The organism is Catenulispora sp. GAS73 (genome assembly GCF_041262085.1).
GTDB lineage: Bacteria > Actinomycetota > Actinomycetes > Streptomycetales > Catenulisporaceae > Catenulispora.
The window spans coordinates 1-115343 of sequence record NZ_JBGCCM010000003.1; the positions used below are offsets into that span (position 1 = coordinate 1).

Sequence of the window (115343 nt, forward strand, 5' to 3'; positions counted from 1 at the left end):
CCCCGGTGGCGCCCCCCCGGGCCGGCGCGGGCCCCCACCCCCCGCCCCAACTGTCAAACCCGCCCCCCCCCCGCGCCCCCCCACCCGCGGGGGGGGGGGGGTGGGGCGGGGGGGTCCCCCCCCCCGCCACAACCTGGATCGCGGGTAGTGCCCTGCTGTTGGAGCTCAGTGCGCGTGCGGGGGGACCGTGAGTGTGGCCAGTTGGTGTCCGGCCGCGTTGGAGACGCTGATCGACATGACCGAGTTGATTCGCGGGGAGGTCGGCATGAGTGCGTATGCCACGCTCCAGCCTGGGTGGCCGGGCAGGGTGACGATCGTGGCCTGGTAGGGCTTGCCGTCCATGGTCACCACGCCTGTGGCGGCTTCGCCGGTGCCGATGTACAGGCCGGCGACCATCTGGTCGGCGCTCTGGAGGCTGATCGAGTTGGGGAGCTGGTTGCCGTTGTCGGTGTAGTTCGGGCCGCTCTGGCCGCCGTGGCCTGAGAGGGTCGCGGAATTCGACGTCAGAATCAGGCTGTAGCCGTTGCCGATGTCGACTGTCCCCGGCGCCACCACGCGTACTTTCGGGGACGTCGATATGGCCGACGACGACGAAGTCGTCACCGGCGAGGATGTCGGTGAGTGCGACGCCGACGGTGCCGCCGTCGTGCTCGATGTCGGCGTTGCCGCGGACGAAGAAACCGCCCCCGCCGCCACCACGTTGCCTGAGCCGTGACCGTGCGCGGACCTGGCGCCCGAGCCCGACCCGCCGACCAGTGCGCTCGGCACCACCGCCACCGCGCCGGCCGCGACCAGTGCGACGCCGGAGGCTGCCGCTGTGCGGGCGCGGTGGCGGTGCCGGCCGGCGACGATCACCTGCGCGGCGGTGAATCCTGCCGCCTGGTCGTCCGCGCCGTGTAGGACGTCGCGCATGTGCTTTTCGAAACCATCAGTCGTTTCCATACACCACCTCTGAATCGGAGGAGCCGCCTTACCAATCAGCCGGGACAGGTGCCCCGGCCGAGCTGAGCAGGACGCGCATCTTGCGCAGCCCGCGCGATGCGGTGCTCTTGACCGTGCCGATCGCGATGCCGAGCTCCGCGGCGATCTGCGCATCGCTGAGGTCCGCGTAGTACCGCAGCACCAGCACTTGCCGTTCGCGCCGCGTGAGCTGTGCCAAAGCCGCGAGCATCGCGTCCCGCTGCGCGAGGCTGGCCGCGTGGTCGTCCTGGGAACGGACGTCCGGTACCTCTGCCGTCGGCCACTCCGGGCGATGCTGACGGCGGCGCCACCAGTCGCGCTGCTGATTGAGCAGAGCCTTGCGGACGTACGCCATCGGATCCCCGACCTGGATGCGTCCCCATCGCGCGTACGTGCGCTCCAGCGCCGACTGCGCGAGGTCGGCGGCCCGGTCCGGATCACCGCTCAGCCACTGCGCCAGAGCACGGATACGGTGCGCATTCGCCTCGACGAACTCCGTGAAGTCCGCGTCAAGCTCGGTTCGCTTGCTTTGTCGTCCCACGCTCCTACAGACGCGTGAACCACCGGGCAGGGTCTGCTTCGGCGGCTGGCAAATCCGGTCGGCCGTGATCTACGCGGGGTGGCCGACTCCACGCCAACAGGGGTGAAGCCGTCCAATCGGCGGAACTCGCCCATCGTTCCTCTGGCCTCCTTCAGCTCTTGACCTGTCGGTAGCGCCTCTGTAACTTCCCCATGGCACGGCGCAAAAAAGCGTCAGAGTCATGAAAAGATCGAAGACTTGATCGAGAATTGTCTCGTAGGGTCTCGCAGGGCTCTGACGCGTCCCCCCTTCCCGCCCCACGAACCGAGGAAGTCGATGCGTCACGGAATACTCTCGGCCGGTTCGCCGGCCCCGGCCAGACGATGGCGCCGCGGCGCGATCGGCCTGGTCCTGGCGGCCATGACGGCCGCGCTGCTCCCGATGCTGCCGGTCACGGCGGCGCATGCCGCGGGCACCAACCTCGCGCTGGGTAAGGCGGTCTCCGTCTCCAGCACCAACTCCTCGTACGTCGGCTCCAACCTCACCGACAGCGATGCGAACTCCTACTGGGAGAGCACCAACGGCTCGTTCCCGCAGTGGGCGCAGGTCGATCTGGGTGCTGCGACGTCGGTGAACCAGGTCGTGCTCAAGCTGCCGGCCTCCTGGGGCGCGCGAACCGAAACCCTGTCGGTACAAGGCAGCACCGACAACTCGACGTTCTCCACGATCGTCGCCTCGGCCGGCTACACCTTCGACCCGAGTGCGAACAGCAACACCGTGACGATCAGCTTCGGCGCGACCAGCGCGCGCTACGTGCGGGTGAACATCACCGCCAACACCGGCTGGAACGCCGCGCAGCTGTCTGACTTCGAGGTCTTCGGCGCCGCGGTGTCCTCCAACAACCTGGCGTCCGGCAAGACCATGTCGGCCAGCGGCTACACCCAGAACTACGTGCCGGCCAACGCCAACGACGGTGACGCGAACAGCTACTGGGAGAGCTCGGACAACGCCTTCCCGCAGTGGCTCCAGGTCGACCTCGGCGCCTCGGTGTCGGTCAACCAGGTGGTGCTGAAGCTGCCGCCGTCCACCTCGTGGGGCGCGCGGACTCAGACGCTGGCCGTGCAGGGCAGCACCAACGGCTCCTCGTTCAGCGACATCGTCGCCTCGGCGGGGTACACGTTCGACCCGAACGCCAACGGCAACACGGTGACGATCAGCTTCACCGCGACCACCACCCGGTACGTGCGGCTGAACATCACCGCGAACACCGGCTGGCCGGCCGGCCAGATCAGCGAGTTCCAGGTCTACGGCCCCTCCGGCGGCGACACCACTCCGCCGAGCGCCCCGACCAACCTCGCCTACACCCAGAACGCCTCCGGCGCGGTCGCCCTGACCTGGGGCGCGAGCACTGACAACGTGGCCGTCACCGGCTATGACGTCTACGCCAACAACGCGCTGCTGACGTCGGTCCCGGCCACCGCGCTCACCTACACCGACAACCCGCCGACCACCGAGACGGTTACCTACTTCGTGCGGGCGCACGACGCGGCGGGCAACCAGTCGGCGAACAGCAACAGCGTGACGCGCACCGGCGCGAGCGGCGGCGACACCAGCCCGCCGACCGCGCCGACCAACCTCGCCTACACCCAGCCGGCCTCCGGCCAGGTGAAGCTGACCTGGGGCGCGAGCACCGACAACGTCGGCGTGACCGGCTATGACGTCTTCCGTAACAACGCGAAGGTCGCCACCGTGTCCGGCAGCACCCTGACGTACACCGACTCGGTCGCCGACTCCCTGACCGTGTCCTACTACGTCGAGGCGCACGACGCGGCCGGCAACGAGTCCACGGCGTCCAACACCGTGACCCGCACCGGGTCCGGGGGTACTCAGACCAACCTGGCCCTGAACAAGCCGATCGACGGTACGCCGTACACGTTCACCTACGCCCCGGCGAACGCCGACGACGGTGACGTGACCACGTACTTCGAGGGCTCGTCCTACCCGTCGAACCTGACCGTGCACCTGGGCGCCAACGCCGACCTGTCCTCGGTCGTGGTGAAGCTGAACCCAGCCGCGGCCTGGTCGGCCCGCACCCAGACCATCGCGGTCCTGGGCCGGGAGCAGAGCTCGACGACGTTCACCACGATCGCCGCCGCGCAGTCCTACTCCTTCGACCCGAACAGCAACCAGAACACCGTCACCATCCCGGTCAGCGCGCGCGTCGCGGACGTCGAGCTGTCCATCACCAGCAACAGCGGCGCCCCCGGCGGGCAGGTCGCGGAACTCCAGGTCTTCGGCACCCCGGCGCCGAACCCGGACCTGACCCCGACCAGCTCCTCCTGGACCCCGACGTCGCCGGTGGAGACCGACAACGTCACCGCCTCCGCCGTCATCTCCAACGCCGGCACCGCGGCCTCGGTCGCCACCGACGTGAACTTCTACCTGGGCACCAACAAGGTCGGCTCGACGACCGTCGGCGCGCTGGCGCCCGGCGCCACGCAGACCGTCTCGGCGCCGATCGGCACCCTGACCGCCGGCAGCTACCAGCTCACCACCAAGGTGGACGAGTCGAAGAAGAACTTCGAGCTGCAGGCCAACCAGAGCTACACCAACCCGACGAGCCTGGTCGTCGCCCCGGTGCAGTCCGCCGACCTGGTCGGCACGCTGTCCTGGACGCCGCCGAACCCGTCGAACGGCAACACGGTGACGTTCAGCGCCTCGGTGAAGAACCAGGGCACGATCGCCACCACCAGCGGCTCGCACGGCATCACCGTGACGCTGCTGGACTCCAACAACACCACGGTGGCCACGCTGACCGGTTCGATCAGCGGCGCGATCGCCGCCGGCGCCACCGCGGCCCCGGTGACCCTGGGCACGTGGAACGCCGTCAACGGCAAGTACACCGCGCACATGGTGATCGCGACCGACCCGAACGAGCTGCCGATCAAGGTCCCGCACCTGACCACCGACACCCCGCTGTTCGTGGGTCAGGGTGCGAACATGCCCTACGACAGCTACAAGAGCACCGACGGCACCCTGGGCGGTTCCGCGGCGGTCGTCGGCCCCAACCGCACCATCGGCGACATCGCCGGTGAGGCCACCCAGCGCAAGGCGGTGACGCTGGACAACACCGGCGACTCGGTCAGCTGGACCTCGCGGGAGTCGACGAACACCTTCGTCCTGCGCTACTCGATCCCGGACGCGTCGGGCGGCGGCGGCACCAACGCCACCCTCGACCTGTACGCGAACGGGAACCTGGTGCAGCCGCTGAGCCTGACCTCGCACTACGCGTGGCTCTACGGTGCCGAGACCGGTCCCGGCGACTCCCCGAGCGCCGGCTCGCCGCGGCACATCTACGACGAGTCCAGCTTCCTGCTGGCCAACTCGTATCCGCAGGGCACCGTGTTCACGTTGAAGAAGGACAGCGGGAACAGCTCGCAGTACGCGATCGACTTCATGAACCTGGAGCAGACCGCCCCCACTGCGAACCCGGACCCGGCGCACCTGCTCGTCCCCGCCGGCTTCGCCCAGCAGGACGTGCAGAACGCCATCGACACGGTCCGCCAGGACACGACGGGCAAGTACACCGGCGTGTACCTGCCGGCCGGCCAGTACGCGCTGAGCGGTCGGCTGACCGTGTACGGCAAGGCGATCAAGGTCGTCGGCGCCGGCGTCTGGTACACCCAGTTCGTCGCCCCGCAGGGCCAGACGAACACCGACACCGGCTGGGACGTGCAGTCCACGGCCAGCGGCTCGTCGTTCAGCGGCTTCGCGTGGTTCGGCAACTACACCACGCGCGTGGACGGCCCCGGTCACACCTTCCAGCTCACCAGCGTGTCGAACATCTCGATCGACAACGTCTGGATCGAGCACAACGTGGTGGGTGTCTGGGGTCTGACGGCCGTGCAGAACTCCTCGTTCACCAACATGCGCATCCGTGACACCCTCGCGGACGGCATCAACCTCACCAACGGCAGCCAGAACAACCTCATCTCCAACGACGAGGCGCGCACCACCGGCGACGACAGCTTCGCGCTGTTCGCCGCACAGGACAGCTGCAGCGGCTGCAAGGAGATCAACAACACCATCCAGAACGTCACGGCCATCGCGCCCTGGCGCGCGGCGGGTGTCGCGATCTACGGCGGCGGGGCCAACACGGTCCAGAACTTCAACGTCTCCGACACGCTGTGCTACCCCGGTCTGACGATCAGCTCGCTGAACTTCGGGTTCGCGTTCGAAGGGTTCGAACCCGCCCCGCAGACCACCACGATCCAGAACTTCTCGCTGGCCCGTGACGGCGGGCACTTCTGGGGCAACCAGGCGTTCGGCGCGATCTGGGCCTTCTCGGCGACCAACCCCTTCCAGGGGATCCGGGTCAGCAGCGGGTCGATCACCGACCCGACGTACACCGGGATCATGTTCCAGACGGACTACGTGGGCGGCACCGCGCAGAACCCGTTCACGGACACCACGTTCACGAACATGACGATCTCCGGGGCGCACGCCAACAACGACGGGTTCGGCAACGGCAAGTCGGGCTTCGGGATCTGGGCCAACCCGCTTCCGGAGTCCGGGCAGGGGCCGGCCGTCGGCACGGTCACCTTCAACCACCTGACGGAGAGCAACAACGACGTCAACATCCAGAACACGACCAGCACGATGACCATCAACGTGAACCCATAGCGGGCAGCGCGTGACCGGATCGGGCCGTCTTCCTTAGGGGAGGCGGCCCGATCCGCGTTCGGGGTGACCGGCGTGCGGCGGTCAGGCGCGCAGCCGATAGCGGAGGTAGACGGCGCCGCCCTTGAAGCGCCGCTCGTCCAGGAGTTCGAGACCGACGCGGAAGCCGTCGGGGAGCGCCGGCTTCCCGCCGCCGACGATGATCGGGTTGAGGATGAGCTGGAGCTCGTCGACCAGGCCGGCGGTCAGTGCGGCGCTCGCGATCTCCGCACCGCCGATGGACAGATCGCTGGACGCGGACTCCTTGAGCTGCCTGACCGCGGCGGGTTCGAAGGCTGATTCGATCCGGGTCCGTGTGGTCGAGGGGGCCTGGAGCGTTCGCGAGTACACGATCTTGTCAGCGGCGCGCCAGATGTCGGTGAAGTCCCGGGACTCCGCGGACTGGGTGTCGCGGTCCACGGTTTCCCAGTAGGCCATCGTCTCGTACATCCGACGGCCGTAGAGGTAGGTGCCGATCGGGCGTTCCAGGTCGTTGACGAACGCGTGCACCTCGGCGTCGGGGGCCGCCCACTGGAAGTCGCCGTGCTCGTCCTCGACGTATCCGTCGAGCGATGCGATGGCTGAGTAGATCAGTTTGGCCATGTTTGTAGGGTACTGGGCTGCTGGGTGAGGTCACGGGCATTGCCTGTAGACGTACTTGGGGCTGCCCGCGGGGGAGACGTCACGGTCTCGCCGGACCACGGACATCCCCGACTTCGAGCCCTGGCAGGCCTTGGCGAACCCGGCGTCGTCGTACTCGATGTCCAGGACCCGGCCGGCGTAGGCCGTGGCGTACTGGTCGCATTCGCCGGTGGCGCCGCATTGCTCGGCGACGGCGAAGTCGAAGCCGATCTGCCGGCGGCGGTCGAGGAGTTCGGTGGTGTTCTTCTGACCGACGGCCAGGCCGTCGGCGTGCGCGTGCTGGGCCAGGAGGGTCGCGAAGGCGACGGCTTGGGACGCGTCGAGGCGTCCGTTCGAGCGCTGGTAGGAGTCGAGGTTGTCGCCCTCGGTCGCCTGGAAGCCCTTGGCGGCGCAGGCGTCGATCCAGGCGTATTCGACCTTTGCGAGTGCGGCGCGCTTGGCGTCGGTGGAGACGTCCAGGAGTTGTTCGTTCCAGTCCTTGTCGATGACCGGCGCGCCGTCGGCGTCGGTGAGCAGCAGGTCGGGGTGGTTGGCCTGCCACCAGCTCGCGGTGCCGGGTTGTGCTTGGAACGCGTTGATGTAGCAGATGCTGTAGACACCTGCGGCCGGACTGGCGGTGCTGTCGCGGGAGACGACCTGGACGCCTGCCGGGACCGGATAGGCGCCGCCGAGCTGATAGTCGAACTTCGCGCCGATCGGCGGCGGGACCACCTGCTTCGCGCCTGGTGCGGGGGTGGCGGGCGCTCCAACCGCCGATTGCGAAGACTGGTTCGAAGCGTCGTCGTCTCCGGCCGGGCTGCTCGACGAGCATCCCGCTGCCAGGCACACCGCTGCCACCGCCGCGAAAGCCGTGGCGGCTGCGGGAAACGTGCGCATCGTCTGCTCCTCCGGTTCGTGGATGCCGTGACCCACGGCACGGTTCTACTGTGTCCGGCGCTGCATGAGGGGATGATGAGGCGCGCTCAGCCGCTGGTCCGAGGCGGTGACCGCAACTCGGCGACCCGGCGGGGCGTCGGAGCCGCCTCATCATCACCTCATCTTCGGTCGGGCAGCCTGCTCGTATGACAGGTATACGGCTCAGTCACGTAGGCATCGCGAGCGCCATCGGGCTGGTGATGCTGCTCATAGGCAGCGGCTGCCTCTCCCATTCGCGGGACGGCGGCGGTCTTCGCGACCTCGGCGGTGCGAACGGGCAGGCCCACGCGGTGACTGCCGCGTCGAGCTCGCCGGCGCTACCCGTGCTTCCCGCCGCGCCGAAGCGGTAGGGCAGCAGATATGCGGTTCTGTCCGGCGACGGAGTACGGCATCATGGGGATCATGCGCAATCGACTTCTAGGCAGGTTCACGGGCGCCGACTCGTAGAGGTCGGGCACGCCGGGTGGTCCGGCGGCCCCGCCCTGCGAGGAAGAGTGTCCCGTTCCATTCGGCACGGATCGTCTTGGCCCGCCCAGGCCGACGAGGCTGGGATCTGGCGTCCCTATCGAGCGCTGTACGACCTGCGGTACTCCGCCGCTGAGGTCATGAGGGCTGAAGCCGAGGGTCGGCGCGCGCAGCCACGGCGCATCCGTCCGGCGACGGAGAACCCCTGCGCGCGTGGCCGATGCGGCGACTTCGCCATGATCAACGGCGTGTACGAGGCGGCGCAAAGCAGCGTCCGTACTTTGGAGCGCGCGGCGCTCGGTGAGCTTCGGAAGCTGGTCAACGGCGGTGTCGGCGCGGCTGATGGCGTCGAGTTCGAGGAACGCGCCAACGGTCGGCGTGCGGCTTGGTGAACTGAGATGCGCCCGGCGCGGCTATCGGTGCCCCGGGGCCAGGGAAGCCATAGCCTCCAGACATGACGCATGAGCGAGATCCGGCCGTCCAAGCCGCCATCGACGGCGAGCTCCAGCTACTGGACCCCGAGGTACGCGCCTCCCCAGGCCGCGTGCTGGAGCTCCTGCACCCGGACTTCGTCGAGTTCGGAGCCTCCGGCCGCCGCTGGGACGTGGAGTCGGTCCTGGAAGTGACCAGCGGCGGCTCGGTGTCCCCGGACTCCCCGGTCCAGGTCAGCCACCTGACAGGCACCCTCCTCGCCCCAGGCGTCGTGCACCTGACCTACTTCGCCGACAACCAGGGCCGCAAAGCGTGGCGCAGCTCGGTGTGGTGGCTGACCGAGACCGGCTGGCGGATGTACTTCCATCAGGGCACGTTGGCGGGCTGACGCTGGGCGGCGCGAAGATGTGGCACCAGCTCGTCCGGCCTGGCGTGTCTCAATCGGTCGTCGACTGACCCGACGGACACGCCGTGTCCGCCTTGCTGCCGCTCCGCTTCGGCACCGAGAAGTCCAGGCTCAGCCCCGAGGCTCCCGCCCGCACCGCGGTCAGTACCGCGCCGTCGGGTAGGTTCGGCAGCGGGAAGACCTTCGGGTCCAGTTGGCGTGCCAGGTCTTTGACCAGCGGGATCGATGTCAGCGTCGCGACCGTGAGGTCGCGTCCCAGGACCCTGACTGTGGTCGGGGTGATGGTGAAGGTGTCGGGGCTCGTGCTGATCGTGGCATGGACGGTCACCGGGAGGCCGGAGCGGGTGCCGGTGATGAGTAGGCCCGCGCCGTCCGCGGCCATCGTCGGGTCGGCGAGTCCTGACATCTGCACCAGTTGCTGCGTCATGGCGCTGTAGGCGGCGGTCGCGACCGCTGTGCCGCCGCTGGTGGCGCCGCCGGGGGTGACGTCGTGGAGCACCGCGTCGACGTGGGCCGTGACGCCGTCGCGCGGGACGCCGTCGGCCTGTACGCGGACGTCGCCCACGCTGCCGAACACCGCGCCGAGGCCGGCGAACGTCCCGGGCAGCGAGGCGTGGACCGGGCCGGTGGCCTGCAGGCGGCACGCCGCCAGGCGCGCGATGCGGCCCTCGGCGACGTGCTTGATCACGCTGTTGGCGATCAGGACCGCGACCAGCAGCAGCGCGACGACCCCGGCCGCGATGGCGGTCGACCGACGGCGCAGCCGGGTCAGCACTGTTCGGCCCCTTTCTGGCGGGGACCTGCTGGGTGAGGACCAGCTGACAGGGCCGCATCCGCGATGCCGAACCGCACGATACAGGTACCGTCCCGTCGGTGCAGACCCGCGACGGCCCGTGGTGCGCGAAGCGATCACAGAAGCCTGATCAGCGCCCCAGCAGCCCCGACCCGAAGAAGTCCCCGGCATCCCGGACCCCGGGCAGCGCGAAGAAGTATCCGCCGCCGGTCGGCTGGATGTAGTCGACCAGCGGCTCGCCGGCCAGCCGGGCCTGCACCGCCTGGAACTGCCGCCGCACGTCCTGTTGGTAGCAGCAGAAGATCAGGCCGACGTCCAGGTTCCCGTTCACGTCCAGGCCCCGCTCGTAGTTGTAGCCCCGCCGCAGGATCTGCTGCTTGTCGGTCGCGGCGGTGCGCGGGTTCGCGAGCCGGATGTGGGCGTTCGCGGGGATCACCAGGCCGCGCGGATCGGCCGGATAGTCCGGCGTGTCGTGCTCCGCCGAGCCGTCCAGCGGCGCCCCGCTGTCGCGCCGGCGGCCGATCATGTTCTCCTGCTCGTGCAACGACACCCGGTCCCAGAACTCCACCAGCATCCTGATAATGCGTACCACCTGGTAGGAGCCGCCCTCCGTCCAGGCCGGCTCGGCGCCGCCGCCCCGAGTCCAGATCAGGTCCTCGGTCACGGACGTCTTCGAGACGTCTGGATTTGCGATCCCGTCTTTGAATCCGAGCTGGTTGCGCGGCGTTCCGTCGGGCCGTGGCGCGGCGTGGAAGCCGTCGACCTTCCACAACGGCTGCATCCCGCCGCGCGTGTGCTTGGCGAGGTCGCGCACCGCGTGCATCACCGTGTCCCGCGAGTCCGCGCAGATCTGGAGCATCACGTCACCGTGCAGCTCCGTGGACCCCTCGACGTGGTCGTCCGGGAACACCGGCATCGGGGTGAGCCGGGCCGGCTTGCGGCTCGCCAGGCCGAAGCGGTCGTCGAACAGCGACGCCCCGACCCCGACCGTCACCGTCAGGCCGTCGGACGGGACGCTCGCGCCGATGGTCTCGCTGTCGGTCGGCGGGGACGCCACGTCGGTCGCCGCCGGCAAACCACCGGACGTCAGGAATCTGACGCGCTCGGTCAGCGTCTGGAACAGAGTCCTGAGATCGCCCTCGCTCCGCGCCGTGACGTTGAACGCCATAAACGTCGCAGCATCCTGTGGCGCAGTGAGAATCCCGGCCTGATGCGCGCCCTCGAAAGCGATCCGCCGCCCCGACGGCCCGGGACCGGAGTCCGCCACAGCAGCCGCAGCGACCCCCGCTGCACCGCCGACCGCGGCCGCCGAGGCGGCTCCGACCGCCGCGCCGCGCAGGAATGAGCGTCGTGCCAGGCCGGTCATGCGTTCGTCCTCGGGGCCAGCAGATCAGGGATCGTGGACAGGTCTTCGAGCAGCTGGTCCAGGTCGGCGTCGATGCGTCGGCGCTGCGCGGCGGTGATGGCCGGGGCCGGAGTCCAGGCGCCGGAGGCGTCGCGGGTCGCGGTCAGGTCGCTTTGCAGAGTGCTGATCTCCGTTTCAAGGCGGGCACGCAGGCCCGGAGCCCGGTCGTCGATCAGCGGGGCCAGAACGCTGAGCACTTCGCGCGTGCCCTCGGTGTTCGAGTACGCCGTCGCCAGGCTCGTGCCGCTGCCCGCGTCCGCCGTCGCGGTGATCTGGAACTGCAGGGTGTTCTCCAGGATTTCGTGGGCACGCAGCGGCAGGTCGCCGGGATCGACTTCCTCGCTCGGGAAGTCGTCGATCAGCCCCTGGACCGAGGAGACGAGGGCCTGTGTCAGCGGCCTGATGGCGAGTGCGGAGCTGCTGTGCCAGAGTCCGTATTCGATGGCGTGCAGACCGGCCCAGCTCTTGTCCGCCGTGCCGTCCGGCAGCCCGGCCGCGGTCCCATCGATCGCGGCGTCGAAGTCGCCGAACGAGTTGTACGCGGCGCCCAGGCGTTCGTAGTCGAGGTGGGCCGTCAGCCAGTCCGTCTTCGCGGCCTGCAGATCGCCGCGCGCGATGTCAGCGTCCAAGGTCTGCGAGGCGGCGAGCAGCTTCGGCAATGCGGTGCCCAGCCAGGCGCGATAAGCCTTCACCGGCGCGGTCAGGTCCAGGTCCGGCAGCGGTTTGTAGCCGGCGACCGCGCCCGAAGTCGTCCCCGAGACAGAGAACTGCGACGTGGTGTGGACCTTGCCGTTGGACAGCACGCACCGGATCGCATAGCGGCCCGCCCCGAGGGTCGTGGCCAGGGGCAGCGTGCGTCCCGGCGTCAGCCACGGGATCTCCGCGTAGACCCGGTTCGCGGTGTCCACGAGGTAGACCGTCGCGAAGACGTTCGTGTCGTCGGTGACCGCGAAGTCGACGCGTCCGGCGTCTGCGGCGGCGGGAGGGGTGCCGCAATCGGCGGCGCGGACGGCGATCGGGCCGCCGGCTGCCGTCGGGTGGGACTGCGCGACGCCCGCCACCACGGCGACCGCTGTCGCGATCGGCAGCACCGCGAGGCGTACCTGCCAGGAGGCACGGCGCATGAAGCTCGGGGTTCCTTTCCTCGTCTGAATACGACTGAATACGGGCTCTGATCCTGCACACAGCACACTGCGGACGACCCGGAGGGCTCGGGTCGTCCGCCGCGCGCTGCGCCGATCAGGTCAGGCGCGCGTGCTCAGCTCCAGATGTCGGTGATGGCGGCGGCGCCCGAGCTGTTGCCGACCGGCGACAGGCCGTACATCTGCTCCAGGGTGGCCAGCAGGTTGTAGTGGTCGACCTGCTCGCTGTACTGGCCGGGGTTCACGCCGGCGCCGACGACGATCGTCGGGATCTGGTTGCTCTCGGTGTAGTCGTCCTCGTCCCAGGTGACGATCAGGAGGCTGTTGTGGGACTGAGCCCAGGTCGCGTACGCCGACAGGTTGTTCTGCAGCCAGGTGTCACCGTCGCCGACGGTGCCGTCGTGCATGTCGTCGTCCAGGTTCGGGATGACGAAGGACAGCGTCGGCAGCGTCGAGTAGTCGCTGGGGAACTGGCTGAACGGCACCGAGTCCGAGCTCGGCACGTTGCTGAAGTTCACCCACGGCGAGTGCTTGCGCGCGTAGGCGCCGGAGGTGCAGCTCGTCGAGCCGGTCTTCGGCAGGTCCTCGGAGTAGCCCTTGAACGTCTTGCCGGCCGCCAGCAGCTCCGATCCGAGGTTCGCGGTGCTGCCCTCGCTGACCGGGCACTTGTCCGAGGACAGACCGAAGGTGTCGCCGCCGAACAGCGCCATGTAGTTCGGCTCGCTCGGGTGGGTGACGGCGAACGAGTTGGTCAGCAGCGCGCCCGAGGATGCCAGGGAGTTGATGTAGGGAGCGTCGGAGCTGCCGATGATGTCGTCGTAGGAGTGGTTCTCCTCCATCACGACGACGACGTGGTCGGGCGTCGGGACGACACCGGCGGTGGCCGGGGACGCGACCCGCGTGGTCGGGGTGGACGCCGTGGCGAACGGGACGACGGCGGCGGCCAGCGCGACGGTGCCGAGCGCCGCGGTCAGCGACAGGGCTTTGCGATTCATCCGCATGGAATCTCTCCTTGTGGGAGCGGTGGGGCGTGGAGAAGGCAGCACCGGTGATGCTAGATACGGACCGTGACAAGGGAAATACCGTCGGAGGCAAAGGATTGGTTAACATCAAGAAGCTGAGCGCTGCGATGCGGGAAAATGCGGCGCGCGCGGACCTCGATCATGGCGGGTACTGCGCGGGCTAGTAGACGCGGCCTCAGTTCTTAGACGCGGTCGAGTCGTGCCGCGGGCTTGGTGGCCGCGTTGAGCAGGTACTCCAGCGGCCCGCGCTGAAACCGGCGGGACCACAGGCTTGCGAACACGATGGCCGTCATCATGAACGCGAGCAGCACCCACAGCGGTTCGTCCGATTGGTCGTCGATCCCGAGGACGCTGATGCCGACGAGGTGGCCGACGTAGACCGTCAGGGACATCGTGCCGACGGCGATCACCGGCGTCAGGAGGCGGCGCGCGTGGGGGAGACGGTCGAGGAGCGCGATGCTGCCGACCACGGTGAGGATCGCGACTCCGGTGTTGCCGAGGATCTCGAACGTGGTGCCGCTGTGCGGAGAGGCGACCAGGAGGTTGGCGGTGCTGTCGGTCGGGACGGTGCCGTTTTCCCCGTCGCTGCCGGATACGACGGTGACCATGTCCGTCAGCTGCGGGAAGGTGTGGAGGAGCAGCCAGGACAGGCCGTAGCCGGCAGCGGTGAGGCCGGCGCCGAGGACTGCCAGACGTCTGAGTACGCTCGTGGCGCTCAGGTCGAGGCGGGCCAGCGCCATGCCGGCGATCACGAACGGCATCCACGTCAGCGCCGGATAGCCGCCGGTGAGCAGGAGCGCGATCGGGCCCTCGAAGCGGCCGGTCGTGCCGTCGCCGAGCTCGAAGACGTCGCGCAGCAGGTAGGAGAGCTGCGGTCCGGCCAGCGCCCACGTCACGGCGATGGCCGCGAGCGTGCCTGCTCGCAGGCGAACCAGGGGCAGCGCGAGCAGGAAGTAGACGCCGTAGTAGGCGAGGATGACCTCGACCGGCGTGCCCGACGCGGTCAGCGCTGCCCCGAGGGTCAGGAGGAGCACCGCCCGGATCGCGATCCGTGCCGTGGCCTGCCGCCCCGCCGCCCCGGTCCGTGGCACTCGGCGGCCGGCGATGATCGCCAGTGAGGCGCCGGCCAGGAGTGCGAACAGCGTCGACGCTCTGCCGTGGGACAGGAGCATCAGTGCGCCCTCCGGGCCGCCGACCGACGGATCGGGGCCGACGTGTGCGGCGAACATGCCGAACACGGCGAGGGCGCGGGCCAGGTCGAGGCCGACGAGGCGGGTTGGTGCTGCTGGTGATGGTGCGGTGATCACCTGTTCAGCTTCGTCGGCGCCGGCGGTGCTTGCGGGAGGCTGGAGCGTGTCGATCGGCCGGATGCCGGCGGCCTTGAGGCGGGCGTCAGGTGCGTGGTCGGCCTGATGGGCCTGGTCAGCCTGCTCGGTGCCGGGGGTCGGCTGGATCATGCCAGCCAGCCTCTCCTTCTCGCCGCGCGATCGATACCCGGCTGGTGGCCGGAAATGGCCCGCCGATCGGCTGGTCGCCGCCAGCCGTCGGCGACCGCCCTCTCAAACCCCCAGCCGCCGCCCGAGCGAATCAAGAAGCGTCGAAGATCAGCGACGTGACGTCCCCCGGATCCTGCTTGTTCCAGATCGGGTACAGCGTGGTCGCGGTGCCCCGGTGCTGGTGGCCCGACGAGTCCTCGACCGTGAACACGACGTCCTCGCCGTAGGGGCTGACCTGGCGGTCGAGGATCTTGATCGTGTCGGGGCGCACTGTCCGGTCCAGCGAGATGGCGCGGCCGAAGGCCTCCAGCCCGCCCAGATCCTGGCCGAGGGAGTTCGGGTACACCACGTACGTGCCGTCCTTCTTGTCGCGCTGGTTCCAGCCGAGCTGGTCCGGCGCCAGGGGGCGGAAGCGGAGTTGGTGGACCCAGTCGAAGGTGCCTTCCAGGCCTGCCTTGTCCACGGCCAGTGCGGAGGCCTGGTAGAAGGCCGCGCGCAGCGTCACCCCGGCGCCGGGCTTGGCCAGCGGTCGGATCGCGTAGGGCTGCGTGCCCTGCGCCGCGGCGATCGAGGGGGAGGAGGGTGCGTCGGCCGCCGAGCTCCAGGAGCCTGGGATCGAGATGCCGACCACGATTGCGAACACGGCGCCGCCTGCGAGCAGCTGCGGGCGGTAGCGCTCGTCGCGTGGCAGGTGTAGTCCCAGGAAGCGGCCGGGCGGGGTGGCTGCCAGCGCGGGGATCAGGCCGAAGCGGGCGCGCGTCGTGGCCGGGGCCGTTGTCTCAGGAGTCTCAGGAGTCTTCGGGGCACGGTCCCCGACCAGCAGCGACACCAGCTCGCCGGCGGCTACGGCGGCGGCCGGGAACATGATCATCTCGTAGCGCATGAGGGTGGAGTAGCCGACGCCGGCGGTGATGACGTAGGTCGCGCAGACCGCTCCGAAGAACACCGCCGCGGCGTCCGACTTGATCCGGACCACCACCGCGATGCCGGCTGCGATCAGCAGCGCGTACAGCGTGCGGTCGTTGTGCCACATGTAGGTGCAGGCTTCTTCGGTGACGATCTTCAGGTAGTGGATGAACTGCCTGACCACGCCCCACGTGGTGGTCTGCCCGCGGCTCAGCACCCCGCCGGTGTCCGTCCTGGCCAGCGTCATGCTCACGACCTGCGTCGTCAGCGTCACCGCCGAGGTTACCACCAGCGAACTCAGCCACCGGTTCCGCCATGTCCGCTCCCGCGCCAGCGCCCACAGCCAGCCGGCGCCGGCCATCGCCGGCGCGAGCACGCCGACCTGCCGCGTCAGGGGGATGAACAGCGCCACGATGCCCATCCACGCCAGCTGGGAACGCGCCGCGCGCCGCCCGATGGGGAAGCACGCCACCAGCGCGGCCGTCAGCCCCATCGCCAGGGTGTCGGTACCGGCCCAGGAGAAGCCCCAGATCGGGTTCACCAGGCTGAACGCCCCGGTCACGATCACCGCGACCGCCGGCCCGTACAGCCGCTGCAGCACCCGCGCGATCGCCCACAGGAACAGCACGTCGCCGAGCACCGGGATCATCAGCGACCCGCCGGAGAGCCCCCAAAGCCGGATGAACGGCATCGACAACACCGGATACAGGATCCGGGTCCGGACCAGCTGCCACGTCGGATCGTTGTCGGCGAAGTACCAGGGCGCCAGGTGGGTGCCCGGCGACACCTGCTGCTCAAGCTTGATCGAGGACGGCAGCGAGTGTCCCATGTCCCGCGCCATCATCGTCAGGTAGTACCGGCTGTCCGGCGGATGGTTCCACCCCTGGCGGCCGGTGACGCTGAGCCCCATCGAGGCGATGAACAGCGGGAAGATGAGCAGCAGCACGCCGACCCGCACCCCGAACAGGTCGCGATACACCAGCTGCGTCAGGAGATCCCGGACGGTGCCCCGATGCAGCCGACGTCTCCACGACGCCGTCTCCTCGGTCTCCGCTATGAGGGTGTCTGCGCTCATCCCGCCCCGTCCTGATTTCGCCAAGCGCTATGGCGCCCGCCGGGTGGCGGGCGCGGTACTGACATAGACCGGGTGGGACCTCGAAGAGGTTGTCAGGTTTGGAGAAAGTCGACAGAGCGGATGGCACAGGAGAACGCGCCGTCGCTGACGCCCGTGGTCGGGTAGCGTCCTGCCGCGTGACGAATCTTCGAATCGGTGTCATGTACGACCGTGCCTGGCCCCCGGAGGGGCTGCCGGCCTTCGCCCGCGACGTCGAGGCGCTCGGTGCCGACGACCTGTGGGTCGTCGAAGACCTCGGATGGGGCGGCGGCATCTCGGCGGCGGCGCTCGCGTTGGCGGCGACCTCGCGGCTGCGGGTCGGCCTGGGCATCGCCCCGGCGCCGCTGCGCAATCCGGCGCTGCTGGCGATGGAGACGGCGTTCCTGGCGCGCGTCCACCCCGGCCGGTTCGTCGCCGGTCTCGGGCACGGCGTCACCGAGTGGATGGCGTCGGTCGGGGCCGCTCCCGGCTCGGCGCTGGCCCTCCTCGGCGAGTCGACCGAAGCGCTGCGCGCGTTGCTGCGTGGCGAGCGCGTGCAGACGCAAGGCCGGGAGGTGCGGATCGACGATCTACGGCTGGTGCACCCGCCCGAGGTGGTGCCGCGGGTCGTGCTGGGCGTCGTGCGGCCGCGGTCGCTGGAGCTCGCCGGGCGCCTCGCGGACGGCACGGTGATCGCCGAGGGCAACGGCCCCGCTGATCTGGAGGCGGCGCTCGCGCTGATCCGGAAGGGCGGAGCCGCGCCGGACCATGAGCTGATCGTGTTCGCCTACGCGGCCGTGGCGGACGACGCGAAGCACGCCATGGAGGCGCTGCGCGACAAGGTCGAGGACCAGGCCGGCTGGCTGGGGCGCGCGCCGAGCGAGGTGTTCACCGTCAGCGGGACGCCTGCGGATGCCGCCGCGCGGATCGCGGAGCTTGAGGCGGCCGGCGCGACGAGCGTCGTGCTGCGGTTCAGCGGGGACGAGCCTGTGCAGCAGCTCGGTGCGGTGCTCGCGGCGTTTGCCGACTTCAGGGGCTGAACGGCGCTCGCCCGGCAGTTCGGGGCACGGCGCGCAGTGAGTGCGGCGTGTCGAGTCGGCACGCCAGATATCAGGGATCGATGTCAGTCTCGAAGGCCTCCGCCGCGCTGTGGGGCCCCTATCGCAGCGAGGAGAGCGCCTGCCCGACGCCGTGGATCAGGGTTCTGCTGGTGGCGAGCGCCGCGCGCAGGTCGTCGGCCGACGTAGGGCCCTGATGCTGCGCCAACACGACGCCGAGGATCAGCCGGGTCGTGCCGTCGGCGTCGGCCTGACCATCGCCCTCGGCCAGGCCCGGGTCATCGGCGCGCACCTGGAGTTCGGCGACGCTATCGCTTACGTCGTGCAACCAGCCGAGGGCGTTGCGGCTGTCGATCAGCAGGCCTGGATGTACCAGGCCGGGCCGAAGTCATACGACGTGTTCACGTCACCGGGATTGGTCGCCGTCAAGACGTTGTGGTTCTGGTCCTTGATGTTCGCGACTGCGCCGCCGGTGTTCTGGTTGATATAGGACCCGGGCCCGTTCCAGTTCTGCAGTGCCCAGTCGGCGCCGTTGTTCTGGCAGTTGTAGAAGGAGAACACCGTTCCCGAGTAGTTCGGGCCGGTGTAGATGCAGAAGTGCCCGCTGTGGCAGTCCGAGCCGTCGCCGGCCGCGGTGTTCCAGCAGTCGGCGTTCGACGAGGTGTCGCACCGGCCCATGCCGGAGACCGAGGGACCTCCGCCTCCTCCGCCGCCGTTCGGGGAGACGTAGCCGCTGATGTTCATGCCCCAGTAGGAGCTGTAGCCGACGGTGCCGTCGTAGGTGTTGCTGTTGACCGAGGACGTCGAGGGGTCGTTGGTGACCTCGTTGCCGCCGACGCTCTGGATGGTCCCGTCGGAGTTCACGGCGGTGACCAGGGCGACGTGGTCGGCGTAGCCGGCGCCGTTGTAGTTGAACACCACCGCGTCGCCGACCTGCGGGGTCGAGTGCAGGCCCGAGCCGTACTCGCCGAAGCTGCCGGCCGCCGGGGACAGGCCGGACACGTCGTAGCCGGCCTGGGCCCAGACCCACATCGCGAAGTCGGCGCACCAGTTCTCCGGGGATCCGCCGGCGCCGGTGCAGCTGGTGTAGTAGCCCTGGCCGCCGGCGCTGTTGGTGTCGCAGGCGTGGTCGCCGATGTTCGCGTTCGCGATGGAGACGATGTCGCCGGTCGAGGCGGACGCCGGGCCCGTGGTCAGGGCGAACGAGGACAGCAGCAGCACCAGGGCCGCCATGAGTTTGAGGAGCTTGCTGGACGTTCTCGGGAACGCTGTGGTGAGTCTCACGGCTGTCTTCCTCCTGAGGGGCGCTGAGGACGTTGTGATCCGACTGACACGGTGAGTAGTCTTGCGACAGCACTTCACAATGTGCGCACACTGATTGCACAGCGGGACCGCCCCTGCTGCCGATGAATTCTTGATGTTCCGATCCGCGGGGGATGGACCGATGGATCCCGATATCCGGCTGCTCGGCGGGCTGACCGTCCACCACGGCGGCGAACCGCTCCGCCTCGACGGCCAACGCCGGCTGTGCCTGCTGGCGGTCCTGGTGCTCAACCACGGCCGCACGGTCTCGCGCACCGATCTGGCCGAATGGGCCTGGCCGTCCACGCCGCCGGACACCGTCGACCGGCAGATCGCGAACTATGTCTCAGCCCTGCGAAAGGCCCTGGAGCCGGTCGAGGACCGGATCCGGCTGGTCGCCCGCCGCCCCGGCTACACCGCGCTGCTCGCTCCCGAACTGCTCGACACCAACCGCTTCGGCACGCTACTGAGCCGGGCTCGCGAAGCCCGCGCCGGGCAGGAGCACCAGCTCGCGGCGGAACGGCTGCGCCAGGCGCTGAGCATGTGGCGCGGCCGTCCGCTCGACGGGCTCGACACGCCCTACCTGCGCAACCGTGCCGCCGGGCTGGAGCGTCAGCGGCGGGAGGCGGCGATGCTGCTGGCGGAAATCGAGCTGGAGGCCGGCCGGCCCGCGGAGGCGGCCGCGGTACTGCGGAACGTGGCGGCGGCCCGGCCCGACGACGAAGCCGTCGCCGCGACCCTCATCCGAGCCCTGACACAGGCCGGGCAGACCGACGAGGCGGCCGAGACCGCGACCCGGGCCGACCGATCGCTGCGTTCCCAGGGCCGTACGCCGACGCCCGCGCTGCGCCAGGCGCACAGCGACGCGCTCGCCGGCCGCGTCCCGGTACGGCCCGCCGACCCGCGGCGTCAGCTGCCCGCCGACACCGGCGCGTTCGCCGGCCGGGTCGAGGAGCTGTTCGAGATCGCCCGGCTCGCCAAGCGCGCCGAGGCGGCGCAGACCCCGGGCGCGCCGGTGATCTGCACGATCGACGGGATGGGCGGGATCGGCAAGACGGCGCTGGCTGTGCACGCCGCGCACCTGCTGGCCGACGGGTTCCCGGACGGGCAGCTCTTCCTGGAGTTTCACGCGCATTCGGCGGCCGTTCCGACGCGCACGGCCTTTGACGTCCTGGGCAGCGCCCTGGCCGCGCTCGGGGCCCCGCCGCAGACGGTTCCGAACGAGCTCGACGCCCGCGCGGCCAAGTACCGGGCCATGCTCGCGGGTACCAGGACTCTGATCGTGCTGGACAACGTCGAGGACGAGAACCAAGTCCGACCTCTGATTCCGGCTGGTCCCGGCTGTCTGGTACTCGTCACCAGCCGTCGGCGGCTGAAGGCGCTGGACGACGCCGAGCCGCTGGGCTTGGACGTGCTGCCGGTGGACGACGCTGTCGCGCTGTTCCGTGCCACGGCGGGAGCGGGGCGGACGCCTGCCGACGACGGGCCGCTGGCTGAGGTCGTTCGGATGTGCGGCCGGCTGCCGCTGGCGCTGCGGATCGCCGCCGCGTTGCTGCGGTACCGGCGTAGTTGGCAGATCGAGCACGTCATCAGGGAGCTGAAAGAGGGCGCGGGGGATTTGGACGTCTTCGACGACGGTCAGCGCAGCCTGGCGTCGGTTTTCGAGCTGTCGTATCGGAATCTGACGCCTGTGCGGGAGACGGTGCTGCGTCGGACAGCGCAGGTTCCGGGGCGTGATGTCGATGTTCTCGCCTGCGCGTCGCTGCTCGACGTCGATCCGCGGTCTGCGCGGCGGTTGCTGGGTGATCTGGCAGATCGCAGTCTGCTGATCGAGCCGGTACCGGGGCGGTTCCGGATGCACGATCTGATGCGCAGCTATGTGCTGTCTCGAACCGAGGCGGATGGCGAGGACGAGCGCGCGCGGGACCGTTTGTTCGACTACTACCAGCATGCCGCCCAACGTGCCGATTGCCAGATCAGGACTCTGCCGTCGCTCTACATCGCGCCGATGGGGGCTTATGCGCCTCGCCACCAACCCCTGATCGAGGATCGCGAAGCCGCGCAGGCGTGGATGGCCAGGGAGATGGAGAATCTGATTGCTGTAGCCCGCCACAGCGGCCACGCGATCGCACTGTCGGCTGCCCTGGCCACCCACTTGTACTCGCACGGCCCCTGGGCTCTGGCCCTCGAACTTCATTCCGCAGCCGTCGGCCTCGCGCGCCGAAGTGCCGACGTCCCGGCCCTGGCCTGCGCGCTCACCGACCTGGGCAGGGCGCGGCGGCTGTGCGGCGACTATCCGGGCGCCGTCGAGGCGCATCGGGAGGCACTGCTTCTCTATCAGGGGTCGGATAACTCCATCGCCGAAGCCTTGGTCCTGACCGAGCTGAGCCGGGCCTGGCAACTCGTCGGCGACCATCTCGCCGCCGGGGACGCCGAGGACGCCAGCGCCCGGGCTTTGGAACTCTCCCAGCGGCTGGGCGATCTTCCCGGCCAGGCCAGGGCGTTGAACGAGGTCGGGCGGGTCCGTCGGCTCGCGGGGGACTACGCTGCGGCGGCCGATGCTTGCACCCAGGCGTACCGGCTCTACAGGCGCCTGAACGATACGTCGGGCCAGGCCGAGGTTCTGACCCAGCTGGGCGCGATCCGGCATCTGACCTGCGACTACCACGGTGCGACCGCCGCGTTCACCGAGGCCCTGGACCTGTGGCGGCGGCTGGACGGTGTGCTCGGGCAAGCCAATGCCCTGACATCGCTGGGCATCGTGCAACGACGGACCGGGGATTTGCGCGGCGCGCGCGACAGCATCACGCGCGCACTGCGGATCTACCGGCGGTTGGACAGCCCGCTCGGGCAGGCCGGCGCCTTGACCGAGTTGGGACGCCTGCGGTGCCTGGCCGACGATCACCTCGGTGCCGAGGAAGTCCTGACTCAGGCGCTGGACCTGTACCGGCTCCTCGGTCATGCGACCGCTCAGGCCACGGTCACGGCCGAGCTGGGCACCGTGCGGCGCCTCGTCGGCGACCACGCGGGCGCCGTGGCGGCCACCGGCGAGGCGCTGCGGATCCTGCGGGACTCCGGCGGTCGCGGCGAGGAAGCGTGGGCCCTCAATCAGCATGCCGCCGCGCTGAACGCTGCGGGCCGTGTCGAGGAGGCGCTGGCGGTCTACGGTCGGGCGCTGATCATGACGCGGGAGGTCGGGCAGACCGACGATCAGGCGGCGGCCTTTGAAGGCGTCGGCGACATTCTGCTGCGGCACGGCAGGGCGGAGGAGGGCGGAGCGAACCTTCGTCGAGCGCTGAGTATCTATCTGCGGCTGGGGCTCCCGGCGGATGCTCGACGTGTCCGGAATCGCTATGGCGCGGCGGTCGTCCAGGACGAGGGGCCGGTTGAGGTCTTTCTGGAGTACGAGATAGTCGTGCGCTGATCAGCCGCGTCGCGATCCCCGCTCAGGGGATCGCGACGCGGATTTCAGCTGGTCCGGGCGCGGGCGAAGTCCTTGCGCTTGATCTTCGCGCGGCGGCCGTCGGGGTGGTGGAAGACGACGCCTTCGGCGGGGTGCCCCGGGGCGTAGCGGGATTCCAGGGACGCCAGCCAGTCGTGCAGTTCGGCGTAGGTGCGCGGTGCGTTCTCGTAGTCCGGGATGGTCAGGTTGAACGGGACGCAGATGTGTTCTTCGAGCCCCAAGGGGTTGCCCTGGATGCGGGGGCCGAGCGCCTCGACGCTGTGTTCGCCGTCCGGCCAGGAGGTGACGACGGTGTTGGCGGCGGCTTCGCGCAGCCATTTGTCCTCGGCGCCGTGCTCGTCCGTGTCGACGTACCAGCCGTCGACGATGCCGGCGGCCTTCTGTGCCTTCGTCGGGTTGCGGCGCTTCTCGACGCGGACGATCGTGCCGGAGCGGACGGTCAGCCGGGCGTTGGTGCCGTCCAGCTTCTCCGTGGCGCGGCCGGCGCCGGCGAACACCCACTCGCAGTCGGCGCGCGGCTTGTCGACCACGTGGAATCGGTCGTCGCGCTCGAAAATCGTCGGGATCTTCTCCATGACTGTGGCCCCCTTGCGGACGTGCGTCAGCAACTCCTCGGCGTCCACGACTCCGTGGACGAGTCCGGCCGCCAGCGAGCGCACCAGGTCGGCGACGGGCACCCCGGCGTCGGCCGCGACCGACTTGAGGGCGTCCTTCTCCTCCGGCGCGACCCAGGCGACCAGCCGCGACCACCCCGGCGGCGGGCTCCACACGGCGAGCCGGTCAGGGTCCTTGCGCGGGCGGCCGCGGCGCGGTGCGGGTTCCGGTGGCGGTTCGGACATGGGTCGATGGTGGCCTTGATTTTCTGTTGTGTCAACAGAAATTCGAGAAGCAGCCGGGTCATGGGTTGATGCCGTCGAACTGCAGCACCCGATACGGCTGCGGCGTGTTCCCGGGCCACTGCGAGACGATGAGCGTCAGTGAGTTGGCGCTCGCGCTGCCGGGGTGGATGTAGCCGCCGTAGAGGTTCGTGACCTGGGGTTTGCCCCAGTAGCTGGGGTAGCGGTAGTCGCCGACGATTTGGGGCTGCGGGTCCGACCAGGGGCCTTCGGGTCTCGGCGCGGTGCGGGTGGAGATCGCGTAGTTGCCGACGTCGAAGTAGCTCATGCAGTAGGTGCCGTTGATGTTCTTCACTGAGAACTCGCCGAGGTTGCTGCCTGCCGGGAACAGGGGGGTCGGATAGGCGTCGGAGGTCCACGTCCAGTTCCCGTTGACGTAGGCCCAGTTCTGTTGGTTCTGCCAGGCGCCGTTGCGGAAGTTGTCCTGGGTGAAGCGGAACAGTTGGATCAGGCCCTGGTCCGCGCTGTTGTTGTGGCTGCCGTTCCAGCGCTTGGAGTAGACGTAGAGGTAGCCGTCGGCGTCGATACCGGCGAAGGACCACATTCCGTACAGCGACTCGTTGCCGCCGGTGCGGTCGCCGGGCCAGTGGTAGCCGTAGTCGCTCCAGGTGACGCCGTAGTCGTCGGAGTAAGCGATGCCGGAGCACACCGAGCCGTCGTAGCCGGCCGGCGGGCCCCAGGTGAAGACCGAGGTGTACTGGATGTAGGTGCGGCCGCCGAACTCGATGCAGTCGTTGGGGATGCGGCTCTGCTCGACGTCGCCGAGGCCGTTGTTCGCGCCGTGCGTGTAGTCGAACGTCTGGCGGGCCTGCCCGGCGGTCGGCATCGCCCAGGTGAAGGAGATCGGGTTCGCCCCGCTGCTGTCGAACGTCGCCTGGTTCAGCATCACCGGCGAGCCGATGTAGGTGTTGGCGTCGCCCTGGTTGGGGCCGCTGTAGGAGTCGCCGAAGACGTAGCCCCAGGTGCCATCGTGCTGCCGGAGGTAGGGGATGCCCAGGTCCCCGCAGCCGAGCCCCTGCTGGCTGGCGGAGTCGCCTCCAGCGTTCTGACACAGCGGCGTCCCGGTCTGGCCGATGCCGTTGGTGGCGTACGCGGGCGCGGCGGCGCCGACGCCCGCGCCGAGACCGAGCCCGGCGCCCAGCGTCAGGCCGGTCCCGGCCTTGAGGAGTGTGCGCCGGCTGAAGCCGCGGCCGCTCAGTGATGGTTCAGACATTCTCAACCCTCTTGTTCATCGGGGTAAGGATGCGACGACTGTCACAGGCGGGAGTCTTGAGTCGGCGGTTCACAATCCGCGCACAGTGATCGCACAATCGATGGCACGGGGCCGGGTCGGCGAACGTCCCGGCCACACCGGTCACACCGCGGCGGGTTAAGGCGGCGGTTTACAGCGGCGCGCCGGCCCAGCGTGCCGGGACGCCGTGCTGCCAGGCGTCCCAGTTCGCGATGATCTCGCCGGCGAGGCGCGATCCGACGCGCCAGACGTTCTCGGCGGCCAGGGTCCAGCCGACGTCCTGGGTGAACGCCGACTCGGCGGCTTTGCCGGGTGCGGCGCGGTCGAAGTTCGCGTCGGCGCGGAGCACCGCCACACGCGAGAGGTCCGCGAGCCCGGCCTGCGCCGCGCGGTCGAGGGTCACCAGGGTCGCGTTGTCCTCCATCTGCGTCACCGCGTACCGGCCGCGGCGGTCGGTGTAGTCGTTCACCCAGCTGGTGGCTCGCGCGCCGAGCTGGTGCCCGGACCAGAAGACGCTCGTGGTCAGCGACGATCCGGACAGTAGCGCAGGGCCCTGAGCTCCGGCGCCCGCGTAGTCGGTGCGCAGAGCGGCGACCGCCGGATCGTCGGCCAGGTCCACGCCGGCGCCGATCGAGGACGCCGCCTGCCGCAGGGACTCGTCCAGCCGGTACACCTCGCCGGGCACGCGCAGCTCCGGCGGCTTGCCCGGCGCGCTCGCGCCGAGCGGCACGAATCCGTGCGGCCAGCCGGCCGGGATCTCCCGGGCGTCCAGCTCGTGCGCGTAGCCGCCGTGGACCGCGAAGTCCGCGCACACCACCGATCCGATCGTGCCGACGGCCGGGTCGATCCCGGCGATGCCCGCGATCAGCACGTACGCCTGCGACAGGTCGAAGAGCCCTGACAGCGCCAGCGCCGCCACTGCCGGACCTGCCGGGCCTGCCGGACCATCGCCATCCCGCCTTCGCCTCGCGCCACACTTCAGGGCGACGATTAGCGAGGCGGCCGGTGGCGGGCCGCACCTGACGCGCGTTGGTCCCGGTCGGCGAACTCTGCCGACCGGGACCAACGCACGTCAGTGAAGGGATCCAGCGTTGAGTTCTACAGCTTCACAGGCTTACAACTTCGTGGCGATGAACTGCGCCGCGTTGTACGACCCCCAGCCGGTCACCTCGTCGTAGCCGACGCCGGCGCTGTAGCCGCCGTTGTTCCCGCTCTTGATGTCGTGGAAATCAGTGTTGTAGAGCGAGCTGCGCGCGACGCTGTAGATGAAGCTGTTCGCGTAGCCGAACTTCGCCTTCCCGGCCTTGACCGCCGCCGTGTCGTAGTCGGCGACGAACGCGGCCCAGTTCGGCGCGGCGGCGCTGGTGCCCCACACGTCGGTCCAGCTGCCGTCGGCGTCGATGTACCACGGACTGGCGTCGCCGCCGGCGGCGGAGACGTCCGGCACCTCGCGGTGGCCGCTGCTGTTCACCGGCGCCTGGAACGAGGGCGTGGACCACTTGTCGGACTGGCCGCCGCCGCTGCCGGACCAGCCGGTCTCGCTGCTCCAGGCGTTGGAGGAGGAGACGGTCAGGTCGGTGCCGCCGACACCGGACACGTACTGGTCCGAGGCCGGGTAGTCGACGGACAGCGACGAGCCGTCGTCCGTGGCGCCGTTGTCGCCGGAGGCGGCGAAGATGGACTGGCCCTGCGCTGCGGCCTCCTTGAAGTCCGCGTCGTCGGAGGTGAGGTTGTTCTCCTGGTTCTCCGGCTCGCCCCAGCTCGTGGAGATCACCGGGACGTCGGCGCTGACCAGGGCCGCATACAGCGCGACCTCGCCGGCGTCGCTGTTCGGCGCCTCGTAGACCTTCACGTTCGCCTTGGGGGCCAAGGCGTTGGCGACCTCGATGTCGAGCTCGTCCTCCACCGAGCCCGAGGTGTCGGTGGTGCCGCCGGCCACGTTCACCACGGTGGCCGCCGGGGCGCCGAGGCTGTACTTGGAGTTGTACGCCGCCACCGCCGAGGACGAGTACGCCGAGAACTCCACCAGGCCGATGGTCTGGCCCGAGCCGTTGTCGCCGGAGGCGAGCGGCCCGGTGAGGTTGTAGCCGCCGCGCGCCTTGGTCGGCGTGAGGACGGTGCCGGCGTGCGGCGCCGCCTGGGTTCCGGCGGCGTGGTTGTCGATGTGGTAGCTCGGAGTCCGCTTCGAGGCGTTGGACAGCCCGGCCACGCTGGAGACGACCGAGGCGATGTCCGCCGGCAGCGTGGGCGCGGCGGTGTTGGCGTAGACGTCGCGACCGCCGGTCCGCCAGGTGCCCAGCTCCACGCCGAACGCCTTCTCCGCCTGCGCGGCGGTGCCGCTGACGGCGAGGGTCTGGTGGTTGGCGGTCACCAGGCCGACCGACAGTCCCTGGCTGCGCAGGTACTTGGTGACCTGCGCGATCTGTGCGTCGCCGGCCCCGTAGGCCGCCGCGTACTGCGCGACGGTCATGTAGTGCTTGTACTGCGGTGAGGCGGGGTCGGACACCTGACGCAGGAACGCGTCGAGGCCGGCCTGGTTGCGGGGCGTCAGGCTGACTTCGAGGGTGATCGGCGTGTTCGCCGCGACCGATCCGGTCCGGACGGCGTCGGACGCCAGGTGCGGCGCGGCGGCGGTGCCCGACAGCGCGGTCCGGGCCGCGGCCGGGGTCGCCGCGTGCGCGACCGGGAGGGCGAGCACGAAGACCGGCAGCGGTGCGGCGAGCGCGCCGAGCGTCCGCCGTATTCGCCGGTTGACAGTGGTGGAGACAGGCATGGGCCATTCCTTGGGTTGGTGGGGGAGAATGCTGTGTTCGTGTCTTGAAAAGCCCTGAAATCAGGGTTCTACAATCAAACAGACGGTTGGTCCGGAGCGCGCGGATCGGCACCCTCTACTCGCGCCATGGGAGGAGGGTGTGCTGAAGGGGAGCGCCTAACGCGCGGCGGGGATCAACGGCAACACGAACAGGACCACACGCGACCGAGGTCGATGTGGGATCGGGATACGAGCCGGATCCGCTTCACGTTCTCATGATTATCAGAGCACGATGAAAGGGTCAACTACGCCTTTGTCGTCGAATAGTGCGGCATCCGAAGCATCCGCGACAATCGCGCGCTCGGCGAGCTTGGCCGTCACACAGCACCTGTCGACCGCACCTCAGTTCGGTCCGCCGGCTCCGCGTACACCCATCGTCCGCAGCGGCCGGCGCGGATCGCGAGAACGGCGCGCCCGGTTTCCGTCACCGCCGTCCGGCCGACCTCGCTCGCGCGGCAGAACGTGCCTGCGCGCACCACGTCCCGGTCCGGCGTGCGGGGGAGTGGGACGTGTGCCGATGCGGGCGCCGGTGCTTGCTCGGCGACGATGTCGCCGCCGAGGGTCTGGGCCCGCTGCCGTCCGATGCGGAGCCTCAACTTCATTGCGTTCCCCTGATCTCCTGTCGTTCCGCGACGGTGCGGCGCGGTGAGTACGCCATTTGATCAACAGCCGTATTTGTTAGGACGAAGCATCGTGGCCAGTCGGGGTGTGTTCACCCTTTTGGCGCTACGGAGAGCCGGAGTGCCTGCCCTTGCCGGTCGCGCGGGCTGAGGAGAAGATCGAGTCATGCGGTCCGGTGTCGTCGTCGGGTACGAGCAGACGCCGCCCGGCGAGCGGGCGCTCGCTGAGGCGGCCCGGGAGGCGGATCGGCGCGGGGCCGTGCTCACGGTCGTGCACGCGCTGCATCACGAGCCGTCCGAGGCCTCAGAGGAGCCTCCCGCGCCCGACATCGCCGAGCAAGGCGCCGACCGAGTCCGCTCCAGCCACCCCGGCCTGACCGTCGAAGCCCGGACCGTCGCCGGTCCCGTCCCCGCCGTCCTGGCCGACCAGTCCTCCGAGGCGGAACTGCTGGTGGTCGGGCATCACGGCCACGGCGGGTACAACGGCCTCCACCTCGGCTCGGTCGCCCTGCGCGCGGTGGCGCGGGCCGCGTGCCCGTCGCTGGTCGTGCGGGGCTCGGAGCATCGGACGCGGGGGACCGTGGTCGCAGCCGTGGACGTCGGGCACACCGCGGAGGAGATCGTTGAGGTCGCTTTCGCCGAGGCGGCCCTGCGCGGGGCGCGGCTGAAGGTCGTCAGCGCGATGGAGGCCTTCTGGGCTCGCGTCTACGTCGGCGACGACGGACCGCTCGGCCGCGCGCCGAGCCCAGCCGCGCAGCGTGCGGAGGAGGCGCTGCGACAGCTGCTGAAGCCGTGGTCGGCCAGGTATCCCCACGTCGAGACAGATCACGAACTCATCGAAGGCTCGCCGACGGCCTTCCTCACCGGCGCGACGACCTACGCCGACCTCATCGTCGTCGGCGCGCACCGGGGCACCGACCAGCGCCCGGGCGTACGCGTCGGCCCGGTCGCCGAGACTCTGCTGCTGCACTCCGACTGCCCGGTCGCGGTCGTCCCGCACGACTGAACCGCCGAGCCCGACCGACGGCCGGGCAACCCGATCGCGCCCCACCCACGTCGATACGACGGCAATCGGGTTTCCAGGAAGGGCAGGGGTGGATGCGGGGTCCGGACGAGGCGGAGTTCGACGAACTCGTCGCCGGGCGTGCGCACGCATTGCGGCGCACCGCCTACTTGTTGTGCGGTGACTGGCACCAGGCCGAGGACCTGGTGCAGGTCACCTTCATGAAGCTGCACGCCTCCTGGCAGCGGGTCCGGCGGCAGGAGGCTTTCGACGCCTACCTGCGCAAGACGCTCCTGCGCGCGTGCATCGACGAGAAGCGGCGCGCGCGGTGGCGGCGTGAGGCGCCCACCGCCGTGCTGCCGGAGGTCGTCGCGTCCGGGCCGGAGCCGGACGGGGTGCGGGACGTGCTGGTCGGCGGGCTGCGGCAGCTGCCTCCCCGGCAGCGCGCGACGCTCGTCCTGCGCTATTTCGAGGACCTGAGTGTGGAGGAGACCGCGCGCCTGCTCGGGTGTTCGCCCGGAACGGTGAAGAGCCAGACGTCGAAGGGCCTGACGAGTCTGCGCGCGATCGTGGACCCGGCCCTGCTCGCCCGGACGGAGGAGCTGGCATGAACAGCGGAGCTCGGATGAACGACCAGGACTGGATGCACGACATCCTCGCCCGATCGAGCCGCGAGCCGGAGCCGGCGTGGAGTCCGGACAAGGCGACGATCGCGGCCGGCGGCCGGCGCCGGCGGCGGCTGCGGGCCGTCTCGGTCGGCGGCGGCGCGGTCGGCGCGCTGGCGGTGACGGCGGCGGTGGTGATCGGGCTCGGCGGGATCGTCGGCGGGGCATCGGCCGGGCCGGGGCCGGGGACGCCCAAGTCGACGAGCGTGTTCGACTACGCGGCGATCTCCGTGAGCGGCTCCGGCAAGGGGCCTTCGAACGTCCTGCCGGTCTCGGCCGTGGACAAGATGTCGGGGCTGATCGACGTCCTGGACCCCGCGCACGAGCACCTGCGGAGCATGGCCTCCGGCTCCGGATACCCCCTTCCGCGCTACCGGACGGTCGCCGACGGGAGCTCGTCGGTCAAGGACGTCACGACGATCACCGCCACGTCGGTCTACACGACCGACGGCAAGGTGCCGGCGGCCGGGTCGAAGGCGCCGAACGGCAGCGTCTCGATCATGGTCGCCGCGACCTCGGACCAGTTGGGGCGGAACGTGTACAACGAGCCGGACGTCAGCCGGGACAATATTCCGTGCGGCTACGCGTTGCCGGACGCGTTCCAGTCCACGCCGCCCGCGCATACGCCGCACTGGTCGAAGTGCACCTCGACGCAACTTCCCGACGGCTCGAAGGTGGACAGCTCCTCGACGCCGGACGGCGACGGCACGGTGTCCGCGGCGATCCGGGAGTATCCGAACAACGGGGGCGGGATCGCTGTCGTCTGGACCGACTACGCGAGTTGGAAGACGACGCTCGGGGCGGACGTGGCGCTGATGGACCGGACGCCGGATCCGTCGGCGGTGCTGAAGCCGAACCCGTTCGACGAGCAGGAGTTGGCGGTCGTGCTGTCGGACCCGTCGCTCGGGCCGACGAGCAAGCCGAAGGCGGCCGGCGGCGGTCCGAAGCAGTTCCTGAAGACCATCGACCTGGGAGCCGACGCGACGTACGACCCGGCGTCGTCGAGCGGCGGCACCGGCGACCTGCCGATGGACAACGGCTGCGACTACAAGGACATCAACCCGCTGGCGAAGCAGGGGCGGATGGCGACGTACACCGTGACCGCGCCCGGCGCGAAGAAGGTCGTGGTCTCGGAACTGGAGTACCCGCTGCCGGCGGGGACCGGGCCGAGTACCCTGGCCACGGCGCGCAGCCAGGCCAAGGGCGGCTGCGACCAGCACGGCTCGCTGTACTCGAAGGACACGGCCAAGGACCTCCCGAAGGGGATCGGCGACGAGGCGTTCGTCGAGACCGGAGTCGGGACCGGCGCGGTGACGACGTGGATGCGGTTCGGCGACACGATCCTGCGGATCGACGTCACCCAGGGCCAGGCGATGCCGGACCTGTCGGCGCCGGCGGACCAGGCGTGGTTGGTGGAGGTCGCCATGGCGGCTGCTGCGCATTGGACTGCTAAGGATTGAGGACGGCTTGCGAGCCCGAGCGCGCTTCGGCATGCCCGGGCGCTCTCGTGCAGCGACATCACCCCGAGCGACGGCGACAACCTGCTCTGGTCGCCCACCGACTCGCAGTCCCGGCTGCTGTCGGCGATCAACGGCGCGAGCTCGACGCTGGACGTCGAGGAGGAGGAGCTCAGCGACTCGGCGCTGGTCAACGCGGTCGTGGCCAAGGCCCAGGCTGGCGTCGCCGTGCGCGTCGTGGTCGAGGACCCGTCGTCCTGGAGCAGCGCGGTCAACGAGATCAAGAACGCCGGCGGCTCGTACGGCCAGTCCGACGCGGCCGTCGAGGTCGGCTCGATGAACTGGACCTCGAACTCGCTGAGCAACAACCGCGAGCTCGGCATCATCCTGACCGACACCGGCGTCGAGAACACCATAGAGAACCAGTTCAGCTCGGACTACTCCGGCGGGACCGCGCAGTAAGCGCCACAAGCAGTAAGCGCCACAAGCGCAGAAACCGCGGTGACCCTCGCCGCGTTCGCGACCGCCGATCGGCGGCAGCGAACGCGGCGAGCCCGTTTCACCGAAAGAATCCGCGATCGTCAGTGCACGTACTCATCCTCCGCCCCGAGCCCCAGCCCGATCCGCAGCCGCAGCGCCTTCAACCCGCGGTGCACGGCCATCCGCACCGCGCTGGGCTGCTTGCGCAGAATCTGGCCGGCCGTCACGGCGTCCAGACCGAGCACGACGCACAGCAGCACGGCCGCGGCCTGCGTGCGAGGCAACTCCCGCAGCAGCGCCAACGCACGTGCGGTCTGCATCGACTCGGCGGCGTCGTGCTCGGTGTCGGTCCTACTGGGCCGGTGCGGGATCGCGTCCGGCGGCAGCGGGATGGAAGGACGGCTGCGCCGGTATCGCAGATGGCTGATGGCCTGGTTGCGCGCGATGGTGGTGGACCAGCTCCGGAAGTCGCCGCGGGCCTGATGGTAGCTGGCCAGCGCGCGATGGATGCGGATCCAGGTCTCGGAGGCGACGTCCTCGGCGTCGGCGTCGCCGACCAGGGCGCGCAGATAGCCCAGGATGCGCGGTGCGTGGGTGTCGTAAAGGGCGCGGAAGGATTCTGAATCCCCGCGTTGGGCGCTGATGACGATGTCTTGGTGGCAGAAGACGTCGCCGTCAGCCCGGGAGGCAGTCATCGGGCTGAATGGTCAGCCGCTGCTGTGTCCATGGCATGACTTCAGTACTGGCCCTTTAGTTCGAGTGGGCAAACCGCTGCAGTTGGTTCCTTGGTGGTTTCTTTACTCGCGGTTGATCATCTCTTGATCTTTGTGCGGCTGCTTGGGGCGCTGGTGGCGCGTGGTGCTGTCATGCTCGGCCGCTGGTAAGAGGGCTGATGTTATGCGGGCGGGGGGCGGCGCGTAGTTGTAGGTGGTGGTGTTGGTTCATCGCTGCTGTCGAATACGCGGGGGGGCGTCAGGACCTGGACATTCGCTGGAGGGGAGCCGGGATGGAGCGAGTAGAACCCTCGCCGCATTACCTGCGGTACTGGGACCTCACCGAGAAGGAAGAAACAGGGGGCGACGCCATCAGCGCCGCCGAGGTGGTAGCCACGGCGGACGCAGTCGCGGCGAGCTATCGGGAGCAGGACTTTGGCTCCTACCCGGGGCTGACGCTGCAGCGCGCGGCGGGCACCCCGGCGGACTCCTTGGGGATCTGCGTGGCGCCGTTCGGCTGGGCGCTCATTCACACGGATGAGGGCTTTGCCCAGATGATCACGCACAGCGACAGGCCGCTGGACGGGACCGACCAGCAGGTGTGGTTCGAGGACATCTTGGAGATCGGCACGGTGTGCTTCATCGACCGGGGACTGGCTGTCGAGGCGATCGGGACCTGGATGGCCTGCGGGGGGTTGCTGGCAGCTGCCGGGTTCACCGACGACCTGTTCGCGGCCTGACGGGTTAGGGCTAGGGGCTACCGGGCCGCCGGCCCGCTGCTGATGGCGGTGCTGGTGGCGGGCGGGTGTTGCTTGGTGTTGGTGTTGGTGTTGGTGTTGGTGTCGGTGCTGGTGTCGGTGCGTTGTCGGGTGTGCGGTTGGGTTGTGGGTCTACAGGCGATTTTTACGGCTTCGCACAGGGGCTGATGGCCTCGCACGGGGACGCAGTTCGGTTGAGCGCAGCAGGTTGCGCTGGCGGCCGCCGGCAGTGGCGTTGGTGTCGGTGGCGCGTGCTATATCTATCGATAAGGGGCGATAATGTCCTAACAAAATGCCGCCAAACACGACCGCGCGACGGTTCAGGTCTCTGCGGCGTCGCGTTGGCGGCTGGCGGTTTGCGCGTGCAAGACCACGCGCCGGTCCGAGTCACTGCGCATGTCGTAGGCGGCAATCGTCGTGCGTGGTGGGTGCCTTGAGGCCTCCGGCGGGCGCTCTACAGCGAGGGGGCGACCCGCGCGTCCGGCGCTTCGGCGGCGGCCCGCGACTGGTCGGCTTTCTATCCGCTGTTGCCTGCGTCGCGTGGTTCGGTGGCGGTGTTGCTTGTGGTCGCCAGGTTCTGGGTCCCTCGCCGCGTCGTCGCCGTAAACGGAACCAGCCCGGTCTGGCGGAATCAAGCCGCACCCCTGTTGCTGTGGTCGCCCTCCGTTCGGCTTGACACCGCCAAACCGGGCAGGTTGGCAGAGCCCGCCGACGCGGCGAGGGACCCAGAACCAACACCCCGCATGGTCCGGTCGGACACGACTCGGCACGTGGCTGGCCCTGGTGGCTCCGGGCCGGAGCCGGCAGTTGTATTCCCGACCAAGACCCCGCTAGCGGGTGACGGTGTCGGGCGGCGTCGCCGATGTCGGAGCGACCAGCGATGCCCCGGCCCCGTTGACGATCTCCTGCAGCGCCAGCACATGGCGCTCGAACGCTCCGCGTCCCTCGGCCGTCAGTCGTGCCGACGTGCGGGGGCGTTTGCCGACGAAGGCCTTGCGGATTTCGACGTAGCCGACGTCGGCCAGAGTCGTCAGCTGCTTGGACAGTGCGGAGTCGGACAGGCTGAGGCTGTCGCGTAGTACTGCGAAGTCCGCCCAGGCGGTTGCGGCGAGGAAGGCGACCAGGGACAGTCGGGTTGGTGCGTGGATGAGCTCGTCGAACTCGGGGGTGGTCATCGTCGGCTCCCGGATCGGCGTAGCAGGACAGCCTGCTCCCATCGCACGAGTAGCTGGCCGCCGACTGCGAACATCACTGCGCCGACCACCGTGGCTATCGTCGCCGGGTGGGCGACCCCGGCCGCCTTTAGGCTCAAGCCGGTTGTCAACGTCACGCCGAGCAATATTGCCACGAAGCCCGCCACTCCCAGGAGGGCCCTGCGGGTCGTGCCCGGGCCCGCCAGGTCGCGGCGGGGTGCGGCGGCGCGGGCTCTGCGGGACACCGGGATGTCGATGGCGAGTGCGCAGGCTGTGTATCCGGCGACTCCGATCCAGATGACCGCGCCGCGACCGGACTGCAGGGCTGTTGCGAGTGCGATCGTCAGGGCCCCGTGTGCCCACCAGTACCAGCGCGGAAAGATCTTGCGGCGGATCACCTGTTCCCGGCGGCGGTCGATCTCGTCCAGGGCGCGTGCGGCGTCGGCGGCGTCCGGTGTGCTCATGTTCGAGGTCGCGTCCGTGGGTTCGATGTGGTCGTTCATGCGCTCGTCCATTTTCCCTCCCAGACATTACTTTCCCGCTGGGAAAGTAGACCCCTGACGTCGGACACGCAAGGGTTTCGTGCCCCTACCGTGCGTTCTGCCGGGCCGACCGGCGTCCAGTCGCGTGCCGGCCGGCTCGTATCAGCATTCGATGATCATGGGCTACCCTGGCCCGACGACCAAAGCCGAAGGGGGAGCCAGGCGTGGAAGACACCACACGGGGGTTGGGGGACGACGACCTGACGCCGGGCTGGGCGCCGCCGGCGGCCGACGCCATCGACACCACCAAGGCCCACCCCGCGCGCATCTACGACTGCCTGCTCGGCGGCAAGGACCACTTCGAGGTCGACCGCCAGGCCGCCGAGGTCGTTCTCAAGGCCCTGCCGGGCGCGCGCGAGATGGTCCGGGAGAACCGCGCCTTCCTCGGCCGCGCCGTGCGCCACCTCGCCGAGGCCGGGATCACGCAGTTCCTGGACATCGGTACCGGCATCCCCGGCCCCGGCAACACCGGCGACGTCGCGCGCTCGGTCCAGCCCGACGCCCGCGTGGTGTACGTGGACTACGACCCGGTGGTCGCCGTCCACTCCCGCGCTCTGCTCGCCGGCGCCGACCCCGAGCTGACCGCCATCGTCGTGGCCGACGTGCGCGACCCGAAGTCCATCCTGGACTGCCCGGCCGTGGGCGAGGTCCTGGACTTCGACAAGCCGATCGCCGTCCTGATGGTCGCCCTCCTGCACTTCATCAAGCCCGAGGAGGACGCCCACGGTATCGTCGCGACCTTCCGCGACGCCCTGCCGCCCGGCAGCGCCGTGGTGATCTCGCACGGCACCGACGGCGGCGACCCCGAGACCTCCGCCGAGGCGCGCAAGGGCTGGGACAACGCGACGTCGCAGTTCACGATCCGCGACCGGGACGACATCACCGCGCTGTTCGACGGGCTGGAACTGGTGGAGCCGGGCGTGGTGAACGTGCCGCTGTGGCGGCCGGAGGGGCCGGCGCGCGAGGACTGGGCCGACATCTGGTTCGACGGGGGCGTGGGGTTCAAGCGGTAGTTCCTCGGGGGACCACCGCGGCTTCGGAGTTCGCGAATGCGGCACCCGTGATGCTGAAATACCGTCGAGTTCGCACGGACGAAACGGATGCATTCGACCGCGTCGGCTGGGAGCCGACACCCGTCACCCGTCACGCGCGCCCCTGGAACAACACAACTGCTCTCCTTTCCTGGGATCACCAGGTGAGCGAGGAGGTGTGGAATGGAAAGCGAATCCGTCGCCGTCGGCGAAAGCGCCGCTGGGCTGCCCGCGAGTAGATACGCACGGCTGGTCGAGCGCTGTCGCCGCAGCGTCGTGGCGAACGTGTGGCGCGGGGGCGTGCAGATGGAGCTGCTTCGCCGTTCCATGGCGTTCGCGACGCTGGGCCTGGTCGCGCTGGTGCCGCTGCTCGTGGTGGTGGCGGCGATCGATCCGTCGTCGCAGCAGGGTTTCGGGCAGTGGGTCGCCGACGGGATGGGTCTGCCTCGGGATACGGCCGCGCCGGTGCTGCGATTGTTCTCGACGCATCATCAGGAGGCGCGGCAAATCAGTGTCCTGGGCTTCGCCCTGTTGGCCGCGTTCGGGTTGGCGTTCGTGTCGGACGTGAAGCTCGGCTATGAGCGGATCTGGGATCTGCCGGCGCAGTCGTGGCGACAGGCGTGGCGGCGCGCGGTGTGGCTGGCGGTGATGGTCGGCTACCTCGCGTTCGAGGTGGAGAGCGGCGTTCTGCTGAGCCATGGGCCGTTGCAGTCGGCGGGACGGATCGTCATTTTCGCTTCGGCGGCGTTGCTGTTCTTCTGGTGGGGGCAGCATTTCCTGCTCGGCGGAACGGTCCCGTGGGGCTGGTTGCTACCGGGTGCCGTCGCGACCGTCGCGGGCTTGAGTGGCCTGCGGGAGTTCTCGACGCTGGTGTTCAACCCGATGATCGTCTCCAGCGCGCGCGACTACGGCATGGTCGGTGTCGTCCTGGTGGTGCTGTCGTGGCTGATCGGCGTGGGATTCGTCATCTTCGGCGGAGCGTTGGCCGGGCGGTACTACTGCGAGCGGCTGGCCGAGCGGCGTGCCGTGCGGGAGGCGGTGCGGGAGGCGGTGCGATGAGGCATGTCGGTGGAGTGTGATCAGGAGCCGTCCACCGAATGCCGCATCGCGCCGCCTTGAACGCGGCAGCGGGGCCTGAACCCGCCGTCGCCTGCCGCAGCGGCTATTCGGAACCGTCCGCGCTCACGGCAGCCGGCTGTTGTGCTGGCTGCGCCGGCTTCACCCCCTGGGCCGCCGCTCGCGCGCGTAGCTGCATCGCCACCCGCACCAACCGCCTCACCGGCCACCACAGCACGGCGACCAGCACCGCGAACGGCAGCAGCACGCCGACGATCACCAGCACCACCTTCAGCGTGCCCATGAACGCCTGCCAGCCGTCGTGCAGGCCGCGCTGCAGGGCGTTCTGGTGCTTCGCCGCCGGCGGGGCCGGGGCCGGCGCCTGCGGGACGAGGAACGTGACCGTGATCGTGGACAGCGATACCTGGTCGTTCAGCGTGGCCAGCTGCGCCTGCATCGACTCCAGGTCGGCCTCGCGCCTCGACAGCTCGCCTTCGAGCGACACCACGTCCGCCAGGTTCGCAGCGTTCTTCATCAGGTCCGTGATCCGCGCGATGCTCGCCTGCTGCGCGGAGATGCGCGTGCTGGTGTCCACCACCTGCGAGGTGACGTCGGAGGCGTTGCGGGTCTCGTCCTGCACGGTTCCGCCGGTGCCGAGCTGGTCGATGACCTTGTCGAACGCCGTCGACGGCACGCGCAGCGTCATCGTGGACTGCGTCAGGCCCTGCACGTCCGGCACGGTCCCGGACTGGGAGTTCTCGCCGCCGACGAACCCGCCGTTGCTCGCCGCGAGCGTCTCGGCGTTCGCCGTGGCGCCCGCGACGTCCTTCGTGCGGACGGTCAGGGTGGCCGTGTAGACGATGCTGCGGCCCGCCACCGGGGGCTTGGCCAGCGAGTTCTTTCCCGCCGCGGGCGCCCCGGCGCTCGGGGCCGGGGCCGCGTCGCCGGACAGGCCGCCGCCGCTGCCGCCGGCGGCGCTGTTCGCGGCGTTGGGGACCGCCACTGAGCCGGCCGCGTTCGACGACGCCGACTTGCCTTCGGCGTTGGTGCCGCACCCGGCGCTGAGGCCGATCGCCACGACAGCGGCGAGGACCGCCGCTATCCGCGCTGTTTGAGCACTCTGTTTCATCACGGGACTGGGACGGGGGCGGGTACGGTGCGGTTCCCGCTCGCAGGCTCACGGTTCGGTGACAGATCGGCATCGGGATGGTGGTCGGAGGGCTCGGGTCCGCCGGCGATTTCGCACCGGGATACGCGTGGTTTCACGGGTTCGGTGGCGGGGCCAGCTCCATAACGTTGTCCGTGGACGCACCGCCAGTGGCGCCTGGCGATCAGTACGGGGTCGGGGGGCGCTTTTCACCCCGGCTGGCGGTGCGTCTCACGGCGGGGGTGACCAGTACGAGAGCTGTCCAGTCGCGATCCGCGACGTCCTCCTCGGCGACGTCCACGTCGGAGACCGGCACCCCGAGGCGGGGCCTGCCTGGCGTCCCCCCCCCGGCTATCCCTACCCCGGTCGGGAGGCTCACCCGGTCGTCCGGGGCGCTTCTGCTCGACAGAGTGGAAGGGCACGCAGCCGTGTGATCGGAAGGACGAAGGCAGTGGCGAAGACGAATCCGGCCCCGCCGGGCATGGTGGCGATGGAGGGCGTGGCGCGCCGCTACGGTGCGCGGCGCGCGCCGGTCTGGGCGTTGCGGGACGTGTCGCTGGCGGTGCCGTCCGGGCAGTTCGTGGCGGTCATGGGGGCGACCGGGTCGGGCAAGAGCACGCTGCTGCACTGCACTGCACTGCCGGGCGGACGTCTGGCTCGACTACTCCGGCACCGGCGTCTACGGCGCCTTCGCCGCGATCACCGCACTGAACACGCTGATCACGGTCATGGCGCGGCGTCGCGGGGACCTGGCGGTGACCCGGCTGGCCGGCGCCGACCGCCGCCGGCTGCTGGGCATCGTCGGCATCGAGGCGGCGATCGTCCTGGCCACCGCGCTGGTGCTGGCAGCGGGCGTCGGCGGCCTGACCCTCGCCCCGATGCTGCACACCCAACTCCACACCTGGCTGCCCTACCTGCCTCCGTCGTACCTCCTCGCCGGGATCTCGATGGCCGTCGCGGTGGTCGCCACGGGGATGGTCGCCTCGGCTGTCGCCTTCACACGGCGGCGCGCGATCGAGGTCGTCAGTGCGGTGGAGTAGCGATCAGCGCCTCCGCCACCGCGTTCAGGCCCAAGTCGTGCGAACCCTTCACCAGGACCACGTCATCGGGCCGGATGAGCTCACCGACCAGCGCCAGCGCCTCGTCACGGTTGCGGGCGCGCTGGATGACCATCCCCGGTGCCCGGTCGCGGGCCGCCTCGGCCAGCGCGGCCGGTCCGGTCCCGTCGTAGAACTCCGAGTCGGGGCCGTCGACGACGACCAACGCCGCGAACCCCAGATCGGCGGCCAGCGCCCCGATCCGCGCGTGGCGGACGGCTGAATCAGCCCCCTGCGCGACCATCTCCCCCAGGACCGCGACGACGCGCCGGGAATCGTCCGCGGCCAAGGCCCAGGTGGCGTGCAGGGCCGCGGCCATCGACTCCGGGAAGGCGTTGAAGGCGTCGTCCACGACCGTGACCTTGTCGACGTCACGGGTCCGGACAGCCAGACGCGACTCGGACCGGGGACTGGCGGCGCTCAGTGCCGCGGCGATCCGGTCCACCCCGATGCCCAGCTTCCACGCGATGGCGGCGGCGGCCAACGCGTTGCCGATCTGGTGCGAGCCCAGCAGGGACAACTGCACCAGAGCGTCGCCGTCAGGCGTCCTCAGCGTGAAGACTGATTTGCCCTGCATCAGACGCTCGTCGACCGCGCTGATCACGGCCCGGTGGCCGAGGTCCTGGCCGCGATCATGATCACGGCTGAACCAGACCACCTCGGCGTCGGTCCGCGCGGCCATCGCCGCGACCCGGGGATCGTCGGCGTTGAGCACCGCGACGCCGCCGGCCGAGCCCGCCGGCAGCACCTCGACCAACTCGGCCTTGGCCTCGGCGACCAGGTCGAGCGGATCGTCGACCACCGCGGTCCCGGCCGGGGCCCCGGCCACGAACGTCTCCACATGCGCGTTCCCGACCGCGAGCACCGCACCGATCCGGGGCGGCGCGATCGATGTCAGATAGCTGAGATCCCCGGCGCGCGCCGCCCCCATCTCCAGGACCAGGTAGCGGGTCGTCTCGTCGGCGCGGAGCACCGTCAGTGGCAACCCGAGTTCGTTGTTGAAGGAGCCCGCTGTGGCGACGGTCGGCGCCTCGGACTCCAGGATCGCGGCCAGCAGGTCCTTGGTCGTGGTCTTGCCGAACGATCCGGTGATCCCCACCACCAGCGGGTCGAGTCCGGTCTGGGCCGGGCTGCCGGCCAGCTGGTGCTGGGCGAGCCGGGCCAGCGCGGTCCGGACGTCGGGCACCAGCACCGCCGGGGCCGGGACCGGCCGGGAGGCCAGGACCGCGGCCGCCCCCGCCTCCACTGCCGCCGCCGCGAACCGGTGGCCGTCCACCTGGGCGCCGTCGAAAGCGGCGAACAGCCCGCCCGGGACCACGTCGCGGGAATCGAGCGCCACCGATCCGCGCACGACCAGCAGCGGATCGGCCAGGTGTAGCTCGCCGCCGACGACTTCGGCGATCTCGGCCAGTGTCAGCGCTCTCACCGCGCCTCCCCGGAAACGCGACCGGCGTGACCTGCGGCGGCCGGTTCGCCGGCATGACCGGCATGACCAACCCCACCGGCCCGATCAACCCGACCGGCATGGACGCCGTGGCGAGTCGGCCGTACGAGCGCTAGGTCGATGAGCCAGGACAGCAGCTGCGGCATCGGCACTCCGCTGGCCTGCCAGGCGCGCGCGAACGAGGACCGCGTCGTGAACCCGGGCATGGTGTTGATCTCGCAGACGTACAACTCGTCCGCCTGCTCGTTCCACAGGAAGTCCACCCGCGCCAGCCCGAAGCCGCCGATGGCCTCGAAGGCCTCCCGCGCCATCGCCATGATCTGCTCGGCGACCTTGTCCGGGACGTCGGCGGGAACCGTGAGCCGGGCATCGACGGCCTGGTACTTCTGCCGGAAGTCCAGCAGCCCGCCGTCGACGTCGATCTCGGCCGGGAGCGAGGCCCACACCTCGCCGTCGGGGCTGACCAGCACCCCGCAGTCGAACTCGCGGGCGTCGTCGACGCCCTGCTCCACGATGACCGTCGCATCCAGGGAGAAGGCCTGGTCGATCGCGCCCTGGAGTTCTCCGGCATTCGACACCCGGGTCACGCCGATCGACGAGCCGCCGGCCGCGGGCTTGACGAACAGCGGCCAGCGCAGGTCCCTGACCAGCGGAAGGAAATCCCGGTTCGACGTCCGGTGCTCGGCGGTCAGGACGACGTACGGGGGCACCGGGAGACCCTCGGCCCGGAAGGCGCGCTTCATCGCGACCTTGTCCATGCCGACCGCCGAGGCGCCGACCCCGCAGCCGACGTAGCGCACCCCGTACGCCTCCAGCAGGCCTTGGAAGACCCCATCCTCACCGAACGCGCCGTGCAACACCGGGAACGCGACATCGATGCGAGCCAGCACCCTGCTCGGATCACTCGCGTACACGACGCTCAGCGATCCGTCGGAGCGATGCGGGAGCAGTTCGACCGGCGTCCCGGCGATCGGCAGCAGGTCGTCGATGGCGACTTCCGGGACGGGCCCGGTGCGGGCGTATTCCAAAGCCTCAGCCGGCAGCAACATGAACTGCCCGCTTCTGGTGACGCCTATCGCGTGCAAGGCGTAACGATCAGCGCGGAGGTTGCGGGCTACCGCCTTCGCCGACGCGCAGGAAACGTCGTGTTCGGCGGACGGGCCGCCGTAGAAGATACCGACCTGGAGCAGGCCGTTGTCAGAATTCGTTCGTACAGGTGCTGCCGTGGCGTGCATGTAACCCCCTAGTCATGCCGACCATATCTGATGATGAACGGCCGACGTTGAAGATCCCGCGTGATGGGCGCGGATCTCAACCGCCGGCCGGGATCGCGGTGACGCTGCGTGCCCGGAAACCGGATCATGGCTTCGCCCCGCCATGGCGCCGACGTCCTACGGAGCACAAACTGCCGGCCTCGCCGAGGCGTCAGGTCCTTGAATGAACGCGTTGAGGCACGCGGCCACGGAGCCTGCTCGGGCCCGCTGCGCGGTCCTCCCGAAATGCGCGTTATGTGAGTGATCTCTAAGCTCGGGGATCATGCAGGCGGAGAAGGCCAGACTGGCGGCGGCCGACGAGGGACGTGTTCCGTGGCGCGCGTGGGGGCCGTATCTGGCCGAGCGCGCGTGGGGGACGGTCCGGGAGGATTACTCGGCCGGCGGAACGGCATGGGATTACTTCCCACACGACCACGCCCGCTCCCGCGCCTACCGCTGGAACGAGGACGGGCTCGCCGGGATCTGCGACGACCGCCAGTGGTTCTGCTTCGCACTGGCGTTCTGGAACGGCCGCGATCCGATCCTGAAGGAACGCCTGTTCGGACTGGCCGGTCCCGAGGGGAACCACGGCGAGGACGTCAAAGAGTACTGGTGGTACCTGGACTCCACGCCGACCCACTCCTGGATGCGCTGGCGCTACCACTACCCGCAGGACGCCTTCCCCTACTTCGACCTGGTGGAGGAGAACCGGGCCCGGGGCCAGGACTCGCCCGAGTACGAGCTCGTCGACACCGGCGTGTTCGACGAGGGCCGCTACTGGTCGGTGACCGTGGACTACGCCAAGGCCGGCCCCCGCGACATGTGCGTCCTGATCAAGGCCGAGAACCGCGGCCCGCAGGAGGCGACGCTGCACGTGCTGCCGACGCTGTGGTTCCGCAACACGTGGGCCTGGGGCCTCGCCGACCACGGGGACTTCCCGGTGGTCCGCGGCGAGGGATCCCAGCTGATCGGCGACCACCTGTTCGTGGGCCGCGTCGTGCTGTCCGGGGACGGCACCCCGACCCCGCTGGCCTGCGACAACGAGTCGAACGCGCGGCTCCTGTGGGACACCCCCGGCCGGTCGCACTACCCGAAGGACGGCATCAACGACCACGTCGTGCACGGCGCGCCGACGGTCAGCCCCGACTGCAGCGGCAGCAAGGCGGCGCTGCACTACGTGCTGACCGTGCCGCCGGGGGAGTGCGCCGAGATCCGGCTGCGCCTGACCGCGCAGGACCCTGATGGCCCTGGCGACACCAACACCGGCCGATCCGCGACCGCGCATTCCCAGCCGCACCCCGCCACGGGCAAGCACCCGGACCTCGCCGCACGCCCGGCCCCAGACCTGGGCTCCGGCTTCGAAACCGTCCTCGCCGCGCGCCAAGCCGAGGCGGACGAGTTCTTCGCCGACCTCACCCCGTCCAGCTGCACCGCCGACGAGGCGCTGGTGCTGCGGCAGGCCGTCGCCGGGCTGTTGTGGTCGAAGCAGTACTACCACTACAACACCGCGCGCTGGCTCAAGGGCGACCCGCTCTACCCGGCCGAGGGCAGCCGCGGCCAGGGCCGCAACGCGCGATGGTGGCACCTGTCGGCACGCGACGTCATCGCCATGCCCGACGCGTGGGAGTACCCGTGGTTCGCGGCGTGGGACCTGGCCTTCCACGCCGTCGCGCTGGCGCGCGTCGACCCGGCGTTCGCCAAGCAGCAGCTGGAACTGCTGCTGGAGGGCTGGTACCTGCACTCCTCCGGCCAGATGCCGGCCTACGAGTGGAACTTCGACGACGACAACCCGCCGGTCCACGCCTGGGCCGCGCTCCAGGTGTTCCACCTGGACGGGGCACGCGACTTCGCCTTCCTCAAGCGGGTCTTCCGCAAGCTGCTGATGAACTTCACCTGGTGGGTGAACCACGCCGACCCCGACGGCGACAACGTCTTCAAGGGCGGCTTCCTCGGCCTGGACAACATCGGCCCCTTCGACCGCCACTACGGCCTGCCCCCGGGCACGTTCCTACAGCAGAGCGACGGCACCGCCTGGATGGCGATGTACTCGCTGAACATGATGGAGATGGCGCTGATCCTGGCCCGGCAGGACAGCACCTACCACGACCTCGTACCCAAGTTCTACGAGCACTTCGCACTGATCGCCGAGGCCGCATACCGCATCGGCCTCTGGTCGGAGGAGGACGGCTTCTTCTACGACGTACTCCGCCTCCCCGACGACGGACTCGTCCCAGTCCGGGTCCGCTCGGTAGTGGGCCTGCTGCCCCTGGCCGCGGCGACCTCCGTCCCAACATCAAGCCTGCGCTCGATCACCGCCCTGGCCAACCGCGTCCGCTGGTACCAGTCGAACCGCCCGGAGTACACCGAGCACCTCGGCGACGACGCAGGCGGCGCCGGCGGCGGCCACCGCCGACTGCTGGCAATGGTCGGCCCCGAACGCCTCCGCCGACTACTCACCCGGATGCTGGACGAGGACGAGTTCCTATCCGGCCACGGCCTACGCGCCCTGTCCCGCGAGCACCACGACCACCCCTTCTCACTGGCCGTAGGCGAGATGCGCTACACCCTGGAGTACGAGCCCGGCGAATCCCGCACGGTGATGTTCGGCGGCAACTCCAACTGGCGCGGCCCAGTCTGGTTCCCAGTGAACTACATGCTCATCGACGCCCTCGACCGCTACCACGAGTTCTTCGGCGACAGCTGGCGCACGCCATTCCCCGCCCCGGACGGCCCCCCAGCCACCCTGCGCCAAATCGCCAACGACATCGCACACCGCCTAGTGTCACTGTTCCTCAAGGACGCCGACGGCCGCCGCCCAGTATTCGGCGACGTGAAGCTGTTCCAGCACGACCCCGCATGGCACGACCTGATCCCCTTCTACGAGTACTTCCACGGCGAAACCGGCGCCGGCCTCGGGGCGTCGCACCAGACCGGATGGACGGCACTGGTGGTGAACCTGATCCTGCGGCGGCAGGAGCCCCGGAAGCCGCCGCCGTCGTAGGGGTTGTCATCCGGCCAGGATCAGCTTGCCGAGGCGCTGGGCCCGGCCAGCGGTGGTCTCGGCGGCCTCGGGCAGCGACGGGCCAGCGTGGCCGGCCACGTGGTTCGTCGTGTCCGACCGGACCATGCGGGGTGTTGGTTCTGGGTCCCTCGCCGCGTCGGCGGGCGAAGCCAACCTGCCCGGTTTGGCGGTGTCCAGCCGGACGAGGCAGCACCACAGCAACAGCGATGCGGCTTGACGCCGCCGGACCGGGCTGGTTCCGTAAGGCGACGACGTGGCGAGGGGCACAGAACCTCGGCGACCACAAGCAGCACCGCCAGCAGACAACGCGGCGCACCACGAGCGGACAGAAAGCCGACCAGTCGCGGGCCGCCGCCGAAGCGCCGGACGCGCGGGTCGCCCCCTCGCTGTAGAGCGCCCGCCGGAGGCCTCAAGGTGCCCACCAAACGCGGCCGCCGGCCGCCCGCATGACGTGTGCGCAGTGACTCGGACCCATGCGTGGTCGTGGACACCAACACCGGCGGCCGCCAGCGCGAAACGAGTCGCTCAACCGAACTGCGTCCCCCTGCGAGGTCATCAAATCGTGCGCGAAGCCGTAAAAATCGCCTGTAAATCCACAGATCTACCGCACCGCAGCAACATCCCGCACACCCCACCCACCACCTCCCCACCTCTCAGCCACCCCCCCCAGCCACCCCCCAGCCACCCCCCACCTTGACAAGAAATCAAACAAATGCTTGAATTCCCCTCATGGCGACGGAAAAACCAGACCTACGCCGCGAAGCCGGCCAGCGCACCCGCGACGGCCTAATGTCCGCCGCCCTGCAGCTCCTCGCCGACCGCGGACAGGAGGGCGTGACGCTCCGCGAGATCACCGACAAGGCCGGCGCGAACGTGGCGGCGGTGAGCTACCACTTCGGCTCGCTCAAGGCGTTGTGCGACTCGGCGATCGAGCACGCCCTGGAGAGCTACCTCGACGAGCAGATCCGCGCGATCAGCGCCCTCGGCCCCGCCTCGACCATCGACGAGCTCGCCGAGGCCTTCGCCCTGCCGATGGTGCGTGCCATCGCGGCGGGCGGCCGCGACCGCGCCGTGATGCGGACCGTGGCACGCGTCGCCATCGACCCGCCGGAGAGCTGGGAACGCCTCACCGCCAAGTTCGAGCTCTCGCGTCGGGACGCCATGCGGGTGCTGGAGGCGAACCTCCCCGGCGTCAGCAGCGAAGACCTGGTGTTCCGCATCCGATGCGCGGCGGGCATCCTGAACTGGCTCGCGCTGGCGCCGATCGGTGCGGAGCTCGCGACGCAGCCCGCTGAGGAGATCGCACGGAAGCTACTGCCGGTGGTAGCCGGCGCTTTCCACGGCTACTCGTCAGCAGATTGAGTCCGTCCTCGGCGACAGCGCCGACCGCGCCGACAGCGCCGACCGCGCCGACAGCGCCGACCGCGCCGACAGCGCCGACAGCGCCGACAGCGCCAACAGCCGTGCGAGCCACCCCCGCCGACTAACGAGTCCGCGTCACCTTAGCCAGCCCCCGAGGCGCGTCGGGGTTGAGCCCGCGAGCCATCGTCACGTGGTACGCCAGCTGTTGCAGCGGCAGAATCTCCAGAATCGGAGACAGCTCCTCCGGAATCCCGGGCGGCAGAGTGAACCCGGCCGACGCTCCGCCCATGTGCTCCCGAGAACCGACCACGACCAGGTCGGCACCGCGTTCCCGCAGCCGTTCCAGTACCGGCTCCAGCGCAGCGCCACCCGCGCCTTCAGCAGCGACGGCGATCACCGGCGAGATGTTGTCGAGCATAGCCAACGGCCCGTGCAACAGGTCCGCGCCGGAGAAGGCATGTGCCGGCGTATAAGACGTCTCCATCAGCTTCAGCGCCGCTTCCCGAGCGGTCGGGTAGGAGTACCCCCGCGCGGTCAGCACCAGGCGCGAGGCGAACCGGTAGCGGCCCGCCAGCTCGGCCACCTCAGCCTCGCGGGCGAGCGTCGCGGCCGCCAGCTCCGGGAGCGGCTTGGCCGCGTCGCCGTCGCCGCCGCGGAGCGCGTCGATGAGGAGCCAGAGCGTCAGTAGCTCGGCGGTGTAGGTCTTGGTCGCCGGCAGCGCGAGTTCCGGGCCGGCCAGGACGTCCAGGTCCAACTCCGATGCCGCGTTCACGGGGGATCCGGCGACGTTCGTCACCGCCAGCGTCAGGCCGCCGCATTCCTTGGCCATCTCGGTGGTGGCGACGAGGTCCGGGGAGCCGCCGGACTGCGAGACCGTCACGCACAGGACGTCGGACAGGTCGGGGCGCGCGTGGTAGGCGGTCGTGGTCGACATCGAGGTCAGGCCGACGGGGAGGCCGAGGGTGATCTCCATGAGGTACTTCGCGTAGTACGCCGCGTTGTCGCTGGTGCCTCGCGCGGTCAGGAGCACGAAGCGGGGGCTGGCGGCGCGGATTCGTTCGGCCACCTCACGGATCCGCGGAAGTCCCTTGGCCAGGATGCGTTCCAGCACCTCGGGCTGTTCGGCGATCTCGCGGGCCATCACTTCGCCGGGCAGGACTTCGTCGGTGTCGTTCACACCGAACACGGTAGACGGCAGGCGGCTCGGGTGTACGGTCCGATTCCGTGACGGAAAACCAGTCCAATCACGGGTTCGAGACGCTGCTGGTGCTGGACGACCACGGGCCCGGGCCGCTGCACGCGCGGCTGCGCCGGGCGCTGCGGGCGGCGATCGCGGAGGGGCGGATCGCGCCGGGCAGCGCGGTGCCGCCGAGCCGGTTGCTCGCCGCTGACCTGGGATGTTCGCGCTGGGTGGTCACGGAGGCCTATGCGCAGCTGGCCGCCGAGGGGTACTTGGAGGCGCGGAGCGGTTCGGCTACGCGCGTGCGGCGGGGGCCAGCGGATCGTCCGGCGGAGGCGGCCGGCGAGACGGTTTTGGCGGGATCGCCTCTGCCACCGCGCTTCGACTCGCGTTACCACTCGCGCTTCGACCTCTCACCAGGGCTGCCGGACCTGCGCATGTTCCCGCGCAAGCGCTGGATCGAGGCGTTGCAGCACGCGATGCACGACGCGCCGCACGCCGACCTCGGCCACGGCGACCCGGCCGGCCACCCGACCCTGCGGGCCACGCTCGCCGAGCACCTGACCCGCTCGCGGGGCGCGGCGGTGGCGGCGGAGCACGTGACGATCTGCGGCGGCACGACGGACGGGCTGGTCAGGATCCTGACGGCGATGCGGCGCCAGGGCCACACGGCGCTAGGCGTCGAGGACCCGGGGTGGGACTGGCCCGCGACGCGCGCGCTGATCGCCGGCGCGGGCCTCACGGCGGTCCCGATCCCGGTCGACGGCCACGGCCTGCGCGTGGAGGCGCTGCGGCAGGCCCCCGCGGTACGCGCGGTCCTGGTCGCCCCGGCCCACCACTTCCCGACCGGCGTGGCCCTGGCCCCGGACCGCCGCAGCGAGCTGATCGCGTGGGCGCGGGACGTCGACGGCCTGGTGCTGGAGGAGGACAAGGACTCGGAGTTCCGCTACGACGGCCGCCCGGTCGGGGCGCTGCAGGGGATGGCGCCCTCGTATGTCGCGCTGCTCGGCTCGCTGAGCAAGACCCTCGCCCCGGCGCTGCGGATCGGCTGGATCGCCACGCCGGCGCGGTGGACGGCGGCGCTTGCCGGAGTGCGGGTTCCGGCGAACCAGCTCGCTGCGATAGAGGCAGTTCGCTCCGGTGCACGCCCCGCCGCCGATTCCGCAACAGATCACGCCGCCGACCCGACAGCCAGCGCCGCCGACCGCGCCGCTGGCCGAACTGGCTCCGCAGCCGACCGCGCCGCCGATTCCACAGCGCATTCCGAAGTCCACTCTGTGCCCGAGCTCGCCGCCGACCTTGCATCGAGCCGCGCCGCCGACCCGACAGCCAGCGCCGTCGACCGCGCCGCCGATTCCACAGCGCATTCCGAAGCCGACTCTGTGCCCGACCGTGCCGCCTATCTTGCATCGAGCCGCGCCGCCGACCCGACAGCCAGCGCCGCCGATTCCACAGCGCATCCCGAAGTCGACTCTGTGCCCGAGCTCGCCGCCGACCTTGCATCGAGCCGCGCCGCCGACCGCTCAGCCGACCTGCCGGCAACTCCAGCCGCCCCGCCCCCGACCCTCGACCAACTAGCCTTCGCCCACCTCATCCGCTCCGGCGCCTTCGACCGCCACCTCCGCACCGCCCGCCGGGCCTACCGCCGACGTCGCGACGCGTTCGTCGCCGAGCTCGGGCGGCAGCTGCCCGAGTGCCCGGTGTCGTCAGCGGCTGCCGGGTTGCACGTGATCCTTCGCGTCCCCGACGTGTCCGCGGCGGTTGTCGTCGAGGCCGCTGCGGCGCGCGGAGTGCGCGTCGGCAGTATGGCCGAGCACTGCTCTGAGCTGCACGTTCGAGAGGATCGGCTGATCCTCGGGTACGGCACCGTTGCCGACAGCCAGGTGGCCGCCGCGGTCTCGGCGCTCGCCGGGGCCATCTCCTCCGTCGCCGATTAATATCATTAGTAAACTTTCCTAATAGGTCTGGACTGCCGCCCGCGCCCGCCCCTACAGTGCTCCACGCGAGCTCGCACCTGTACGTGTACCTGCACCGCCGCACCAGCCGGCCGTCGACAGCGGCCGGTTCCCTTCACGCCGGCCGCGGCATGGCCGCGCCGGAGTACCTGGAGCGTCAGATGCGAGTTTCCCTTCGTCCTGCCCGCGTGGGCAGGCACCTGCTGGTCCCGGCGCTGGTCGCCGCGTCCGTCGCCGGCGGTCTGTGCGTGGTCGGTGCGACCGCGCCGAGTGCCGCCCCCGTCGTGGCGCGGCACCAGGCGTTCGCGCCGACCGCCTGGGCGGCCGGCGGTGGGCTGACCGCCGACCAGCGTCGTCGGGCGGATCAGCTGATCAGCGTCTTCGAGAACAGCACCACCACCCTGCAGTACGCCTACGCCGAGAACATCAACGACGGACGCGGCGTCACCGCCGGACGCGCCGGCTTCACCACCAACGACGGCGACGCGCTCAAGGTGATCCAGGCGTACGACGCGATCTCGCCGGGCAACGTCCTGGAGCCCTTCATCCCCGAGCTGCGACGGCTGGCTGCCGCCGGTTCCGGCGACACCTCCGGCCTGCCCGAAGCCGACTACATCGCCGCCTGGAAGCAGGCCGCCACGGACCCGGTCTTCGACCAGGTCCAGGACGACCAGGTCGACCAGCGCTACTTCAACCCCGCCATGGCCGACGCCGACCAACTCGGCCTCACCACCGCGCTGGCCCGCGCGGAGCTCTACGACGCCTCCATCCAGCACGGCAACGGCACCGAGTACGACGCGCTGCCCGCCCTGATATCCCGCACCAACGCGGCGGTCGGCACCCCGGCCGCCGCCGGTGAGTCCGCGTGGCTGGACGCGTTCTTCAACGTCCGGATCGACGACCTGCGGAACCCGGCGAACAGCGCCACGCAGGCCGAATGGTCGCAGTCGGTGGACCGCGTGGAATGCCTGCGGCGGATCGCCGCGACCGGCGACTACACCCTGGACGGGCCGTTGAACATCACGGCCTTCGGCTCGTCGTACACCATCAACTGATGAGTATCGAGTAGGCGAAACAGGGTACTGAGAAGCAGGCGGGTGGATCGCGCAGGAGTCAGCCGCGCGATCCACCCGGCTGTGTGAGTGTTACGCAGTGGTCTGAGAACACCGTGAAGAACACTCAGTCGTGGCTTCTCAGTACACGCAGGGAATCCCGTTCTGCGAACTGGCATCCACCGCGCCACCGCTGTTCAGCCCGTTGCCGGTGTCACCACCACCCGAGCCGCCAGTGCTGCCGCCGGTCGACCCACCGGTCGCCCCACCGGTGCTGCCACCGCTCGCCGTGGAGCCGCCGGTCGGGGTGCTGCCCTCGGTGAGCTTCGACTGCTTGAAGTCGCTCCCCACCGTCACCACGATGTTGTTCGCCTTCAGCGAGCTGCTGGCGACCGGCACCGTCCCGGTCCCCATCGCGTCAGCGATCTTCTGCGCCTCGTCCTGCCCGCCGGCGCCGTAGCGGATCACGGTGTGCCGGATGTTGCCGCCGTTGCCGGTCTTGGTCACCGGGACGCCGGTCTTGTCCATGATGAACGACGACAGCTTCAGCGCCAGCCCGGTGGAGGTGGTGCCGTTGTCCACGGTGATGGTGTCCTTCGGCGGGGCCGGGGTGGACGGTGCCGCCGGGGCCGTGGTCGGCGCCGACGACGCCGTGGTCGGCGGCGGTGCGGGCGTCGCGTCCTTGGTGAACGTCGAGGCGAAGACCTGCTTGATGGCGTCCGGGTCGACCGTCAGCGCGTCCTCGCCCTTGACCTTGGTCGTACCGGTCGTCGGCAGCGTGATGAACTGGGCGTTGCCGCCGGTCAGGTTCGAGGCGCTGGCGGCGAAGTCGAGCACGTTCCAGTTGTCGTTCTTGTCGATGACGATGTCGTTCGACACCACCTGCAGCAGCGAGTTCATCTTGCCCAGGTCGCCGAACAGCCCCTCGCTGCGCAGCTTGGCCATCACCGAGGACAGGAACGCCTGCTGGCGGTGCGTGCGGTCCAGGTCGCCGTTGGGCAGGTGGAAGCGCTGGCGCACGAACTGCAGCGCGGTGGCCGCGTTGATCGTCGAGACGCCGGCCGGCAGGTTGATGCCGGTGCCCGCGCCGTCCTCGATCGGGTCGTTGGCCGGGGCCTTCAGACACACCTGGATGTTGCCGATCGCCTTCACGATGTCGTAGAACCCGACCAGGTTGACCTCGGCGAAGTGGTCGACGTGCTGCTTGGTCAGCTCCTGCACCGCGGCGATCGTCGCCTCGCGCCCGACCTCGCGGCTCTTCGCCTCCAGATCGGGCTTGTTCGTGATCCCGGCGGCCCGCAGCTTGGACTCGGCGTAGGCCTTGGCGTCGCCGTAGGCCTCCTTGATCTTGCCCTTGCCGTCCGACGGGAAGGTGGGCACCTGCGAGATCGTCGAGGAGCCGCCCGGCCGGTCGACGTCGCTGTCGCGGGGTATCGAGTACGCCGTGACCTTCCCGCCGTTCGCGGGTATGTGCATGAAGATCAGGACGTTGGTGTTGTACCCGCCGATCGCCGAGGACCCGGCGTGCAGCTCGTCCTCGACCAGCGACGTCGGCAGGTCGTTGCCGTTCATGTCCTTGCGCGAGTCCAGCCCGACCAGCAGCAGGTTGATGTCGTTGCCCAGGTGCTTGGGGACGTAGCCGCCCTCGCCGGGCTTGGCCGCGTTGGTCGCGTCGGACGTGTGCAGGCTGTCGTTCAGGCTGCTGTTGACGTACCAGATCGAGCCGGTCGTGATGAACACGGCGGCGCCGACCACTCCGGCCAGTGCGCGGCCGGCGATCAGTGCCGGAGCGAGCGCCTTCTTGCCCGGACGACCGCCGTCGGGACCGCCGGCGTCGCGGCGAGACCGGCCAGGCGGACGCGGACCGTCCTCGGCGGCGTGGAAGTCGTCGTCTTCGTCGTAGCCCTGGTACCCCTGATCGCCCTGGTAGCCCTGATTCTCCGGGGCCGGGTAGCCGCGTTCTGCCGGGTAACCGGGTGCCGGGGGTGGGGGATAGCCGCGACCACGACCACCGTCGTAACCACGCCCCTGGTCCTCGCGAGGCCGCCCGCGCTCCGGTCCGGCAGCACGCTCCCACGGCATGGGATCCGCCTGCTGCCCGTAGCCAGCCTGCCCGTAGTCACCCTGGCCGTAGCCGGCCTGTCCGTAATCACCCTGCCCGTAGCCCTCGTCCCGCCGACGGCGCCCCTGGCGCGCGTCCCCCTCGCCGTAACCGTCCGGCCGCCACTCATCGGCCACGCCGGGCCCCCTTCTTCTTCCGTTCCTGGACCGTCCCCCAGACGGCCACCGACCCCATCACCACGGCGCAGACCGCTATCACCGGGAACGTGTGCGTGGTGGCGTGCACCAGCCCGACCGCCTCGGCCTTGGTGCCCTGGTAGGGCGGGTTGCGCCACTCCAGCTCCGCCACCGCGCCGACCAGCCAGATCACCGGCGGGAGCGCGGGGATCAGATACCACAGCCAGTTGGACGCGGCCGCCGCCGCGGCGAGGCCGGCCGCGATCACGCAGACCACGGCGAAGCCCGGGCCGTAATAGTTGCCGAGGATCTTGCCCACGATCGCGGCGAGCACCGGGCCCAGCCCCACGGCGGCCGCCGGCAGCCACCCGGGCATCCCCGCCAGCAGCGGCGGACGCCCCGACCCTGGCTCGTTCGGGCCGGCCACGGCCGCGGTGCCGCGGCCCTCGGAACGCGGCGCCTGCCGGCGATTGCCGCTGGGACCGCCGGGGCTGCTGGGACCGCCGGGGCCTGGGTTCGCGCCGGCACGCCGTGGAACGGGCGGACGGGGTTGCGAGCCTGATGGGCGGCGCGTCTGGGGTGGCATGGGACTCCGAAGTCGAGAGAGGGCGAAAGCCGAACCGGTTGATGCTCACTACTTGGACGCCGCAGCCCACCCTCAGGTTCGTCACAGACTCGCTACAACCCGAAGCTGCGACCCACCCGCGACGAACCCGCGCCGGCGGGGTAGGGGTGTTACGCGAGCCTTTCGAGTGCGTGTAACCGAACCGGGTGATCGCAACGTCTGGTCGAGCATAGACGTGAACACGGATCGGGAGGGCGGGCGTTGATGAGGCTCGGACGCCGAAGCGGTGGACCAGCGAAAATCCCGGCACCGGCGGCTTCCGTCCGCATCGCACTGCGCCAACTACGAACGATCATCGCTGTATCGGCCTTGTCACTGTTGGTGACAGTGACCGGATCCACCGGCTACGTCTACCTGCACCTCGACCACAACATCCACACCGCCGGCGACCTGAACACGCTGCCCGACCGGCCGCCGGTGCTGGTGCCGCCGCCCACCCCGAGCGGCAGCAGCGCCCCCGCCGCCACGACGTCGAGCACCGCGCCTCAGGGCCCTCCTATCAATATTCTGCTTCTAGGTTCCCAGACCCGCGACGGCCAGACCGGACAGTTCGGAGACTCCAACTCCACCGGCAGCTTCGGCGGCTCCGACGGCACCGACCTGTCGGACACCTCGATGCTGCTGCACATCTCCGGCGACCGGAAACACGCCATCGTCGTCTCCATCCCGCGCGACACTCTCGTCGACCGGCCGACGTGCCCCAGCCGCGACGGCAAGGGCACGATCCCCGGGGAGCAGCGGGCGATGTTCGACGCGTCGATGAGCCTCGGCGGGCCGTTGTGCGCGGCCGCGACCGTGGAACAGTACTTCCATGTGAGGGTCGACCACTTCGTGCGGCTGGACTTCAACGGCTTCCGTAAGATCGTCACCTACCTCGGCGGCGTCGAGGTCTGCATCCCGCCCGGCGGCATCAACGACCCGTTCAGCCACCTGAACCTTCCGGCCGGCCGGCAGGTGGTCACCGGCGACGAGGCGCTGGCGTTCGTCCGCGACCGGCACGGCCTGGCCGGCGGCAGCGACCTGGCCCGCATCGAGATGCAGAAGATGTTCCTGACCTCGCTGATCACCAAGATCGAGGACAGCGGCACGCTGAACGACGCGGGCGAGCTCTACCAGCTGGCGAACATCACCACGTCGTCGATCACGACCGACGACGCGCTGGGTTCGGTCACGGCGCTGCTGGATCTGGCCAGTCAGGTGCAGGACGTCAAGCCGCACGACATCGACTTCGTGACCATGCCGACGGTGCAGGACCAGATCGATCCCAACCGGGTCGATCCCGCGCCGGACGCCGAGGCGCTGTGGGCGCTGATCCGGAGCGACCAGGCTTTGGACGGGGCGTCCACAGCGGCGACGACGGCGAACTCAGCGCCGACCGCGACCGCGACTCCGACTCCCACCGGTATCGGGACGACTCCTTCGCCAACCGCTGACGGTCCGACCCCGACCGGAACGCCGGCCCAGGGAACGCCGGCGCAGGGAACCCCGTCACAGGGATCCTCGGCGACGGCGCCGTCCTCGGGCATCGCGACCGATCTCCAGGACCGGCCGGCTGACGCGGACATCTGCTCCAACCTCCCGGCGTCCAATCCCTATGCCGCAGACGGTTCCTGACTCCCGCTCACCCGATGGTGTCGCGGCGGGCGGGCCGCGTGCTCGGTGCGTGAGAGGATTTCAAGGGTGATCCGAGCCAGTGACATCGAGCAGGCGGCCGAGGTGCTTCGCGCCGGAGGCCTGGTGGCCCTCCCCACAGAGACCGTCTACGGCCTGGGAGCCGACGCCGAGAACCCGGCCGCGGTGGCGCGTGTCTATCTGGCCAAGGGCCGTCCGCCCACGCATCCGCTGATCGTCCACCTCGCCGGCGCCGAGCACCTCGACGACTGGGCCGACGGCGTGCCCGACGCGGCCCGCCTGCTCGCCGAGCGGTTCTGGCCGGGGCCCCTGACGCTGGTCCTGCGGCGGGGGAGCCGGGTGCCGCTGGAGGCCACCGGCGGCTTGGAGACGGTGGCGCTGCGCGTGCCGAACCACCCCGTCGCGCTGGAGTTGCTGAAGGCGTTCGGGGGAGGGGTCGCGGCGCCGTCGGCCAACCGCTTCGGCTCGGTGAGCCCGACCACCGCCGAGCACGTCCGGGCCGAGCTCGGTGACAGCGTCGACTTCGTTCTGGACGGCGGCCCCTGCGAGGTGGGCGTCGAGTCGACCATCGTCGACGCCACCGGCGAGGCTCTCAGCATCCTGCGACCCGGCGGCGTGACGCGCGAGAGCCTGGAGGCCGCCCTGGGCGCCCCGCTGGCGGTGCCCGAGGCAAGCCCGGTCCGCGTGCCCGGCCAGCACCCCTCGCACTACGCGCCGCGCGCGAAGGTCGTCCTGGTCCGGCCGGACGAGGTCGTCGCCGAAGCCGAACGCGCGCAGGACCAGGGCTACCAGGTCGGCGTCTTCCTCCCGCCGGCGTTCGCCGACACCCCGGTGAAGGCGCACGCGGTGGTGCAGGTGCCCGACTCGGAGGCCACGTACGCGCACCACCTCTACAACTACCTTCGGGAGCTCGACGAGCAGGGCTGCGACCTCATCGTCGCGTCGCTGCCGACGGAGTCGGGGCTGGGGCTCGCGATCGCCAACCGGCTGCGGCGCGCGGCGGGGCCTCGGAACTCCGGCTGATCGGCGCTGTCTTCCGCGGTGCGGGTGAGGCTCCCGATGCCAGTGGGGAACTGGTAGGACTCCGCAGGCCGGGCCGGCAATTCCTGAACCTGCGGCTTCGTCGAAACCGGCGAATCATGAAGCCATGGGATGGATAGCTCTGATCATCGTCTTGGCTCTGGTGTTCGGCGTCCTCGGCGCCGTGATCAAGGGCCTCCTGTGGCTCCTGGTCGTCGGCATCGTGCTCTTCGTCGCCGGAATGCTCTTCGGCGCGGTCAAGTCGCGCAGCGGCTCCCGCACCAGGTGAAGGATGTGTTCAAGAAGTAGGACCGCTTCAAGGACGAGCCGGTCAGGGCGTGCCGGAATCCGGTGATTCGGCTCCCGGCACGCCCACGTCCATGCTCGGCTCCATCGCAGGCGCAGGCGCAGGCGCAGGCGCAGGCCCGGCGGCCGGCTCGGTCGCCTGAGGCACCGCCTCGACCGGCTCCAGCAGCGGCTGGACCGGCGCCGGCAACGGCGTGACCGCCGCCACCGCCACCGCCGCCGCGACAGCGTCCAGCGGCGACGGCCCTGAGGGCCCCGGCCCCGACAGCCCCGACGGCGACCCCGTCGGCAGCGGCATCACCGCGGCGGCCAGAAAACTCTCCTGTGGCGTCGGCATCTCCGGCTCCACCTCCCCCGTGAGCAGGTCCAGGAACGGCCCCACCTGCAGCCCGTCCTGAGCCGAGTGCCGGAACGGGTTGTCGGGGTGTAGCACGTAGTGGGTACGCCGCCCCATCCGGACGCGCTCCACGTACCCGGCCCGCTCCAAGTCCGCGATGATCGCCTGGGTCGCGCGCTCAGTGATGCCGATGATCGCGCTGATGTCCCGGACCCGGGCCCGGGGGTTCCGGGCGATCTCGACGAGGACGTGTCCGTGGGAGGTGAGCAGCGTCCACTTCCGACGTTCGTCTGCCTCCATCCGGCCAGCATATCTCGGCCGGTATGGAACGATGTTGACCTCTAACAGGCTTCACACGCCCCGAAGCACCGTCACGAGCCCGGACGCCCGTACCAGTCCACACACACCACGACCGCGTCGTCGTCGGCGTCGGCCGATCGGTGGTCGGCCACCTCGCGCAGGATCGCCGTCGGCACATCCGCCGCGGGCAGCAGCCCGGAGGCGACGATCCCGCGTTGCAGCGCGCTCGTGCCGTACACCTCCCCGCCCGGCGAGACCGCCGCGTGCGCGCCGTCGCTGATGACGACCAGCCGGTCGCCGGGCTGCACCTGGAACCTCTGGACCTCGTACGCGGTCTCCTCGAACATGCCCAGCGGCAGCTGCGGCTCGACGTCGATCCGCTCGGTGGAGCGGCCGCGGCGCAGCCACATCTGTGGGGAGCCGGCGTCCACCACGCTCACCACGCCGGTGTCGTAGTCGAAGGACAGCAGCAGGGCACTGACGTACATGTCGCCCTGGTGCTGCGCGTAGACGGCCTGGTCGGCCAGCGCCGCCTGGTCGGCCAGCCCGATGCCGGCGCGGCGCGCGTTGCGCAGCGCGTTCACCGCCAGCGAGGTCAGCAGCGCGGCCGTGGTGCCCTCGCCCATGCCGTTGATCACGGTCAACGCCAGGTCGGTGTCGGTGACGGCCCAGTCGTAGCCGTCGCCGCGGATGGCGTAGGCCGGTTCGAGCTGCGCGCCCAGGGCGTACTCGCGGCGGCGGCTGGCGCGGCCGGGCAGCAGCTGCCACTGGGTCTCGGCGGCCAGGGTGAGCCGGGTGGCGCGCCGGGCCTGCTGGTAGCGGTCGGTGTCGCGTTCGGCGACGACGATCTCGTGCCCGAGCAGCTCGGCGATCGCCTGCAGCGCCTCGACGTCGGTCCCGGAGACGTCACCGCTCCCGGTCACGCCGCCGCTGTTCCCGTCCTGGGCGTCGTCCCCGCCGACGACCGGCAGCCGCGCGGTGAGCGTCCCGTGCCGGTCCCCGCGCACCGTCACCGGCACCGTGACGATCACGGTCCCGTCCTGCCGCTGCTGGAACTGCGCCAGCTGGCTGGCGAAGGCCTTCCCCTCGGCGCTGGCGTGGATCGGCAGCGTCCCGGCCGGGGCCGTCCCGCCGACCGGCGCGAGCACCCGCAGCGCGTAGTCGGCCAGATGCACTTGGACGCCTTCGATCCCCATGCCCAGCAGGGCAGCGCACACGGCCTCCGGCAACGCTTCCGGGTCGGCCGAGCGCAGGGCGCGCTCCACGGTCGGATAATCGATCACTTCGGTTCCTGATTCTACGGGGAGGGTGCGGGTGGTCGCCCCGGCGCGGCAGTGGCACAGTGGTGGCGTGCACCAGGAACCGCCGCCGCCCGAGAAAGTCGCCGAGACGGCGGCCGCGGTCGCGGAGTTGCTGGACGCCTTGCACGGACGGGGTATCGAGTCGCTGCCCGGCGGCCCGGTCCCGCCGTCGCAGCTGCGGGCGTTGCGGGCGATCGAGCGCTCCGAGGGCATCAACCTGCGCGCGCTGGCCGAGGCGTTGGGTACCAGGCCGCCGGCCACCAGCCGCCTGTGCGACCGCATGGAGGCCGACGGGCTCGTCCGCCGCACGCCGAGTGCCAGCAGCCGCCGCGAGGTCGAGCTCTGGCTCAGCCCGCGGGCCCGCCGGGTGCTCGCCGAGATCCGCTCGGCCCGGGTGCGGGAGCTCCAGGAGATCATGCAGACGCTGCCGCCGGACTCCTTGACGGGGCTGTCGACCCACCTCGGGAGCCTGCACGCCGCGATCGAACAGCGACTGGGGTCCTCGCAGACATCCGATTCCGAGACAGAGGAGTCGGACGCGGCCGGTCCGGGAACAGGCGAGTCGGGGGCCGGTGAGCAGGAGAGCAGCGCAGCCTGATCGTCCACTCGTCTTCCTCCCGCCGCTGCCACACGCGTCGCACGCGTTCCGTGTTCCACGCTACGTAGCGCGACCGGGATCCGGGCGCCGCGTCAAATGTTGCCACATGTAAACGATTAATTCTAAAGTCTGTTCGGGGCAGCCGTGGAGCTGCCCGGGCCGAGCCGTACACACCGCGGGAGCATCACATGAACACCTTCGGTCACACGGTCACCGACCACGGCGACCACGTGCGCCTCGAACTGACCGGCGACGTGGACTTCGCGGCCCACGCCGTCCTGGCGGAAGAACTCGGCGCGCTGGTCGCGGGCGGACGCCCGGTCACCGTCGACTGCGCCGGTGTGACGTTCCTGGACTCGATGGGTCTGCGGGCCCTGATCGAGGGCCTGCAGGCCGCGGACGCCGAGGGCGTGGGGTTCGAGCTGACCGACCCGTCCCAGCCGGTGCTGCGGGTGATGGAACTGTCGGGAACGACCGAGCTTTTCGCGATCCGGCGCGTGAAACCGGAAGATTAGGGCTCCTTCGGACGTCTGTCGTGCCGCCCGACGGGGGAGGAAGATGACTCACGTCGGCACAGTCAGCGCAAGAGTCGCCAGGTGCGATCGGGTAGAGAACAGGATGACTGATGGACGACAGGGCTGAGCGTGCGGCCTCCAACGGGCGGACGGTGATGGCGGGCGGGCCCGAGGACTCCGAGGCGGCGGGCCTGAGCCAGCTGCTGGCCGGGCTCACCGCGGTCCGCGACGGCGACTTCGGCACCCGGCTGCCCGAGCACGGCGACGGGCTGCTGGTCGAGATCGCGACCGTGTTCAACGGCATGGTCGACCAGCTGTCGCTGTTCACCTCCGAGGTGACCCGGGTGGCCCGCGAGGTCGGCACCGACGGCCGGCTCGGCGGCCAGGCCGAGGTACCGGGGGTGTCCGGGACCTGGAAGGACCTGACCGACTCGGTCAACGCCATGGCTGGCAACCTGACGACCCAGGTCCGCGACATCGCCCAGGTGGCGACCGCGGTGGCCAAGGGTGACCTGTCGCAGAAGATCGACGTGGACGCCCGGGGCGAGATCCTGGAGCTGAAGAACACCTTGAACACGATGGTGGACCAGTTGTCCTCCTTCGCCGACGAGGTGACGCGGGTGGCGCGCGAGGTCGGCACCGAGGGCCGCCTGGGCGGCCAGGCCGACGTCAAGGGTGTATCAGGGACTTGGAAAGACCTCACCGAGTCGGTGAACTTCATGGCGAACAACCTCACCGATCAGGTGCGGTCGATCGCCGAGGTGACCACGGCCGTGGCCAAGGGCGACCTGTCCCAGAAGATCACGGTCGACGCCCGGGGCGAGATCCTCCAGCTCAAGAGCACGATCAACACCATGGTCGACCAGCTCTCCGCGTTCGCCGACGAGGTGACGCGCGTGGCCCGCGAGGTCGGCACCGAGGGCATGCTCGGCGGCCAGGCCCAGGTCCCCGGCGTGGCCGGCACCTGGCGCGACCTGACCGACTCGGTCAACTTCATGGCCGGCAACCTCACCGCGCAGGTGCGCTCGATCGCGCAGGTGGCGACGGCGGTGGCCAAGGGCGACCTGACGCGCACCATCGACGTGGACGCCCGGGGCGAGATCCTGGAGCTGAAGAACACCTTGAACACGATGGTGGACCAGCTGTCCTCCTTCGCCGACGAGGTGACGCGCGTGGCGCGCGAGGTCGGTACTGACGGTCGCCTCGGCGGCCAGGCCGACGTCAAGGGCGTGTCAGGGACCTGGAAGGACCTCACCGAGTCGGTCAACGTCATGGCCGACAACCTCACCGCGCAGGTGCGCTCCATCGCCGAGGTGACCACCGCGGTGGCCAAGGGCGACCTGTCGCAGAAGATCCGCGTCGACGCCCGCGGCGAGATCCTGGAGCTGAAGGAGACCATCAACACGATGGTCGACCAGCTCTCCGCGTTCGCCGACGAGGTGACGCGGGTGGCGCGCGAGGTCGGCACCGAGGGGAACCTCGGCGGCCAGGCGACGGTGCGCGGCGTGTCCGGGACCTGGAAGGACCTGACCGACAACGTCAACGTCATGGCCTCCAACCTGACCGGCCAGGTGCGCTCCATCGCGCAGGTGGCGTCCGCGGTGGCCAAGGGCGACCTGTCGCAGAAGATCACGATCGAGGCCCGGGGCGAGGTCGCGGCGCTGGCCGGCGTGATCAACACCATGGTCGACACGCTGTCGGCGTTCGCCGACGAGGTCACGCGCGTGGCCCGCGAGGTCGGCACCGAGGGCACGCTCGGCGGCCAGGCCCGGGTGCCGAACGTCGCCGGGACCTGGAAGGACCTGACTGACAACGTCAACTTCATGGCGAACAACCTGACCAACCAGGTCCGCAACATCGCGCAGGTGACCACGGCCGTGGCCCAGGGCGACCTGACCCGCAAGATCGACGTGGACGCGCGCGGGGAGATCCTGGAGCTGAAGACCACCATCAACACCATGGTCGACCAGCTGTCCTCGTTCGCCGCCGAGGTCACGCGCGTGGCGCGCGAGGTCGGCAGCGAGGGCCGGCTCGGCGGGCAGGCCGAGGTCGAGGGCGTGTCCGGGACCTGGAAGCGGCTCACCGAGAACGTCAACGAGCTGGCCGGGAACCTGACCCGGCAGGTCCGCGCCATCGCCGGCGTCACCAGCGCGGTCGCCGAGGGCGACCTGACGCGCTCCATCACCGTGGACGCCTCCGGCGAGGTCGCCGAGCTCAAGGACAACATCAACTCGATGGTGGAGTCGCTGCGCGAGACCACCCGGGCCAACCGCGACCAGGACTGGCTGAAGTCGAACCTGGCCCGGATCAGCGCCCTGATGCAGGGCCGCCGGGACCTGGCGGTGGTCGCCGAGCTGGTGATGGACGAGCTCACCCCGCTGGTCGGGGCCCAGTACGGCGCGTTCTTCCTGGCCGAGGAGGCCGCCGACGGCAGCGGCACAGAGCTGCGCCTGATCAGCTCTTACGGCGATCCCGGCGACGACCGGCCGACCCGCTTCCGGCTGGGCCAGTCGCTGGTCGGCCAGGCGGCGCGCAGCAAGCGCGTCATCGCCATCGACGACCTGCCCGGCGACTACGTCGCGCTGGGGTCGGCGCTGGGCCGCACCGCCGCGGCGAGTCTGGTGGTGCTGCCGATAGCGGTCGAGGACCAGGTGCTCGGCGTCATCGAGCTGGCCTCGATGCACCGGTTCACGCCGGTGCACCGGCAGTTCCTGGAACAGCTGATGGAGACGGTCGGCGTCAACGTCAACACCATCGTCGCCAACGCCCGCACCGACGAACTGCTCGGCGAGTCCCAGCGGCTGGCCGCGGAGCTCCAGGCGCGCTCCGGCGAGCTCCAGGTGCGGCAGGAGCAGTTGCAGACCTCGAACGCGGAGCTGGAGGAGAAGGCGGCCCTGCTGGCTTCGCAGAACCGCGACATCGAGACCAAGAACCTGGAGATCGAACAGGCCCGGCAGGAGCTGGAGACGCGGGCCCAGCAGCTCTCGCTGGCGTCGAAGTACAAGTCCGAGTTCCTGGCCAACATGAGCCACGAGCTGCGCACGCCGCTGAACAGCCTGCTGATCCTGGCGCAGCTGCTGGCGCAGAACTCGAACCGCAACCTGACGCCGAAGCAGGTCGAGTACGCGGGCGTCATCCACTCCGCCGGGTCGGACCTGCTGCAGCTGATCGACGACATCCTGGACCTGTCGAAGGTCGAGGCGGGGAAGATGAACGTCGATCCCGAGCGGGTGTTCCTGCAGCGGCTGCTGGACTACGTCGAGGCCACGTTCCATCCGTTGACCACGCAGAAGGGCCTGGAGTTCCGGGTCCGGACCGCGAACGGGATTCCGGGGGAGATGCTGACCGACGACTCCCGGCTGCGGCAGGTGCTGCGGAACCTGCTGTCCAACGCGGTGAAGTTCACCGAGACCGGTGGCGTCGAGCTGAGCATCGAGCAGGCCACTGTCGAGGAGCTGCCGGGGAACGTGCGGGATCATGGGCCGGCGTTGGCGTTCCGGGTGAAGGACACCGGGATCGGGATTCCCGAGCAGCAGCTGGAGACCATCTTCGGGGCCTTCCAGCAGGCCGACGGCACGACCAGCCGGAAGTACGGCGGGACGGGGCTGGGGCTGTCGATCAGCCGGGAGATCGCGCAGCTGCTCGGCGGGGCCATTACTGCGCACAGCGAGCTCGGGGAAGGCAGCACCTTTACTCTCTACCTGCCGGTCGCGCATCCGGATTGGGCGGAGATGGCGTCCTCCTCCGACGGCGGTGCGCACGGCGACTTCGGGTTTGCATCCAGTGGTGCCGCCGATTCTGTCTCCAGTACCGACAACGGTGCCGCCGCCGACAACGTAGACAGCTTCGCTAACACTGGCCACGCGGGCTACACCGCAGTTTCGGCCTCCGGGGCGCGGCGGTCGGGGGCCGGGGCTGCTGCAGAGCGCGCTGTCGCCGAGGCCTCGCCACGGCGGCTGCTGGTCGTCGAGGACCAGGCGCGCGGCCTGCTCTCGCTGGTCGCCGAGAGCGCGGCCGAGGACCTGCTGGCCGGCCGGGAACGGCTGGGCCCGCACGCGCAGGTGCAGATCAGGACCGCGGTCGGGGCGCAGGAGGCGGCGGCCATGCTCGCGGCCGAACCGCACCACTGCGTGGTCCTGGAACTGGACATGGCCCAGGACGGCGCGGCGCTGTTCCTCCAGGCGCGCACCGCCGACCCCGCACTCCGCTCGATCCCGGTCCTCGCACACCACAACAGAACCCTGCGAGGCGAACAGGACCGCCTCCTGCGCGCCCACGCCGAGCTCTACCCGCTGGAGCTGCTGCCGAGCCTGGACGAGCTGCGCGAACGCATCGTGCTCCACCTGGGCGCCGAGCACCCCGACGACGTCGTCCCCCTGGGCCTCCCGGGCCGCGAGCGCCTCGCCGAACTCCCCGACAGCGGCGGCCGCCTGGCAGGCCGCAGCGTCCTGGTCATCGACGACGACGCCCGCAACCTGTTCGCCCTGACCGGCATGCTGGAGATGCACGGCATGCGCGTCGTCGACGCCGAGGACGGCGTCAAGGGCATCCAGGCCCTGCAGAACGACCCGAGCATCGAGCTGATCCTGATGGACGTGATGATGCCGGAAATGGACGGCTACGAAGCGACGGCCCGCATCCGCACCATGCCCGAGTTCGCGGACCTGCCGATCATTGCCGTCACCGCCAAAGCCATGCACGGCGACCGCGAAAAGAGCCTCGCCGCTGGCGCCAACGACTACGTCACCAAACCAGTGGACGCCGCAGTACTCATCGAGAGCATCCAGCGGGTCCTGGGCCTGTGAGCGACGCAGCGGAGCAGACCCCGCCGACCGACTCGCCCGAGGCCGACGCGACCGCGGCCGCGGCCGGTGCGGAGATGGGTGGGCTCGCCGCCGCGCCCGATGCCGCCGGGCCGAGCTCGCACATTGCCGCGCCCGATGGTGCGCACACTGGTGGGCTCGCTGGTGCGCAGGCCGCCGAGCCCGCCGCCGCGCTCCCCGAGGCGCAAGCCGCCGCCGCACCTGGCCCGCAAACTGACACGCTTGCCGCCGCGCAGCTCGCCGCCGCGCCGAGCTCGCACATTGCCGCGCCAGATGGTGTGCACACTGGTGGGCTCGCTGGTGCGCAAGCCGCCGAGCTCCCCGATACGCAGGCCGCCGCCGCACCTGGCCCGCAATCCGACACGCTTGCCGACCCGCAGACCGCCTCCGGGCCGAGCTCGCAATCTGTCGCGCGGGGCCCGCAAGCTCCTGTGTCCGCTGGTGCGCAGGCTGCCGGGCCGACCGATGCGCAAGCTGATGTGCTCGCCGGCGCGCGGGCCGAAATGCTTGCCGCCGCGCATCTCCCAGCCGCGCCTGCCACCGCGACCCCTGCCACCCCCGCCACCGCGACCATCGCCACCCTCACCGTCGTGCAGCCCCCGCCCGCACCCGCCGCCGGCATCGGCCGCCTCGCCGCGACCGTCGGGCGCCTCCAGTCCCTGCTCCACGACGCCGAGTCCAGTGCCGATGTCCGGGTCCTGATCGCTCTCGCGCGCGGCATCCTCATGGAGCGCCTGCACATCGCGCCCGCCGCTGCCGCGCGCCAGCTGGAGGAGCTCGCCGAGCGCAGTGGCGTGCCCGTGGTCGAGCTCGCGGCTGACATCGTCAACGAGATCGCCGGCGATCCGCTCGGTGAGGTGGCGCGCGCCGCGGTTCCGGATCCGCGGCGGGACACGTCCGGGGCGCAGGCGCTGAATGTGCGGCTGCGGGCGGCCGAGGCCGGTGTTCTCACCGCTTCTGACGTGCACGCCGCGGCGGGCTCCCTGCATCGGCAGGCGCTGGAGCCGCTGGGTGCCGTCGCGGTGGCGGTGTGGGCTCTGGCTGCCGACGGCTCGCTGCTCCTCGCCGGGCACTCCGGCTTCCCCGCCGCCGAGGCGCGCAGCTGGTACCAGACGCCGCCCGGCGTCGAGACCGTGGCGCGTCGGGCCATCCGCACCCGCTCCACGCACTGGAGCAGGGGCTCGGACCGCGCCCCGAGCATCGGCGAGCGTACGCTCGGCCCCGACGCCGCCCGCGTCGCGATCCCGGCGCAGCTCGGCGGCCGGCTGCTCGGCGTGCTCGAAATCTGCTGGCCCGGCCCGATCGGCGAGCTGCCGCAGCCGGTGCACCGCCAGCTCCAGGCGCTGGCCGAGCTCTGCGCGCACACGCTCGACATCATGCCCGCGGATCAGTCCGGCCAGGGCGGCCAAAGCGGCCAGCACAGCCAAAACAGCCAGCACGGCCACAACGCCCCAGGCGCCCCCGGTCTGGCCGCCGCCCTCGACCCCGGTCTCAGCGACCTGCTCGACGGCCTGCTCGAACCGGCCCTCGTCCTGCAACCGCAGTACGACGCCTCCGGCGTCCTCACCGACTTCCTCATCGCCCACGCCAACCGCCGCTTCGTCGATCCCGTCGGCCGCCCCTCCGCCGCGATCCTCGGCACCCCCTTCCTCCAGGCGTACCCCCTGTCCGCCGAGGACGGCGGCCTCTACCAACGCATCGAGCACGTCCACGCCACCGGCGAGCCGTTCCACCACGACCGCGTCGTCCTCCGAGCCCTGATCGCCGGCGTCCCGGTCTCCACCTCGCTCACCGTCGGCATCAGCCGCCTCGGCCACCGCGTGGTCCTCACGTGGCACCCGGAGGACGAAGAAGCCCGCCTGGCGCGCCTCCTCCAGCACGCCCAGCGCCTGGGCCGCATGGGCGGCTTCGAGGAGAACCTCCTCACCGGCGAGGTCACCTGGAGCAGCGAGCTGTTCGAGCTGTTCGCCCTGCCGGGCCCCGCGCTGCCCGTCCCGATCCGCGAACTCGCCGCCCACGCGCACGCCGACGACGTCGCCGCGATCTCCCGCTTCGTCCGCACCGTCCTGCACCACCGCACCCACGCCTCGGCCGCCTTCCGCCTCCAGCGCGGCGACGGCGTCCAGCGCTACATCCGCATCGTCGCCGAGCCCGTGCTCGAAGGCGGCACCATGACCGCCGTCCGCGGCGCCTGCCAGGACGTCTCCGCGCAGCACTGGACGGAGATCGCCCTGGCCGCCACCCGAGACCGGCTGGAGCACAGCGAACGCGAGGTCGAGGAGGGCAACCGCCTGACCCTGCGCCTCCAGCGCGCGATCATGCCGGTCGCCCCGACCCTGATCGACGCCATGGGCCTGCAGATAGCGACCAGGTACCGGCCGGCGGAGAAGGGCCACCTGGTCGGCGGCGACTGGTACGACGCCGTCGTCCTGCCCAACGGCCGCATCCTGCTGGTCGTCGGCGACGTCGCCGGCCACGGCATCGACGCCGCCACCGAGATGGTGGCCCTGCGCAACGCCCTGCGCGGCCTCGCGGCGACCGGCGCGACCCCGTCGCAGATGCTCAACTGGCTCGGCACCGTCGCCCACCACATGTCCGGCAACGTCGTCACCGCCACCGTGATCTGCGGCATCTACGACCCCGAAGACCGCGTGTTCCGCTGGTCACGGGCCGGGCACCCGCCGCCGCTGCTGGTCCGCGACGGCAGCACCGTCGTCCCGCCGGTGCCCGACGGGATACTGCTGGGAGCGCTGGGAGAAGCCCGCTACGAGGAGCAGACGCTGCAACTCCAGCAAGGCGACAGGCTGCTGATGTACACGGACGGCCTGATCGAACGCCGGGACCGAGACATCGAGGAATCGCTGGCAGACCTGCTCAAGCTGGTCCAGCCGGACATCGACTCGCTGGAGGGGCAGCTGGAGCACCTGCTCCTGCACAGCAACGCCGACACCGACGACGACACGTGTCTGATCGGGGTCGAGGTGCGATGAGCGTCTACGCGGTCACCGTGAACAGCTCCGTGACCCCGGCCAGCTCCAGCACCCGCAGCACCGGCTGCGACGGCGCCGCCAGCGTGATGACGCGGCTGTTCGTCGAGGCGCGCTGCATGGCGTGCACGAGGACCCGCAGCCCCATGGAGTCCAGAAAAGTGACCTGGGAGCAGTCGATGACGAGATCGGACGAGCCGTCCCAAGCCTCCTCGACGTCGGCCTGGAACCGGCCGTGCGCGGCCAGGTCAACGTCACCGACGACCGTGAGCAGCACGTGGTCCGCGAACTGCTTCGCGGTACAAGAGAACTCCATGGCGGCTCCTAGTACTCGACCCCGTACCTGATCCCCTCCGGCGTCGAGCCGACGGTAGCGGACACCAGCTTTCGGTATCGCCGCGGGCTCTGTCAACTGATACATGAACTACTTCTCGTGATTCACACTTCGTGGGTAAGCTGGCCCCGAAGAGACAGGGCGGAGAGCACAGATGGATCCTGAATCACAATCCGAACGGACGTCGTCGACGGTCTCGGAAGCCGAGGCCGAGCCGGAAACGGTTCTGGTCCGGGTTCCCGCGGACCCCGACTACCTGGCCGTCATCCGATCGGCCAGCGCACACGTCGCCACCAAGTTCGGTTGCACGCTGTCCGAGGTCGCCGACCTGCGCCTGGCCGTCGACGAGGCCTCCGGCCTGCTGCTCCGGCACACCGTCGGCGACCGGCGGGACCCCGGCGCCGGGGACCTGGAGTGCCTGTTCGTCCTGGAGCCCGCAGTGCTCCGCGTCGTCCTCAGCCGCCAGGCCCAGGACGTCGCCCGGCCCGCGGACGACGACTTCGGCTGGACGATCCTCAGCGCCCTCGTGGACGACATCATCTGGCGGGTGGACGGTCCGACGGTGCACGTGGAGATCGTGAAACGCCGCACGGCCGGGAGCTGAGGCGATGGACACCCCCGCCACGCCGGACGACTACGCGCGTGAACGCGCCGCGGCCCGGGCCGCCCTGGTCCGGCTCCGAAAGATGCCGTCCGACGATCCCGAGTACGAATCGCTGCGCGAGCACGTCATCGGCGAATACATGTCTTACGCACGCTACATAGCGGGCAAGTTCCGCCAGCGCGGCGAGGCGCAGTCGGACCTGGAGCAGGTCGCGTACCTCGGCCTGGTCAAGGCCGTCGACAACTTCGATCCCGACTACGGCGCGGCGTTCCTCACCTACGCCACCCCGATGATCGCCGGCGAGGTCAGGCGCCACTTCCGGGACACCACCTGGGACGTGCACGTGCCCCGCAGGGTGCAGGAGAACGCCCTGGCGGTCCGCGCCGCGGAACGCGAGCTGACCCAGGAACTCGGTCACCCGCCGAGCGCCGCCGAGATCGCGCAGCGGCTGGAGCTGTCGGCCGACGAGGTCGCGGAGGCCTACGAGGCCGGCGCCGCGCACCACGCCGCCTCGCTCGACGTGCCGACCGCCATGTCCGACGGCGACGGTGCGAGCCTGGGCGACCTGCTCGGCGACGACGACCCCGGCTTCGAGCTGGTCGTCAACCGGGAAGCGCTCAAGCCGCTGCTCGCCGAGCTGAGCCCGCGCGACAAGCGGATCCTGCTGATGCGCTTCTTCCGCAACATGTCCCAGGTGCAGATCGCCGAGGAGCTCGGGGTCTCGCAGATGCAGGTCTCCCGGCTGCTTTCGCGGATCCTCGGAGACCTTCGGCAGGGTGTCGAGGCCGAGCGCTGAGCGCTACTCGCCCACCTGTTCGTTTAACGCGCGCCGAAGCGGTAATCCGTGGACAGTGTCGCTCGACGACGCGGTCCGGTGTCGGAGCCCGGACCGCGAAAGGACGCCGGCCGACCCCGAGTCTCCAAGAGCATGTCGTCGGCCAGTCGTCTGTGTGAGGTGAATGCATGAGCAGGCTTCCCTTTGCTGCTCAGGACCCCGTCGCCGCGGAGTCGTTCCGCCATGAGGCGTTCCTGTACTCCGGTGACGAGCACTTCGTTGCGGGCACGTCCGCTTTCGTGCGGGGCGCGTTGGAAGCCGACGAGGCCGTGCTGGTCGCGGTCATCGAACCCCGCGCCACGCTGCTGCGGGACGCGCTGGGCCGCGACGCGGAGAGTGTCGGCTTTCTCGACATGGAGACCGTCGGCCGCAATCCCGCGCGGATCATCCCGGCCTGGCAGGACTGGGTCGACCGGCACGCCTGCGACGCGCGCGGCTTCCGGGGGATCGGCGAGCCGATCTGGGCCGGCCGCACGCCGAGCGAGGTGGCCGAGTGCCACCAGCACGAGGTGCTGCTCAACACGGCCTTCGACGACGGCCCGGGCTGGTGGCTGCTGTGTCCGTACGACGCCGACGCACTGTCCGGGCCGGTGATCGAACGCGCGCACGCCGCGCATCCCCACGTCTTCGTCGACGACATCCGCACGCCCAGCGCCAGCTATCCGCACCCCGGCTCCGGCGCCCGCCCGGCGTTCGACGAGCCGCTGGAAGAACCGCCGGGGCCGGTGTGGGAGATCTTCTTCGACCTGGCAAGCCTCGGCGAACTCCGCGACCGCGTCGCGGAGTTCGCCGAGCCGGCGGTCGACAAGCGCGGGACCGACAACGCGGTCCTGGTCGTCAGCGAGCTCGCGGCGAACAGCATCAAGTACGGCGGGGGAGCGGGGATCCTGCGGTTATGGCGCGACGGCCTGAGCCTGGTGTGCGAGGTGCGCGACAACGGCGTGATCACCGATCCGCTGGCCGGGCGGCGCCGGCCCTCCGTGCTCGTCGGCGGGAAGGCCGGGCTGTGGATCGCCAACCAGGTGTGCGACCTGTTGCAGATCCGGTCGGCACCGGGAAGGGGAACCACAGTCCGGGCCCGTCTGGGAATTACAGGTCATTGATGAGCCGGCGGAGGAGTCCCCCCAGAAGCAGGTAGCACAGCGCGGCCAGACCGTAATTCAACACCACGTTCAAATCGGGGCTGTCGGGCGTGAACAGATTCAGGAACCAGGTCGCGAACCAGGCCGCCCAGTCGCCGTCCGTCCTCACGATGTCGTTTCCGCCGTTGGCGTTGAGCAGGACGAAGACGATGTGGCCGATGATGATGATCGCGATGATGACGGTCGCCAGGAAGACCAGGTCGCCGGGCGCGCGCCGGTGGTAGAACCGTGTGCGGGTCTCAGTGGTCACCAGAGAGATCCTTTCTCGGCGATGAACCGGACGCCGCGGGTGTGCGGCATCTTCGTAGGAACACGGTCCCCGTATTCGGTGGCCGGCTTGCGGCCTCACCCCTGATACCCGATCCACGGATATGAAACTGTGGATCTTATGTGATGAAGAACCATAAGAATGGCACGCTGGTAATGCCCGGGGACGGTCGCCGAGAAGGCCTATCCCTTTTGTCGCCCCACCTCGAAGGACACTGTCTTGCCCGCCCGGTCGGCAGCGACCTGGAGCCGGTCCACGGTGAGCTCCACCATCTCCAGCCCGCGCCCGCCGAGGTCGGCCGGCGAGGCGTGCCGGGCGCTCGGGAGCTGCGAGGACTGGTCGGCGATCTCACAGCGCGCGCTGGTCGGGCAGATCCGCGCCGCGACCGTGACCGGGCCGGCGCCGTGCAGCACCGCGTTGGTTGCGATCTCGCTGTAGGCGAGCACGAGGCGGTCGGTGTCGTCGCAGTCGCCCCAGACCTCGGTCGCCGCTATCGCCAGCCAGTGCCGCGAGCAGGAGACGTCCGCCGGGGTGCCGGGGAAGGACCACGACAGGGAGCTGGCTCGGGGCTCGCAGGTGTTTCGGGGCTCTGAGCGCGATTGCTGCATGGTCTTTCCTTCCAACTCGCAGGTTCGGACGCGGTGGCCCGTGGGACGCGGTGGTCCGTGACGCGGTGGTCCGTCGGACACGGTCGACGCGTGTGCCGTCGTCAGTGCAACGGAATGTCCCGGATCTCGCGGGCCAAACGAGGCCGGCTCTCCTCCCAGGTCTCCCCGACCGCCCGGGCCGCCGCCGCGAGCCGGTCCCGGTCCTCCAGGATCTCCAGCGTGCGAATGCGTTCGGCCTGCTCCCACACCACCCGTTCGTGCTCGATGAAGTCCCGCAGCTTGCCGTCCCGCTCGCCGCACCCCGGCGCGTGCCGTGCGACAGCCTGCCGCTCCGCCTCGGTGAGACCCGCCATCCAAGCCCCGCCGACGATCTCCTCGGCGGCCCAGACCACGTCGTGCTCGGACACCTGCGCGACCAGCCGCGAGTACGCGGCCCGGTTCCTCCTGGCCTTCCACGGTCCCATGTCTGCTCCCTGATCCTCGCTGCGTAGGTCACCCGGTGCCCGTCTTCTTGATCGTCTAACAGGCGGGTTCGGCTCGATGTCCGCCGGTCCCGTTGTTTGCCGGTCCCGGATCTGGACACAGACGGTCCCTACGACAAGCCAGAGAGGACTTCCGAGATGCAGGACACTCTTGAGTACGTGATAGGCAGCCGCGTCCGGTGTGCCGGTGACGAGTGCGGCGAGGTGGAGTTCGTGGTCGTCGATCCGATCGCCGACAAGCTGACCCACCTGGTCGTGCGCCCCGACGACGCCGAAAGCGAGTCGCGCCTGGTGCCGGTGCACCTCGCCGTCCCCGGCCCGGACGGGGTCGAGCTGAACTGCACCCGCGCCCGCTTCGACGAGTTCGAACCCGCGGTCCAGACCTTCTTCCGGCCCGGCGCCGAACCGACCGGACTCACCGAACCCACCGGAATCACCGGGTCGGGGCGCGGCGAACGGGTCCTGGAGTGGCCGTTCTACGGCCTTGCGCCGTCTCCCGCGCTGGTCGGCTTCGCGCCGGGCGTCGATCCGCAGCCCGCGACCACGACCGTGGAACGTATCCCGGCCGGTGAGGTGAGCGTCCGTCGTGGGGAGCGCGTGCACGCCGTCGACGGCGAGATCGGGCGGGTCCGAGGCTTGATCGTGGTCCCGCCGAACAGTGAGGTGAGCCACGTCCTGCTGGACGAGGGCCACCTGTGGGGCCGCAAGCGCGTGGCGATCCCCATCCGCGACGTGATCGGGATCGACGCGGACGGCGTGGCCGTGCGACTGGCCAAGGACGAGATCAAGGACCTGCCGCCGGTGGACGTCGAGGGCCTGTAGAAAGGCGGAAGGCCTGTAGAAGAGCAGAGGGCCTGTAGAAAAGCATCGGAGCGGTATCAGCCGCTCGCGAACGGAGGAATGCCCCATGCCGCCGCTGCCCGCCGCCGTCGATCCGCAGGCTCTGACCTCCGTCCTGGACGGCCGCTGGGCCCTCCTGCGCGCCGACATCCGAGCCCAGATGGCGGCCGAGCCCTACCGGGACGCCGTCGACCTCGGCGTGGAAGCGCACCGAGCCAGGGCCTTCGAGCAGCTCCAGGCGCTCGCCGCGACCGACCGCCCCGGGCTCGGCTTCGACAAGGCGTACGGCGGCGGGGGCGACATCGGCGGCTCGGTCGTCTCCTTCGAGATGCTCGGCTTCGGCGACCTCTCGCTGATGGTCAAGGCCGGCGTGCAGTGGGGCCTGTTCGGCGGCGCCGTGCAGCTGCTTGGCACCCAGCGGCACCATGAGCGCTACCTGCGCCGCATCAAGGATCTGGACCTGCTCGGCTGCTTCGCGATGACCGAGCACGGCCACGGCTCCGACGTCCAGCACCTGCGGACCACCGCGACGTACGACCCGGCGGGTGGGGAGGCTGGGGAGGCTGGGGAGTTCGTCGTCCACACGCCGGACCGCGGCGCCACGAAGGAGTACATTGGGAACGCCGCGCGCGACGGTCGCGCGGCGGTGGTGTTCGCGCAGCTGGTCACGGGCGGCGAGTCGCGCGGCGTGCACGCCTTCTTCGTCCCGATCCGCGACGACGCCGGCGATCCGGCGCCCGGCGTCACCATCGAGGACTGCGGCCCCAAGGCCGGCCTCAACGGCGTCGACAACGGCCGGCTGACCTTCGACCACGTCCGCATCCCGCGCGAGGCCCTGCTCAACCGCTTCGGCGACGTCGCCCCCGACGGCACCTACAGCAGCCCGATCGAGGGCGACGCCCGCCGCTTCTTCACTATGCTCGGCACCCTGATCCGGGGCCGGGTCAGCGTCGGCGGAAGCGCCGGCAGCGCGACCAAGCGCGCGCTGGCGCTCGCCGTCCGCTACGCCGAGCAGCGCCGCCAGTTCACGAAGCCGGACGGCGAGGAGGTCGTGATCCTCGACTACCTAGGCCACCAGCGCAAACTACTGCCCGCCCTGGCCACCACCTACGCACTGCACTTCGCCCAGGACGAACTCGTCGCCGCGCTCCACGACACCGCCGCCGACGCGCCCGACGCGCCCGACGCGCCCGACGAGGGCCAGCGCGAGCTGGAGTCGCGGGCCGCCGGCCTGAAGGTCGCCAACACCTGGCACGCCACCGCCGCGATCCAGGCCGCCCGCGAGGCCTGCGGCGGCGCCGGCTACCTCGCCGAGAACCTGCTGCCGGGGCTGAAGGCCGACACCGACGTGTTCACCACGTTCGAGGGCGACAACACGGTCCTGCTCCAGCTGGTCGCCAAGGGCCTGCTGACCGGTTATAAGGACTCCTTCCAGAACCTCAGCCCACTGGCGACGGCGCGCTTCGTCGCCGAACGCGTCCTCGGCGCGGTCGCCGAGCGGACCGCGGCGCGGAAGGTGGTCGACCGCTTGAGCGAGGGCGACGACCGCGCGGCGCTGGGTGATAGGGAGTGGCAGCTCAAGCTGTTCGAGGACCGGGAGCAGCACGTGCTGGAAGGCGTCGCGGATCGGTTGCGCAAGGCGGGGGAGGATCCGTTCGGGGTGTTCAACGCGGCGCAGGATCATGTGCTGCGGGCTGGGCGTGTGCATGTGGATCGTCTGGTGTTGGAGGCGTTCGTTCGCGCGATCGGGCGGTGCTCGGATGCTGGCGCTAAGGCGGTGCTGGAGCGGGTGTGCGATCTGTACGCGTTGGCGAATATTGAGGCTGACCGGGCTTGGTTTCTGGAGCATGGGCGGTTGAGCGCTGGGCGGTCGAAGGCGGTTATTGCGGCGGTGAACGCGTTGTGTGGTGAGTTGCGGCCGCATGCGCGGGTGTTGGTGGATGGTTTTGGGATTCCTGAGCAGTATTTGGCGGCGGGGATGCTTGAGGGGTGATGGGGGGTGTGGGGTCGGTGGCGCGTGCTATATCTGTGTATAAGGGGCGATAATTCCATAACAAAATGCCGCCATGCCTGACTCGCGCGCTGCGGGTCATGGGCCACTGCCGTTTGTCGGCAGGCGGCGGTGTGCTCGTGGGGTACAGGCGATTTTTACGGCTTCGCGCACGGTTTGATGACCTCGCAGGGGGACGCAGTTCGGTTGTGCCCCGCGTGTCGCGCTGGCGGCCGCCGGTTTTCGCTGACACGACCACGCGGTGGTTCAGGCTTCTGCGGCAGTGCGCTGGCGGCTGCCGGGTTTCATGTCCACGACCGCGCGGCGGTCCGAGTCACTGCGCATGTCGTAGGCGGCAATCGTCGGGCGTGGTGGGCGCCTTGAGGCCTCCGGCGGGCGCTCTACAGCGAGGGGGCGACCCGCGCGTCCGGCGGCTCGGCGGCGGTCCGCGACTGGTCGGCTTTCTGTCCGCTCGGGGTCGCGCTGCGCTGTTTGCTGGCGGTCGCTGCTTGTGGTCACCAGGGTTCTGGGTCCCTCGCCGCGTCGTCGCCGTAAACGGAACCAGCCCGGTCCGGTGGTGTAAAGCCGGATCGCTGCTGCTGTGGTCCGGTTTCGTCCGGCTTGACACCACCGGCCCGGGCAGGTTGGCAGAGCCCGCCGACGCGGCGAGGGACCCAGAACCAACACCCCGCATGGTCCGGTCGGACACGACTCACCACGTGGCTGGCCACGCGGGCCCCGTCACCAAGGCCCCGGGACACCGGGTCCCGGGGCCGTTCGGCGTCGTGTCAGGGCTTGGCGCCCCTGCTGACGATCCCTTCCTTCACCTTCGCGATGGCGAAGCCCCAGGCCTGGTCGGCGCTTGCCTTCGGTGGCAGTGCGATCTCCTCGGGGTTCGTGACCACGTCCAGCAAGTACGGCCCTGGCGACGCCAGTGCCGCCACCACTGCGGCCTCCAGCTCCTGCGGCTCGGTGACTCGTGCTGCTGGCATTCCCACGGCGGTGGCTACGCCGGCCAGGTTCGGGTTGGCTAGTTCGGTGCCGAACTCGGGTAGGCCGCCTTGTTCCTGCTCCAGCTTGACCATGCCCAGGCGGCCGTTGTCGAAGACGATGAGCTTGACCGGTAGTTCGTAGGCGACTGCGGTCAGTAGTTCGCCCAGCAGCATTGTCAGGCCGCCGTCGCCGCAGAATGCGATGACGGGTCGTTTCCGGTCCAGTGCGGCGGCGCCGAGGGCCTGCGGGAGTGCGTTCGCCATTGAGCCGAGGTTGAATGATCCGATTAGTCGACGGGTGCCGCGCATTGTCACGCAGCGGGCCAGCCAGACGGTGGACATGCCGGTGTCGGTGGTGAACACGGCGTTGTCTGGGGCGTGGGTGTCGACGAACGTGGCGAGTGCCTCGGGGCGGATCTTGGCTTCGGTGTTGTCGAGGCGCGAGCGCACCTTGCCTACCAGGCTGTGGTCGAAGTCTGGGTCCGTGAGCTTGCGCTGACGGCCTTGCCAGTGCTCGTAGTCCGAGCGCGCGTGCTCCAGGTGGCTGCGCGATTCCTTGCCGCGGAGCCGCTTCAGCAGTGCGCTGATGCTCAGGCCGGCGTCGCCGACGATTCCGACGTCCACCGGGGTGCGGCGGCCGATGTGGTCGGCGTGCGAGTCGATCTGGATGGTCGGGGTCGCGGCGGGGAGCCATTCGGGGTAGGGGAAGTCCGTGCCGATCATGAGGAGCGCGTCGGCTGCCTCGAATGCCTCGCGGGTGGCGGGGTTGCCGATCAGGCCGCTTTGGCCGATCTGGAAGGGGTTGTCGGCTTCCAGGCCTTCCTTCGCCTTCAGCGTCAGGACCATCGGGGCGGCCAGCCGGTCGGCCAGTTCCAGGAGCGCGGCGCGGTAGTCCCGGGCCCCGGCGCCGACCAGCATGGTCACGGTCTTGGCGTCGTCGAGGAGCTGTACGGCGCGGGTGATCTCGCCGTCGTCCGGTGTCAGGCGAGCCGGCACGCGTGTGATGTGGACGACGCTGTCCTTGGCGACCTCCGTGGAGCCGATGTCGCCGGGCAGTGTAAGGACGGAGACCCCCGGCTTGGCGTACGCGGTCTGCACGGCCTGCTCCAGTACCCGCGGCATCTGGCTCGCGCTGGTCACCGTGTGCCGGAAGGCGGCGACGTCGCGGAACACCGCGTCGTTGTCGACCTCCTGGAAGTAGTCGGCGCCCAACTCGGCCGACGGCACCTGGCCGCAGATGGCCAGTACCGGCGCGTGCGACTTCTTGGCGTCGTACAGGCCGTTGAGCAGGTGCAGCGAGCCCGGCCCCACGGTGCCCATGCAGACCCCGATGGTGCCGGTCAGCTGCGCCTGCGCGCTCGCGGCGAATGCCGCGGCCTCCTCGTGCCGCGTGCCGATCCACTCGACGCGCTCCTCGCGGCGGATCGCGTCGGTCACGGGGTTGAGCGCGTCCCCGACCACGCCCCACACGGTGCGTACTCCGAGGTCGGCCAAGCCGGTGACGATCTGTTCGGCGACGGTGGTCATGGCGTCCTCCTCATGACGTCTTCCTCATGGCGTCCTCCTCGTGGTGGGGAGCCGACGGTGCGAGCGCGCAGCTCGGGGCCGGCCCGAGCGCTCGGGCCGGCCCCGCAAGCTGCTACCAGCGCCCGTACCAGCGGCGACGGCCACCACCGGCGGCCGCTTCGCCGCGGCGGATGCCGAAGCCGATCAGCCACGCGGCGAACACGATTACGGCGATCACCCACAGTGCGTGGACGGCGAAGCCGAGGCCGCCGAGCACGAGGGCCAACAGGAGAACCAGCAAAATGACGCCCATGATGGTGAATCCTTTCCGCGAGCTGCGACGGGGATGAATCCGGAGCCCGGCTACGTCGTTGTGAAGCGTCCTTGTGGCCCGTGGTGGGCCGTTCAAACAACTCTTTTTCGACGTGCCGCTCTCGCCGGGCTCCGGATTCCGTCGTTTCCCGCCGGATCACACCGCCGCGAAGTACTGGTTGCTCTGGCCGTTCCAGTACCAGGTGTCGATCGTCGCGCCCGCCCACGGGGAGTTGCCGTTCACGTCCAGGAACAGTCCGCTGGAGACGTTGCGGATCGGGTACGCGCCGATGGCGGACGGCGTCAGGGCGGTGGTCCACTTCTGCTGCGCCCCGCCGGCGCACTGCAGCTGGTAGACGCCGTCGCCGGCGACCCCGTCGGAGGTCAGGCACAGGCCGCTGTTCGCGTTCTGGATCTCGTACGTCGAGGCGCCGAACGGGATGAACGTCCAGACCTGGTTCGAGCCGCCGTTGGCGTACCAGTCGATGACGCCCGCGGCGGGGGCGGTCGAGGCCCCGTTGACGTCGACCAGCAGCCCGAAGGTGTTGTTCGGGGTCAGGTGGACGGTGAACGCCGAGTCGGCGTGCGCCGCACCGCCGGCGCCGACGGTCAGGGCGGCCGCCAGGGCCGAGGCGGCGAGGCTGCCGCCGAGCAGGCGCCGGGTGCGGCGGGTGCGCAGGTTCTTGGCGGTGGTCATGGTCGTGGTCATGATCGTGCTCCTTCGGGTCACCGCGGCCGCCCTTGCGGTGGCCGCGATTACAGGAGCGCGGGATACAGAGGTCTGATTCAGACCGGGGCATTACTCAATTCTTACGGCGCCGGGCGATCTTCTACGGCGCCGACCGGTCCTGCGACGCTCAGCCGCGAACCGCGAACACCGCCAGCGAGGCGATCCCGGCCAGCGAGCAGTAGACGGCGAAGGGTGTCAGGGTCCTGGTCTCGAAGTAGCGCACCAGGAAGCGCACCGAGAGGTACGCGCCGATCCCCGACAGCAGCGCGCCGACGAGCACCTGGCCGCGGATGCCGTCGCCGAGCGGGCCGGTGAGGTCCGGGACCTTCAGGATGCCGGCGGCGAGGATCACCGGTGTGGCCAGCAGGAAGGAGAAGCGGGCGGCGTCCTCGTGCGAGAGCCCGCGCAGCAGGCCGGCGACCATCGTCACGCCGGAGCGGCTGATGCCCGGCAGCAGGGCCAGGATCTGCGCCGAGCCGATGAGGGTGCCGGGGCCGTGCCGATGCGGGAGAGGCGGAGGTCGGAGGCGACCGGGTCGCCGGGTTGGGCCGCCGAGTCAGCCGTAGCGGTTCCGGCAGCCGCGGCTGAATCCGCGGCCACGCTCACGCCTCCGGCCGTCGCCACCGACCGCCGCCGAAGCAGCTCGCCGCCGTAGAGGATCCCGCCGTTGGCCGTCAGGAAGATCGCCGCCGGCACCGGCCGCCCCAGCGTCGTCCGGAACGTGTGCTCCAGCAGCAGCCCGGTCAGGCCGACCGGGATCGTGGCGATGATGAGCAGCCACGCCAGCCGCTGGTCCGGGGTCTCGACGCGGCGGTCGCGCACCGACGTCAGGAAGCCGCCGATGATCCGCAGCCAGTCCCGCCAGAAGAACACCACCAGCGCCAGCGCGGTGGCGACGTGCAGCCCGACGATGAACGCCAGGTATGGCGACTCCGGCGCGGAGACGTCGAGGTCACGCGCCCAGCGCCAGCCGATCAGCGCCGGAATCAGCACGCTGTGTCCCAGGCTGGACACCGGGAACAGCTCGCTGACGCCTTGGAAGAGCCCGACGACGATCGCCTCGGGATAGGTCAGGTGCGACATCGGGACCTCGCCGGCCGTGGTCGGTTCGCTGGACGCGACCACGGTAGGGCACGACGGCGCGGCCTGGGAACCGGTTCGCGGTAAGGCCGTGCCCTCGTTCGGCGCGGGGAGGGGGCGCCGAACGGCGCCACCCCGGCGCCGTCCTACTTCTTGCCGGACTTGGCCGGCTTGGCCGCCTTCTTGGTGACCTTCTTCGCGATCTTCGGCGACTTGGCCGGCTTGGTCTCGGCTGGCTTGGTTTCTGTGGGCTTGGTTTCGGTCGGCTCGGTCGCGGCCACCTCGACGACCTTCTTGGCGGACGCCTTCGTGGTCTTCTTTTCCGCGACCTTGGCTACCTTGGCGGGCTTGGCGGCCTTCGCAACCTTGGCGGGCTTCTCGGCGACGACCTTGGCCGGCTTCTCCGCCACAACCTTGGCGGGCGCCGTCTCCGCGGCTTCCACGGCCTTCTTCTTCGCAGTCTTCGCCGGCTTCTCCGCCGCAGCCGTCTTGACCGCCTTCGCCTCAGCCGCGTCAGCCGCCTTGGCCTTCTTCGCCTTCGCCGGCTTCGCAGCCTCCTGCGAAACCTCCGCCTCGGCCACCGCGGGCGCCGCAGCCGCCGGCGTCGCCTCCGTCACCTGAGCACGGAACGTCTGCCCCGCGTGGAACCGCGGCGACACGCTGGCCGCGACCTGGATCGCCGCACCGGTCCGCGGATTCCGCCCGACCCGAGCGGCCCGCTCCACGCTGTCGAACGTGCCGAACCCGATGATCTGCACTCGCTCCCCGGCGGCCACATGGCGCATGATGGCGTCGAACACCGCGTCCACGTACTGCCGGGCGTCCGGGTCGGTGCCGCTCAGCCGCTCCGCCACTTCGGTGGCCAAGTCCGCCTTGTTAACCACAGTGTCCCCTCCTGTTCAACTGAAATACGTCTGTGATTCGGCACCGTAGCATCCCAAAGTGTCCAGAAGGTGCGGCTTGCTCGGCAGGACACGGCCTTGTGGACCGCGCGCGACCCCGAGCCGGGCTCTGCGCCAGGCCTTGAATCCGCACCGATCCGGCCCCTTTTCAGGCCACCTATCTCAGGATTCTGTGATCTGGTTGAACAGCTCCGCCGCGCGCGCGATGACAGCGCGGTCCTCCGCGCTGAGCTGTCGCAACTGTCGGTCGAGCCACGCGTGGCGTTGCGCCCGCGCGGCGCCGGCGACCGCGTCGCCCTCCGCCGTGGCGCTGAACAGAACCTTGCGACCGTCATGCGGATCGCGGGTGCGCACCGCATAACCGGCAGACGTGAGGCGGTTCACGATCTGGCTCATCGAAGCGGGGGAGACCCGGTCGTCCTCGCTGAGTTCGGTCAGCGTCCTCGGCCCGTGCTTGTGCAGCCGCGTCAGTACCTCCAGCGCCGCGTCCCCGAGGCTGCCCTCGGGGCGCTCGCTGCGGAATCGGCGATACAGCCGCGTCACCGCGACCCGCAGCTGTCCGCCCAGGTCCTCCTGACCCGCCGCGCCTTGTGTTGCCCGCTTCTCCATGGATCATTAGTATACCTAAAGATCTACCGAAAGGTCTTCCCGTGACGATCCTGGGCACCCTCCTGCGCGACAAGCGCCCCGACGAGGCCACCTACGCCTGGAACCAGCCGAACCTGTCCGCCCCGGACACGATCCAGCTCTCCAGCCACGACTTCACCGACGCCGGCGTCCTGCTCCCGCGCCACTCCGGACGCCGCGTCCGGGGCGAGAACGTCTCGCCGCACCTGGCGTGGACCGAGCCGCCGGCCGGAACCGCCGAACTCCTGCTCCTCATCGAGGACATCGACGCTCCGCTCGGCCGCAACCCCGCCGTCCACTGCCTCGCGGCCATCGACGGAGCGCGCCTCCAGACCCCGTACGAGCTGCCGTCCGGCGCACTGGACAAGAAGAGTCCGGCCCTCGGCATCACACTCCTGCGTTCCGTCATCAGCCGCGGCTACTACGGCCCCGAACCGCTCAAGGGCCACGGACCGCACCGCTACGTCTTCCAGATCTACGCGCTCGGCCACAGCCTCGTGAACGGCCCGGACCGCGACTCAGTCCTCAAGACTCGCCCCCGAGCCCTCCTCGCCGCCATCGACGCGCCGGTTTTGGCGCGCGGCCGGATTATCGGCGTCAGCGAGCGCGGCTAGCCTGTCGGAGTCCGCCTGAACTAGCGTTGCTACCGACAAAGGAAGAAGCCTGATGAAGGTCGCAGTGGTGGGAGCGGGCGTCGGCGGACTCACCCTCGCGCAAGGCCTGCTGCGTGCGGGGATCGACGTCACGGTCTACGAGCGCGACACGGCTCTGGACTCGCGCGGCCAGGGCTACCGCATCCACCTTCACGCGCTGGCCGCGCTGGAAGCCTGCCTTCCGTCGGACTTGTACGAGCTCTGCATCGCTACCGCCGGGCAGCCGAGCACGCAGCTCACCGTGATGAGCAGCGGTCTACGTATTCTGCGAAGTACCGAAATGGCCTCGACCGGTCGCGCAACCTCGGTGAACCGGCAGACGTTCCGCGAGATCCTCGCCGCGCGGCTGGAGGGCGTCATCGAGTTCGGGCGTACCTGTGTCGGCTTCACACAGGACCCTGATATCGTGCGCGTCCAGTTCGCCGACGGCACCGAGGCGAGCGCCGACGTCCTGGTCGCGGCCGACGGCGTCGGCTCCCCGATCCGGCGGCAGTACCTTCCGCAGCTGATGGTGGAGGAGACCGGTGCGCTCTGTATCTACGGCCGCACACCGCTCACCGACCAGACTCGACCGCTGGTGCCGCCTTCCATCTGGAAGGGCTTCACCGCCATCGTCGGCGGCAAGGCGGGCATGGCGACCGGTGTCCTGGACTTCCGCGAGGCGCCGGGCGACGCGGCGCGGCGGATCGCGCCTGATGTGCGGCTCAGCGAGGTGGCGCCGTACCTGATGTGGGCCCTGACCGCGCAGGCCGATGTCTTCCCGAACATCCCGAACATCCCGAACATCCCGGACACCTCGGCCGGACTGCACGAGGTCGCGGCTCACACCATCCGCCGCTGGCACCCTGACGTCCGCCGCCTCGTCGAACTGGCTGCCGTCGAGGAGACCACCCTCATCCCGATCCGCTCGGCGGTCCCGATCGACGCCTGGCCGAGCTCCCGCGTGACCCTCCTCGGCGACGCCGTCCACGCGATGAGCCCGGCCCGCGGCTCGGGAGCGAACACCGCGCTCCAGGACGCAGCGCTGCTCGCGGCGAAACTGGCCGGCGCGGTGCGCGGCGACCAGGACGTGGTCGCCGCGATCGCCGCCTACGAACGCGAGATGATCGTCTACGGATTCGAGGCGGTGCGCGCCTCCCGCGAGGCCGGGCCCGCAGGAGGCAGCCGGCTTCGCAGCAGCCTGTTTCGGCGCCTGGCCGGGATCCGCTGATCCCGGCCCGAGGCCGAGACTCGCAGGGCCCCAGACTCGCAGCGCCCTTGACTCGCAGAGCCCCAGGCCCGCAGCCCCTCAGACCGCCTTCGTCAGGCTCTCGAACTCCTCATCGGTGAGCTCCACAGCCGCCGCGGCGACGTTCTCCTCCAGGTGAGCGACCGAAGAAGTCCCCGGAATCGGCAGCACCACCGGCGACCGCCGCAGCAGCCACGCCAGCGCCAGCTGCGACGGTGTGGCGCCGTGCGCCTTGCTGATCGTCGCCAGCGGGCTGTCGGCGGCGGCGAGTCGGCCCGTCGCGATCGGCGACCACGGGATGAAGGCGATGTTCTCCTGCTCGCAGTAGTCCACGACGCTCTCCGCGTCGCGGTCGGCGACGCTGTAGCGGTTCTGGACCGACACGATCTCCGTCGTCTCGCGGGCCTGCTTGATCTGCGCGACCGAGACCTCGGACAGCCCGATGTGCCGGATCTTGCCCTCCTGCCGCAGCCGCTCCAGTTCGCCGAGCGACTCCTCGACCGGGACGTCGGCGTCGATGCGGTGGAGCTGGTAGAGGTCGATCCGCTCCAGGCCCAGGTTCCGCAGGCTCTTGTCGAGCTGCCCGCGCAAATACTCCGGGCGGCCGTTCGTCACCCAGTTCCCCGGGCCGGGTCGCGTGAAGCCGCCCTTGGTGGCGATGACCAGGTCGGCGGGGTAGGGGTGCAGGGCCTGCTTGATCAGGCGCTCGCTGACGTCCGGTCCGTAGGAGTCGGCGGTGTCGATGAACGTCACGCCGAGCTCCAGCGTCCGGTGTAGGACGCGCACCGCCTCGGCGGGATCGCGCGGGTCGCCCCAGATGCCCGGTCCGGTGATGCGCATGGCGCCGAATCCGAGACGGTGCACCGGCAGGTCGCCGCCGATGCGGAACGTGCCGGAGGCCGCTGCCGGGGAAGCGGTGGTGGTCATGGGAGTGCCTTCTTTCCACGCACGGTGAGATCTCGTCTGAGCCGTTCTCGGCCGTTCTAAGCCGTCGGCGTTCTCAGCTGATTCAGGAGACAGTTTTATGCCTGGGCCCGCTGCTTTCGTCACCTGTTTAGGTGAGAGAAACGCGCGAACCCAGCTGGCACGCTGGTGAGGGCAAAGATCCGGGCCCCACCGGAAGCGCCTGGACGTTCGCACAAGGAGCACGGAAATGCCGATGATCGACGTCTACGCCGCCGCCGGGACCTTCGCCGAGCCGAAGAAGCTCACCCAGGACCTCGCCGCCACCCTGATGCGCATCGAGCAGGTGCCGGACATCCCCATGTTCCGCCAGAACACCGCGGCGTTCGTGCACGACCTGCCCGCCGACCACTTCTCGAACGTCGACGGCGCCGCCGACCACATCCGGGTCCAGGTCCTGACCAACCTCGGCGCCCTGGACCGCGACAAGCAGCTCGCCGTCGTGCGCCAACTCACCGACCTGGTGGCGGCGGCCGCCGGCGACCCCTCGACCGCCGAGCGAACCTGGGTCCTGCTCACCGAGGCCCCCGACGGCGGCTGGGGCCTGGCCGGCCACGCGCACACCAATGCCGAACTGGTCGCCGCCGCGCGGGCGCAGATCGCGGAGATCGCGGCTTCGAAGGGCGAGTAGCGGCGCGCGCCTCGTGAGTGGGTAACGTCAGCAACCGTCGGGGAGTCCGCATCGCCCGAATACGTGAGACTCGGGCTCTACTGGTGCGATCATGGTTCTGACACCCCGACCGAGACCGGAGACCCGACGTGACCCGTTACGCGATCGACGAACAGCGCGGCGCGCTCATCGCCGCCTGGGCCACCGGCGACGGCGACACCGCCGGCACCGTGGCCACGCTGCCGCCCGCCACTCCGGCCGACCAGCGCTACGCCGTGGCGCGCACGCTGACGGACCTGTCGGCCGCGCTGTGGCACGCCTACACCCACCCGGCCTCCGCCGCCGAGGACGACCTGGAGGACGGCAGCGAGGGCTGGCGCCGGCAGGCCGAGCGCGACGCCTTCGCCGGCGTGCCGGAGGCGATCGCGGAGCCGAACCTGCCGGAGAACGGCATGATCGTGCAGTCCTACATCGTCGTCGAGGAGGCCGCGCACCGCCTCGGGCGCGCGCTGCACGCGATCGGCGACACCGAGCTGGCCAAGTCCGTCGCCGCCGAGGTCCACATCGAGATCGCCGCGGTGGAGCAGGCCGAGCTCGGCGACCTGTCCGGGCGCGCCCGCCAGGCCGTCGTCCTGTCCCGGGCCGACGCCTCGCCGGTGCAGGTCGCCGAGGCCGACCGCCTCCTGCGCGAGAACCCCTTCGGCCCCGACGAGCTGTTCACCGCCGTCGACCCCACCGCGGCCGCGGTGGCCGCCGCGCACTGGCTGCACGCCGCCGCCAGCGTCGCCGCCGAGGTCACCGGCCAGTCCGTGACGGCCGCGGTCCTGGAGGCCGACGGCATCACCGGGCTGCCGGTCGCCACCTTGTCCATCGTCCTGGACCTGCTGGAGGACGGCGCCAGCCCGCACGAGGCGGTCACCGAGCTGATCCGCGACGCGATGGCCGTGGCCGAGGGCGAGGTCCCGAACCCGGTCGGGCTCGCGGACGCCGTCGCCGAGGTCCAGCAGGCCGTCCAGCGCGTCGCCCCGGACGACGAGGACGCCCTCGACCACCTGCTCGCCGAGGTCCGCACCACCCCGCTGGACCCGGCCCGGCCGGCGCTGGACCTGCTGGAGGACCTGCTGGTCGGCATCGACGGCTGCGCCGACCTGTTCGCCGAGTACGCCGACGACGGCGGCGTGGACGACGAGCCCGGGGACGACGGCGTCGCGGATGACGGCGGCGAGGCCGCGGACGACCGCGACGCGCGCGAAGAAGCGCGTGTCGCCGCTGTCCGCGACGAGTTCATGACCGCGGTCCGCGCCTGGGCCGCAGCGAACGCCGAACGACTCGTGTAGGTGGCATTCCTCTATTGCTCCGGATATCAACCGATGTCCGGAACTTTCCTGTGCGCCGCGATACCTGACTAATCGATACGGCGTCTTGCGCCCGGCAGGGGCGCTCACTAGCTTCGCGGATGCGTCGACGCGCGTCAGAACCCTGATTCACTCGGTTCATCCGAAGGAGCTCGCGTGACAACGAGGAACACCCGCATGCGTCGCAGGCTCAGGATACTGATATTCCTGGCGGCGGTCATGCTGATCGGCACGGCGTTCGGCGGCTTGGGTGCGCGGAGCGCGTCCGCCGTAACCACCGCCACGACCGCAACCACCACCGCGACCGCGGCCGTCCCGCATTCGGCCCCGGCCGCGACCCAACGCCTGTGCTCGGCCGCCGAGGCGCCCGGGCAGATGGCCTGCCTGGCCCTGATACGTACCGACATCGCCGGCGTCCGCGCCGCCGCGCTCAGCCCGGCGGCCAACCCCGCCGGCTACGGCCCCGGCGATCTGCGCTCGGCCTACGAGCTGACCGGCAGCGGCAGCGCCAGTGAGACCGTCGCCATCGTCGACGCCTACGACGACCCGAACGCCGAGAGCGACCTGGCCGCCTACCGCAGCCAGTACGGCCTGGCCGCGTGCACCACGGCGAACGGCTGCTTCCGCAAGGTCAACCAGTCCGGCGGCACCAGCTACCCGCCGCCGAACGCCGGCTGGGCCGGGGAGATCTCGCTGGACCTGGACATGGTCTCGGCGATCGCGCCCGGCGCGCACATCCTGCTGGTCGAGGCCAATAGTGCGACCATCGGCGACCTCGGCGCGTCGGTGAACGAGGCCGTCGCGCTCGGGGCGAAGTTCGTGTCGAACAGCTACGGCGGCGGCGAGTCCGCGGCCGACACCGGTTACGACGCGGCCTACTTCAACCACCCCGGCGTCGCGATCACCGTTTCCTCCGGCGACAACGGCTACGGCGTCGAGTACCCGGCCGCCTCCCAGTACGTCACCTCGGTCGGCGGTACCTCGCTGACCACCGCCTCCACCGCGCGCGGCTGGAGCGAGTCGGCGTGGTCCGGGGCCGGCTCCGGCTGCTCGGCGTACGACCCGAAGCCCGCGTGGCAGACCGACACCGGCTGCCCGCGCCGCACCGTCGCCGACGTCTCCGCGGTCGCGGACCCGAACACCGGCGTCGCCGTCTACGACTCCTACGGCCAGTCCGGCTGGGTCGTCTTCGGCGGCACCTCCGTCGCCTCGCCGATCATCGCCTCCGTCTACGCGCTGGCCAGCGTCCCGGGCACCACGGACCGCCCGGCGAAGTACCCATATCAGCACGCGTACGCGCTGTTCGACGTCACCACCGGCGCCAACGGCAGCTGCACGCCGGCGTACCTGTGCACCGCCGGCCCCGGCTACGACGGACCCACCGGCCTGGGCACGCCCAACGGCTTCTCGGCGTTCGCGCCGACGTCGACCGTCTCGGTCATAGCGCTGCGCGCGCACGCCAACGGCGACTACGTGACGGCCGACAACGCCGGCGCCTCGCCGCTGATCGCCAACCGCACGGCTGTCGGCCCCTGGGAGCAGTTCGACCTGATCAACAACCCGGACGGCAGCGTGAGCCTGCGGGCGCACGCGAACGCCAAGGTCGTGACGGCCGACAACGCGGGCGCCTCGCCGCTGATCGCGAACCGGACGGCGATCGGCCCCTGGGAGTCGTTCGACCTCATCAGGAACGCGGACGGCAGCATCAGCTTCCGCGCCCACGCCAACGGCGACATCGTCACCGCGGACAACGCTGGCGCCTCACCGCTGATCGCCAACCGCACCGCCATCGGCCCCTGGGAGGAGTTCGACCTGGTCACGCCCTCAGCCCAACCGGTCATCAGCCTGCGCGCCCACGCGAACAACGACATCGTGACCGCCGACAACACCGGCGCCTCGCCGCTGATCGCGAACCGCACGGCGATCGGCCCGTGGGAGTCGTTCGACCTGATCAACAACGCGGACGGCAGCATCAGCTTCCGCGCCCACGCGAACAACGACATCGTCACGGCGGACAACGCGGGTGCCTCGCCGCTGATCGCCAACCGCACGGCCATCGGCCCCTGGGAGGAGTTCGACGCGGTCTACAACGCCGACGGCAGCGTGAGCCTGCGCGCGCACGCCAACGGCCAGATCGTGACGGCCGACAACGCCGGCGCGTCACCGCTGATCGCGAACCGCTACGCGATCGGTCCGTGGGAGTCGTTCGACCTGATCTACGACAGCTGACGGGTTCCCAGCTCCAGCTACTGCGAACCGCGGGGCCTGACCGGTCCCGCGGTCCGCAGGCCGCCATGGGACGATGCCGACCACGACCTGGGCCAGTGCATGTACACCAGCGGCCACGCCCGCTCGATGTACGGCCTCGACTTCAGCAGTGACTGGAACCCGTTCCAAGCGCTCTACGGGCACCCGGACTCTTCGGCCTGGTCCGAGCTTGCCCTTGCGCTGCGCGAGTCTGTGGTGCTGCTGCTCGGGTATTCCGAGGATTTCGCAGCCCTAGTGGAGCAAACCGCTGACTGAAATCCGGCTCGCGGGGCTCGCGGGGCTCGCCGGGCCTACCGACCTCACCGAGCAGGCTGCGCGCTGTCGAGATGCTGACTGAGCCACGTGTACATCTCCGGCAGCCAGCTCCGCCACACCTCCGGGTTGTGTGCCCCGTGCTTGTGCTCCGACACCGACACGATGTCCGGCGCCGCGGCCTGCAGTTGGAAGGCGACCGGCAGCGAGTCGGTGTCCTGGTCGGAGACCGCGGCCAGCAGGCTGATCGGGGTGTCCGGGCCGGGGCGGTGGTGCGTCAGCAGCCACAGGGTGGAGTTCTGGTCGACGACGTCGGGCCCGGCGTGCACGACCTGGTGGCCGTCCGGGGTGGAGTCGCCGGCCATCTGCGCCCCCGAGCGGAAGTACTGCGGGTACTGGACCAGGAGTTTGCCGGCGCACAGGCCGCCGTCGGAGAAGCCCATCAGGCCCCAGCCGGTGCGGTGGTCCGAGACGCGGAAGTTCGCCTCGATCATGGTGCGGACGTCCTCGGCGATGTAGGTGGCCATCTGCGGCCCGCCGGGGATGTTGGAGCAGTTGAGGTTCTGGCCGTTCTGGTTGACGTTCACCGCGACCAGCACGAACGGCGTGGCCTTCTGCTGCGTCAGCATCTGCCCGAGCACCTGGCCGCCGCCCAGCACGCTGAACCAGCCGGCGGGGCTGCCGGGGTAGCCGGGGAACAGCATGACCACCGGGAAGCGCGTGTTGGCGTACGCCGGGTCGTTGTACTGCGGCGGCAGCCAGACGGCGACGTCGCCGCCGTTCCCGCCGACCCCGGACAGCGGCCCGCGGAACGCCGCGACCTGCGTGCCGTGCCCGCCGGGCACGAACGTCGGCTTGGGCACGTTCGGCGCGGCCGGCGGCAGGTGCGCCGACGACCCCGGCCCGCCGAAGCCCAGCGGCGGCTGCTGCTGGTCCGTCGGCGACCCGCCGGACTGGTTCAGGTCCGTGACCGGCCGCGTGGCCTGGTGCACGGCGACCGGCCCGCCGCCGTCGGTGCCGAGCAGGTCGTTCCACGAGGCGTACAGGCTGTAGTGGTTGTTGACCAGCAGCCCGACCAGAAGCAGCACCGTCACCTGGCACAGCCCGATCAGCCCGAACCGCGACACGACCCGCACCGGACGCGGCCCGCGGGCCCGGTTCCACAGCACGTACGTGGTTATCGGCGCGCCGATGGCGAGGCACACCGCGAGGATGAGCAGCGGCGTGCTCGTCAAGCTCATGGGAAGGGGCCTTTCGGGACTGGGGGCGCGCGTGGCGATAGAACACAGTCTCGGGGCCTCGCAACAATATCACTCGCACTGTTCCACATGAGAAGTTGATGAGACAAACCGCTCGGATGCGATGTGGGTCACATCGACTGTCGCCGGGCCGGGATCAAGGGGCTGCCACGGGGCCGTGACCCGGCGCTGCGCAAGCGTCTCGTCGCAGCTGAACAGATCCATCTGCAACCCGGGAGTTCCCCATATTCGCGCCCGGCGTGGCCTCCCTGATCCCGGCTATAAACCAGGTGAGACTGAATCAGGGTTCTTGGTAACTTGAACGGTTCAGTCGGGGGAGGGGGAAGCGCGTGGAAACGGAGTCTGCGGGCGTGCGGCTGGTGGAGCGGGAATCCGAGCTGGCGGAGCTGGTCCGGTACGCGGGCCAGGCCGCAGGCCCGGTCGGTCGGCTGGTCCTGCTGTCCGGGGAGGCCGGGGTCGGGAAATCGGCGCTGGTGGAGGCAGCACGCCGACAGCTCACAACGGTGCGCTGGTCGTGGAGCGCCTGCGACGGACTGTTCATCCCGCGGCCGCTCGGGCCGTTGTTCGACGTGGCCGGGCAGCTCGGCGGCGAGCTGGGGGAACGCTGCGAGGCCGGGGCGGACCGCGAGGAGCTGTTCCGGGCGCTGCTGAACGAGCTCGGATCGGCCGACGTGCCGGACGTCGTGGTGGTCGAGGACCTGCACTGGGCCGACGAAGCCACGCTGGACCTGCTGCGCTTCCTGAGCCGCCGGCTGCGCGACGCGCCGGTGACCGTGATCGTCACCTACCGCGACGACGAGACCGGCGGCGACGCGCTCCGCGTAGCGCTCGGCGACCTGGTCGCACAGCCGTCGACCCGACGTATCCGCCTGGAACCCCTGTCGGAGCAAGCGGTCCGAGTCCTCGCCGACGGCAGCGGCTTCGCTCCCGATGACGTGTTCCGGCTGACCGCCGGGAACCCGTTCTACGTCACGGAACTCCTCCAAGCAGAAACGCACGGAGTCCCTGCGTCGGCGCGCGACGTCGTGCTCGCTCGCATTGCACGCCTGACCGCCGGCGCCCGCGCGGTCCTGGAGGTCGCCGCGCTCATCGGCACCAAGGTCGAGCTGCCGCTGCTGGCGGCGCTGAGCGACGCCGCAGGCCTCGACCGTCTCGACCGTCTCGACGACCTCCTGGCCTCAGGCCTGCTGGTCGCGGACGGGATCTGGCTGCGCTTCCGCCACGAGATCGCGCGCCTGGCGATCGCCGAGGCCGTCCCCGCGCATCGCCGCCTCCTGATACACCGGCGCGTACTGGACGCGCTCCACACGCAGAACTGCGACGACGAGGCCCGGCTGGCCTACCACGCCGAGGCGGCAGGCGACGCGAAGGCCGTGCTCCGCTACGCCCCGGCAGCCGCACGCCGCGCCGCCCGCCTCGGCGCGCACCACGAAGCCGCCGCGCAGTTCAACAGAGCGCTGAGGTTCGCCGACCACGCCGGTCCGACTGAGCGCGCGGGGCTGTACGAGGAGTACGCCGACGAGCTGACGCTGCTCGATCGCCTGACCGAAGCCGAGGACGCCGGGAACCGTGCGCTGTCGCTGCGGCGCGAGGTCGGCGACCGGCTGGGGGAGGGGGCGGCGTTGGCCCGGCTGTCGCGGATCGCGTGGAGCCTGTGCCGTGGCCAGGACGCGGTCACCGGCGCGTACACGGCGCTCGCCGTCCTGGAACCGCTCGGCCCCACCGTCGAGCTCGCCGGCGCCTGCGCGACCCTGGCGCATCAGCGCCTGCTCTACGCCGATTACAACACCGCGATCGCCCTGGCCCGTCGGGCCCGGCAGCTGGCCGAGCGGTTCGGCGCCACCGCCGTGCTCAGCGGCGCGCTGAACACCGAGGGCGCCGCTGCCGCCGGCCTCGGGCAGGAGTGGACCGGGCTGATGCATCAGGCCCTGAAGACCGCCCTGGTCGGCCGGCACCAGGACCAGGCCGCGCGCGCCTACGCGAACCTGGTCGGCATCAGCGAGGGCCGCCTCCGCTTCGCCGACGCCGAGCGTTACCTGCTGGAGGGCCTCGTGTACTGCGACGAGCATGACGCCACCGCCTACTCCAGCTTCCTGCGCGGCGAGCAGGCGCACGTCTTCGAACGTACCGGCCGCTGGGACGAGGCCGTCGCCGTCGCCGAACGGGTCCTGAACGAGGTGGGACCGTCGGCCGTGAACCGCCAGTGTGCGCTGGTCAGGATCGGCGTGATCCGGGCCCGCCGCGGCGAGTCAGGCTTCTGGCACGGCCTGGACGAGGCCGCCGCGACCGCCGACGAGCAGGGCGAACCGCCGTACCAGGTGGCGGCCCGCCTGGCCCGCACCGAGGCGCACTGGCTCGCCGGCGAAACCGCGCAGGCGCGCCGGGAAGCGGAATCCGCTGGCGCGCTTGGCGAAGCCTGCACCTCCGCCGAACGCGGCGCGGTCGCGGTCTGGCTGCGCCGCACGGGCTCACGGCACCCGATCCGCGGCGACATCGCCGAGCCGTACCGCCAGAGCCTCGCCGGCGACGCGGCCGGCGCGGCGGCCCTGTGGACCGACCTCGGCTGCCCCTACGAGGCCGGGCTGGCGCTGCTCGACTCCGGACAGGAGGCGCACTCGCATCAGGCATACCGCATCTTCAACGACCTCGGCGCCACCGCCGCGGCCCAGGTGGCGCGCCGCGCCCTGCGCAGCCTCGGCGCCCGCTCCATCCCCACCGGCCCCCGCGCCGCCACCCAGGCTCACCCGCTGGGCCTGACGCGCCGCCAACACGACGTCCTCGGCCTGATCGCCGACGGCCACACCAACGCCCAGATCGCCGAACGTCTCTTCATCTCCGCCAAGACCGTCGACCACCACGTCTCGGCCATCCTCGCCAAACTGCAGGCCCCCGACCGCGCCACCGCCGGCCGCATCGCGCGCTCGGGGTTCATCAGCCGGGCCGCGGAATCGCTGTGAGGCGCCCCCTCCGATCGGCTGGACAGGACACGCCGATCGGCTGCTGATCACCAAGGCGGCGCCGCGCCGCCCTTCGGGGGCCGTAGCCTCGGGAGCGGAAGTTCTTGGCTCGGCAGAAGGGAACACCGGTGATCCGCGTCGTGGTCGTGGATGACGAGGCGCTCGTGCGGTCCGGGTTCGAGATGATCCTCAACGCCGCCGAGGACATCGAGGTCGTCGGGACGGCGGTCGGCGGGGCGGCGCTGGCGACGGTGCGTGAGACGCGGCCGGACGTGGTGTTGCTGGACATCCGCATGCCGGACGTGGACGGGCTGACCGTCCTGCGCGGCCTGCAGGCCTTCCCCGACCCGCCGGTGGTGGCCATGCTCACGACCTTCGACACCGACGAGTACGTGGTGACGGCGCTGCGCTCCGGCGCCGCCGGCTTCCTGCTGAAGGACACCGACCCCGCGCAGCTGGCCCAGCTCGTGCGCACGCTCGCCGCCGGCGGGATCGTCATGTCGCCGAAGGCCTCCTACGCCGTGCTCCGGACCGTCCCGACCGCGGACGCCGCCGACGACGAGGCGTCGGCCCGGATCGGCCTGCTGACCGACCGCGAGCGCGACGTCCTGGTCCTGGTCGCCGAGGGGCTGTCGAACGCCGAGATCGGCGCGCGCGTCCACCTCAGCGTGGGCACGGTCAAGGACCACGTCAGCGCCATCCTCGGCAAGCTGCGCATGACCAGCCGCGTCCAGGCCGCGCTGCTCGCCCAGCGCGCCGGGATGCTGACGGACGTCGATGGCGACCGCCGGTGAGGCGGACCGCATCGTGACCGGCCCCGCCACCACCGGCCCTGCGACGACGAGTAACGCGGCGACGGGCAACGCGGCGTCCACTCCTGCGACGACGAGCCCCGCGACGTCCACCCCCACCGCGACCGCCGTCCAACCCTGGTGGGCCCGCGTTCCGCCACCGGTCCTGGACGCCCTGATCATCCTCATCGCCGCCTTCGACGCGGCGGCCAACCTCTGGGGCGAGGGTGCCTCCCCCTTCATCTGCTCCCTCGCGGTCCTGTCCTGCGCCGGCCTCGTGCTCCGCCGCCGCCTGCCCCTGGTCGCGCTGCTCCTCACCCTCCCGGCCAGCTACACCCTCGACGTCCTGTTCGCCCCCTTCGCAGCCCTGTTCACCCTCGCCGAGCAGTCCCGCAACCGCCGCCTGCTGCTCGGGTCCGCCCTGGTGTCGGCGGTGGCGGCCGCGATCCCCTCGCCGATCAAGGCGAACTCCACCGATTCCCCGCGCGTCTGGACCGCCGTCTACTTCGTCTACGCGCTCGCCTCCGTCGCCGCTCCCGTCCTGCTCGGCCAGCTCGTCCAGACCCGCCGCGACCTGCGCCGCCGCCTGGCCGAGATCGAGCAGGCGCGCGAACACGAGCAACTGCTGCACGCGCAAGCCGTGGTGGCCCGCGAACGCGCGCAGCTCGCCCGCGAGATGCACGACGTCGTCTCCCACCAGGTCAGCCTGATCGCGGTCCAGGCCGGCGCGCTCCAGGTCGCCACCCAGGACCCGATCGCCCGCGAGGGCGTGCAGACCATCCGCTCCCTGGCGGTGAAGACCCTCGACGAACTCCGCCACATGGTCACCCTGCTCCGCGCCTCCGGCGGCCGCGCCACGGAGCTCACGCCCCAGCCGACCCTGGCCGACCTGGAACGACTCGTGGCCTCCAGCGGCATCGAGGCCGAGCTGACCGGCGAACTCCCGGGCCGCGTCGGAACCCCCGCGCAGCGCACGGTGTACCGCACCGTCCAGGAAGCCCTGACCAACGTGCGCAAACACGCCCCCGGCGCCCGCGCGACCGTGCTCCTGTGGCACGATGCGGGCGCCTACGGCGTGACCATCACCAACACCCCGGCCACCCGTCCCTCGCTCGCGCTGCCAGGCTCGCAGCAGGGTCTGATCGGGCTCAGGGAACGTGCCGAACTGTTGGACGGAATCCTTCAAGCCGGGCCCACGGCCGGCGGAGGCTACCAAGTGAAGCTGAGCGTCCCGGCGTACTGAGTACTTGAGTACTGAGTACTGAGATCAGGACCGGGAACTGCGTGCTTCGCCGACGGATGCCGCCTAACGGTCAATGCGGGTCATCCGAACCGGTGACAGTTCTGAAAATGTTCTGATTTTCCCCCGGCATGCTCCCCTCCGTACGGGGGCGCAACCGAGCCACACGGAGCATCCGGAGGACAGCAGCGTGACCGAGACGACCATGGTCGACGGCGACGTGTACGACCACCTGGTGATCGGAGCCGGCCCGGCCGGCCTCCAGCTCGCCAGGCACCTGCACGAGGCAGGCAGCCGCTACACCGTACTGGAAGCAGGCAAGGGGCCCGGCACGTTCTTCGCCACCTTCCCCCGGCACCGCACCCTGATCTCCATCAACAAGCCGCACACCGGGACCGACGACCCCGAGCTCAACCTCCGGATGGACTGGAACTCGATCCTCTCCGACGACCCGAAGCTGCTGTTCACCCGCTACACCGAGCGCTACTTCCCGCCCGCGGACGAGCTGCGCCGCTACCTCGCCGACTTCGCGGAGGCCTCGGGCCTGAGCGTCCACTACAACAGCCGAGTCAAACGGATCGGGCGGCCCGAGCCCGGCGGCCCCTTCGCCGTCACCACGCACGACGGCACCGTCCACCGGGCGGCGGTCGTCGTCGTGGCCACCGGTGTGTCCAAGCCCTACATCCCGGCGATCAACGGCATCGAGCACGCCGAGCAGTACGTGACGATGCCGACGGACCCGGCCGACTTCACCGACCAGCGCGTGCTGATCCTCGGCAAGGGCAACTCGGCGTTCGAGACCGCGGACAACCTGATCGAGAAGGCCGCGGTGATCCACATCGCGGGCCCGGACGGGGTGCGGCTGGCCTGGAAGACGCACTACGTCGGCAATCTGCGCGCGGTGAACAACAACTTCCTGGACACCTACCAGCTCAAGTCGCAGAACGCGATCCTGGACGGCAATGTCCTTGACATCGCGCCGCAGCCCGAAGGCGGGTTCCTGGTGCGGTTCTCCTTCGTCCGGGCCGACGAGGTCGTCAAGGAGCTGTATTACGACCGGATCCTGTGCTGCACCGGCTTCCGCCTGGACACTGAGCCGTTCGCGCCGGAGTGCCGGCCCGCGCTGGCCGTCAAGGACCGCTTCGCCGAGCTGACCTCGGCCTTCGAGTCGGTCAACGTGCCGGGCCTGTACTTCGCCGGAACGCTGATGCAGCAACGCGATTTCAAGAAGGCGACGACCGGCTTCATCCACGGCTTCCGCTACACCGTCAGAGCCCTGAGCCGCATCCTCGACGAGCGCGGGCGCGGCGTGGCCTGGCCGCGCCGGGCGGTGGCCGCGACGCCGGAGGCGCTGGCCGAGGCGACGATCGAGCGCGTCAACCGCTCCTCGGCGCTGTGGCAGCAGTTCGGCGTGATGGCCGACGTCATCCTCTTGCCGGCCGCCGGCAGCGACGAGGCGCAGTACGTCGAAGAGGTGCCGGTGGCGTACGCCCTCGACGGCGGCCTGGCCGATCCGGACGCCGTGTTCGTCGCCGTGACCCTGGAGTACGGGCCCGACCACGACAAGGTCGACCGTTTCGACGTCACGGTCCGGCGCACGGCCCAGGACGACCCCGAGACCGCTCACGACGCGGCGTATCTGCACCCTGTCATCCGCGTCTACCGCGACCGCAAGGTGCTGGCCGAGCACCATCTCGCGGAGAACCTGGAGAACCACTGGGACGGCGAGGCCTCGCACCGTGCCCCGCTCGTGGCCTTCTTCGAGAAGGTGGCGACTCTGTGAGCGTCACCGCGACCGAATCCGACCTGCTCACGGTCCGCGAGTTCGAAGCCGTGGCCCAGCAGGTGCTCGATCCGGTCTACTACGACTACGTGGCCGGCGGCTCGCGGGACGAGGTCACCGTGCGCGCCAACGAGGACGGCTTCGCGCGACTCAGCCTTCTGCCTCGCGTCCTGCGCGGCAGCGCGCAGCGCGACCTGTCCGTCACCCTGTTCGGCGCGAAGTCCTCGATGCCCGTGCTGATCGCGCCGACCGCGTTCCACCGCCTGGTCTGCGCCGAGGGCGAGATCGCCACAGCCCGCGCCGCCGCACGCGCCGACACCGTCATGATCGCCAGCATGGCGAGCACCGTCGCCGTCGGGGAGGTGGCCGCCGCCGCGCGGGCCGCCGCCCCCGACGGCGATCCCACGCTCTGGTTCCAGCTGTATCTGCAGCCTGATCTGGACGACACCACCGCGCTGATCGCCCGCGCGACCGCCGCCGGCTGTCGGGCGCTGGTGGTGACGGTCGACTCCCCGGTGCTCGGCGCGAACGAGCGCAACCGGCGCAACCGCTTCCACGACCTGCCGCCGGGGATGGCCTGCGAGAACCTGCGCAACCTGCGCGGCGACGAGCCGGGGAACGTCCGGCAGATCGCCATGTCTCCGGAGCTGTCCTGGGACCACATCGACTGGCTGCGGGAGCACACGAAGCTGCCGGTCCTGCTGAAGGGGGTCCTGCATCCGGAGGACGCCCGGATCGCGGTGAGCCGTGGCATCGACGGCCTGCTGCTGTCCAACCACGGCGGCCGCCAGCTCGACACCGTACCGGCGACGATCGACCTGCTCCCGGAGTTCGTCGCGGCGGTGGACGGCAGCGTTCCGGTGCTGTTGGACGGCGGTGTCCGACGCGGCACCGACGTGGTCAAGGCGCTGGCGCTCGGCGCTGCGGCGGTCGGCGTCGGGCGGCCGATCGTGTGGGGGCTGGCGGCCGCGGGGGAGGACGGCGCCACGCGGGTACTGGAGCTGCTGCGCGAGGAGGTGGACCACACGGTCGCGCTGTGCGGCGCCCGCGGTCTGGCCGACCTCACCCCCGACCTGGTCCGGCCGGCCGCCGGGAGCCGCTGGTGAGCGGCACGGCCTGGAGCTGGACCGCGATCGCGGTGCTGGCGGTGGCGGTCTTGGCAAGCCTGCCGTACTGGCTGCCGGGCATCGTCGTGGCTCTTCGAGTCCGTATATTCGCCCTCATCAACGGCACCGAGGGGATCCCGGTGCCCGGAAAGCTGGTCGGCATCGACGATTTCAAGCGCGTCTACGCCGATCCGGCTGCCAACGGCCGCAGCCGGGGAGCGGCACTGTCGGACCTGTTCTGGTACTGGCTCGCGCCGGGTCCGGAGGTCCACCAGGAGCATCTGGAGCCCGGGCCCCGGTACGACGACGTCGCTCGGACCACGCGTCGCACGATCGCACGGCTGCGCAAGGACGACTGGGAACAGCTCGTGGCACGCTGCTCGGTGCGTGAGTTCGACCGTGTCGACAGTCCGGCGCGGCCCGGCCGGGGGCGGGGCTCGCGGGCCCGGGTCGTCCGGTTGCGCGACGCGATGATGCCGTTATGGGCCTCGGTCTACTACGAGGTCGTGTTCGGCGAGCCGTGCCCGCCGGACGCCCGCGACCTGATCGTCGCCAATGCGAACGACGTCGTCAGCGCCCTGAAATGCACGCGGCTGCGGCACATGGGACGCCGGGATCGGCTCACGCGCTACCTGCGAGCCAAGATCGCCGCCGGCGCCGTGCCCTACGGACTGCCCGCCGCGCTCACCGAGCAGGAGCAGGCGTTCTACCTCCAGGGCACCTACTTCAACACCGCCGTGGTGCAGATGTCCGAGGGCATGGCGCATCTGTTGCTGGCGATCGCCGCGCGCCCGGAGTTGCAGCAGCAGCTTCGTAAGGAACTCACGGCCGGAGATCCGCAGGACTCTGCGCTGCTCGACCGGGTGATCGACGAGACCCTGCGCGTCTACCCGCTGTTCGGCGTCGCGCACCGCATCACCTCGGCCCAGATCGCGCTCGGCGAGACGTCGATCCCGGCCGGTTCGGTGCTGCTGTTCAACTATCCGGAGTACCACCACGCCGGTGAACCCGACGCGGCCGAGTTCGATCCGGACCGCTGGCTGCGCGACCACCTGGAGCAGGTCAACAACATCCCGTTCGGGATCAGTGCCAACCGGCCCTGTCCGGCGCGCGGTATCGCGCCGCTGACCATGCGCGTTGCGGCGGCTGAGGTGCTGCGGCGCTACGCGCTGTCCACGTCCGTCGGGCATACGCGCTCGCTGCCGAACCGTGGGCCCTGCCTGATGACGCCGCTGACGCCGGTGGATCCGCTCGATCCGCTGGATCCGGAGCGGCGGGAGCCGCGCCGCCCGGCCGCGCGGCTGGCGCTGCTGCGGGTGCGGGACCGCTGGGAGGACGTCTGGCGCAGCCTCGTCCAGCTGGTGCTCGGCACGTACATGGTCTGGGACGCGCGCCGCCTTCGCTTGTGCCGTAACTACTTCGCCGCCCAGGAGGCCGAGCGATGAGTCCCACTGCCCTGGCTCCCCGTTTCTTCATCGCCGTCGTCGTGATTCTGTTGTTCTGCCGCCTGGTGGCCTGGGCCATCGGCCGGGTCGGGCAGCCGCCGGTGGTCGGCGAGATGGTCGCCGGCGTGCTGCTCGGGCCGTCGCTGCTCGGGGCGATCGCGCCGCGCCTGGAGCACGAGCTGTTCCCGTCCGCGCTCAAACCAGTGCTCTACATCGCAGGCCAGATCGGCCTGGTCGCCTTCATGTTCCAGGCCGGGCACGAGTTCCGGTCGCATCTGGATCGGAGCATCGCGCGCGCGGCAGCCATGGTTTCCAGCGCCGGGATCCTCGCGCCGCTGGCGCTCGGTGCGCTGCTGACGATCGGCGCACACGGTCGCGTCGGCATCTTCGTGCACGGTGTCTCGCCGGTGGTGACGGAGGCCTTCGTCGGCGTCGCGCTGGCCATCACCGCGTTCCCGATGCTCGCGCGCATCATCACCGAACGGGGCCTGACCGGGACCCGGTACGGATCGCTCGCGCTGGCCAGCGGTGCGATCGACGACGTGGTCGCGTGGTGTCTGCTGGCCGGGGTGCTCGCCGTGGCCTCCGGCAGGCCGAAGCCGATCTTCGTGGCCGTCGGCGGAATCGTGCTCTTCGCTCTTCTCGTGCTGTACGCGGCGCGGCCGCTGCTGGCCCGGACCCTGCGCCAGGGCGCGTCGGCGACCGAGGGGCAGGTGCTGATCGTGGTCGCGGTGCTGTTCGCGGCGGCCTGGTTCACCGACGAGATCGGGCTGTACTCGGTCTTCGGTGCGTTCTGCGTCGGCATGGCGATGCCGCGTGGGGCGGCCTCCGAGCGTGCGGTCACGACCATCAGCACCAGCAACCGGATCATCTTCCTGCCGATGTTCTTCGTCTACTCCGGCCTCAACACCCGCTTCGGGCTGCTGGGGAACCGGCCGCTGCTGGTGTTCTCGCTGTTCGCGGTCATCGTGGCGGTGGTCGGCAAGTACGGCGCGTGCTGGATCGCCGCGCGGGCCAGCGGGCAGGACCAGGCCACGGCGCTGCGGCTCGGCGCGCTGATGAATGCCAGAGGCCTGATGCAGCTGATCGCACTGAACGTGGGCCTGCAGGCCGGGATCATCAACAGCGAGCTGTTCACCGCGCTGGTCCTGGTGGCGCTCGTCACGACGCTGATGGCCTCGCCCGCGCTCACGCTGCTGGACCGCGTGCTGCCGATGCCGGTCGGGCCCGGGGCGCCGGAGCCGGAGGCCGAACTGGCCGTCGCGTCCGGTTGAAGCCGAGGTGAAGACAGGGGGCTGAGATCAATGTGTGACACAATCCGGTGTCATGGCAGCGGAGAAGCCGCAGAAGCCCAGACTGCTGATCGTCGAGGACGATGTCGAGCTCGCCGCGCTGCTCGGCACCCTCATCGAGGGCGAGGGCTACCAGGTGGACACCGCGCACGACGCGCAGCGCGGTCTGCACCTCGGTCTGGCGCACGAGTACCGGGTCATGGTGATCGACCGGCGGCTGCCCGGGATGGACGGTCTGGAACTGCTCGCCGGGCTGCGGCGCCGCGCGGTGACGTCCCGGGTGCTGATCCTCACGGCGCTCGGGGCGCACGCCGAACGGGTCCGCGGCCTCGACGCCGGCGCCGACGACTACCTGACCAAGCCGTTCGACGTCGACGAGCTGCTGGCGCGGATCCGCGCGCTGGACCGCCGGTTCGCCGACTCCTCCGACCTGCTCCGCCTCGGCGCCGGCTACCTGGACCGGCAGGCGCGCGACGTCGCTCTGCCGGACGGGACCCGCATCCCGCTCTCGCCACGGGAGTTCGACCTGCTGCACACCCTGGCCGCGCGGCCGCGTGCGATCCACTCGCGGTCCCAGCTGCGCGCCGAGGTGTTCCCGGACACGGCGGCCGAGTCGGTCGTCGACACGTACGTGTACTACCTGCGCCGTAAGCTCGGCCGGCAGATCGTCCGGACGGCGTACGGCCTCGGCTACCGGATAGGCATGCTGTGATGTTCCGACGGTCCGCACCGCCAGCTCCCGAGCGGCGCATACTTTCGCGCGCCGCCGCGGCGCTGGCGTGCCGGATCGCTGTCGGGTTCCTGCTTGCGTTGGCGTTGCTCGGGTTCTGCGCCTACCGCGTGGTGTTGGGCGAGCAGCGTACGCAGGCGCGGCACATGATGAGCACGGCGTTGGAGGTCGGGAGCCCGGACGCGGTGACGCCGTGTCTGTGGCTGTTCGAGATCGATGGTGCGACGGTGCGCCATCCGGCGCAGATCCCGGCCGGGTTTCCGCTGGGTTCGGCGGTCGCGGCGGCGCAACCGGGCGCGCCCCCGGCACAGACGCAGGTCACGGCCGGGCCGACGGTCTACGATGTCCTGACGGTGCGGCACGGCGGCGTGACCCGGCAGGCCGTGCTCGACACCTGGTACCAGCAGGCCGACCTGGACCACCTTGTGCGCGCGCTGCTGCTGGTCGGCCTGCTCGGCGTGGTGCTGGCCACGGTGGTCGGAGTGGTTTTGGGCCGGCGCTCGATCGCCCCGCTCGGCGATGCGCTGGACCGGCAGCGACGGTTCGTCGCTGACGCCAGCCACGAACTCCGCACCCCGCTGACCCGCCTGCATACTCGCGCACAGATGCTGCTGCGGTCGCAGGGCGGCGAGCCGTTGTCCGAGCGGCTGACGGGGGAGCTGACGGCGATCGTCCAGTCAGCAGGCGAACTGAACGACGTGGTCGAAGACCTGCTGATGTCGGCTGGGATGCGCACCGACCCGACGCGCTGCGAGGAGTTCGACCTGGCGACGCTGGCAGCCGAGGTGATCGAGGCGGAGTGCCTGCGGCTGGGCTCGCGCGAGATGGTACTGAACACGGTCGGCGAGGAGCTGACGATCAAAGGCGCCCGCTCCCCGATCCGCCGCATGATCTCGACGCTGATCGACAACGCGGTCAGCCACACCGAGGCGGACGGGCGGATCGAGGTCGCGGTGCGCCAGGCGGGGCGGGGGATCGTCGAACTCGAAGTCACGGATGACGGTACGGGGTTCGATCCGGCGGATCGGGAGCGCATCTTCGAGCGGTTCGCGCAGAGCGGGAGTCCGGGGCCGCATCACTTCGGGCTTGGGCTGGCGCTGGCTCGGGAGATTGCGGCGGATCATGGGGGGACGATTCGCGCTGTGGGGCGGGTGGGGGCGGGGGCGACTTTTACGGTGCGGTTGCCGGGGGCGGGTTGAGATTGCGTACAGCCTGAGGGGTGAGGGCTGTCGGTGTGTTACGTGTGGGTGCTGAGTCGGGCGGGGTGCGGTTGTCTGTGGGTTACAGGCGTTTTTGACGGCTTCGCCAAAGGTTTGATGGCCCCGCAGGGGGACGCAGTTCGGTTGTGCCCCGTATGTTGCGCTGGCGGCTGGCGGTGTTCGTATGCAAGACCGCGCGCCGGTCGGGTTCCGGGTGTGGCGCGTTGACGGCCGGCGGTGTTCGCGTGCACGACCGCGCGCTGGTTTAGGTCTCTGCGGCAGTGGCTTGCGGCTGTCGGTGTCGGTGTCGGCGGCGCGTGCTATACCTATGTATAAGGGGCGATAATTCCCTAACAAAATGCCACCGCGCCCGACTCGCACACCAGGTTGCGTCGGCGGCCGGCGGTTATGTGGGTGCAAGACCGCGCGGCGGTTCAGGTCTCTACGGCAGCGCGTCGGCGGCCGGCGGTGTTCGCGTGCAAGATCGCGCGGCGGTCCGAGTCACTGCGCACGCGTTGCGTTGGCGGCAATCGTCGTGCGTGGTGGGCACCTTGAGGCCTCCGGCGGGCGCTCTACAGCGAGGGGGCGACCCGCGCGACCTGCTGTTTGGCGGCGGTCCGCGACTGGTCGGCTTTCTATCCGCTGTTGCCTGCGCTGCGCTGTCTGCTGGCGGTGCTGCTTGTGGTCGCCGAGGTTCTGGGCCCCTCGCCGCGTCGTCGCCGTAAACGGAACCAGCCCGGTTTGGCGGAATCAAGCCGCACCCCACCTGCTGTGGTGCAGCCTCGTTCGGCTTGACACCGCCAAACCGGCCAGGTTGGCAGAGCCCGCCGACGCGGCGAGGGACCCAGAACCAACACCCCGCATGGTCCGGTCGGACACGACTCACCGCGTGGTCGGCCGCGCTGGCCCGTCGCCGCGCGACTAAAAACCCTGATCAATCCCTGGTCATCGCTCGTCCCCGGAGTTACGGTGCCAAGTGGCCGAAGTTGGCCAGACAACTATTTGTTGGCTATACAACTTTGGTCCGTTCATCGGGCACGGATGCTCCGTCAACCTGGCGTCCCGATAGTCGTGGGGCAGTTCCGTGCCCGTGCCACGTTCGTTGAACGGAAAGGATCTCGTATGACTCCTCCGTCCCTGTCCCGCTCTGCCAGGGGTGGGCGCTCCCTCGTGCTCGCCTCTGGTGCCGCGCTGGCGCTGCTGGTCGGCGCGCTGTCCGTGAGTTCCGCCCACTCTGCGCATGCCGCGACCGCCAAGGCCGCGACCAGTGCCAACCTTCTTGTCGACGCTGGTGCCGAGGATGCGGCGCAGTGCTCGTCGAACGGTCTCGATGACATGACGATGCCGGGTTGGACCATCGTCTCCGGCGACCCGAATGCCGTCTGCTACGGCGCGTCCGGCTACCCCGACGGCAGCACGCCCGGGTCGTCGAACCGGGGCAATCAGTTCTTTGCCGGCGGGGGGACTGGGAACTCGGACCTGGCGCAGACTGTGGACGTGTCCGCTGCTGCCTCGGCCATCGACGCCGGGGGAGTGCCGTTCGACATGTCCGGGTGGCTCGGCGGCTATGCCGGCCAGAATGACCGCGTCGGCATGACCGCCACCTTTCTCAGTGCCTCTGGCTCCTCGCTCGGTTCGGCCGCCATCGCGCCTGTGACCAACAGTGACCGCGGCAACGTCACCGAGTTCCTGCAGCGTGATGCCAGTGGGACGCTTCCGGCCGGGACCCGCTCGGTCAAGGTGGACCTGGCCTTCACCTGGACCGCTGGCGATACCACCGACGGCTACGCCGACGACTTGTCCCTCACCGTCGGCGCCGGCGTCTCCGCCCCGGCGCTCACCGCGCCGCCGTCCTCGGTCCCGGGCTATGACCACGTCTTCGTGGTCTACATGGAGAACGAGGACTACTCCGGCATCGTTGGCAACACCTCGCAGGCCCCGTACATCAACAGCCTGCTGCCCAAGGGCACCTCGCTGAGCCAGGCCTACGCCACCACGCACCCCTCGGACCCGAACTACGTCGCCCTCGCGGGCGGCGGCCTCTACGGCCTGCACGACAACAGCATCGCCACCACCACGATCAACGCGCCGCACGTCGGCAACAGTGTCGAGGCCGTCGGCAAGACCTGGAAGGCCTACGTCGAGAACGAGAACGGCAACTGCGACTACACCTCGCACGGCTACTACTCGCCCGACGACGTGCCGTTCACCTTCTTCCAGAACTTCAAGTCCGACGAGTCGTCCACCGGCTACTGCGCCCGGCACGACCAGCCGCTCAGCCAGATGACCACTGACCTGAAGTCGGCCTCGACCACTCCGAACTTCGTCTGGTTCGAGCCGGACGACTGCGACGACATGGAGTCCTGCGGCGTCACGGCTGGTGACAACTGGCTCAAGGCCACGCTGCCGACCATCTTCAACTCCCCGGCCTGGACCCAGCAGAAGTCCCTCCTGATCCTCACCTGGGACGAGGGTGCCACCAAGGCTTACGGCCCGAGCTACCCCAACCGGGTTCCGACCCTGCTGCTCGGATCGCAGAACACGGTCAAGGCCGGCTACACCAGCGCCCAGCGCACCGACCAGTACGGCCTGCTGCGCACGGTGGACCAGGCCCTCGGCCTGGCGCCGCTGACCAACAACGACGCCTACGCGGCCACCGTCAACGACGCTTGGAGCGGGACCGCAAGCACCGGCCCGACGCTGACGACCACGACGCCGAGCGTGGCGAACGGCTCGTCGGTCACGTTCTCCTACTCCACGCCGCCGGCCACGAACAGCGCGAAGAACTGGGTCGGGATCTACAAGCCCGGCGACACGCCCGGCTCGCAGGCCTCGACCGCCTGGCAGTACACCCCCGGCACCAGCGGCAGCGTCACGTTCACCGCGAACTACGGCCGGGGCACGTACAACGTCTACTACTTCAACAACGACGGTTACTCGATCCTGGCAGGTCCGCTGACGCTCACCTTGAGTTAGCGCAACCGGCGCCGCCGGCGCAACCAGCGCCACCACATCGGTCCGGGCCCGTTGTCGAGCCCGGGCCGATGCCTATCGGGGAAGCGGCTGAGACGGCGGAATCGTCGCTCACGACGGAGATCCGGCACTTCCTGGACGCCACCGCGTCCGATAAGCGCTCGGCGTGACCCCGAGCCGGGTGACGAAGTGGCGCCGCAGCGAGTCCGGGCTCCCCAGTCCGCTGCGGTGGGCGATCCCGTCCATCGTGAGGTCCGTGGTCTCCAGTAGTTGCCGCGCCAGGTCGATGCGCTGGTGCAGCAGCCATTGCAGAGGACTGAGTCCGGTCTCGGCGTGGAAGCGGCGGGTGAGTGTTCGTTCACTGATATTGGCGTGCGCGGCCAGGTCCCCGAGTCCGATCGGCACGTTCAGCCGTGACTGCGCCCACTTCCTCGTACTGGCGAGAGATACCGCAGCGCTCGAAAAAGGCTTCGGCGCGCTCGGCTGCGGCTGATCAGCTGGCCGCGCCGGGCTGGCCACGGCAAGGCTGCCCGCGACCGCTGCGGCCGCCGCGCCGTGGTCGCTGCGGATCAGGTGCAGACACAGCTCGACGACAGCGGCAGCCCCAGCCGAAGTGAGCACCGGCTCGTCCACGACGTACAAAGCATCGCGCTCGACCGTGATCTGCGGGAAGTCCCGCGCCAGCTGGTCGAGCAGGTGCCAATGCGTCGTGGCCCGGCGGCCGTCGAGCAACCCCGCCTGCGCCAGCACGAAGACACCCGTGCACGACCCGACAACTCGCCGCCCCGCCGCAGCAGCCTCTCGCAGCGCCGCAAAGACGCGCTCGTCGATGCCCGGCCGAGCGCCACCGCCGACGACGAACACGGTGTCCGCGAGCGCGACGTGCTCCAGGCCGTCGCGAATCACGAGGTCGGGCCCCATGATCGTGGTGACCGTCCCGGGATCCGGCGTCGTCACGCGCAGCTGGTAAGTGCTCTGTCCGGCCGGTCCGGCAGAGGAGAGCACCACCTGCGCCATCGACAGATCGTGCGCCATCACAGGCGGCACGGCGACGAACACGACCTGATGCAGGGGCTTGGACATGGCCGGATCCTCCGGGTGAGTGGCTGCCGTTGTACTGCCGTGGGCCGGGGCCCGCGACGCACAGTTGGATCAGCGCCCCGGACACGCTCGCGTGTTCCTGCAAGGCGATCCCTCCTTCGAATCCGGAGCACAGCCATGCCGTTTCACGTCATCATCGGCGCCGGCGCCCCCGCGCTGGCCACCGCCACCCTGCTCGCCGAGGCCGGCGAACCGGTCCGCCTGGTCAGCCGCCGCGGCACGTCGGTGGACCACAAGCTCGTCGAGGCGACCGTTCTGGACGCCACCGACACCGAGCCGCTGGCTGAGCTCTGTCAGGGTGCTGCTACCGTCTTCAACTGCGCGGTGCCGGCGTACAACGGCTGGCCGCAGTCCGTTCCGCCGCTGTTCCGATCGATCCTCACCGCCGCTGAGCGCGGCGGCGCGCGCTACGTGATGCTCGGCAACCTTTACGGCTACGGTCCCGTGAGCGGCCCGGTGACTGAAGACCTGCCGCTGCTCGCCACCGGTCCGAAGGGGCGTGTCAGGGCACAGATGTGGCAGGAGGCCCTGGCGGCGCACGAGGCCGGCCGCGTGCGTGCGACCGAGGTGCGTGCCGGACAGTTCCTCGGCTCGGGCGCCTTCTCCTCGTTCACCTTCACCGTCGCGCCGAACGTCCTCGCCGGTCAGCTCGTCCTGACTCCCGCCGCGATCGACACCTCGACCGGCTACACCTCCATCCAGGACACGGCCCGCGCCCTCGTCACGCTCGCGCGCGAGGACGACGCGTTCGGCCACGCCTGGCACGCCCCGGCCACCAACGCGACCGTGCGCGAGGTCGCCACCATCCTGGCGAAGCAAGCCGGAGCACCCGCGCCGCGCCTGGAGACGCTGACCGAACGCGACATCGCGCTGCTGTCGCTGACCTCGCCGATCTGGAGCGAGTTCGAGGAGACCTCGCACATGTCGCACCAGGACTTCCTCGTTGATTCCAGCCGGATCCGCGAGCGGTTCGGGCTGGCCCCGACCCCGCTGGAGGAGGTGCTCGTCTGACGGAACGGGGCCCGGGCGAAGCCCTCCTCCCGGGTCCCGCCCGAGTTCCGCAACAAGGTCCTGCGACCCCGATCTCCGCGTATAAGCCCTGGTGAAGGCTCTATCAGTGCTGATTTGCGCAGTTGAGCCGGGCATTGACAGCCTGTCGTCACAGGTGTTTCATCCGGGTTACCGCACTGTTTGTTGATGGCGATAACAAACGTGCCCACGGTGATCAACCGCCGTTCCACGGTAGCGCTCTCCCTCAGCGCGCCGACTCAGCTCGTCGCAAAGCTGTCGCATGCCCTGGGAGGCACCATGTCGAGCACTGCAAGACCCCGGCTCCGCCGGGCCCGCGTCACGCTGTCGCTGGCCGCGCTGGCCGCGTCCGTCGTCGCGACCTACTCCGCGGCGCCGGGCGTCGGCGCCGCGCCGGTCGCGGCGGCCGCGTCCACGGCGTGTCCGTGGGTGGGTTCGAGCGCGCCGATCCCCCAGCGCGTGAGCCAACTCCTGTCGCATATGACGCTGGACCAGAAGGTTCAGCTGATGACCGGATCCGGCGGTTCTAGTTACGTCGGCTTCACACCGTCCATCGGCGCGCTGTGCATCCCGGCGATGAACCTGGAGGACGGCCCGGCCGGCGTCGCCGACAGCATGAACAACGTCACCCAGCTTCCCGCGCCGGTCGACGTCGCAGCCACCTTCGACACCTCCGCCGAGCAGAGCTTCGGCCAGACCATCGGCGCCGAGGAGGCGGCCAAGGGCTCCACGGTCGACCTGGGTCCGACGATCAACATCGTCCGCGACCCGCGCTGGGGCCGCGCGTTCGAATCTGTCGGCGAGGACCCCTACCTCAACGGGCAGATGGGTGCGGCCGACATCCGCGGCGTGCAGTCCACCGGGACGATGGCGCAGGTCAAGCACTTGGCCGCGTACAACCAGGAGACCAACCGCAACACGCCGTCGGACAATGTGATCGCCAGCAACCAGACGTTGCAGGAGATCTACCTTCCGGCGTTCCAGACCTCGGTGCAGCAGGGCGCGGCGTCCTCGGTGATGTGCTCCTACAGCACCATCAACGGCACCTACGCCTGTGAGAACCCCGGCATCCTGAACACGGACCTGCGCCAGCAGTTCGGCTTCGGCGGCTTCGTCACCTCCGACTGGGGCGCGACGCATTCGGGCGCGGCGTCGGTGAACGCCGGCCTGGACCAGGACATGCCGGGTGACAGCAACTACTTCGGCAGCTCCCTGATATCGGCGGTCAACTCCGGCCAGGTCGCACAGTCGGCGATCGACACGTCGGTCTCCCGCATCCTCACCGAGGAATTCGCCTTCGGACTGTTCGACAGGCCGCCCGGGGGCTCGCCGGCCGCGACCGCGACCAGCTCCGCGAACCAGGCGACCGGCGAGCACCTGGCGGAGCAGGGCACGGTGCTGTTGAAGAACGCCGGAAACGTGTTGCCGTTCGGCTCCGGGGACAGGTCGATCGCCGTCATCGGCGCCGACGCCTCGACCAACGTGCAGAGCGCCGGCGGCGGCAGCGCGTCGGTCAACTCCAGCGGCACGGTCACGCCGCTTCAGGGGATCACCAGCGCCGCGCCCGCCGGGACGACGGTGAACTACAACGACGGCAGCAACAGCGGCTCGGCTGCTTCGCTGGCGGCGAGCTCCAGCGTCGCAGTGGTCTTCGTCAGCACCTCCGAGTCCGAGGGCGGCGACCTGTCGGGCATCGACCTGTCCGGCGCGGACAACTCGCTGATCTCCGCGGTCGCGAACGCGAATCCGAACACCATCGTGGTCCTGAACACCGGCTCGGCGGTCACGATGCCGTGGCTGTCCTCGGTCAAGGGCGTGCTGGAAGCCTGGTACCCGGGTCAGAGCGACGGCACCGCGATCGCGAACATCCTGTTCGGCGCGACCAACCCCTCAGGCCACCTGCCGGTGACGTTCCCGACCTCGCTGTCGCAGGTCCCTGCGAACACCAGCGCGCAGTGGCCGGGCGTCAACGGCCAGGTGCAGTACTCCGAGGGTGTCGACGTCGGCTACCGCTGGTATGACAGCAAGGGCCTGACGCCGTTGTTCCCGTTCGGATACGGCCTGTCCTACACCAGCTTCTCGTTCTCCAACCTGCACATCAGCTCCCTGCCACAGGGCGGCGCGGCGACCGTGACCGCGACGGTGACGAACACCGGTTCGCGCGCCGGGGCCGACGTCGCGCAGCTGTACGTGAGCGACCCGGCCGCCTCCGGCCAGCCGCCGCGCCAGCTGGAGGGCTTCGCGCGGGTCAACTTGCAGCCGGGCCAGAGCCAGACGGTCTCCTTCCCGGTGACCCAGCAGAACCTGCGCTACTGGAACACGAGCACGAACGCCTGGGCCACCAGCACGGGGAACTACGGGATCTCCGTCGGCGACGCGGACTCCGCCAGTGCCCTGACACTGTCCGGCACGCTGCCGGTCGCGGCCAACCAGCTCGGGCAGCCGGTGAGCGTCACCAGCCCGGGCCCGCAGGAGGGCGAGGCCGGGACGGCCGTGTCGGTACAGGTCGCGGCCGGCGACTCCACCGGCGGCCAGACTCCGACGTTCACCGCGACCGGGTTGCCGGCCGGGGTGTCGATCTCCTCGTCCGGGCAGATCACCGGCACGCCGACCACGGCCGGGACGAGCACGGTCAGCGTCACCGCGACCGACGGCAACGGGGCTCAGGCCACGACGTCGTTCGTGTGGACCGTCACGCCTTCGACGGCCGGTGTCCCGACGACGCCGCTGGTGGGGTACCAGGGGCTGTGCCTGGACGTGTCCTCGGCGAACAACGCCGACGGCACGGCTGTGCAGGTCTACACCTGCAACGGGACCAACTCGCAGCAGTGGACCGAGGAGGCGGACGGGACGGTGCACTCGCTCGGCAAGTGCCTGGACGTCGCCGCCGGCGGCACTGGCAACGGCACGGCCGTGGACCTGTACACGTGCAACAACACCGGTGCGCAGCAGTGGCAGGCGCAGTCCGACGGGACGTTGCGCAACCCGGCTTCCGGGCGTTGTCTGGACGACACCGGGTCCGGGCTGTCCGGGACGAAGGCCGAGATCTACGACTGCTCCGGTGCGGCGAACCAGGTGTGGAAGTCCCCGGCCGGGTCGTCCACGGGGACCGGGTCCGGGCAGATCACCGGGTACCAGGGGCTGTGCGTGGACGTGCGGAGCGCTAGTAGTGCTGACGGCACGCCGGTGCAGGTCTACACGTGCAACGGGACCAACGCGCAGCAGTGGACCGTGGAGGCCAACGGGACGCTTCAGGCGCTGGGCAAGTGCATGGACGTGGCTAGCGCCGGTACGGCGAACGGTACTCACATCCAGCTCTACACCTGCAACAACACCGTCGCGCAGGTGTGGCAGGCGCAGAGCAACGGCACGCTCGTCAACCCGCACTCCGGCCGGTGCCTGGATGACACGGGATCGGGCGGCTCCGGCACGCAGTTGCAGATCTGGGACTGCGGGGGCGGCGCGAACCAGAAGTGGCAGCTGCCGTGATGGTGTAGGGGAGTAGCCGATACTTGCCAGCCCGCGCCTCCGGACTCAGGGGGTGCGGGCTGGTTCGTGTGCCGGTGCGCTTGTGTGCATGTGTGCTTTGTAGGAGCGCGCAACAAGGCCTAACCGACCTGCCGCGCCGCCTCGCTCCCTCCTAAGGAGGAGGTTTTCGGCCGTCCGCCGCCGGATTCCACCTTCCGGACGAGGTGGGGCCGGTCGCCGTCTCAATACCGTCGAGGTCATGAGCTGTAGGAGGGCCTCATGATCGAGGCGACGGCATTGACCAAGCGCTACGGCGACAAGACCGCGGTGGACGGGATCGACTTCCAGGTGCGGCCCGGGCTGGTGACCGGTTTCCTGGGCCCGAACGGGGCCGGCAAGTCGACCACCATGCGGATGATCCTCGGGCTGGATCTGCCCACGGCCGGGAGCGTCACCGTCGACGGCCGCGACTACCGGGGCAAGGTGTGGCCGCTGCACGACGTCGGGGCGCTGCTGGACGCGCGTGCGGTGCACCCGGGGCGGTCGGCGTACAACCACCTGCACAGCCTGGCCGCCGCCAACGGCATCGGCCGCAGGCGCGTGGACGAGGTGCTGGAGGAGGTCGGGCTGACGTCGGTGGCGCGCAAGCGGGTCGGCGGCTTCTCGCTCGGCATGGCGCAGCGACTGGGGATCGCAGGCGCGCTGCTCGGAGACCCGGGGACGCTGCTGTTCGACGAACCGGTCAACGGCCTCGACCCGGACGGCATCCTGTGGATCCGGACCCTGATGCGCTCGCTGGCCGCCGAGGGGCGGACCGTGCTGGTCTCCAGCCACCTGATGAGCGAGATGGCGCTGACCGCCGACCACCTGCTGGTGATCGGCCGCGGCCGGCTGCTGGCGGACACGCCGCTGTCGGAACTGATCGCCCGCCACTCCGCCGAACGCGTCGAAGTCCGCGCCGCCGACCCCCGCCGCCTGACCTCGGACCTGCGCGCGGCCGGCGCGAAGGTCACGATCGAGCCCGACGGGACGCTCGCGGTCGCCGGCCTCGGCTCGGTCGGCATCGGGGAACTGGCCGCGGCGCGCGGGCATGTGCTGCATCAGCTGCATGATGTGACGGCGTCGCTGGAGGAGGCGTACTTCCGGCTCACCGGCGAGAGTGTCGAGTACCGGGTGCCGGGGCCGGCGGCGGCGATGGTGGAAGCGGTGTCGGCGTGAGTGCGCGCGCGAGGAGGGCTGCCGCCGGCGCTACGGCCGCTGCCGAGATCGCGGCTCAGTTGGCTCTGGTGCCCGAGCCGGTGCTGGAAGCGGTGCTCGCATGAGCGCCCGGGCAAGCACAGCCATCCCTGGTCGCGCTGTTGGATCGAAACAAACCACCATCAGGCTCCGCGCCACCGCCGACAGCGAATGGATCAAGTTCCGCTCGGTCCGCTCCGGCCCGGCCGTCCTGATCGCGACGCTGCTCGCCATGGTCCTCGGCGCCTGGATGGTCGGCGTCGGCTACCACGGCGGCTACACCGCCGCCGACCGCGCGTCCTTCGACCCCGGCGACGTCACGTTGCGCGGCATCGTCGTCGCGCAGCTCCTGGTCGGCGCGCTCGGCGTCCTCACCGTGACCGGCGAGTACACCAGTGGCCTGATTCGCGGCACGTTCATCGCCACCCCGCAGCGGCGGCAGGTGCTGGCGATGAAGGCGCTGATCTTCGCCGGCGTCGTCTGGCTCTGGTGCACCGTGCTGTCCTTCGCCGCCTTCTTCGTCGGCCGGGCGTTCCTCTCCGCGCCGGTGCCGCGTGTCGGCCTCGGCGATCCCGGCGTGCTGACGGCTGTCGTCGGCGGCGGCCTCTACCTGACCGGCATCGGACTGTTCGGCCTGTTCCTCGGCGTGCTGCTGCGCCGCACCGCGGCCTCCCTCGCCGCGCTGGTCGGCGTCATGATGGTGCTGCCGGTGATCCTGGCCCTGCTCCCGGGCAAGACCGGCGAGGTCATCAGCGAGTTCTCGCCAGCCGGGGCCGGCTTCCAGATCTGGCACCTCGACCACAGCGGCCACAACCTCGGCGCCTGGCCGGGCTTCGCCCTCTTCGCCGCCTACGTCGCGGCCACCGCCGCGGCGGCGTTCGCCACCATCCGAAGGAGGGACGTCTGATGACCCCCACCCGCCGAGCCCAGGCCGTGCTCACCACCGAGTGGATCAAGCTCCGCTCGCTCCGGTCGCTGCCGATCACGCTGCTCGTCGCGGCCGTGTTCTGCATCGGCCTGGCCGCCCTGGTCTGCTCCAACTACGCCACGCACTGGAACGACGTCAGCGCTTCCAGCCGTGCCACCTTCGACCCGCTGACCATCAACTTCGGCTTCCTGCGGATCGGCGTCCTCTTCTTCGGCGTCCTCGGCGCCCTGGTCGTCACCAGCGAGTACGGCAACGGCCTGATCCGCACCACCTTCGCCGCGACGCCGCAACGCGTCCTCGTCCTCGCCGCCAAGTCCGCGCTGCTGGGAGCGCTCGCGCTGGTCGCGTCGGCAGTGGTCTGCTTCGTCGCCTTCTTCGCCGGGCAAGGCCTGCTCAGCGGGCACGTGCCGACGGTGCGCATCGGCGACCCCGGCGTGCTCGGGCACGTCCTCGGCGCGGTGGCGTACCTGACCGGAACCGGCCTGTGCGGCGTCTTCCTCGGCGCCCTCGCCCGAGGCACCGCCGTGGCGATGACCAGCGTCTTCGCCGTGTTCCTGATGCTGCCGGTGATGGTCGACCAGCTGCCGCACACCGCGCTGTGGCGGCACACCGTGCCCTACCTGCCGTCCAACCTCGGCGAATCCATGTGGCACTCGCACACCGCCGATCTGGTCAGCGCAGGTTCGGCCTGGTCCCTGTTGGCCCTCTGGGTCGTCGGCCTCGGGACGCTCGCGGCGCTGGTGCTCCGGCGCCGCGACGCCTGACGGGCCGGCCGGGACTGACGCGGGCATGATGGACCACGTGAGCACGGGCAGACGACGCCAGGCCGGCCTGGACTGGCTCGTCTGCGTCCTCGCCGCCGCGGCCACCGGCCTGGGCGCGACCGACACGCTCGCCTCCTGGCTGCCGCGCGCGGCGATCCCGGCGCTGGCCGTCGCGCAGGGCCTGCTCCTGCTGGCCCGGCGGCGCGCGCCGGTCGCGACGCTGGCCGCGACCACGGCGGTGGCCTTCTTACTGACGGTCGGCGGCTACCCGGCCGGCGGCGCGGGGGTGGGCACGTTCTTCGCCGCGTACGCCGTGGCGGTGCATTGGGACGGCGGCGCGGCTCCTCCCGAGGAGGCCGACGACGCCGAGCGCACCGGCCGCGCCCGCTTCCCGGTGGCGAGCGCGGCCAGCGCGGCAGCCTCCGCCCTCGCGCTGTCCGCCGCGAACCTCGCCCCCGACGCGCGCGGCAACGGCCTCAACAGCGTCGGCCTGGCCGTGGTGTCGGCGTGGATCCTCGGCTACGCGCTGCGTACCCGGCGTGCCTACATCGCCGAGCTGGTCGAGCGCGCGGCGCGGCTGGAGGCCGAGGAGGGCGAGCGCGCGGCGCGCGCCGTGGCCGAGGAGCGGCTGCGGATCGCGCGGGAGCTGCACGACGTCGTCGGGCACTCGATCAGCCTGATCACCGTGCAGGCCGAGGCGGCGACGCGCTCGGCGCGGACGAACCCGGAGGCGGTGACGCCGTTCCTGGCGACGATCTCGGCGACCGGCCGCGAGGCGCTGGCGGAGATGCGGCGCGTGCTGGCCGTCCTGCGCCCGGACGCCGAGCCCGAGATGAGCCCGCAGCCGGGGCTGGACGACCTGGCCGAGCTGGTCGCGCGGTTCGAGTCCGGCGGGCTGCCGGTCCGGCTGGACGCGCCGCCGGCCGAGCTGCCGCCGGGCGTGGGGCTGGCGGTGTACCGGATCGTGCAGGAGTCGCTGACCAACGTGCTCAAGCACGCCGGTCCCGGTGCGACGGCCGCTGTCACCGTCGAGCCGGGCCGGGGGTCGGTGCGCGTGTCAGTGCTCGACGACGGGCGCGGACCGACCGGCCCGGCGTCCGGCGCCGAGCATGGCATCGTCGGGATGCGCGAGCGGGTGGCGATCTACGGCGGGAGCCTGCGCGCGGGCCCCGGCATCAACGGTGTCAACGGCATCAACAACGGCGCCGGCGGCTCCGGCTCCGGCGGCGGATTCGAAGTCGAGGCGGTCATCCCGCTCCCCGAGGAGGACTCCCGATGACCATCAGTGTCCTGATCGCCGACGACCAGCACCTGGTCCGCTCCGGCCTGCGCGCGATCATCGAGTCCGAACCGGGCATGGAGGTCGTGGGGGAGGCCGCCGACGGCGCCGAGGCGGTCGAGGCGGTCCGCCGCCTGCGCCCGCACGTCGCCCTGATGGACATCCGCATGCCGCGCCTGGACGGCGTCGCCGCGACGCGCTCGCTGTGCTCCGGCCCCGGTCCGCACCCCACCAGGATCCTGATGCTCACCACGTTCCACCTCGACGACTACGTCGCCGACGCCCTGCGCGCCGGCGCATCAGGCTTCTTACTCAAGGACGCCACCGCCGACCAGCTCGTGGAGGCGGTCCGCGTCATCGCGGCAGGCGAGGCGATCCTGGCGCCCCCGGTCACCCGCCGAATGCTGGAACGCATGGCCGCCGACCAACCCGACCCCTCCGACGGCACCGAGCTCCGCGCCCTGCTGTCGGCCCGCGAGGTGGACGTCCTGCTCCTGGTCGCGCGCGGCCTGTCGAACGCCGAGATCGGCACCGCCCTGCACCTGGCCGAATCCACGGTGAAGTCCCACGTGCAGAACATCCTGACCAAGCTGGGCGTCCGCGACCGCCTGCAGGCCGCGGTGGCCGCCTACGAGTCCGGGTTGGTCCGGCCGCGCGGACGGTAGGGACAGGCCCGCGGCAGCAACCTCTCAACGGGTGTATAACCCCAGGTCACGAAGCGATTAGGGTGAATCCCTGCATCGGCCGACACCGGCGGGAACTCCTGCTACCTTGACTGCCGATCGGACTCCG

At 70.4% G+C, this 115343-nt stretch carries 93 protein-coding genes and 3 pseudogenes; 56 read left to right on the forward strand and 40 right to left on the reverse strand.

Annotated features, from left to right (window positions below; all coding sequences use genetic code 11):
- Positions 1-165 precede the first annotated feature (165 nt).
- Together ABH935_RS05015 and ABH935_RS05020 are read right to left on the reverse strand one after the other, a co-directional pair.
- Complete coding sequence (locus ABH935_RS05015) at positions 166-942, reverse strand: hypothetical protein (protein ID WP_370376571.1); 777 nt, start codon at positions 940-942, stop codon at positions 166-168.
- A 28-nt stretch (positions 943-970) separates the two neighbouring features.
- The gene (locus ABH935_RS05020) at positions 971-1501 is read right to left on the reverse strand and encodes a SigE family RNA polymerase sigma factor (protein WP_370376572.1); all 531 of its coding nucleotides are present in this window, start codon (positions 1499-1501) and stop codon (positions 971-973) included.
- Positions 1502-1816: 315 nt separating this feature from the next.
- Between ABH935_RS05020 and ABH935_RS05025 the strand changes: the two genes are divergently transcribed.
- A complete protein-coding gene (locus tag ABH935_RS05025; RefSeq protein ID WP_370376573.1) occupies positions 1817-6163 on the forward strand; it encodes a discoidin domain-containing protein in 4347 nt (1448 codons plus the stop codon).
- An 81-nt stretch (positions 6164-6244) separates the two neighbouring features.
- Here ABH935_RS05025 and ABH935_RS05030 read toward each other — a convergent pair whose 3' ends face one another.
- Entirely contained in the window at positions 6245-6802 is a 558-nt protein-coding gene (locus ABH935_RS05030; protein ID WP_370376574.1) for a dihydrofolate reductase family protein, read from the reverse strand.
- Between the two features lie 30 nt (positions 6803-6832).
- Positions 6833-7717 (reverse strand): endo alpha-1,4 polygalactosaminidase, encoded by an 885-nt coding sequence (locus ABH935_RS05035; protein WP_370376575.1) that lies wholly within the window; start codon positions 7715-7717, stop codon positions 6833-6835.
- Positions 7718-7902: 185 nt separating this feature from the next.
- Between ABH935_RS05035 and ABH935_RS05040 the strand changes: the two genes are divergently transcribed.
- The 3 genes from ABH935_RS05040 (at position 7903) to ABH935_RS05050 (ending at position 9041) form a co-directional block, all read left to right on the forward strand.
- Positions 7903-8106, forward strand: a complete 204-nt coding sequence (locus ABH935_RS05040) for a hypothetical protein (RefSeq protein ID WP_370376576.1) — start codon at positions 7903-7905, stop codon at positions 8104-8106.
- A gap of 144 nt (positions 8107-8250) precedes the next feature.
- The gene (locus tag ABH935_RS05045) at positions 8251-8613 is read left to right on the forward strand and encodes a hypothetical protein (protein ID WP_370376577.1); all 363 of its coding nucleotides are present in this window, start codon (positions 8251-8253) and stop codon (positions 8611-8613) included.
- Between the two features lie 62 nt (positions 8614-8675).
- The gene (locus ABH935_RS05050) at positions 8676-9041 is read left to right on the forward strand and encodes a DUF4440 domain-containing protein (RefSeq protein ID WP_370376578.1); all 366 of its coding nucleotides are present in this window, start codon (positions 8676-8678) and stop codon (positions 9039-9041) included.
- Positions 9042-9090: 49 nt separating this feature from the next.
- On the opposite strand, the gene ABH935_RS05055 is transcribed toward ABH935_RS05050, so the two are convergent.
- The 4 genes from ABH935_RS05055 to ABH935_RS05070 all read right to left on the reverse strand — a co-directional run bounded on the left by ABH935_RS05055 (position 9091) and on the right by ABH935_RS05070 (position 13394).
- Positions 9091-9834 carry an LmeA family phospholipid-binding protein gene (locus ABH935_RS05055; protein WP_370376579.1) on the reverse strand — a complete coding sequence of 248 codons (744 nt, stop codon included), beginning with the start codon at positions 9832-9834 and terminating at the stop codon, positions 9091-9093.
- A 148-nt stretch (positions 9835-9982) separates the two neighbouring features.
- Complete coding sequence (gene efeB / locus ABH935_RS05060) at positions 9983-11218, reverse strand: iron uptake transporter deferrochelatase/peroxidase subunit (protein ID WP_370376580.1); 1236 nt, start codon at positions 11216-11218, stop codon at positions 9983-9985.
- Positions 11215-12381, reverse strand: coding sequence for an EfeM/EfeO family lipoprotein (locus tag ABH935_RS05065; protein WP_370376581.1), 1167 nt, complete (start codon positions 12379-12381; stop codon positions 11215-11217). The genes efeB and ABH935_RS05065 overlap by 4 nt, the downstream gene beginning before the upstream one ends.
- Before the next feature lie 134 nt (positions 12382-12515).
- On the reverse strand, positions 12516-13394 hold the full coding sequence (locus tag ABH935_RS05070; protein ID WP_370376932.1) for an alkaline phosphatase family protein: 879 nt from the start codon (positions 13392-13394) through the stop codon (positions 12516-12518).
- A 35-nt stretch (positions 13395-13429) separates the two neighbouring features.
- Here ABH935_RS05070 and ABH935_RS05075 point away from each other — a divergent pair, with 35 nt between their 5' ends.
- Entirely contained in the window at positions 13430-13585 is a 156-nt protein-coding gene (locus tag ABH935_RS05075; RefSeq protein ID WP_370376582.1) for a hypothetical protein, read from the forward strand.
- Positions 13586-13603: 18 nt separating this feature from the next.
- On the opposite strand, the gene ABH935_RS05080 is transcribed toward ABH935_RS05075, so the two are convergent.
- Positions 13604-14878, reverse strand: coding sequence for a DUF418 domain-containing protein (locus tag ABH935_RS05080; RefSeq protein WP_370376583.1), 1275 nt, complete (start codon positions 14876-14878; stop codon positions 13604-13606).
- 130 nt (positions 14879-15008) lie between these two features.
- Positions 15009-16898, reverse strand: a complete 1890-nt coding sequence (locus ABH935_RS05085; RefSeq protein WP_370376584.1) for a hypothetical protein — start codon at positions 16896-16898, stop codon at positions 15009-15011.
- A gap of 176 nt (positions 16899-17074) precedes the next feature.
- Between ABH935_RS05085 and ABH935_RS05090 the strand changes: the two genes are divergently transcribed.
- Positions 17075-17956 carry an LLM class flavin-dependent oxidoreductase gene (locus tag ABH935_RS05090; RefSeq protein WP_370376585.1) on the forward strand — a complete coding sequence of 294 codons (882 nt, stop codon included), beginning with the start codon at positions 17075-17077 and terminating at the stop codon, positions 17954-17956.
- A gap of 118 nt (positions 17957-18074) precedes the next feature.
- Here the strand turns inward: ABH935_RS05090 and ABH935_RS05095 are convergent, their stop codons facing one another.
- Together ABH935_RS05095 and ABH935_RS05100 are read right to left on the reverse strand one after the other, a co-directional pair.
- Positions 18075-18266, reverse strand: coding sequence for a hypothetical protein (locus tag ABH935_RS05095; protein ID WP_370376586.1), 192 nt, complete (start codon positions 18264-18266; stop codon positions 18075-18077).
- 62 nt (positions 18267-18328) lie between these two features.
- Positions 18329-19258, reverse strand: a complete 930-nt coding sequence (locus ABH935_RS05100) for a CHAP domain-containing protein (RefSeq protein WP_370376587.1) — start codon at positions 19256-19258, stop codon at positions 18329-18331.
- 160 nt (positions 19259-19418) lie between these two features.
- Between ABH935_RS05100 and ABH935_RS05105 the strand changes: the two genes are divergently transcribed.
- Positions 19419-22700 carry a tetratricopeptide repeat protein gene (locus ABH935_RS05105; protein ID WP_370376588.1) on the forward strand — a complete coding sequence of 1094 codons (3282 nt, stop codon included), beginning with the start codon at positions 19419-19421 and terminating at the stop codon, positions 22698-22700.
- 44 nt (positions 22701-22744) lie between these two features.
- On the opposite strand, the gene ABH935_RS05110 is transcribed toward ABH935_RS05105, so the two are convergent.
- The 4 genes from ABH935_RS05110 to ABH935_RS05125 all read right to left on the reverse strand — a co-directional run bounded on the left by ABH935_RS05110 (position 22745) and on the right by ABH935_RS05125 (position 27639).
- The gene (locus ABH935_RS05110) at positions 22745-23578 is read right to left on the reverse strand and encodes a hypothetical protein (RefSeq protein ID WP_370376589.1); all 834 of its coding nucleotides are present in this window, start codon (positions 23576-23578) and stop codon (positions 22745-22747) included.
- A gap of 58 nt (positions 23579-23636) precedes the next feature.
- On the reverse strand, positions 23637-24848 hold the full coding sequence (locus ABH935_RS05115) for a DUF4185 domain-containing protein (RefSeq protein ID WP_370376590.1): 1212 nt from the start codon (positions 24846-24848) through the stop codon (positions 23637-23639).
- Positions 24849-25017: 169 nt separating this feature from the next.
- Complete coding sequence (locus ABH935_RS05120; RefSeq protein ID WP_370376591.1) at positions 25018-25785, reverse strand: purine nucleoside permease; 768 nt, start codon at positions 25783-25785, stop codon at positions 25018-25020.
- Positions 25786-25980: 195 nt separating this feature from the next.
- Positions 25981-27639 carry a protease pro-enzyme activation domain-containing protein gene (locus tag ABH935_RS05125; RefSeq protein ID WP_370376592.1) on the reverse strand — a complete coding sequence of 553 codons (1659 nt, stop codon included), beginning with the start codon at positions 27637-27639 and terminating at the stop codon, positions 25981-25983.
- 825 nt (positions 27640-28464) lie between these two features.
- On the opposite strand from ABH935_RS05125, the gene ABH935_RS05130 reads away from it, so the two are divergent.
- The 4 genes from ABH935_RS05130 to ABH935_RS05145 all read left to right on the forward strand — a co-directional run bounded on the left by ABH935_RS05130 (position 28465) and on the right by ABH935_RS05145 (position 31885).
- On the forward strand, positions 28465-29304 hold the full coding sequence (locus tag ABH935_RS05130) for a universal stress protein (protein WP_370376593.1): 840 nt from the start codon (positions 28465-28467) through the stop codon (positions 29302-29304).
- Between the two features lie 92 nt (positions 29305-29396).
- On the forward strand, positions 29397-29912 hold the full coding sequence (locus tag ABH935_RS05135; RefSeq protein ID WP_370376594.1) for a SigE family RNA polymerase sigma factor: 516 nt from the start codon (positions 29397-29399) through the stop codon (positions 29910-29912).
- Positions 29909-31426 (forward strand): hypothetical protein, encoded by a 1518-nt coding sequence (locus tag ABH935_RS05140; protein WP_370376595.1) that lies wholly within the window; start codon positions 29909-29911, stop codon positions 31424-31426. Before ABH935_RS05135 ends, ABH935_RS05140 begins: the two co-directional genes overlap by 4 nt.
- 198 nt (positions 31427-31624) lie before the next feature.
- On the forward strand, positions 31625-31885 hold the full coding sequence (locus tag ABH935_RS05145) for a phospholipase D-like domain-containing protein (RefSeq protein ID WP_370376596.1): 261 nt from the start codon (positions 31625-31627) through the stop codon (positions 31883-31885).
- A gap of 119 nt (positions 31886-32004) precedes the next feature.
- On the opposite strand, the gene ABH935_RS05150 is transcribed toward ABH935_RS05145, so the two are convergent.
- Positions 32005-32598, reverse strand: a complete 594-nt coding sequence (locus ABH935_RS05150; protein ID WP_370376597.1) for an RNA polymerase sigma factor — start codon at positions 32596-32598, stop codon at positions 32005-32007.
- 311 nt (positions 32599-32909) lie between these two features.
- Between ABH935_RS05150 and ABH935_RS05155 the strand changes: the two genes are divergently transcribed.
- Entirely contained in the window at positions 32910-33356 is a 447-nt protein-coding gene (locus ABH935_RS05155; RefSeq protein ID WP_370376598.1) for a hypothetical protein, read from the forward strand.
- Between the two features lie 848 nt (positions 33357-34204).
- Here ABH935_RS05155 and ABH935_RS05160 read toward each other — a convergent pair.
- Both ABH935_RS05160 and ABH935_RS05165 read right to left on the reverse strand, forming a co-directional pair.
- A complete protein-coding gene (locus tag ABH935_RS05160) occupies positions 34205-34549 on the reverse strand; it encodes a transcriptional regulator (RefSeq protein WP_370376599.1) in 345 nt (114 codons plus the stop codon).
- A complete protein-coding gene (locus ABH935_RS05165) occupies positions 34546-35082 on the reverse strand; it encodes a hypothetical protein (RefSeq protein ID WP_370376600.1) in 537 nt (178 codons plus the stop codon). Before ABH935_RS05165 ends, ABH935_RS05160 begins: the two co-directional genes overlap by 4 nt.
- A gap of 191 nt (positions 35083-35273) precedes the next feature.
- On the opposite strand from ABH935_RS05165, the gene ABH935_RS05170 reads away from it, so the two are divergent.
- Entirely contained in the window at positions 35274-36122 is an 849-nt protein-coding gene (locus ABH935_RS05170) for an SAM-dependent methyltransferase (protein WP_370376601.1), read from the forward strand.
- Positions 36123-36323: 201 nt separating this feature from the next.
- Positions 36324-37199 (forward strand): YhjD/YihY/BrkB family envelope integrity protein, encoded by an 876-nt coding sequence (locus ABH935_RS05175; RefSeq protein ID WP_370376602.1) that lies wholly within the window; start codon positions 36324-36326, stop codon positions 37197-37199.
- A 103-nt stretch (positions 37200-37302) separates the two neighbouring features.
- On the opposite strand, the gene ABH935_RS05180 is transcribed toward ABH935_RS05175, so the two are convergent.
- Complete coding sequence (locus ABH935_RS05180) at positions 37303-38325, reverse strand: DUF4349 domain-containing protein (RefSeq protein ID WP_370376603.1); 1023 nt, start codon at positions 38323-38325, stop codon at positions 37303-37305.
- A 508-nt stretch (positions 38326-38833) separates the two neighbouring features.
- Between ABH935_RS05180 and ABH935_RS05185 the strand changes: the two are divergent.
- Positions 38834-38932, forward strand: a pseudogene (locus ABH935_RS05185) (ABC transporter ATP-binding protein); the annotation flags it as partial.
- Positions 38933-39041: 109 nt separating this feature from the next.
- Positions 39042-39383 (forward strand): FtsX-like permease family protein, encoded by a 342-nt coding sequence (locus tag ABH935_RS05190; RefSeq protein WP_370376933.1) that lies wholly within the window; start codon positions 39042-39044, stop codon positions 39381-39383.
- Here ABH935_RS05190 and murF read toward each other — a convergent pair.
- Both murF and ABH935_RS05200 read right to left on the reverse strand, forming a co-directional pair.
- Entirely contained in the window at positions 39367-40866 is a 1500-nt protein-coding gene (murF, locus tag ABH935_RS05195; RefSeq protein ID WP_370376604.1) for a UDP-N-acetylmuramoyl-tripeptide--D-alanyl-D-alanine ligase, read from the reverse strand. The genes ABH935_RS05190 and murF overlap by 17 nt on opposite strands.
- Positions 40863-42119, reverse strand: coding sequence for a D-alanine--D-alanine ligase family protein (locus ABH935_RS05200; protein WP_370376605.1), 1257 nt, complete (start codon positions 42117-42119; stop codon positions 40863-40865). Before ABH935_RS05200 ends, murF begins: the two co-directional genes overlap by 4 nt.
- Before the next feature lie 301 nt (positions 42120-42420).
- Between ABH935_RS05200 and ABH935_RS05205 the strand changes: the two genes are divergently transcribed.
- The 3 genes from ABH935_RS05205 (at position 42421) to ABH935_RS05215 (ending at position 46521) form a co-directional block, all read left to right on the forward strand.
- A complete protein-coding gene (locus tag ABH935_RS05205) occupies positions 42421-45138 on the forward strand; it encodes a glucosidase (RefSeq protein WP_370376606.1) in 2718 nt (905 codons plus the stop codon).
- Positions 45139-45365: 227 nt separating this feature from the next.
- Positions 45366-45551 carry a hypothetical protein gene (locus tag ABH935_RS05210; RefSeq protein ID WP_370376607.1) on the forward strand — a complete coding sequence of 62 codons (186 nt, stop codon included), beginning with the start codon at positions 45366-45368 and terminating at the stop codon, positions 45549-45551.
- Between the two features lie 337 nt (positions 45552-45888).
- Positions 45889-46521 carry a TetR/AcrR family transcriptional regulator gene (locus ABH935_RS05215; RefSeq protein ID WP_370376608.1) on the forward strand — a complete coding sequence of 211 codons (633 nt, stop codon included), beginning with the start codon at positions 45889-45891 and terminating at the stop codon, positions 46519-46521.
- 121 nt (positions 46522-46642) lie between these two features.
- On the opposite strand, the gene ABH935_RS05220 is transcribed toward ABH935_RS05215, so the two are convergent.
- Positions 46643-47662 carry an SIS domain-containing protein gene (locus ABH935_RS05220; RefSeq protein WP_370376934.1) on the reverse strand — a complete coding sequence of 340 codons (1020 nt, stop codon included), beginning with the start codon at positions 47660-47662 and terminating at the stop codon, positions 46643-46645.
- 83 nt (positions 47663-47745) lie between these two features.
- On the opposite strand from ABH935_RS05220, the gene ABH935_RS05225 reads away from it, so the two are divergent.
- Positions 47746-49638: an aminotransferase class I/II-fold pyridoxal phosphate-dependent enzyme gene (locus ABH935_RS05225; protein WP_370376609.1), complete on the forward strand. Its 1893-nt coding sequence runs from the start codon at positions 47746-47748 to the stop codon at positions 49636-49638.
- A 206-nt stretch (positions 49639-49844) separates the two neighbouring features.
- The gene (locus ABH935_RS05230) at positions 49845-50711 is read left to right on the forward strand and encodes a chitosanase (protein ID WP_370376610.1); all 867 of its coding nucleotides are present in this window, start codon (positions 49845-49847) and stop codon (positions 50709-50711) included.
- 138 nt (positions 50712-50849) lie between these two features.
- Here the strand turns inward: ABH935_RS05230 and ABH935_RS05235 are convergent, their stop codons facing one another.
- Positions 50850-52946 (reverse strand): LCP family protein, encoded by a 2097-nt coding sequence (locus tag ABH935_RS05235; RefSeq protein ID WP_370376611.1) that lies wholly within the window; start codon positions 52944-52946, stop codon positions 50850-50852.
- Positions 52936-53373 (reverse strand): hypothetical protein, encoded by a 438-nt coding sequence (locus ABH935_RS05240; RefSeq protein WP_370376612.1) that lies wholly within the window; start codon positions 53371-53373, stop codon positions 52936-52938. The genes ABH935_RS05235 and ABH935_RS05240 overlap by 11 nt, the downstream gene beginning before the upstream one ends.
- A gap of 525 nt (positions 53374-53898) precedes the next feature.
- On the opposite strand from ABH935_RS05240, the gene ABH935_RS05245 reads away from it, so the two are divergent.
- The 3 genes from ABH935_RS05245 to ABH935_RS05255 all read left to right on the forward strand — a co-directional run bounded on the left by ABH935_RS05245 (position 53899) and on the right by ABH935_RS05255 (position 56512).
- Complete coding sequence (locus ABH935_RS05245; protein ID WP_370376613.1) at positions 53899-55185, forward strand: LCP family protein; 1287 nt, start codon at positions 53899-53901, stop codon at positions 55183-55185.
- A 66-nt stretch (positions 55186-55251) separates the two neighbouring features.
- Positions 55252-56226 carry an L-threonylcarbamoyladenylate synthase gene (locus ABH935_RS05250; RefSeq protein WP_370376614.1) on the forward strand — a complete coding sequence of 325 codons (975 nt, stop codon included), beginning with the start codon at positions 55252-55254 and terminating at the stop codon, positions 56224-56226.
- Positions 56227-56350: 124 nt separating this feature from the next.
- The gene (locus tag ABH935_RS05255) at positions 56351-56512 is read left to right on the forward strand and encodes a hypothetical protein (RefSeq protein WP_370376615.1); all 162 of its coding nucleotides are present in this window, start codon (positions 56351-56353) and stop codon (positions 56510-56512) included.
- Positions 56513-56554: 42 nt separating this feature from the next.
- On the opposite strand, the gene ABH935_RS05260 is transcribed toward ABH935_RS05255, so the two are convergent.
- Together ABH935_RS05260 and ABH935_RS05265 are read right to left on the reverse strand one after the other, a co-directional pair.
- Positions 56555-57166, reverse strand: coding sequence for a helix-turn-helix transcriptional regulator (locus ABH935_RS05260; RefSeq protein WP_370376616.1), 612 nt, complete (start codon positions 57164-57166; stop codon positions 56555-56557).
- A 71-nt stretch (positions 57167-57237) separates the two neighbouring features.
- The gene (locus tag ABH935_RS05265) at positions 57238-58449 is read right to left on the reverse strand and encodes a PP2C family protein-serine/threonine phosphatase (RefSeq protein WP_370376617.1); all 1212 of its coding nucleotides are present in this window, start codon (positions 58447-58449) and stop codon (positions 57238-57240) included.
- Positions 58450-58516: 67 nt separating this feature from the next.
- On the opposite strand from ABH935_RS05265, the gene ABH935_RS05270 reads away from it, so the two are divergent.
- The 4 genes from ABH935_RS05270 to ABH935_RS05285 all read left to right on the forward strand — a co-directional run bounded on the left by ABH935_RS05270 (position 58517) and on the right by ABH935_RS05285 (position 67393).
- A complete protein-coding gene (locus ABH935_RS05270; RefSeq protein WP_370376618.1) occupies positions 58517-59065 on the forward strand; it encodes a MarR family winged helix-turn-helix transcriptional regulator in 549 nt (182 codons plus the stop codon).
- A 188-nt stretch (positions 59066-59253) separates the two neighbouring features.
- Entirely contained in the window at positions 59254-59580 is a 327-nt protein-coding gene (locus ABH935_RS05275) for an STAS domain-containing protein (RefSeq protein WP_370376619.1), read from the forward strand.
- A gap of 155 nt (positions 59581-59735) precedes the next feature.
- Entirely contained in the window at positions 59736-64385 is a 4650-nt protein-coding gene (locus ABH935_RS05280; RefSeq protein ID WP_370376935.1) for a HAMP domain-containing protein, read from the forward strand.
- A gap of 521 nt (positions 64386-64906) precedes the next feature.
- The gene (locus tag ABH935_RS05285; protein ID WP_370376936.1) at positions 64907-67393 is read left to right on the forward strand and encodes a SpoIIE family protein phosphatase; all 2487 of its coding nucleotides are present in this window, start codon (positions 64907-64909) and stop codon (positions 67391-67393) included.
- 4 nt (positions 67394-67397) lie between these two features.
- On the opposite strand, the gene ABH935_RS05290 is transcribed toward ABH935_RS05285, so the two are convergent.
- Positions 67398-67706: an STAS domain-containing protein gene (locus ABH935_RS05290; RefSeq protein ID WP_370376620.1), complete on the reverse strand. Its 309-nt coding sequence runs from the start codon at positions 67704-67706 to the stop codon at positions 67398-67400.
- A gap of 172 nt (positions 67707-67878) precedes the next feature.
- Here ABH935_RS05290 and ABH935_RS05295 point away from each other — a divergent pair, with 172 nt between their 5' ends.
- From ABH935_RS05295 to ABH935_RS05305, 3 genes are all read left to right on the forward strand, one after another.
- Entirely contained in the window at positions 67879-68328 is a 450-nt protein-coding gene (locus tag ABH935_RS05295) for an ATP-binding protein (RefSeq protein WP_370376621.1), read from the forward strand.
- 4 nt (positions 68329-68332) lie between these two features.
- Entirely contained in the window at positions 68333-69124 is a 792-nt protein-coding gene (locus ABH935_RS05300; RefSeq protein ID WP_370376622.1) for a SigB/SigF/SigG family RNA polymerase sigma factor, read from the forward strand.
- A gap of 167 nt (positions 69125-69291) precedes the next feature.
- Positions 69292-70266, forward strand: coding sequence for an anti-sigma factor RsbA family regulatory protein (locus ABH935_RS05305; RefSeq protein WP_370376623.1), 975 nt, complete (start codon positions 69292-69294; stop codon positions 70264-70266).
- On the opposite strand, the gene ABH935_RS05310 is transcribed toward ABH935_RS05305, so the two are convergent.
- From ABH935_RS05310 to ABH935_RS05320, 3 genes are all read right to left on the reverse strand, one after another.
- Positions 70253-70555 (reverse strand): hypothetical protein, encoded by a 303-nt coding sequence (locus ABH935_RS05310; protein ID WP_370376624.1) that lies wholly within the window; start codon positions 70553-70555, stop codon positions 70253-70255. The two genes, ABH935_RS05305 and ABH935_RS05310, sit on opposite strands and share 14 nt — an antisense overlap.
- Before the next feature lie 200 nt (positions 70556-70755).
- Entirely contained in the window at positions 70756-71181 is a 426-nt protein-coding gene (locus tag ABH935_RS05315) for an ATP-binding protein (protein ID WP_370376625.1), read from the reverse strand.
- Positions 71182-71282: 101 nt separating this feature from the next.
- Positions 71283-71645, reverse strand: a complete 363-nt coding sequence (locus ABH935_RS05320; protein WP_370376626.1) for a hypothetical protein — start codon at positions 71643-71645, stop codon at positions 71283-71285.
- 156 nt (positions 71646-71801) lie between these two features.
- Here ABH935_RS05320 and ABH935_RS05325 point away from each other — a divergent pair, with 156 nt between their 5' ends.
- Both ABH935_RS05325 and ABH935_RS05330 read left to right on the forward strand, forming a co-directional pair.
- Positions 71802-72485 (forward strand): hypothetical protein, encoded by a 684-nt coding sequence (locus tag ABH935_RS05325; protein WP_370376627.1) that lies wholly within the window; start codon positions 71802-71804, stop codon positions 72483-72485.
- A gap of 85 nt (positions 72486-72570) precedes the next feature.
- Positions 72571-74496: an acyl-CoA dehydrogenase gene (locus ABH935_RS05330; protein WP_370376628.1), complete on the forward strand. Its 1926-nt coding sequence runs from the start codon at positions 72571-72573 to the stop codon at positions 74494-74496.
- A 785-nt stretch (positions 74497-75281) separates the two neighbouring features.
- Here the strand turns inward: ABH935_RS05330 and ABH935_RS05335 are convergent.
- The 6 genes and pseudogenes from ABH935_RS05335 to ABH935_RS05360 form a co-directional block, all read right to left on the reverse strand.
- Positions 75282-77012 (reverse strand): thiamine pyrophosphate-dependent enzyme, encoded by a 1731-nt coding sequence (locus ABH935_RS05335; protein ID WP_370376629.1) that lies wholly within the window; start codon positions 77010-77012, stop codon positions 75282-75284.
- A 112-nt stretch (positions 77013-77124) separates the two neighbouring features.
- Positions 77125-77304: a hydrophobic protein gene (locus tag ABH935_RS05340; RefSeq protein WP_370376630.1), complete on the reverse strand. Its 180-nt coding sequence runs from the start codon at positions 77302-77304 to the stop codon at positions 77125-77127.
- 156 nt (positions 77305-77460) lie between these two features.
- Positions 77461-78012, reverse strand: coding sequence for an RICIN domain-containing protein (locus tag ABH935_RS05345; protein WP_370376631.1), 552 nt, complete (start codon positions 78010-78012; stop codon positions 77461-77463).
- A 148-nt stretch (positions 78013-78160) separates the two neighbouring features.
- Positions 78161-79116: pseudogene (locus ABH935_RS05350) on the reverse strand (undecaprenyl-diphosphate phosphatase).
- 143 nt (positions 79117-79259) lie between these two features.
- Positions 79260-79997, reverse strand: coding sequence for an HU family DNA-binding protein (locus ABH935_RS05355; protein ID WP_370376632.1), 738 nt, complete (start codon positions 79995-79997; stop codon positions 79260-79262).
- A 180-nt stretch (positions 79998-80177) separates the two neighbouring features.
- On the reverse strand, positions 80178-80624 hold the full coding sequence (locus ABH935_RS05360) for a MarR family winged helix-turn-helix transcriptional regulator (RefSeq protein WP_370376633.1): 447 nt from the start codon (positions 80622-80624) through the stop codon (positions 80178-80180).
- Positions 80625-80665: 41 nt separating this feature from the next.
- On the opposite strand from ABH935_RS05360, the gene ABH935_RS05365 reads away from it, so the two are divergent.
- A complete protein-coding gene (locus ABH935_RS05365) occupies positions 80666-81256 on the forward strand; it encodes a YbhB/YbcL family Raf kinase inhibitor-like protein (protein ID WP_370376634.1) in 591 nt (196 codons plus the stop codon).
- 52 nt (positions 81257-81308) lie between these two features.
- The gene (locus ABH935_RS05370; protein ID WP_370376635.1) at positions 81309-82505 is read left to right on the forward strand and encodes an FAD-dependent oxidoreductase; all 1197 of its coding nucleotides are present in this window, start codon (positions 81309-81311) and stop codon (positions 82503-82505) included.
- A 78-nt stretch (positions 82506-82583) separates the two neighbouring features.
- Here ABH935_RS05370 and ABH935_RS05375 read toward each other — a convergent pair whose 3' ends face one another.
- Positions 82584-83450 carry an aldo/keto reductase gene (locus ABH935_RS05375; protein ID WP_370376636.1) on the reverse strand — a complete coding sequence of 289 codons (867 nt, stop codon included), beginning with the start codon at positions 83448-83450 and terminating at the stop codon, positions 82584-82586.
- 226 nt (positions 83451-83676) lie between these two features.
- On the opposite strand from ABH935_RS05375, the gene ABH935_RS05380 reads away from it, so the two are divergent.
- The 4 genes and pseudogenes from ABH935_RS05380 (at position 83677) to ABH935_RS05395 (ending at position 87974) form a co-directional block, all read left to right on the forward strand.
- Positions 83677-84117, forward strand: coding sequence for a 4-oxalocrotonate tautomerase family protein (locus ABH935_RS05380; RefSeq protein ID WP_370376637.1), 441 nt, complete (start codon positions 83677-83679; stop codon positions 84115-84117).
- A 128-nt stretch (positions 84118-84245) separates the two neighbouring features.
- Positions 84246-85433 (forward strand): hypothetical protein, encoded by a 1188-nt coding sequence (locus ABH935_RS05385; RefSeq protein WP_370376638.1) that lies wholly within the window; start codon positions 84246-84248, stop codon positions 85431-85433.
- A gap of 237 nt (positions 85434-85670) precedes the next feature.
- Positions 85671-86867 (forward strand): annotated as a pseudogene (locus tag ABH935_RS05390) (S8 family serine peptidase); the annotation flags it as partial.
- 912 nt (positions 86868-87779) lie between these two features.
- The gene (locus tag ABH935_RS05395; protein ID WP_370376639.1) at positions 87780-87974 is read left to right on the forward strand and encodes a hypothetical protein; all 195 of its coding nucleotides are present in this window, start codon (positions 87780-87782) and stop codon (positions 87972-87974) included.
- Between the two features lie 44 nt (positions 87975-88018).
- Here the strand turns inward: ABH935_RS05395 and ABH935_RS05400 are convergent, their stop codons facing one another.
- Positions 88019-89212, reverse strand: coding sequence for an alpha/beta hydrolase (locus tag ABH935_RS05400; RefSeq protein ID WP_370376640.1), 1194 nt, complete (start codon positions 89210-89212; stop codon positions 88019-88021).
- Between the two features lie 347 nt (positions 89213-89559).
- Here ABH935_RS05400 and ABH935_RS05405 point away from each other — a divergent pair, with 347 nt between their 5' ends.
- From ABH935_RS05405 to ABH935_RS05450, 10 genes are all read left to right on the forward strand, one after another.
- On the forward strand, positions 89560-92187 hold the full coding sequence (locus ABH935_RS05405; protein WP_370376641.1) for an AAA family ATPase: 2628 nt from the start codon (positions 89560-89562) through the stop codon (positions 92185-92187).
- Positions 92188-92315: 128 nt separating this feature from the next.
- On the forward strand, positions 92316-92981 hold the full coding sequence (locus ABH935_RS05410) for a response regulator (protein ID WP_370376642.1): 666 nt from the start codon (positions 92316-92318) through the stop codon (positions 92979-92981).
- Complete coding sequence (locus ABH935_RS05415) at positions 92965-94221, forward strand: sensor histidine kinase (protein ID WP_370376643.1); 1257 nt, start codon at positions 92965-92967, stop codon at positions 94219-94221. The genes ABH935_RS05410 and ABH935_RS05415 overlap by 17 nt, the downstream gene beginning before the upstream one ends.
- Positions 94222-94423: 202 nt before the next feature.
- Complete coding sequence (locus ABH935_RS05420) at positions 94424-96001, forward strand: NAD(P)-binding domain-containing protein (RefSeq protein ID WP_370376937.1); 1578 nt, start codon at positions 94424-94426, stop codon at positions 95999-96001.
- Positions 96002-96024: 23 nt separating this feature from the next.
- Entirely contained in the window at positions 96025-97107 is a 1083-nt protein-coding gene (locus tag ABH935_RS05425; RefSeq protein ID WP_370376938.1) for an alpha-hydroxy acid oxidase, read from the forward strand.
- A complete protein-coding gene (locus ABH935_RS05430; RefSeq protein WP_370376644.1) occupies positions 97104-98552 on the forward strand; it encodes a cytochrome P450 in 1449 nt (482 codons plus the stop codon). Before ABH935_RS05425 ends, ABH935_RS05430 begins: the two co-directional genes overlap by 4 nt.
- Positions 98549-99826, forward strand: a complete 1278-nt coding sequence (locus ABH935_RS05435) for a cation:proton antiporter (protein WP_370376645.1) — start codon at positions 98549-98551, stop codon at positions 99824-99826. Before ABH935_RS05430 ends, ABH935_RS05435 begins: the two co-directional genes overlap by 4 nt.
- 52 nt (positions 99827-99878) lie before the next feature.
- On the forward strand, positions 99879-100556 hold the full coding sequence (locus ABH935_RS05440) for a response regulator transcription factor (RefSeq protein ID WP_370376646.1): 678 nt from the start codon (positions 99879-99881) through the stop codon (positions 100554-100556).
- Positions 100556-101773, forward strand: coding sequence for a sensor histidine kinase (locus ABH935_RS05445; RefSeq protein ID WP_370376647.1), 1218 nt, complete (start codon positions 100556-100558; stop codon positions 101771-101773). The genes ABH935_RS05440 and ABH935_RS05445 overlap by 1 nt, the downstream gene beginning before the upstream one ends.
- A gap of 1122 nt (positions 101774-102895) precedes the next feature.
- Positions 102896-104749, forward strand: coding sequence for an alkaline phosphatase family protein (locus ABH935_RS05450; protein ID WP_370376648.1), 1854 nt, complete (start codon positions 102896-102898; stop codon positions 104747-104749).
- Between the two features lie 108 nt (positions 104750-104857).
- Here the strand turns inward: ABH935_RS05450 and ABH935_RS05455 are convergent, their stop codons facing one another.
- Positions 104858-105829 (reverse strand): GlxA family transcriptional regulator, encoded by a 972-nt coding sequence (locus tag ABH935_RS05455; RefSeq protein ID WP_370376649.1) that lies wholly within the window; start codon positions 105827-105829, stop codon positions 104858-104860.
- Positions 105830-105964: 135 nt separating this feature from the next.
- Between ABH935_RS05455 and ABH935_RS05460 the strand changes: the two genes are divergently transcribed.
- From ABH935_RS05460 to ABH935_RS05490, 7 genes are all read left to right on the forward strand, one after another.
- Positions 105965-106858: an NAD-dependent epimerase/dehydratase family protein gene (locus ABH935_RS05460; protein WP_370376650.1), complete on the forward strand. Its 894-nt coding sequence runs from the start codon at positions 105965-105967 to the stop codon at positions 106856-106858.
- 297 nt (positions 106859-107155) lie between these two features.
- Complete coding sequence (locus ABH935_RS05465) at positions 107156-110365, forward strand: glycoside hydrolase family 3 C-terminal domain-containing protein (protein WP_370376651.1); 3210 nt, start codon at positions 107156-107158, stop codon at positions 110363-110365.
- 258 nt (positions 110366-110623) lie between these two features.
- Complete coding sequence (locus ABH935_RS05470) at positions 110624-111562, forward strand: ABC transporter ATP-binding protein (RefSeq protein ID WP_370376652.1); 939 nt, start codon at positions 110624-110626, stop codon at positions 111560-111562.
- Positions 111563-111662: 100 nt separating this feature from the next.
- Positions 111663-112487, forward strand: coding sequence for an ABC transporter permease (locus ABH935_RS05475; protein ID WP_370376653.1), 825 nt, complete (start codon positions 111663-111665; stop codon positions 112485-112487).
- A complete protein-coding gene (locus tag ABH935_RS05480) occupies positions 112487-113272 on the forward strand; it encodes an ABC transporter permease (RefSeq protein ID WP_370376654.1) in 786 nt (261 codons plus the stop codon). Before ABH935_RS05475 ends, ABH935_RS05480 begins: the two co-directional genes overlap by 1 nt.
- A gap of 37 nt (positions 113273-113309) precedes the next feature.
- Positions 113310-114551, forward strand: coding sequence for a sensor histidine kinase (locus ABH935_RS05485; protein ID WP_370376655.1), 1242 nt, complete (start codon positions 113310-113312; stop codon positions 114549-114551).
- Positions 114548-115216: a response regulator gene (locus ABH935_RS05490; protein WP_370376656.1), complete on the forward strand. Its 669-nt coding sequence runs from the start codon at positions 114548-114550 to the stop codon at positions 115214-115216. Before ABH935_RS05485 ends, ABH935_RS05490 begins: the two co-directional genes overlap by 4 nt.
- Positions 115217-115343 lie beyond the last annotated feature (127 nt).

Excerpts from the sequence above, each read along its gene's own strand:
- ABH935_RS05015 (WP_370376571.1), bottom strand. The coding sequence starts at position 942 with ATGGAAACGACTGATGGTTTCGAAAAGCACATGCGCGACGTCCTACAC.
- ABH935_RS05025 (WP_370376573.1), top strand. The coding sequence starts at position 1,817 with ATGCGTCACGGAATACTCTCGGCCGGTTCGCCGGCCCCGGCCAGACGA.
- ABH935_RS05030 (WP_370376574.1), bottom strand. The coding sequence starts at position 6,802 with ATGGCCAAACTGATCTACTCAGCCATCGCATCGCTCGACGGATACGTC.
- ABH935_RS05035 (WP_370376575.1), bottom strand. The coding sequence starts at position 7,717 with ATGCGCACGTTTCCCGCAGCCGCCACGGCTTTCGCGGCGGTGGCAGCG.
- ABH935_RS05040 (WP_370376576.1), top strand. The coding sequence starts at position 7,903 with ATGACAGGTATACGGCTCAGTCACGTAGGCATCGCGAGCGCCATCGGG.
- ABH935_RS05050 (WP_370376578.1), top strand. The coding sequence starts at position 8,676 with ATGACGCATGAGCGAGATCCGGCCGTCCAAGCCGCCATCGACGGCGAG.
- efeB (WP_370376580.1), bottom strand. The coding sequence starts at position 11,218 with ATGACCGGCCTGGCACGACGCTCATTCCTGCGCGGCGCGGCGGTCGGA.
- ABH935_RS05065 (WP_370376581.1), bottom strand. The coding sequence starts at position 12,381 with ATGCGCCGTGCCTCCTGGCAGGTACGCCTCGCGGTGCTGCCGATCGCG.
- ABH935_RS05070 (WP_370376932.1), bottom strand. The coding sequence starts at position 13,394 with ATGAATCGCAAAGCCCTGTCGCTGACCGCGGCGCTCGGCACCGTCGCG.
- ABH935_RS05080 (WP_370376583.1), bottom strand. The coding sequence starts at position 14,878 with ATGATCCAGCCGACCCCCGGCACCGAGCAGGCTGACCAGGCCCATCAG.
- ABH935_RS05085 (WP_370376584.1), bottom strand. The coding sequence starts at position 16,898 with ATGAGCGCAGACACCCTCATAGCGGAGACCGAGGAGACGGCGTCGTGG.
- ABH935_RS05105 (WP_370376588.1), top strand. The coding sequence starts at position 19,419 with ATGGATCCCGATATCCGGCTGCTCGGCGGGCTGACCGTCCACCACGGC.
- ABH935_RS05110 (WP_370376589.1), bottom strand. The coding sequence starts at position 23,578 with ATGTCCGAACCGCCACCGGAACCCGCACCGCGCCGCGGCCGCCCGCGC.
- ABH935_RS05115 (WP_370376590.1), bottom strand. The coding sequence starts at position 24,848 with ATGTCTGAACCATCACTGAGCGGCCGCGGCTTCAGCCGGCGCACACTC.
- ABH935_RS05125 (WP_370376592.1), bottom strand. The coding sequence starts at position 27,639 with ATGCCTGTCTCCACCACTGTCAACCGGCGAATACGGCGGACGCTCGGC.
- ABH935_RS05130 (WP_370376593.1), top strand. The coding sequence starts at position 28,465 with ATGCGGTCCGGTGTCGTCGTCGGGTACGAGCAGACGCCGCCCGGCGAG.
- ABH935_RS05135 (WP_370376594.1), top strand. The coding sequence starts at position 29,397 with ATGCGGGGTCCGGACGAGGCGGAGTTCGACGAACTCGTCGCCGGGCGT.
- ABH935_RS05140 (WP_370376595.1), top strand. The coding sequence starts at position 29,909 with ATGAACAGCGGAGCTCGGATGAACGACCAGGACTGGATGCACGACATC.
- ABH935_RS05150 (WP_370376597.1), bottom strand. The coding sequence starts at position 32,598 with ATGACTGCCTCCCGGGCTGACGGCGACGTCTTCTGCCACCAAGACATC.
- ABH935_RS05155 (WP_370376598.1), top strand. The coding sequence starts at position 32,910 with ATGGAGCGAGTAGAACCCTCGCCGCATTACCTGCGGTACTGGGACCTC.
- ABH935_RS05160 (WP_370376599.1), bottom strand. The coding sequence starts at position 34,549 with ATGACCACCCCCGAGTTCGACGAGCTCATCCACGCACCAACCCGACTG.
- ABH935_RS05165 (WP_370376600.1), bottom strand. The coding sequence starts at position 35,082 with ATGGACGAGCGCATGAACGACCACATCGAACCCACGGACGCGACCTCG.
- ABH935_RS05175 (WP_370376602.1), top strand. The coding sequence starts at position 36,324 with ATGGAAAGCGAATCCGTCGCCGTCGGCGAAAGCGCCGCTGGGCTGCCC.
- ABH935_RS05180 (WP_370376603.1), bottom strand. The coding sequence starts at position 38,325 with ATGAAACAGAGTGCTCAAACAGCGCGGATAGCGGCGGTCCTCGCCGCT.
- ABH935_RS05200 (WP_370376605.1), bottom strand. The coding sequence starts at position 42,119 with ATGCACGCCACGGCAGCACCTGTACGAACGAATTCTGACAACGGCCTG.
- ABH935_RS05205 (WP_370376606.1), top strand. The coding sequence starts at position 42,421 with ATGCAGGCGGAGAAGGCCAGACTGGCGGCGGCCGACGAGGGACGTGTT.
- ABH935_RS05210 (WP_370376607.1), top strand. The coding sequence starts at position 45,366 with ATGCGGCTTGACGCCGCCGGACCGGGCTGGTTCCGTAAGGCGACGACG.
- ABH935_RS05215 (WP_370376608.1), top strand. The coding sequence starts at position 45,889 with ATGGCGACGGAAAAACCAGACCTACGCCGCGAAGCCGGCCAGCGCACC.
- ABH935_RS05220 (WP_370376934.1), bottom strand. The coding sequence starts at position 47,662 with ATGGCCCGCGAGATCGCCGAACAGCCCGAGGTGCTGGAACGCATCCTG.
- ABH935_RS05255 (WP_370376615.1), top strand. The coding sequence starts at position 56,351 with ATGGGATGGATAGCTCTGATCATCGTCTTGGCTCTGGTGTTCGGCGTC.
- ABH935_RS05260 (WP_370376616.1), bottom strand. The coding sequence starts at position 57,166 with ATGGAGGCAGACGAACGTCGGAAGTGGACGCTGCTCACCTCCCACGGA.
- ABH935_RS05275 (WP_370376619.1), top strand. The coding sequence starts at position 59,254 with ATGAACACCTTCGGTCACACGGTCACCGACCACGGCGACCACGTGCGC.
- ABH935_RS05280 (WP_370376935.1), top strand. The coding sequence starts at position 59,736 with ATGGCGGGCGGGCCCGAGGACTCCGAGGCGGCGGGCCTGAGCCAGCTG.
- ABH935_RS05285 (WP_370376936.1), top strand. The coding sequence starts at position 64,907 with ATGCTTGCCGCCGCGCATCTCCCAGCCGCGCCTGCCACCGCGACCCCT.
- ABH935_RS05290 (WP_370376620.1), bottom strand. The coding sequence starts at position 67,706 with ATGGAGTTCTCTTGTACCGCGAAGCAGTTCGCGGACCACGTGCTGCTC.
- ABH935_RS05295 (WP_370376621.1), top strand. The coding sequence starts at position 67,879 with ATGGATCCTGAATCACAATCCGAACGGACGTCGTCGACGGTCTCGGAA.
- ABH935_RS05300 (WP_370376622.1), top strand. The coding sequence starts at position 68,333 with ATGGACACCCCCGCCACGCCGGACGACTACGCGCGTGAACGCGCCGCG.
- ABH935_RS05305 (WP_370376623.1), top strand. The coding sequence starts at position 69,292 with ATGAGCAGGCTTCCCTTTGCTGCTCAGGACCCCGTCGCCGCGGAGTCG.
- ABH935_RS05315 (WP_370376625.1), bottom strand. The coding sequence starts at position 71,181 with ATGCAGCAATCGCGCTCAGAGCCCCGAAACACCTGCGAGCCCCGAGCC.
- ABH935_RS05320 (WP_370376626.1), bottom strand. The coding sequence starts at position 71,645 with ATGGGACCGTGGAAGGCCAGGAGGAACCGGGCCGCGTACTCGCGGCTG.
- ABH935_RS05325 (WP_370376627.1), top strand. The coding sequence starts at position 71,802 with ATGCAGGACACTCTTGAGTACGTGATAGGCAGCCGCGTCCGGTGTGCC.
- ABH935_RS05330 (WP_370376628.1), top strand. The coding sequence starts at position 72,571 with ATGCCGCCGCTGCCCGCCGCCGTCGATCCGCAGGCTCTGACCTCCGTC.
- ABH935_RS05335 (WP_370376629.1), bottom strand. The coding sequence starts at position 77,012 with ATGACCACCGTCGCCGAACAGATCGTCACCGGCTTGGCCGACCTCGGA.
- ABH935_RS05340 (WP_370376630.1), bottom strand. The coding sequence starts at position 77,304 with ATGGGCGTCATTTTGCTGGTTCTCCTGTTGGCCCTCGTGCTCGGCGGC.
- ABH935_RS05345 (WP_370376631.1), bottom strand. The coding sequence starts at position 78,012 with ATGACCACGACCATGACCACCGCCAAGAACCTGCGCACCCGCCGCACC.
- ABH935_RS05360 (WP_370376633.1), bottom strand. The coding sequence starts at position 80,624 with ATGGAGAAGCGGGCAACACAAGGCGCGGCGGGTCAGGAGGACCTGGGC.
- ABH935_RS05370 (WP_370376635.1), top strand. The coding sequence starts at position 81,309 with ATGAAGGTCGCAGTGGTGGGAGCGGGCGTCGGCGGACTCACCCTCGCG.
- ABH935_RS05375 (WP_370376636.1), bottom strand. The coding sequence starts at position 83,450 with ATGACCACCACCGCTTCCCCGGCAGCGGCCTCCGGCACGTTCCGCATC.
- ABH935_RS05380 (WP_370376637.1), top strand. The coding sequence starts at position 83,677 with ATGCCGATGATCGACGTCTACGCCGCCGCCGGGACCTTCGCCGAGCCG.
- ABH935_RS05395 (WP_370376639.1), top strand. The coding sequence starts at position 87,780 with ATGTACACCAGCGGCCACGCCCGCTCGATGTACGGCCTCGACTTCAGC.
- ABH935_RS05400 (WP_370376640.1), bottom strand. The coding sequence starts at position 89,212 with ATGAGCTTGACGAGCACGCCGCTGCTCATCCTCGCGGTGTGCCTCGCC.
- ABH935_RS05415 (WP_370376643.1), top strand. The coding sequence starts at position 92,965 with ATGGCGACCGCCGGTGAGGCGGACCGCATCGTGACCGGCCCCGCCACC.
- ABH935_RS05420 (WP_370376937.1), top strand. The coding sequence starts at position 94,424 with ATGGTCGACGGCGACGTGTACGACCACCTGGTGATCGGAGCCGGCCCG.
- ABH935_RS05435 (WP_370376645.1), top strand. The coding sequence starts at position 98,549 with ATGAGTCCCACTGCCCTGGCTCCCCGTTTCTTCATCGCCGTCGTCGTG.
- ABH935_RS05440 (WP_370376646.1), top strand. The coding sequence starts at position 99,879 with ATGGCAGCGGAGAAGCCGCAGAAGCCCAGACTGCTGATCGTCGAGGAC.
- ABH935_RS05445 (WP_370376647.1), top strand. The coding sequence starts at position 100,556 with ATGTTCCGACGGTCCGCACCGCCAGCTCCCGAGCGGCGCATACTTTCG.
- ABH935_RS05450 (WP_370376648.1), top strand. The coding sequence starts at position 102,896 with ATGACTCCTCCGTCCCTGTCCCGCTCTGCCAGGGGTGGGCGCTCCCTC.
- ABH935_RS05455 (WP_370376649.1), bottom strand. The coding sequence starts at position 105,829 with ATGTCCAAGCCCCTGCATCAGGTCGTGTTCGTCGCCGTGCCGCCTGTG.
- ABH935_RS05460 (WP_370376650.1), top strand. The coding sequence starts at position 105,965 with ATGCCGTTTCACGTCATCATCGGCGCCGGCGCCCCCGCGCTGGCCACC.
- ABH935_RS05465 (WP_370376651.1), top strand. The coding sequence starts at position 107,156 with ATGTCGAGCACTGCAAGACCCCGGCTCCGCCGGGCCCGCGTCACGCTG.
- ABH935_RS05470 (WP_370376652.1), top strand. The coding sequence starts at position 110,624 with ATGATCGAGGCGACGGCATTGACCAAGCGCTACGGCGACAAGACCGCG.
- ABH935_RS05475 (WP_370376653.1), top strand. The coding sequence starts at position 111,663 with ATGAGCGCCCGGGCAAGCACAGCCATCCCTGGTCGCGCTGTTGGATCG.
- ABH935_RS05480 (WP_370376654.1), top strand. The coding sequence starts at position 112,487 with ATGACCCCCACCCGCCGAGCCCAGGCCGTGCTCACCACCGAGTGGATC.
- ABH935_RS05490 (WP_370376656.1), top strand. The coding sequence starts at position 114,548 with ATGACCATCAGTGTCCTGATCGCCGACGACCAGCACCTGGTCCGCTCC.